Source organism: Nitrospirota bacterium, assembly GCA_030645475.1.
In the GTDB taxonomy this organism is placed as follows: Bacteria; Nitrospirota; Nitrospiria; order Nitrospirales; family Nitrospiraceae; genus Palsa-1315.
Genome location: JAUSMA010000069.1, coordinates 113644 through 228986 on the forward strand (window position 1 = coordinate 113644; position 115343 = coordinate 228986).

The following is a 115343-nucleotide window of genomic DNA, read 5'->3' on the forward strand; positions in this document are numbered from 1 at the left end:
CGCATTGTTCCTCAGCGCGAAGGTCTGACGATTATCAGAACGATGGGGCAGCATTCTGCTGCCCCATCGCCCCTGCTTTGATCTTACTGGATCTAGCAAGCCCACTGAGCAGGATACTCAAAAAGTCCGTCCAACAAGGCCGCAGCCGATGAAAGCACCGGAGGCGTAGCCTCAGGGCTACGTCGAGGATGCTTTCGAGGCGAGAACGAAGCTGGCGGGATTTTTCAGTATCCTGCTAGTCGAAGACGACGGTTTTCCTGCCATACACCAACACCCGTCGTTCGACGTGGCGGCGCACCGCGCGGGCCAGCACAATCTCCTCCAGATCCCGTCCCTTCCTCACCAGGTCGTCAACGGTGTCCCTGTGGCCCACATGCATGACATCTTGCTCGATGATCGGACCTTCATCCAGATCTTCTGTAGCATAATGTGCCGTGGCTCCGATGATTTTCACGCCACGGTCATAGGCCTGCCGATAGGGGTTCGCGCCCATAAACGCAGGCAGGAAGGAGTGATGGATATTGATGACCGGGCAGCCGACCTGTGCAAGAAAGCTGGCGCTGAGGATTTGCATGTAGCGGGCCATGACCACAAGCTCGATATTATGGTCCTTCAGGAGGGAGAGTACGGCTTGCTCCTGCTGGGGTTTCGTTTCCTTGGTCACAGGACAGACAGAGAAGGGAATCTTGAAGAGTTCAGCCCAGCTTGCGCAGGTGTCGTGATTGGAGATAATCACGGGGACATCGATGTGCAACTCATCGCGTTTGTGCCGTTGGAGCAAGTCCGCCAGGCAGTGATCCTGTTTCGAGACCAACATCGCGACTCTTGTTCGGCGGCTTGAGGGACGAACCTCGTAGCGCATCTCGAAGGTCTTCGCGACCGGAGCGAACGCGGTTGCGATTTCATCGACCGGAATCTGCAGGCCCTCTGTGGCAAACTCCATGCGCATGAGAAACTCGTTGGTCTCTTCATCTGTATGGTGCTCCGAGTCGAGGATATTCCCGCCGAAGTCGTGAATGAAACCAGAGACCCGGGCCACAATGCCCCTTCGATCCTTGCAATGAATCAGAAGAACAACAGATTCTTTTCGCTGTGCCATTGTAGGGCAATGCTCCCAAATAGAGTGGTTAGTTCAGGCGTCTTAGACAGGGAGCGATCCAGCCAGTCGTGCAAACAGGCTGCTCAAAAAGGCCATCCAGCAAGGCCGTAGCCGATGGAAGCACCGGAGGCGTAGCCCCTGGCTACGTTGAGGATGCTTTCGAGGCGAGAACGACGCGGGTGGGCTTTTTCAGCAGCCTGCTAAGGGACGATGTGGCCTACCAGGTCATACAGCGCCGCATCGGTGATCTCGACCTTGACGACGTCCCCTGCCGCGGCTGCCCCGTCATTGATATAGACGACGCCGTCGATCTCCGGAGCCAGACCTTCATGGCGGCCCTCGAGCAACAATTCCGTCTCTTCTGAAACCCCTTCGACCAGAACCTCCATGATGGAGCCGATACGGGCCTGGCCCCGGGCCGCCGCAATCTCTTCTTGCACAGCCAGAAGTTCGTTCCGCCGTTCGTCCATGACCGACCGTTCGATCTTGTCGTCTAACCCAAGGGCCGGCGTATCTTCTTCATCCGAATACAAAAACACCGCCACGCGATCGAACTCGGCCTCTGCCACGTAGCTTCGTAGTTCGTCGAACGCCTGTTCCGTCTCCCCTGGAAATCCCACGATGAAGGCTGTGCGAAACGTAACCGCGGGAATGCGCGTCCGGATTCGCTCAACGAGAGAGGTGATGGTGTTCCGATCACCCAGCCGGTGCATCCGCTTGAGCATGCGATCGTTGATGTGCTGCAGCGGCATGTCGATGTACTTAGTGATCTTTTCTTCTCCCGCGTACAGATCCAACAAGTCGTCCGATACTTGTTGCGGGTAGAGATAGAACGGCCTGATCCAATGGAGGTCTTTCACCTTCACCAACTCGCGAAGCAGTGTGGTGAGGCCTTGGCGCAATCCAAGATCGACGCCGTAATTCACGGTGTCTTGGGAAATGAGGTTGATTTCCTTCACGCCTTCTGCTGCGAGACGCGTGGCTTCGGCGACGATCGATTCCACGGGTCGGCTTCGCTGTTTGCCCCTCATCAAGGGAATCGCGCAGAACGCACAGTTCCGGTTACAGCCTTCGGCGATTTTCACATAGGCGCTATGGGCTTTCCCGAGACGGAGCCGTGGCGCATCTGCGTCATAGAGATAGGGAGGCTCGCTGATCCAGAGCCGTTGTTGCCGTTTTTTCGGCGCCAAGAGATCCCGGCAAATTTCCGCGATCTTTCCGAACTCACCGGTTCCCACCACTCCATCTAGTTCCGGCAACTGCTTGAGGAGATCTCCCTGATACCGCTGTGCCAGACAGCCGGCGGCAATCAACACGCGACAGGATCCATTGTCTTTGAGTTTGCCGTGCGCAATGATCGTATCGATCGACTCCTGCTTGGCTTCTTCGATGAAGCCACACGTATTAATGATCACCACTTCGGCTTTCTTCGGATCGGCGGTTAGGGCAAACCCGTCTGCCACCAAGGTGCCTAACATGACTTCGGAATCGACCTGGTTTTTTGAACAACCCAGGTTGACGAAGCCGATGGTGGTTTTCTTTTTGCTCGGGCGAGAGGGCGTGATCAATCGTGTAGCCATGGGGCTAGTCTACGGGACGCTTGAAAAGCCTGTCAATCAACCGCCTCTTGCAGGTCAGGGGACGATTCCCCTACAGTAGCCTATGATCCGCACTTTTCAGGGCATCAAACCCATTGTCCCGACCTCCTGTTTTATCGAAGAGACCGGGATCGTCATCGGGGATGTCGTGTTGGGCGAACAGTGCAGCGTCTGGTTCCATGCTGTCATTCGCGGGGATGTACATTATATCCGGATCGGTGACCGGACCAACGTGCAGGACCTCTGCATGTTGCATGTCTCCCACGACACCCATCCGCTCATCATCGGCAATGAGGTGACCATCGGCCATGGCGTGATCCTCCACGGTTGCACGATTCACGATCGCGTGCTGATCGGCATGGGCGCCATCATTATGGATGGCGCTGTGATCGGAGAAGATTCTGTCGTCGGGGCTGGTGCCTTGATCACAGAACAGACCATCGTTCCACCCAATAGCCTAGTCCTTGGATCACCGGCAAAGGTCAAACGGTCGGTCACAGCGGAAGAGCTTGCCTGGATTAAGTCGTCAGCGGAGAACTATGTGAAGTACGCCAGCCAGTATTTAGACAATACGTCAAAATCAAAACCAGGCTTCAGAATTTAGCAGCCGCTAGTTTTTCTTGCCGATTTGAATGAAGCAAATCGGATCTCCTACCAGCGCAGTCGGATAGTAGCGCTTCCCAACTGTATAGGGAATTCGGTGCTTGTGGCACCACTCGGCAATCCAAATCACTTCTTCTGTGGTCGTCGTGACCAAGCCAGGGAGTGCAAGCTTGCCCATACAGAGGGAAACCAAAGCCCGTACGATGCGGCGCTCTTTCTCAAACTTCACAGGGTCGAGGGTGAGCGCATCGCCTCGTCCATAGGAGAGAGGCGACAGATTGGGGAATCGCTCAGGGTCGTTCAAGACGCTGACCATCCAGAGATGATCGAATCGGCCCGTCGCTTTTGCGGCATCGACCGCACGGAATGCCAGAGGAATCGAGTGGCAGGCAGGGTTGAGGGCCGAGACCTCGGCTTTCCGGAGATTGTAGGGTTCTACGGTTCGATCCAGCTCCAGCATTTCCATCATCAATGCAGGAAGTTCTGCCACTCCGGCTCCGACATAGAGGCTGCGGCCACCCCGTCGCAGTTTTCGCCTCAAGACCACGGCGACGCGACTCCCGAGACGCTCACAGGGCCCCCGCTTCGCCAGCCAAAACTCATCTCCGCCTTCATAACAATAGACCGGTCCCAGCGCGCCATAGTCGAGGCGATGATAGACCTCGGTCACGAGACGACGAGTCGTGGGAGCCAGTTTGGTCCGGCTGGTCTTCATGGTCGTGCTCCGGCGATGTGAAGGACAGTAGCGGTGACGGTTGCTGCTACGTTGGAGAGAAACTCAAGATTCAAAGTGTCCATGGTATCGGTCTCACGATGGTAATGCGGATTTCTAAAATTTGCCGTATCGGTCAACATCACAGCCGGATAGCCGGCATCCCAGAACGAGGCATGGTCGCTGCGTCTGGTATGAGGGATGTCCTCTCCTCGCCCTGGCACGAGCAATGACAGGGTCTTGAGCCGGGGCTCCTGTTGCCGGGCATCCTGTTCAAGTTGGAGCACCAACGCCTTGGATGCCTCGTTGCCTACCATGGCCAGAAAATCTCCCTGGGTCGGTACTGCGATCGGGACTCCTGGTGGAGCCTGCTGCGTCTCAGCCTCGGTTCTGGCAAACCCGACACATTCCAGGATAATGGCACCGGCCAATTCACGGCCTTCCTCTTTCAGGCGGGACGCAAAGGCCTGACTCCCCAACCGATCTTGTTCTTCGAGACAGAAGGCGACGAGCCAGACCGGTCGCGCAAGAGGTGTCTGGCTGAGCCATGAAGCCACTTCGAGAAGGACCACGAGTCCGCTGGCATTATCGTCCGCGCCTGGTGATCCGGATACAGTATCGTAGTGGGCTCCAATCAGGAGTGGGGCTAACGCCTCTCCCTGTCTCGGTCGTCTAGGATATTTCGTCGCCACAACATTGCGATAGGTCTTGCCCCAGGCATTGACGAACTGGCTGCTGGTGGACCATTGAGACTTGGAAAATTGCGTGGCTAGATAATGCGCCGCCCTTCGAAGCGCGCGAGGGCTCGTCTCAGGATGACGCTCGCCCACGAGGGCTTCAAGATGGCGGGTGATTCGAACGTGCTGGTTCGCCACAACAAGAGACTGACCGGATGAATCGACTACGCTGTGATCTCGGTCCCAATACCTTTACGCGTGAATACTTCGAGGAGAATGGCATGGGATATTCGACCGTCGATGATATGGGCTTTGCCGACGCCGCCACCCAGCGCATCCAGGCAGGCATGCACCTTGGGCAACATCCCTTCGCTGATCGTGCCTTTCTTCACCATCCGCTGCACGTCTTTGCGTGAGACCGTGGAGAGATGGCGTCCATTTGCATCGCGAATACCCTTCACATCGGTCATCATCACCAGCTTTTCCGCACCGAGCGCGGCGGCCATCGCTCCTGCCACGAGATCGGCATTAATGTTGTAGGTGTTCCCTTCACGGTTGGTGCCGATTGGCGCGATGACGGGAATGTAGTGATCCTGCTGGAGCTTCCGTACCAACGTGGGATCGATAGACTGGACTTCTCCGACACAGCCAAAATCCTCGTCCCCATCGCCGTCATCGAGATCTTTTTCCAGACTCGCTGCCCAGGCTTTGGCCGTGAGTGGCCGAGACAGGATGAGTCCGCCGTCCTTTCCGCTCAAACCGACTGCGAGGCCGCCATGGCGATTCAGGAGGTCCACGATTTCCATATTGATCTTACCGGCCAACACCATCTCCACGATTTCCATTGTGGCATCATCGGTAACCCGCACCCCATGGCGAAACTTGGCTTCAATGCCCAAGCGGTGGAGCATCTTGTCGATCTGGGGCCCCCCGCCATGCACGATGACCGGATTGAGGCCCACATATTTCAAGAGCACGACATCCTGGGCGAAGCGCTCTTTTAGGACCGCATCGGTCATGGCATGACCGCCATATTTAATCACGATGGTTTTGCCTTTGAATGTCCGAATGTAGGGCAACGCTTCGATCAGCACGTCCGCTTTCTTGATGAGTTTATTCATGCGTGGCTCCCGTTACGCGAAAATCTCGCGGCTGGCGTCCATGCCGGCCGCTGCAGCCCAATTCCGATCATGCCTCGTCGTCTTTTATAACACGACCGCTGGCCGAACGACCGGCTCGCGGATGTGTCTTGTCGTATACGGCGAGGAGCTGATCCGTCGCCAGGTGCGTATATTTCTGTGTTGTGCTTAATGACACATGCCCCAGCATTTCTTGAATCGACCGCAGATCGGCCCCTTCATCGAGGAGATGGGTGGCAAAGGAATGCCGCAGCGTGTGGGGGCTCACGGAGCCGCCGGCAAGCCGGTTCGAATAACAGGCTACGATACGAGCCACACTCCGAGTCGTCAGCCGGCCCCCTCGCACATTCAAAAAGACAGGGTCCGATGGTTGAGAGCTGAGGGCTGATGGTTTCAAGGACGCACGATAGCTGTGGATGGCCTTGAGGGCCACAGCTCCGATCGGTACGATGCGTTCTTTCCGGCCTTTCCCTCGCAGGTGGACCAGTCCCTCGGACAGCCGCAGATCTTCAAGGTTGATCCCCACGAGCTCACTCACGCGCGCCCCGGTCGAATAGAGCGTCTCCAGCAGCGCACAGTCCCGGAGGGACGATCCTGTTTGGCCGGCAGGAAAGTCCATCAGTGCAGCGGCGTCGTCCTTAGTCAACACACGCGGAAGATGTTTCGGCTGTTTCGGCGTCCTGATGGTCTCGGCAGGATTGAGGACGACGATGGCCTCTCGTTGGAGAAAGCGATAGAAGCTGCGGAGAGCCGCAAGCTTTCGGGCTATCGACGTGCTCTTTTCATGTTTGCGGTCCAACCAGTGAAGATAGGCCCGAACAGACTCTGTGGTTACCGTAGAGGGAATGAGCGTAGAGAGGCCGGGACGTTCCGCCTTCATGAACGTGTGAAACTGTCGGAGATCCGACCCATAGTTGCGGACGGTTTCAGGCGATGCGTGACGTTCCAGGTTCAGGAAGGTCATGAAATTTCGGATTGCGTCATCCATGCCGTCAAGTCCTCAAGCGCCCGTTGCCCTGTGAGCCGTCGCTTACTCTCTTTATCTCTCGTCGCAGTGGCAAGGGGAGGAAAGAGCCCGAAATTCGTATTCATCGGCTGAAAATGACGAGGGTCTGCGGTGGTAATGTAGGTCGTCAAGCAGCCATGCGCCGTGGTGGGTGGAGGGGTGACCAATGGCAACCCTGCCAAACCGCGAGCCGCATTGATGCCGGCCAACCCTCCCATCGCGGCGGAGTCCACATAGCCCTCGACTCCGACCAGCTGTCCGGCAAAGAAGAGGGTGCCTCGCGCCTTGAACTGGAGGGTATTGCGCAGCAAAGAGGGAGAATTGATGAAGGTATTGCGATGGAGGCTGCCGTAGCGGAGAAACTCCGCTTGTTCGAGGCCTGGAATCATTCGAAACACCCGCTTCTGCTCCCCATAGGTTAGCTTCGTCTGGAACCCCACGAGGTTGTAACAGGAACGATGGGCGTTTTCTGTCCGGAGCTGCACCACCGCATAGGCTCTCTTCCCCGTCTTGGGATTCTCCAGGCCCACCGGTTTCAATGGACCGAACTGCATGGTCTGACGGCCTCGCTCGGCCATCACTTCGATGGGGATGCAGCCTTCGAAGTAGGCGGTCTTTTCGAATTCTTTCGGTTGCACTTTCTCCGCGGCCAGTAAGGCTTCGTAAAAGGCATTGTAGGTCGCTTCGTCCATCGGGCAGTTGAGATAGTCGTCTCCGCCCTTGCCATAACGGGAGGCAAGGAAGACGACGTCCATATTAATGGAATCCGTATCCACGATCGGAGAGATCGCATCGTAAAAATATAAATGTTTCGTATGAGTCAATTGCGCGATGGCCTGAGACAATTTGTCGGAGGTCAGAGGCCCGGTCGCCACAATACAGAGACAGTCCGTTGGAATGTCTGTGATCTCCTCACGCAGAATGCGAATGTTCTGATGGCCTTCGAGCGCCTGGGTAATCTTGAGCGAAAACAGGTCCCGATCGACGGCCAGGGCCGATCCTGCCGGCACCCGCGCTTCATCTGCTGCCCGGATAATCAGCGAGTTGAGGTGGCGCATTTCCTCTTTCAAAATGCCGGGAGCATTCATCGGATCCGTAGAGCCGAGCGAATTCGAACAGACTAACTCTGCCAAACCGCCAGTCTTGTGGGCCTTCGTCGTTTCCTTTGGGCGCATCTCATAGAGCGTTACTTTTGCGCCACGATTGGCCGCCTGCCACGCTGCCTCCGATCCGGCCAGACCGCCCCCGATAATGACAATGTCGTCGCGCATGCGAGTGAAACTCCGTGAGAAAAGGTGAGAGGAGGGGCATTGTAGGAACCGTGTTTTAGTGATGTCAAGGCGACTGTGCGATAGGCGAGAGGCAATGGGTCGATCATTATATCGATAGCCTTGTGCCCCGTGTCCCTAGCCTCTCGCCAGCGTTCTGTTGATCCATTCGGTTGGCCCATGCTAGACTTCGTGCCCTGTGGGCGATTAGCTCAGGGGTAGAGCGCTTCCTTCACACGGAAGAGGCCACTGGTTCGATACCAGTATCGCCCACCACGTCTTCTTCATCTCTGTCCCAAAAATTCTCGGTTTTCATAGAGTTGCTTGAACCGTCCCATGCCTGGACAGAATCCGGGAGGTCGGCTACACTTCAGTCTGTTGAGTGAGCATAGGCCCTGAACCGTACCAGACAAGTGAGGTCAATAATGCGGACAACAGCTCTTGCCGTAGGAATTCTCCTTCTGGCCAGTGCAGTCGGATGTGCTGGAAATCGCCAGCAGCAGGCCTTGGCCGACGCAGATGGAGGCTATACCGCCCCAGCCAGTATCTATAGTGTGATGGACCCCACATCCTTGGTTTACACCGATGTGGCGGCCGGAGCAGCCCCTAGCGATAACCCCTGGCGCTGGACCGGGTTCTTGCTGCACCCTGTCGGGGTCGCGATGGATTATGGCGTGAATCGACCGATATACGCACTCACCAGCAAGTTGCCGTATTTGTTCGGGTATACGACCGAAGATTCAATGCTGGATAGTCAGCGGCGATAACCTCTTGGCAAACCCTTCCACGTTTCGTGTATGCTTCCCTTCGTGAGTCTGAAGCCACGTGATACGCAATCGCCCAATGCTGCACCAGTTTCCCTATGGCTGGTCTGTGGGCTAGGAATGATCCTCTCTCTGAGTGCCTGCGAAGCTCAGGTCCCCAAGCCGAATCTCCCACCATCCGAAAGCGATCTGGTCCTTCTCAAGTCCATCACGCTTTGTACCTCGAAACTCGATTTCCTCAAGACCCATCCCGCCGCTACCTTAAAGACTCAGGTCTGGGGCTCCGGCCAGGAGATGATCCTTCCTGCCGATCGAAGCCCATCACATGGCGATGAGTCTTATTTTTTCGATGAAGATGGCCTGCTGATCGGAACCCTTTTTACCTTTTCATCAGGGCTTGACCTTAATCCCTATCCGATCCTTCGTCAGACCTTGACGATGCTGAAGCCGGCATTGGAGTTCTATCTCAACGTGGCGAATCTGTCTTCGAAGTCGAGTATGGATTCGAGCGCCTTATACGAAACCGGAGACGAGAAAACGACGACACAGTACTTGGTTCTTGGCTCACGCGAACAACCCTCGCTGCTTCAGGCCTCCGTGACGATCGACCCCTATGTACGCCTGTTTTCACCCTATCGGCGCGAGTTTCTGGAACGGCTGCGCCATCCAAGCGGGCAGAAGCCAGGGCAACAGCTCGACAGTCAAGGGGCGGAGGATAAGGAGCCCTTCCCCTCGCTCCAGCAATTCGCGCGCGGGCAAACGGCACAACTCTTCTACTGTGGGGCTCAGAACTACGATATCGCAGCCCATGCCTATCAGAAAGCGATCACGAGCGGATTTACGAACAAGGTGTGGCTGGCAGAGGCTCACCACAAATTAGGCCAGGCATGGAAAGGGAAGGGGCAGCAGGAGAAGGCCAAGACGGAGATGCTTCAATCGTTGGCCATCAGACCGAACACGCCAGAAGTTCTGAACAACCTCGGCACCGTGTACACCGAGCTGGGAGATAAGGTGAATGCGCTCGTGTCATTTGAGAAAGCCGTCACGCTTCGACCCAATTATGCCATTGCCCGCTACAATTTAGCCGAAGCCATCGAGTCCACGAACCCCAAGCGGGCCCTCGCCGAGTACGAGACCTACCTCGCGCTGGTTGAGGGGATCCTCGATGAAGCTAGCCGTATTGCCCTCGTTCAGCAACGAGTGAAGGCACTCAAACACTAGTGCCCTTCCTCAAAATGGTGTTGCGGTGGATCACGCTTGCGTTGATGAACGGTGGCGAAGGGAAATCCTGACGTTTACCGCCGAGCTTTCTCTTCCTGCTCTTCGAGGGTCTTGCAATCGATGCAGAGGGTAGTGACTGGGCGGGCTTTGAGTCTCGGGTAGGGGATCTCTTCTTCGCAGCGCTCACAGATGCCGTAGATGTTCTGGTCGATTCGACCAAGTGCTTCGTCTATCTTTTTGACCAGCCGTTGCTCGCGCTCACGGATCCTCATCGAGAAATTCTGGTCGGCTTCCGCAGAGGCCTGATCGCTCACATCCGGGAGCGCCTCTTGCCCGTTTGGATTGGCCAAGCCCTCGACCGCTTCCGCTAAGATGATCCGTCGCTGTTGCTCGAGATCACGCCGAATGGCCGCATATTTATCCCCAGGAGCCGATGTCTTGGCTTTGCGTTTAGTAGCAACCGGTTTCGCCGCTGAGGGAGTGGGCGAGATGCGCTTGGTGGAAGGGCTTGCTTTCATATCGCAGCCTGCCTAAGGAGTAAAAGGTCTAGAACGTCAGAAACTATAACAGGGGCCTGGAGGGGGGTCAATGGGAGATACTGGGCGGGGTTGCTAGAGATCCCGGCGGCCTTCGATCGATTTCAGCAATGTGACGTCGTCGGCATATTCGATATCCATCCCGACCGGGATGCCATAGGCGATACGTGAAACACGGGCCCCGAGAGGTTTGAGTTGGTTCGTCAGATAGATGGCGGTTGCCTCCCCCTCGATCGTCGGACTCGTCGCGAGAATGACCTCCTGAATGCCTCCACGCTTCACCCGATCGACCAGCTCCTCAGCCCTAATATCGGATGGTCCAACTCCATCCAACGGAGACAAGGCGCCGAGTAACACATGATACAAGCCGCGGTACGCACCTGCTCGCTCGATGGCATAGGTCGTACTCGGTTCTTCGACCACGAGGATTCTTGTCTGGTCCCGTTTAGGGTCGAGACAAAACTCACAGAGTTCCCCCTCGGCGATGTTCCGGCATTGTCGGCAAAAGGAGAGGCCATCCTTGACGGCACGAATCGCCTCAGCCAAGCGGAGTGCCTCTTCACGCTCGGCCTTCAAGACGTGAAAGGCCAATCGCTGCGCCGTCTTTTGTCCGATGCCGGGGAGACGGACTAATTCGCGCACCAACCGTGCGAGTAATCCTTGCTGATCAACTGCCATACGTTAATTGCCCGCTAGAACAGTCCGGGAACATTCATCCCGCCGGTCACGGCTTTCATTTCGTTCGCCATCATCTCGCGAGCTTTCTGAAGGGCGTCGTTCGACGCGGCCATGACCAGATCCTGCACCATCTCCACGTCCCCACTTTTCACGACTTCGGGATCGATGACGATGCCGAGCAGTTGCATGGCCCCATTGGCCGTGACGGTCACGCTGCCACCGCCCGCTGTTCCAGTTACGGTCTTCGCCGATGCTTGTTCCTGCACCTTGGCCATTTGTGCCTGCATCGCCTGCGCCTGCTTCAGGATATTGCCCATATTCGCTAACGGGTTCTTCATGTCTCGACCTCCTTCTGGCTCGCTACCGGCCTGACTTCTGCGAGTTCTGCGCCGAACATTTCCAGGGCCTGTTTGACGACCGGATGTGCCTTTGCTTGCTCGAACAGGACCTGTTTTTGCTCTTTTTCCTTCGTCGCCCTGAGCTGCGCCATCGTCTGTCCCGGAGGATCAGACTCGGTCAATTCAACGATCCGCACCCGAACCGTTTGGCCGCTCAGTCGTTCGCAGATCGATGTCAGTACCGCCATATTATCAGCGTTCTCGATCATCCCTCGGGCCCCTGTCGCTTGCTTGGCAAACCCGATCGTCACGACATGGCCGTCTATGCCCACAAATCTCCCTCGCTCCAGGAAGGCAGCAATTCTCGAAGACACATTCGCCACTTCCTCTTGGACCTGCTCCCAATTCAATGTCACCACCGCTCGTCCATCCTCAGCCGAAGGCGCTATCGAAGGCGACGAAGTGTTTACCTCGACGGCAGGGACAGGAGGTCGGGCGGTTGGAGGATTCGTGGGAAGACTTCGCGGAGGCGCCGGATTTGTGGTGACGGCAGGCCTCAGGGGCATGGGAGTGGTCGGTAGCGGCGGCGTCGACTGGGACGTTCGAGGTGGTGGAGAGGAGAGCGTTGGCTCTGCAGAACGAGTTGGCGCAGGAGGTGGGCCTGTGCGGGCCGGAGCCGGCTGAGTCGGGCGTGCCGTCTGGGCTGGCGGGACCACTTGCGCCGGTTTTTCTTCCGCTCGACGCAGCAGTCTGGTTGCACGCACCGCGGCTGTTTCCAGCACGAACCGAGGATGCGTGCTGAGCCTGAGCGAGTCCTCGGCTTGTGTGAAAATGGCGAATAGCTCTTGGAGCTGCTCCGGCGTGAAGGAGCGGGCATCGGTTGCCATCTGTGCAAGATCTTCCGCGGCCGCTTCGATTAAGCCCTGCTGTTCCTGCGGCGAGGGCACGACCGATACCACCAGCATATTCCGAAGATACTCGACGACCTCTGCACAATAGGCCCGCAGATCATGTCCTTGGTCCAACAGTTGAGCCAGGACGCGAAGCGCTCCGGCGCTTTCTTGTGCCGTAATCGCCTGAATCATAGCGCGAACAAGCTCTTGTGGAACGGCACCCAACAAGGCTTCCAGATCCGCATGCACGATTGTCTTGCCGCCGAACGCTACAGCCTGGTCGAGCAGGCTCAACCCGTCGCGCATACTGCCTTCGCTGGCCCGGGCGAGCGCCATCAAGCTTCGCTCTTCGAGCACGATCTGGTCCTGATTGACCACATGTCGCAGCCGCTCGACGATTTCAGCCCGCGCAATGCGCCGGAAGTTGTAATGCTGGCAGCGAGAAAGAATTGTCGCCGGAATTTTGTGAATCTCGGTGGTGGCAAAGATGAACACGACGTGCGGTGGCGGCTCTTCCAGCGTCTTCAAGAGGGCGTTGAAGGCCGAGTTCGACAACATGTGTACTTCGTCGATGATGTAGACTCGGTATTTCCCGCGAAATGCGGCGAACTTGACGTTCTCACGGATCTCGCGCACATCGTCCACGCTTGTATTGGACGCTCCGTCGATCTCCATGACGTCGACGGAGGTGCCTTGCGCAATCTCGAGACAGTTAGAGCAGGTACCGCAAGGCGTGCCGGTCTGCCCCCGTTCGCAATTGAGCGCTTTGGCCAGAATTCTTGCGACGGTGGTTTTCCCTACGCCGCGGGTACCTGAGAAAAGATATGCTTGGGCAATACGTTTCGTGGCGATGGAATTGACCAGCGTCTGCACGACATGTGGCTGCCCGATCACGTCATCGAACGTGCCCGGCCGGTACTTTCTGGCTGAAACTTGGTAATCCATGTTGCGTCGATCGTTACGCGTGAAGCCTGTCTCATCCGAAATTCAGACGCTTCACGAATGACGTGTCACGAGATACGCCATCAGAAGAGCGGGGCCAGGTGATCCTGCGGCACACAGAACTAACCGCTTACCGTTGCTTCCTTCCGGACCTGGCGGGGTTCACAGGGTTCCGTTGCACAGGGCCCAGCCCCTTTGCACTAACGATGAACGCTGAAGTATGAACGAGGAATCAGAAGAAACACTTGTTCTTTTATTCCGCGTTCATCGCTCATCGTTCTGCGTTGCTTAATTTTGGCGGAGAGGGTGGGATTTGAACCCACGGTCCCATTGCTGGGACGCATGCTTTCCAAGCATGTCGATTCGACCACTCTCGCACCTCTCCGCATCGATGTTCGCGAGGGGCGCATCTTAACACGCGGTCTAGTGACCGGCAAGGTAAGAACAGGGCCCATCTGCATGGCATTGACCCTCCCGAATCCCCTTTCTATACTGAAAAGAATTTAAGGGGGAGGGCTGGCTATGAAAATTCTTATCGGTTTGGGCGTCCTGGTCATCGTCGTAGCGGCCGCCATCTTCTCCCTGCCCTTTCTCGTCGACCTCAACAAATACCAAGATCAGTATAAGCCGCTGCTCGAAGAGGCGCTCAACCGCAAGGTTCAGTTGCAAGACATCCGCCTGACGATCTGGCCAAGGATCGGTGCACGCGTGGCCGGGTTTGCCGTATTGGACGACCCGGCGTTCGGCGCAACTCCATTTACATCACTCACGTCGCTTGAGATCGGGGTCAAGCTCAGGGCTTTGCTCAGCGGCAAGGTCGAGGTCGAAGAGATCACGCTTCGCGATCCAGTTATTACGGTTATCAAGAACAAGAACGGCGTCCTGAACGTCTCGACCATCGGAAGAACTGGCGTCCAGACTCCTGAAGCTCCGTCCCGGGCGCCGATTCCATCGACTGACGGTCCGCTCAAGATCCTGGCCCTCCTGGCCGTCGATCGCGTCTCCATTGCTGGTGGAAAACTCACCTATCGAGATCTGTCGGCTGCCAAACCAACCGAGTATGTTTTGCAGGACCTGGAGCTCCTCCTTCAGTCCGTTCGTCTCGGCCAAACCCCGAGCATCCATGTTGCCACGCTCGTTCAGCCGTTCAACATGCCTGTGACCGTCGACGGTACCTTTGGCCCGTTGAAGGAAACCACGGACATCGATGCGATCAACCTCCGGCTCGGGCTGGGAAAGACTGAGTTCACCATCACGGGAAAGACTGTCGGCCAGAATGCGACCGTGAACATGAATTCGCCGGTGATCAATACCGCGAACCTCCCGATGGCGCTCCCGCTCAAGAAGCCGGTCGACATCACTGATGTGAAAATTGCAGCCGAAGTGAAGGGGCAAGAAGCCAAACTGAATAACCTCTCCTTCCAAATGTTTGATGGACAGGTCAAAGGACAGGGCGCCGTGATCGCAGGATCCGATGCTCCGCCGTTCAAGAGCACCGTGACGATCCAAGGACTCCAGCTCGGGCCAGCCCTTGAGGCCGTTGCGACGACGCAAATGTCGATCAGCGGAACGGCAGGAGCCGACCTTGCGCTCCAAGGCCGCGGCTTTTCCATGCCGGACCTCACCACGTTCCTGGAAGGGACCAGCCACGTTGCCGTCAAAGATGGGAAGATCGAGGGCGTGAACCTTCTCCAGGAAGCGGTCTCGATACTCAATGTCGCCGGCATCTCGCTCGACAATGCCAAGGCCACAGCATTCTCGACGATCGAAACGGACCTCGCCATCAAGCAAGGCATGATCAATGTGCAGCGCCTCTTGATGGACAGTCATGACTTTCAAGCTACGGGGGGAGGCACCATCGGGTTCGATCAGACGCTCAACTTGACCATGAACCTCAATCTCTCGCAGGATTTGAGTCAGAAGATTGCCAGCGCGTCTCCTGTCGCCAAATTCGCGATGAAAGAAGGCCGCTTGAGTCTTCCGCTAATTATCACCGGGACCGTCCAGGCCCCGTCGTATGGACTCGACTCCAAAGCGCTGACGGGGAAGGCCCAAGAACAGGTGAAGGAGAAAGTGCGTGAGGTGATCGGCGATCTCCTTAAAGGCTCGGCGAAGCCAGAAGAACTCAAGCAAAAAGGCCAGGATCTGTTGAAAGGACTCTTGGGTCGATAGGGAACTTGTGAACAGAGGTTGCCGTATGAGTCCCTGCTCGCAGGCATCAAGCCTTACGCGCCCACATTCTCTTGAAGGGCGAACTTGCGCGGAGTCTCTCCCCCCGTCTCTGTAGCGGAATAGCCGTCTTCTGAACAAATCAGCCACAGAGATGAAGTGCCAGGCCTTCAGATGCTCTGTCCATCAATCATGCTTTCACAAAGATATCTGGTGAAATGACCCGGCCTCTCTCAACGGCATCAGCTTTGCTTAGTTCCGCGATCAATGTTCGGGATGCGATGCGCCACACATATTAGCGTCGGTATATACCATAGTGTTTCTGCTTGCCACCTTGCCGTGAACTGGGCTATAGAACTTTCCCGTGTAATGGGGCTGAATAACCCTACGACGTCCAACGTATCCCCGTGAGCCCGATTCATACAGTGTTGCCATGTCATCAACCGGTGAGGAGGATTCGATGAAGAAGGGTTTCTGGCTACTTTTGTTAATAACATGTCTGATGACAACAGGGCCGGTTGTGGCCGCTGATGTTCCAGCAGTGACAGAGGCTCCAACCCCCGCGCCACGCGATGTGGTGACGTTGAAGGATGGCGGAGTGCTCTATGGGGAAGTGATCGAAATGTCCGGCGGGGTGTTGGTGCTGAAGACCGACGCGGCTGCAGGCAATATCGTCAAGATCAATTGGGCCAATGTGTCGAAGTTGGCTATCAATCACCCTATCCCTTTTCACCTCAAGGAAGGGACAGTGTTGATCGGCACGGCCACTGAGGGCCCCAACGGGACCATCCATGTGAAGGCGGAACCGATGAAGGGGACGATGGAAATTCCCATCGATTCGATCACGGCCATGAACCCACTCATCCAACCCCCGGTCATCTATTCGGGCAGCCTGACCGGCGGCTATTCGCAAACAACCGGAAATAGCCATCTGAGAAATGCCAGCCTCCTCGGAGACTTCGTGGCCCGGAGCGAGCAACTCCGCCTTTCGATCAACGGTCGCTACGTCTACGGGGATAACGCGAACACCCTCATCGCTCGAAACGCACGAGGGACGATCAAGCTCGACTTCTTCATTACGAAGCGGTTTTTCTGGTTTGCCTCCGCCTATTTTGAAAGTGATACGTTCCAGGATCTGAAAATGCGAACCGCCCTCGCGAGCGGCCCCGGTTACCAAATTGTCGACCGGGGAGATTTCACCGGCGTCCTGAAGGATATGACGCTTTATGCGGAAGCCGGTCTCTCATACTTCAATGAAGATTTCCGGGTGAGCAACGACGCCTCCTCGACTCGTGGCCGCGGGTCCATCAAATTAAACTGGCCGCTGCTTGACGAGCGCGTTACGCTGTACCATTTCAGTGAATTCTACCCCTCGTTGCAAAACACCAAGAATTACTACCTCACGATGGATAATGGTGTGAGGTTCAAGCTCTTCGAGGGTTTCGTGAGCGGCTTCCAAGTGACGACGCGCTATAACAGCAGTCCGGCAAGGGGCACCGGGGATACGGACAACATGTACCTCATGACCCTCGGATACAGCTTCGATACGACCAGGAAACGGTAGTCTCGACAGCAGCAAATGCAGTACACCTTATATCCTCTAAGGAGGAACTATGCTGAAAGAATTTAAAGAGTTTGCCATGAAGGGCAACGTGGTCGACATGGCCATCGGTGTAATCATCGGCGGCGCATTCGGGAAAATCGTGTCATCACTCGTCAGCGATGTGATGATGCCACCTATCGGCAAGCTACTAGGAGGCGTTGACTTCACGGGCCTGTTCCTCAATCTCTCGGGTGCTCCTCAGCCATCACTCGTAGCCGCGAAAGCCGCCGGAGTTCCGACCTTGAACTACGGGGTATTTCTGCAAAGCGTGTTCGACTTCATCATCGTCGCGTTCGTCATCTTCTTGCTGGTGAAGCAGATGAACCGGATGAAGAAGCCTGAGCCAGTCGCGGTTCCGGCGACGAAAGACTGTCCTCAGTGTTTGTCGACGATTCCCATCAAGGCAACAAAGTGTGCGCACTGTACGTCCAACGTGTAAGAGCGAGATTCCTTCGTCAACTGAGTCAATCACAGGAGAAATTCACGATGAGATTATTCAAAGCAACAATCCTCGCAACCGGCCTTCTGGCCGGCGCCAGTTATGCATCGGCCCTTGATTTAGGGGCAATCTGCTGCGACGGCGGCTATGAATATCGCAACCGGAACCGGTTCGAGGCTGCAAAAGCAACAGACGATATGGCCTCCCGTCTTGCCGCGCTGGAAAAAGAGCGTCAGCGGTTGGCCGACGAGCTCGCGGCGGCACAGAAGCAAAATGGCATGCTGAGCAGCCGCGTCAGCGATTTGGAACGACAGCTTGCCGATCGTGACCGTGAGCTCGCCTCGCTCCGTTCCGGAGCCGGCGACTCCGCCAAGCTGGCCAGTCAACTCTCAGCGGCAACTAATGACAAGGACAAACTGGCCGCAGATCTAGCATCATCCAAACAACGGAATGCCGACCTCGAGTCACAGCTCGCCTCAATGGGTGGCGCTGCCGGGGACAAAGATAAAGTGGCCGCCGATCTGGCCGCAGCCAAACAACGGATTGCCGCGCTCGAAGGCCAACTTGCAGCCATGGGGGGGGCCGCCGGGGACAAGGACAAACTGGTCGCCGACCTGGCAGCATGCAAGCAGCGTGTGGCTGAACTGGAACGCCAGCTGGCTGATCGGGACAAAGAACTCGCCGGATTGCGCGGGGATCTCTCTTCCGAGATGGCCAAGCTCAAGGAAGCGCAACGGGGCCTTATCAAAGCACTCCGCCCTCAGATCGACAAGGGCACCATCATGGTGGACTTGAACAACGAACGCCTTCTGATCAACCTGGCCTCCGGCTATCTCTTTGGATCAGGTGAAGATCAACTCAAGCCTGCCGGAGCCGACGCGCTTAAGCAGGTGGGTGCGATCTTGAAAGACTTCCCGGAATATAAAGTCGCGGTGGAGGGTCATACCGATAACCGTCCGATTCGCAGTTCCTTGAAGCAAAAGTTCCCCACGAACAAGGAACTCTCTGAAGCCCGTGCGGCCAATGCGGCGAAAGCTCTCGGGGAAGGCGGCCTTGCTTCTTCGACCACGGCCGGCTATGCAGACAGCAAGCCGGTCGCGCCGAACACGACCGATGCCGGCCGTGGGAAGAATCGTCGCGTCGAAGTGCGCGTCACGAAGTAGGCGTACGCGCAGCCACAAGATAACGGGGGCTTCTCCATGGCGGAGCAGCCCCCGTTCCCTTTTCAGTCTATCCTCTATAACTTGCAGATATTCTGCTCAATCGTCCCCGCAGCCAGATCGCCGGCAACAGTGGCCAGTATCTTGTAGTGGCCCAGCCCTAGCTCCTTCCCGAACGCCTCCCCCACGAGCACATCTTGCATATGTTGATGGTCCCACGCGCGGAAGGACGATGGGCCCACTTTCAACCCATCGAATTGATGTCCCTCTAGAGCCTTGATCAAGGCGGCGGTTTCTGTTGTCCCGGCCCGTTGGATCGCCTCCAGGATCTGCGTCATCGCCGCATACCCGAGATAACAACGCGACGTCGGGGTATGGTTGTACTTGTCGATCACGCCCTGGATGAACCGTCTCGAGCTATCCCTGTCGATCTTGGGATCCCAGATCAATCCCCAAATGCCCGCATTGTTGGCATAACCCAACGGGCGACCGATCTGTTCGCCGGCGATCATGCCACCCACGCCGATCTTTTCTTTGGCCAACTCTAACTTGGTATAGGCTTTGAGCGCATGTACCAGATCCCATCCATAGAGATTCACAATGATCGCCGTGGGGTTCTTGGCCTTCGCCTCGGCAAAAGCCGATACAAAATCGGTCGAGCCGAATGGCGTGACCGTCTCTCCGACGAAATCGACAGCAAGGGACTTGCCTGCCTCCAGCATTGCCTGGGCCGCCGCCTTGCCATCGACCGTGGCAGCCGTGATCATGTACCAGCGAGTCCCGTAGGCTTTTGCAATGTGTGGTGAGACAGCCTGTGCCATCATCCTTGCATTGGGCATGAACATGAAGGTCTGTCGGTTACAGGCCGCTCCCGTCAGCTCGGGAATGTGCGCACCAGTTACCATGAACAGCGTATTTTCCTTCTGCGCCAGGGCGCTGACGGCGAGCGCACAGTCCCCGTTGAAGGTGCCCATCAGCACATCGACTCGGTCCTCTTTGATGAACTTCGTCGCCACTTTTACGGCAGTTTCCGGATTCGACGCATCATCCGCTTCGAGGATGACGACCGGCCGGCCCAGCACACCACCCTTCTTGTTGAAGAGATCCACGGCCACGTTGGCGCCATGGACATCGTGAATTGACGATGTTTTGTAGGGGCTCGACAATGGATCGAGTATGCCGATCTTGATCGGCTCACCCGTGGCGGCAAGACTCGCCCTCCCCGTAAGCCCCATCACTTGTCCGATCAGGTCTCCGAACACCAAGGCACCACCGGTTGCTGCGGAAAGTTGTAAAAACCGTCTGCGTGAAAATTCGGTCATCGGTCCCTCCTTTTATCGGACAACCTGCTCGTGCTGTTTCCGCTCGCGGCAGAATGCCATCACGATTTCCTTGTACGAAGTTCGGTCTCCAGTTCGGCAATACGCCTCCTCAAGGGACCGGCAAGCTCCTCGACCTCTTCCGCCGAGTAGCGCGGCGTAATGTATTTCGGGCAGTTCCAGTCGAATGAGACCACATCGATGAAGACCAGCCGTTCCACGCTCGCCCTTATTTTGAGGTTCGTCACATGCTCGGTCAGTTCCGGATGCGCCAGGGCATCCTCGATACGGGCATGGCCGAGAATTTTCAGCCGTTCGCGGTTCTTGTAGTCCATGAGAAATAGCGCCACCCGGTCGTTCACCGACAGGTTGCCCGTGCTTAGCAGTTGCCGATTGCCCTTGTAGTCGGCAAAGACCAGGGTCGTCTCGTTGATCAATCGCAAAAATCCTGCAGGCCCGCCTCGATGCTGAACATACGGCCACCCGCTTTTACTGATCGATCCCAGGTAGAAGCTGTCCCGAGTGGCAATGAATTCCGCCTCTGCTTGGCCCAGCGGGTCTTGGTCGGGGGCACCCGCAATCTTGTCTGCCTGTCCGTAATACTGGGTTTGCGCACGGCACACGGCATCCGTGAACATCAGATCGAGGTACTTCGTCGCCATCCTGTCTCCCCGTTCGGATTCTGCTCTACAATGATCAGGAGACGGCCAGAAGGCCGTCTCCTGGAATATCAACTCAAAACACGATCGTCTGCCATCCCTCTGCGATATATCGGCGAAGGCTCAAGAGGCCTGCTGTCCCCGCCAATGCATGGTCCTTCACAATCGGGACTCCGCAAGCCTTGACGCCTTCCGTCGCTCCAAAGACCTCCGCACAACCGCATGAGGCACCTTGCACGACATCGCGCATCGCATTGTAGAGACCATTGGCCGGATGCGAGAGTTTGGTCAATTCAGCCGGCCAGCGCGTGCCGGCGCCGTTGAACACCACGGCGACTTCGTCGCCCTTCTGCTTACATTCGGACGCCAGGGCCAGCGCATTAAAGACTCGCCCAAGCGCTTCTTCAGAACCACTCTTCGGATCGGACAGAATGATGATGGCAGTTTTCATGGATGCTCCTTAGATGGAATGAGTGCTGCGATATTGCAATGCGATGGCCATCGCAGTCCTGCACTACCGCAAGGCCGATGCCAGAAAGAATGACAGGCATGAAATGAGGGGAGTAAAGAGCGGTATCAACGATTTGAGGGATGTTCAGACGAGAAGATAACCAGCATAGCGATGCGATCGTCCCACGAGATATCGTAGCGCCACGATATTCTGTGGGATGAGGGCAGGGATCGATATGCTTAGGTGAGACGGGGCTTCTTAATGCCGAGCTTATTCATGCGAGAGCGGAGGGTGTTGGGATGGAGATCCAGCCGAGTGGCGGCACCCTGCTTCCCTTCAATGACCCAGTTGACATCCTGTAGGACATGGAGGAGATGCGCCCGTTCGACTTCTTCCATGGTTCCCTCGCGATGTGAGGGTGCAGGGGCCGCATGGAGGAATGCGTCATCGATCTGCAGCATCGGCCCGTTCGCGAGAATCGTGGCCCGTTCGATCACATTTTCCAGCTCACGGATGTTGCCGGGCCATGAATAGGTCATCAGACGGTCCATGGTCGCGTGAGACACACCGTCAAATCGCTTGCCAAGTTTGGTTGAAAACTTTGCGATGAAGTGGCTGACCAAGGACGGAATGTCAGCGGCACGGGCAGAGAGGGGTGGCACCTCGATCGGAAACACATTCAGCCGGTAGAGGAGATCGGCCCGGAAGGAACCGGCCTTCACCGCTGCATGCAGGTCACGATTAGTCGCTGCGATCACCCGCACATCGATTTTCGTCGAATGACCGCTGCCGACCCGTTCGAATTCTCGCTCCTGCAACACCCGCAGAAGTTTCACCTGCGCATCCAGCGGGAGTTCTCCCACTTCGTCCAGAAAGATCGTCCCTCCATCCGCCAGCTCAAACCTGCCGATGCGGCGCTGTAATGCCCCGGTAAACGATCCCTTCTCATGTCCGAAGAGTTCGCTTTCGAGAAGATTGGCGGGGATTGCGCCGCAGTTCACCTTCACAAGGGAGCGAGCCCTGCGCGGGCTCATGTGGTGAATCGCCCTGGCGATCAGTTCCTTGCCCGTCCCGGTATCTCCACGGATGAGGACCGTTGAGTCGGTGGGTGCGACCTGTTCGATCGATCGCAGTACGGCCTTGATACTCTGGCTCTCGCCGATGATCTCTTCAAAGTTATGCTCGAGTTTGATCTCTTCGCGAAGGTAGAGATTCTCGGCGTGAAGCCGATCTTTGAGCTGTTGAACTTCCGTAAACAACTGCGCGTTCTTGATCGCAATTGCGGCCTCATTGGCAAAGACGGCCAATCGCTCGAACTCCTCTCCGCTCAGCGGCCGACGTCCGAACATTGCGATGACGCCGAGCAGTTCCCAGCGGAACTTCAGCGGGTGGCCGGCAAAGGAGCGGAGCTCGTTGTCGATCATCCATTGCTTATTCGGAAGTCGATCGTCGCCGAGTACGTCGTTCGTAAAAATGGCGCCGGATCCTTGCGCGATTTTCCCGATCTTCAATGCGCCAAGCGGAATGCGTCGATATTCCCCTTTGAGATTGGTGTAGAGCCCGGCGCTCGCTTCAAGATGCAGGCAGCGGCTCCGGTTCGCACAGTCGGCCGCTTTGTAACAGTCGGCACAGAGATCGCCGGGACCTAAGAGCCAGATGCGGGCGAAGGCCGCATCCAGCTCCTCCACCAACCCCTGCGTGATCGTGGCCAGTACGACTTGGAGGTCGAGACTCGACGCCATCTGGAGTGTGATCCGCTCCAACACGTCGGGAGATTGGGAAGGAGGAGTCGAGGGGGGAACGGTGTTCATCCTGTTATCTCCGAGCCGGCAATCAGCCGGCTCGGAGGACGATAAGCACCTAACCGAAGATTGTCAACGAACTGAATTGATCCCAGGTGTCGCACTGCTTGATCGACCAAAATACCGCTTCCTTGAGTTTCTTCAGCTGCATATTGTCAGGATCCCGCATGGCTTGGAGCTTTTTATCGAGATCGTATAGCGGTTGGATCGACCGTTTGTCGGGAATCTTGCCCAACGACCAGGCCACTTCCGTCAGCACAGACCAGTCGGTTTTGGAGTCCTTCAACCTGGCCAACAATGGTGGCACGACCGAGGCATCGCCGTGCAGACCGCCAAGTTGCCCCAGCCCCTTGGCTGCCGCAGCTTGCACCTCAAGGTCCGTTGACGTGTTCATGATTTCGACCAGCAGAGGGATCCCCTCCCTCCCGAGATTGCCCATTGCGGCCAAGGCCTGTTTCGCCAAGTCTCTATCTTGAAGCGCCTGCTTCAATCTGGGCAAAGCCTCGTCAGCCTGCATTTCTCCAAGCAACGAGATAATCTTGACCTTGCGCGCCTGGTTGGTCTCCGCAGAATCCAAGAGCTTCAGTAGCCGATCCGGTTGCCCCCACTCCGCCGTCAACAGAAGGGGAAACTCGTATTTTTCTAATCCGTCGGTGAGTTTCTTGATGGCGTAGGCGCCCGGTTCTTCGGCTTGCGCGGATTGGGCTGCTGTGACCGCATCGTCAAAATCGGTCCGTACCTCCCGTTGCCATTTGACCTTCATGTCCCCCAACAGATAGGTCAGCTGGCAGGCCGGTCCTTTCCAGAGCCTCGACGGCGCATCGGGTAAATCTGCATCACCACCGGCTGCGGTGGTCCCTTCCCAGGTCTTCCGCTGTTCGCATTTCACCTTAAACACCGCGTCATGGGGCTTCGTGCGATCCTGCACTATGGTGTAGCCCAGTTCTCCGAGGCGGCGCGAGGCAATCTCGACGATCGGTCCCGCATCGACGGCGCCTTTTTCGGTGAGGGCCATAGCATCGACCAGCACCGTCTGGACCTTGGCAAGTTGTGCCTTCTGATCTGCCGTAAAGTAATCTCGGTAGGCCCATGACGGACTTGGCAGGAGTATGAACGCACAGGCCAGAGAGAGGAGACATGCTCGCATCAGGCACCTCCTTACAGGGACAGTAGCCTCACCGGAGGCATTGAACAAGCCGGAGGCTGGAACTCCACCATACATCCAGCACATTATAACCCCCATAGAGAGGAGGGTGCTACCACGCGTTGTCTCGAAGCAACGAGCAGGTATTGGCAGGGGAGAGTGGCGATGAAGGGTCTGCCGTCCATCCTCTGTTCCTATTCGTTCTTGCAGCAATCAAGGCCGGTGCCAGAAGCGCCCTCCCCCAGGAGTATGGGTTGACAGTAGGCGGTATCCAACGGTACAAAAGACTGACGCTATTGAGTCATTTCGCTTGTGTGCTCATCATGCTGGAGCCGACTCCAGCGGACTTCACTATGCGAGCGTGGCGAAACTGGCAGACGCGCGAGACTTAGGATCTCGTGGGTAACCGTGGGGGTTCAAGTCCCTCCGCTCGCACCAAACCATGGACGGCTCGACGGTCCAGTGACACCTGTAAGCCTTCTTACAAGATAAAGGGTAGTACCAGCTATGAAAATGGAAGTGACCGAACTAGGACCGATGAAACGCGCCCTCAAGATCGAGGTGCCGGCCGATGAGGTCACGCAACGGTTTGCTCGTGCGTACGTTGAGTTGAACCGCCAGGTCAACATCCCGGGATTTCGTCCAGGCAAGGCCCCCCTGGCTTTATTGGAGAAGCGCTATTCCAAATCCGTGGAAGAGGATGTGATACGAAGCCTCGTGCCGGATTTCTACGACAAGGCTGTTCGCCAAGCTGGTATTGTGCCGGTCCTCGTTGAAATTCCCCCGTTGGATCGGGTCAAGATTAAGAGAGACGAGCCGTTCACCTTTACCGCGACCGTCGAGATCAAGCCAACCATCGAGTTGCGAGACTATAAGGCGCCGAGCCCGATTTCGCTCAAGCCGGACAAGCGAACCGTCACCGACGAACAGCTCGACCGAGGACTTGAGGTGTTGCGCGAGCAACAGGCACGCTTGGAAGCCGCACCAGCCGGCCATGCCATCGTGGATGGAGACTATATTGTGCTGGACGTGCAAGGCACGCTCGATGGAGCCCCGTTGGACGGAACGAAGAAGGACGGGCAACTCCACAAGGTGGGTTCGAAGGCGTCCGTCTTGGGACTGGAAATCGATTCGCATGTCGTGGGGAAGAAAGAGGCGGATGTGCTCGAAATATCCCAGCCCTATCCGGCCAGTCATCCGGACCCACGTGTCGCCGGCAAAACAGTCCTATTCACGTTGACGGTCAGATCCGTCAAAGAAAAGAAGCTGCCGGTCTTGGACGATGAATTTGCCAAAGACTGCGGCCCCTACACCACGCTTCAGGAAATCAAAGATAAACTGCGGGGCGGGATGGAACAGGCGCTGAAGCGAGAGATCGAGGATACCTATAAAGATACGATCATTAAACGGCTTGCGGAGACCCACCACTTCGATCTTCCGGAGACCCTCGTTGAGCGTGAGCTGGAAGCCATCATCCGCCAGCACGTGCAGCAGCAGGAACGAAAAGGCGCTGCCCCGGAAGCGCCCAGTGCGGAAGCTGTCACGGCTCTTCGCCAGGAGCATCGCGACGAAGCGGCGCGCCGCGTGAAGCTCGGACTCGTGCTGGAAGCCATTGCCGAAAAAGAAGGGCTGACGGTCACTCAGGACGATCTCAATGCAGAGATCATGCGGCTGGCGTCGGAGCTCAAAATGCCGCCTGCCGATCTCGTCAAGATGGTCAAAGCCGGCGGACAAGAGTCGATCGACGAATTACGCGCAAGGATTTTAGCGGATAAAGCTCTGGATTTTGTGTACCGCAATGCGGTGATTCAGGGATAGCACCGAGGTTCAGGGCAGATCTTGTATCTCGGTTTCAATAGGCTGTAAGCGGAAAGGAACGACAGGCATGCTGGTTCCCATTGTAATCGAAACGACGAACCGGGGCGAACGCGCCTACGATATTTATTCCCGGCTCTTAAAAGATCGGATTATTTTCCTCGGTGCGCCAATTGACGATGTCTTTGCCAACCTGATTATTGCCCAGCTCCTGTTCCTCGAAGCGGAGGATCCTGAAAAAGATATCAATCTCTACGTCAACTCCCCCGGTGGAAGCGTCACGGCGGGATTGGGCATTTACGACACCATGCAGTATGTGAAACCCCCGATCAACACCATTTGCCTGGGCCAGGCCGCCAGTATGGGGGCATTTTTGCTGACCGCGGGAACGAAGGGCAAGCGATTTGCGTTGCCGAATGCGCGGGTCATGATTCACCAGCCTATGGGCGGATTTTCCGGGCAAGCCACTGAAATCGACATTCATGCCAGGGAAATTTTGAAAATCCGCGAACGACTCAATGAGATTATGGCTAAACATACCGGCCAACCTTTGGAGAAAATCGCGCAGGACACCGAACGGGACTATTTCCTGTCCGCAGAAGAAGCCAAGCAGTACGGCCTCATCGATGAAGTCATTTCGCGGCCACCGAAGATTCTCAAGGCCGTCAGTGGCGATGCAGGAAAAGACGGGGCGAAGGACAAGTAACCGGGGGAGGACGCATGGCCAAGCAGGATAAGATGGATCGACATCTCCGCTGCTCGTTTTGTGGAAAGAGCCGCGACGAAGTCCGCAAGTTGATTGCCGGGCCTACCGTCTATATTTGCGACGAATGCGTCAACCTCTGTAACGACATCATTGCCGAGGATTGGGAAGAAGCCAAAGAAGAGATCTCGTCAAAAATCAAGAAGCCGGTGGAAATTAAACACCACTTGGATCAATACGTCGTGGGACAGGAGCGGGCCAAGAAAATCCTCTCGGTGGCCGTGCATAACCACTACAAGCGGATCTCGGCTAAAGACAAAGATACTGACGAAGTCCAGCTCCAAAAAGGCAATATCCTCATGCTGGGGCCTACCGGCACGGGGAAAACGCTGTTGGCCCAAACCCTCGCAAAGTATCTGGACGTGCCATTTACGTTGGCCGATGCCACAACGCTGACCGAAGCAGGGTATGTCGGTGAAGATGTCGAAAATATCATCCTCAAGTTGTTGCAGGCATCGGACTACGATGTTGAGCGGGCTGAGCGAGGCATCGTCTACATCGATGAAATCGATAAGATCAGCCGGAAGAGCGACAGCCCCTCCATCACCCGCGATGTCTCGGGCGAAGGGGTGCAGCAGGCGCTCCTCAAGCTCATCGAGGGAACGGTCGCCAATGTCCCGCCTCAGGGCGGTCGCAAACATCCGCACCAAGAGTTTATTCAGGTCAACACGAGCAATATCCTGTTCATCTGCGGCGGAGCGTTCGTCGGGCTCGAACAGATTATCGAGCAGCGTCTGAATCGAAAATCGATGGGATTCGGCGCCGAGGTCCGAGGTCGAAATGAAATTCGGCTCGGTGAATTGTTCGCAAGAGTGCAGCCGGAAGACTTCCTCAAGTACGGTTTGATTCCGGAGTTCGTCGGCCGGTTGCCGGTCGTGGCCACTCTGGATGAGCTGGATGAACGAGCCCTCATTCGAATTTTGACCGAACCGAAAAACGCGCTCACGAAACAGTACGAGAAGCTACTCTCCTTCGAAAAAGTGAAGCTCAAGTTCACGGAAGGCGCGCTGGGCGCGATCGCGCGGAAGGCATTCGTTCAGAAGACAGGCGCTCGTGGCTTGCGCGCCATTCTCGAAGACGTGATGTTAGACGTGATGTACGACGCGCCTTCGCAGAAGCAGATCAAGGAAGTCCTTATCACTGAGGATGCGATCCTTGGAAAGCATGCCCCTATCAGGATTTTCGAGCAGGATAAGGATGCGAAAACAGCATAAGTTATTGTAAGTCAGTCTGTTTGTCGCGTAATCGTTTACCCGTCGAATATAAAGCTCTCCAGGCCAGGATCATTCCTGGTCTGGTATTTCCCCTGTAAGGCGCCTTCTCGAATAGGCCTGCTCCTGGCTATCTTCCTCGACCCAATCTTTGACCGATTGATAACTTTGCGCTTTTCCTCGACAAGCTAGAAGGCTGCGCTATACTTGCCTTGTCACTCTTGAACGCGGAGGACGTGTGAAATATCCAGTGTCTTCAAGCCTTCGACACAAAGGCAAAACTCTCGACCTTGATGCGACCCGTGAAGTGATCACCCTCTTGGGTATCAACGGCGAACCGATGGGCAATTTGTCCTGGGATTTCGTCATCGACCAGATTCTGGCCTATCGCAATCCTCCGACGAGCCGAGAAACCAGGAACGAGCCGCGGGTAGCACTCACGTTTCGTATCAAATACAAGACTCCTGAGGGCCAGCAGTTTGAAAGTCGCGCAGGCGGCATCGGCGGCGGCGGGCTCTTTATCGAAAGCCAGAGCCCTCTCCCGGTCGGTACTAAGCTCGCGCTTGAATTTTCGCTACCAGAAAAGCCATCAGAATGGTTGCCCGCGAAGGGTCTTGTCGCCTGGGTCTGTCCTAAGGCAGATCAATATACGTTTAGTCCAGGCATGGGGGTTCGCTTTACGGAGATCAACCCCGAGATCCGCAATTTCGTGCTGGACCTGGTGAAATCTCTCCAGCCTGTGGGTCAACCGGCCTAGTGACTATCCGTCTGCTATCGAGTCATTTCCTGTTCAACTCAAAGGTCTGACCATGAAGTTCAATGTGACGACGACGGGGGGACATATGGGGAAAATCCTCGAAATGGACCCTGATCGTGAGATGGTCTCATTACTGAGCGCGACAGGAGCCTTGCTTGGCGTTCTTCCATGGGGAGAGATGATCGAGCAGGTTTTGGCCGGTGACGACGACGCGCGATTCGCCCATGCCCGCGCACACCCGAGAGCGCCACTCGCCTTGAAGGTCCGGTACACGACACCGGAAGGTAAACAGTTCGACAGTCTGACAGGTGGTATCGGCGCAGGCGGGCTCTTTATCGAAAGCAGCACCCCGTTGGCCCCGGGAACCGAACTGTCCGTCGAGTTTGCCCTGCCGGATCGTCCCTGGGAAAAATACCAGGCCACAGCCAAGGTCGCCTGGACCCGCAACAAGCCCGAACGACATCTATTGTTTCCCGGGATGGGCGTTCAATTCACCAACATCGACGAAAAGGCCCGCAAAGAGCTGGTTGAGCTTGTCGAGGCGTTGAATCGCACTCGCCTCACAACCTAGCAGGATGCTGAAAAAGGCTGCCAGCGGCGTTCTCAGCTCACAAGAATCCTCAACGTACCACGAGGGTACGCCTTCGGTTCTTGCAAGCCTGCGGCCTTGCTGGGCAGTCTTTTTGAGCATCCTGCCCGATATTCTCCGTTATCCCAGACATGCGAACCAGTGAAGTTCTGGTCTGTCCACAACGTTTTCCCTCAGCCCGCTAGAGTCCTCCTCGCTTCGCCCAGTTCCTCACCCCACTGTCGGCATCCATGACCACTGCCCTATCAAGCGCGGCCTTCGCCGCGACATCGCTGCGCATTCCCAAACGATAGGCCGCTTCTGTTCGCACCCCAGGCGAGGAGTCATTGGCCAACCGCTCTCTGAGCCAGGAAGAAACCGCCACGCCGCCCCATTCGCCCACCGCAGCCACAATTCCCTGACGCACGTCTGAGTCTGAGTCCTGTCCTGCTGCGATTAACGAAGAAACCGATTGGCTCGAGTCGATTTGCAGCAATGCTCGCACGGCCGCTTTCCTGGTCGCCGCATTCGAAGATCGCAATAAGCCAACGATTGGATCCAGTACCCGCGGGGTCGGTTCGATCTCGCCGATCGCGACAACTGCCGCCTGGCGGACTGACTCGACAGGATCCCCTAGCGCCTGTGCCAACAGGGCGACGATTGCATCTGTGGCTGTGGGTCTTAATCGTCCCATGGCTGTCACCGATGCTTGTCGGACTGCTTCATCAGGATCCTGTACAAGGAGGAAAATCGAGTCTATGGATCCTCGGCCACCGATTTTACCCAGGGATTCAGCAGCCGTTCGCCGCATCTCTGGCCGCTCATCGTGGAGCAACTCAAGCAGGAGTGAGACGGCGCGTTCCTTCGAGGGCGGCGGAGAGTCCTGGATACATCCGGCGAGACAGAGGAGGGTTAGGACGACTGCACAAGCGATAGTGACAGAGGTCGTACGAGGAAGCAGATTCCAGGTAGCGGGCGGGTTGGTGAAGGCCGTATTCCGGCTCACGCTTGTTTAGGAGGCTCTTCGTGCAAGGCCGGCATCTCTTTGGCTGCTTCGATGGATTGCTGAAATTCCTTCTGGGCCGAGTCCATTTCGGCTTGGATGGTTCGCATCTCTGGATCGACGGAATTGCGGACATCGGCGACAGCCTGCTTGAAGGTTCGCAACGCATCGCCAAGTCCTTCTCCCAAGCTTTGCATGTCCCCCGGAGAGATGCCGGCCGGTTGCGCGGCCTGGGCCTTCATTGCTGCTTGCTGTGCCTGGACGCGAGCCACGGCATCCTTGTTGACGATGGCAGAGGGGCGTTTGGCCACAGGTTTTGCCTGCGCACCGGGAGGAAGAGGCGGGTACTGTGCCTTCATCATCGGGGAGGGAGCCGCTGCGCGCTCCTCCATCGTAGGAGGCTGTTGACCCTGCGCGGCTGATTGGGTGGAGACTGACGGGGCCGACGCTGGCCGAGGAGCCTGTGGCTGGGCCGCCATGTTGTACATCAAGGCAGCGGTCGTTCCAGGAGTGAGTTCTGGTCCCGGCGTATAGGGTGCCGTCGGTTTCAGAGCAGCCGGAGCCTGTCCCTGCGCCGCCACCGGTGCAGCCTGAATGGTCGACTGGACCTGCATCGGCTCCGGTTGCGTGACGTCGGACGACGCTGCTTCCGCTGGCGGAGGGATCTCGTTGACTTCCTTCTTGAACCCCTTGAGCGCCTTGCCGACCCCTTCACCGATTTGGGGGAGCTTGCCTGCCCCGAAAATGATGAGGACAATGACGAGAATGATGATCAGTTCCGAGATCCCCATGGTACCAAACATGGCGTGGTTCCTTTATCCTGTAAATCGCCGACGGCCTTGCCCCTATTGAGAATCGACGCAACTCTATAGGCCAGGAGGAGGCACTGTCAAGGAAGGGCGGAGGCTAGAAAATCGGTATGATTTCAGTCTGCAACGGCAATCCAAATACCAGCGCCTCATGGTCGGAGAGGTACACATCCAGCTCGCTTCTAATCCCAAACTCGCCCGGTAAATAGATCCCCGGCTCGATCGAGAAACAGGTTTTCGGCATGAGTCGGCGGGTATCTTGTGTTTCCAAGCCATCGATATTGGCTCCGTTGCCATGGACCTCTTCACCGATAGAATGGCCCGTGCGGTGGACGAACTGATCGCCATAACCGCCTTGCTGGATGACGTGGCGGCAGGCCGCGTCAACCTCCCAGCCGAATGGGCGACGGCCGGCAGAAGTTTCTGTCTTGGCAAAGGTCAAGGCTGCGTCCCGTCCCGCCCGGACCAAGTCGAATATTTTGCGCTGTTTCGCCGGCACCGTGCTGCCGACATAGCCGGTCCATGTAATATCGGCGTACACCGAGCCGGCTTCCGCTCGTTTGGCCCAGAGGTCGATCAACAACAGCGCATCGCGTATGACGTCGGCAGACCCGATCTCTGTCGGACCGTAATGAGGATCGGCGCTGTGGGCATTGACGGCAGCGATCGGTGCACTCGACGTGACCATCCCGGCATCGCGTATGCGAGACAAGATGAACTGCTGGACTCCATACTCAGTGAGACTCCGGCCTTGCGCGATCTCCTCATGCACATGACCGAACGTTTCGTCGACGATGCGACGGAGGGCCGCAGCGGCATATTGATGCGATGCGAGTTGACGGTCCGTCCAGCAGGCTTCGAACACCTGGATCAAATCCGCTGAACTGACCACCTCGACACCGTAACTCCTGATCAATTCGATCGTGCCGGCATCTACGCGCGACACGTAGGGCACCGCATTCAGCGGAGAATACTGCATCGCGACACGAGGGCTTCCGGCGAGCAGGCGCCCGAGGATCTGCCGTTGCTGCTCCCAGGACACATAACAGTCGATTTGTCCCGGCAAGGTATCCAGTACATGGGGCTCGATGCGATGCAACAGTTTGACGGGAGTTCCCTGCGCGGGAATCCAGTAATACCAGCGTCTCGTCACATGGAGGGTCGGGTCAAGCTGGAGGATGCGATAGGCGAGGGGATCGCTGTAGCGGAAGTCATAGAAGAGCCAGCCGTCGACTCTGGCATCGCGAAGCGACTGCTGAATCTCGCTGATACGTTGCTGCAGGGCTTTGGTTATCATAGAGGCATCATATTCGTCGGCTCAGCAAGCCGTCAATGAGGCGGCTAGGAGATCGACGATCATGCTACAATACGCCGCATGACCGTCGAGCATGGACCAGAACCTTCTCAATTTCGTGTAACCCTGTTTGTCGGACCACAACCGGTGGAGGGAAGACCCTTCACTTCTTCCTGTGTCTTCAATGTCAAGAAGCGGAGTTGGAAGGGTGGAGTTCAGGTCGCCGTCGCGATCACAGACGCGCAAATCGATCAGCTCCACGCTGATATGGCCCTTTCTCACTGGCTGGCGCAGGCCTTGAACGATCTCCCAGAGGAAGATCGTCCCGCGCAGGAGGAGCGAGCGCACGAACTGTTTATTCAAGCGGTCTGCTGGTGCAAACTCGACTTACTGCTGCATGCTGGCATCACGCAAGACAACCAATGTCTCGCAGATGACAGATGGATTGTTGAGGTTCGCGATACGGTGATCGAGCGAACGAACTTCATCACCTCGTACATTGCCACCGAACTGGACCTCATACAGAGAGATGTCACTGCGCCATGAAGTTCTCTTCCTGAGCGCGGCAGGGGGTTTGCAATCAGTGTTGAATTTGTTATAACCCCACTACCCCTAAATCAGAGGTGAGTGGCTCCGGGGTCAACCATTACCGCTCAGCTCGCGCTGTCGAAGAAGGAGGATTTTTCGTGAACATCTATTCATCGTCATCCAATCGACCCTATGCTGGTTCCAGCTTCAAACTCGTGGCAGTCGTTCTGCTCCTGGCCCTTTCCGCCATCACCATGTCGCCGTCGGCCTGGAGTCAAGACAACATGGCTTCCTCGTCAAATGCGAGCGCGGAGGGGGGGAGCGCGTCGAGTGCAGGCATGCAAGCGGCCGCTGGGTTTTCCACCCTCCTGTATCTTCCCCTGAAAGCAGCCTTCGCCATCAGCGGAGGGATTGTCGGAGGCCTCGCCTACGCGTTTTCAGGCGGGAATGAACAGGCGGCGAAGAGCATTTGGACCACGAGTCTCTATGGGACCTATATCCTGACTCCGGATCATCTCCAAGGCAATCGCCCGATCCGCTTCCTGGGGGTTGCCGATTCGAGTGATGCCTCGGCCCAAGAATCTACCCGCTAGCCGATGAAACCGATCATCGGCGTTACACCAGATTTCAACGCCGGTGATCGGAAGGAATGGGGTGGGCGCGAGCCCACCTATTTTTTACGTGCGCGCTACATTCGTGCCATCGAAGAACTGGGAGGCATCCCGCTCGTCCTTCCCCTCCTTGCAGATCGAGCCACGAGACGGCGTCTTCTAGGACAGCTTGACGGACTCCTCCTTACCGGAAGCGGGCCGGACTTGCCCCCGACATTGTACGGTGAGCGCCAACGTTTTCCGTTCGGCATCGTCAGTGCGCGTCGCGCAAACTTCGAACTGGACGTCGTGCACCTGGCAAGGAAGGCCGACCTCCCGCTGCTCGGCATCTGCGGAGGCATGCAGACGATGAACGTGGCCTGTGGCGGCAGTTTGTTTCAGGACATCGCGTCTCAGGTCGCGAAACCGCTTCAGCATCGGCAACGGACTTCTGCAACGAATCTCAGCCACACCGTGACCGTGGCGCCAGGCAGCCTATTGCGCCGTATCGTCCGGTCGGTTTCGATGCGGGTGAACAGCTCCCATCATCAATCGGTCAAGGCCGTCGCACCGTCGTTGATCGCCAGCGCTGTGGCTCCCGATGGCATCGTGGAAGCGATCGAATCGCCGGCTCAGCGTTTTTTCCTCGGTATCCAGTGGCACCCTGAATTTCTTTTCGAGCAGCATCTCCACCACCGGCGCCTGTTCGAGGCATTTTTGCGCGCCGCCCGCCGCTCCGCATCATGAGCACAGAGGCGTTCGCTTCGGACCGGACGGTGAGCCGTGCACCGTCGCCTGCTATACTTCACTGGATATGGAACGAGAATCGTTTGACCAGCCGGCAGCCTTTCCTCCTATCCGTAGGGGAGGGGCAATGATTCGCCGTCTATTTCAAACGAAATCTATCGAGCAGATCCTCGCAGACGCAGATCATCCCGACCATCGGTTGAAAAAGACTCTCACGGCTTGGGATCTGACCGCGCTCGGCATCGGGGCGATCATCGGCACCGGCATCTTCGTCCTGATCGGTACCGCCATTGTCGGCGATGCCCATCGACCGGGGGCAGGACCTGGAATTATCTTATCGTTCGTGCTCTCCGGCCTAACCTGCGCTCTCGCGGCCCTCTGCTATGCAGAGTTCTCCACCATGATTCCCGTGGCCGGTTCGGCCTATACCTATTCATATGCCACATTGGGAGAATTTCTGGCTTGGATTACCGGCTGGAATTTGATTCTCGAATATGGAGTGGCCTGTGTCGCCGTGGCCATCGGGTGGTCCGGCTATTTCAATAAACTACTCAGCTTGGCCGGGTTCGAATTTCCACATTGGGCGACACATCCGCCAGGAGGACCCGATGGTGGTGTCGCCAACTTCCCTGCCGCGATTATCGTGTTACTCGTCACCATCATCCTCGTCATTGGAATCAAGGAAAGCGCTCGCGCCACAGGCATCATTGTCTGTTTGAAGCTCGCGGTCATCCTCTTTTTCATCGCGGTGGGAACGCCCGCCGTGAACGTAGACAACTGGACACCCTTCATGCCGCAGGGATTCGCCGGCGTTGGTGCCGCTGCGGCAATTGTGTTCTTCGCCTATATCGGATTCGACGCGATCTCAACGACTGCCGAGGAAGCGAAAAACCCTCAGCGGGATCTCCCGATCGCCATTATCGCCTCACTGAGCATCTGCACGGTCCTCTACATTGCCGTAGCTGCTGTGTTGACCGGCTTGATACCCTCTTTGCAGATCGACGTCCATGCGCCGGTGGCTGAAGCGTTGAGTATGGTGGGTTTCAAGTGGGGCTCGGCGATTGTGGCGATTGGAGCTGTCGCCGGGATTACCAGTGTGCTTGTGGTGATGATGCTGGGCCAGATTCGGGTTTTCTTCGCCATGTCGCGCGATCACCTCTTGAGCCCCTGGCTCTCAACCGTGCATCCGCGTTATGGCACGCCGCACTACGCCACTATTCTCACGGGCATCGGCGTGGCCACGCTCGCTGCGCTGATTCCTATCGGCGACGCGGCGGATATGACGAATATCGGCACGCTCTTCGCGTTTGTTCTCGTTTGTATTGGAGTCGTCATTCTGCGCTACACGAAACCCAACCAGCCCCGTCCATTCCGTCTTCCCTTCATGCCACTTGTTCCCATTCTAGGCATGCTGGCTTGTTTTGGCCTTATGAGTTTTCTTCCCTGGGTGACCTGGATCAGGTTCGTCGTTTGGACCGCCATTGGCATTGTGGTCTACCTGGGATATGGCCTGAAGCATAGCAAGCTGGCCGGCCCTTCCCTCAAGGCCACTCCCCAACGGGTACATTCTAAATAGACTGGATTAGTTCGACTCGTTCGCTGGCTGAGCTGCCGGAGCAGGAGCCGGTGCAATGGAAGCTGGAGCAGTCGGAGTGGTTGTTGGTGCGACAGGCTGGGCAGCAGCTGATGGTGTCGCGGTTACCGCCGGCTTCGGAGGGGCGGGCGGCTTGGGTGGGGCAGGTCGTTCCGGCTTGATGCCGCCTTCCCATGAGGGACCGGAGTACATATCCGTCGAGAGACCCTTCGTCTTCCATTTCTCTTCAAAATCTGCGGCCGCTTTATTCGGGGTGTCGCCACTCCCGACGACGTTATTCCACGGGTAGGCCCTTGGGCCGATCTGGCACCCGGTTTCCGTCCGCTTCAAATACAAGGCGATCGGATTCCCGCGATAGGGTCCAAGATAGATATGCACGGAACCAGCGTATTCGAGCAAATGTGCCATGCCCGTCTCCAAGAGGGAGGCATGATGCCATAAGAGGTGCGTCGAGGGCAAGGAGGTGGGCTCCCTTTTGCTCGCGCAACGCGCGTCCTTGGAAGGGCCTCGTTGGACGCGCGCAGTTAGGGAGCCCGCCTCCCTGCCTTTTAATAATAGGGGAGCAGAAAAAGCGGAAGGCTACGACAACGTGGTCGTAGGTTGTGCCGGGCGTTTGCGGACGAGGAAGACCCCGATGATGAGCACCATGATGACCGTGACGTTCAAGCCCACATCCATGAGGTACTGATAAAACTGCGTGTCAGTCATCGCGGTTAAATGGGAAAGCTCCGCACTGGCGGTCAGGACGCGTCTCGTGCAGGCGATGATGCCGACCGCAAGGTAGGGTTCAAGATCGAGGACTTCGGTCTGGAGAAACCGGATGACGGTGCGGAACAGTTCCAGCAGAATAATGACAAGCAGCAGGTCGTTCAACAGTTTGAGGCCCGAAGGCAGAAGACCGGCCTGATTGGCTTTCATGATGAAGGTATACCAGGCATGTGTGAAGATGAGCATGCCGAGGATGAGGAGGCTAAACCCCGCAGTCATGTATCCGAGCCGGTCGAGCCATTCCATGGCCCCGCACCACCGCTTCATCAGCTCTTTTCGGTTCTGCACGAGGCCCTCCAGTCTATTCGAATTACGCAGTGCCGGGAGGCGCGTTCTGCCCCGGCTCTGGCCCTCGCAACTGGCCGTATGTCAGCTCTTTCATCGAGCTGGCCGTCAAGGAATGACCGCAGCAACGAATTTCTGTAAAGCCGGCTCCGCCATCGATGATCATGACGCGCAGTCCGCAAGAGTTCGGGTGCAGTTTCTTTTCATCCAGCACGACGGCGGGAGGCAAGTTCCCCTTTTTCCGTCCACGCACAATCGCAGCATCGGGGACCAGATCCTCTTCCGTCAGATCATGACCGCAACAGACGATCTTTTCAAATCCCTCGCCGCCGCCCATGACTTTGACGATCAATCCACAGGCATGTTGATACCGCTTGAACTCGTCGAGGATATCACCTTTTTTCAGAGCCACATTTTCCCCATACGCAGAGATGAATTACGCTCGCACTAGAATGTTGGAACCTTCGATAACCGCTCGCGAACCTGATCGATCGTACGCAACAACATCTGATGAGATCTGCACCCGGCTACGAGTTTCGCGTCGGAGATTGTCACCGGTTTATAAGGCGCCACAAACCGGTCTTTCAGGCGGGCAATCCGAGTGGCTGAAAGGCTCAGCCGTTCCATCGAAATCGTGCCCGCTGCAACCGCCTGTTCCACGGCTCCGAAGGCGGCGATTTCCCGATCCCGATCTTTGCAAATTAACAAGACATCGCAGCCTGCCAGCACCGCACGAACCGCCGCGTCTTCCATGCCATAGTGGTCGATGATCGCGTGCATCTCTAAGTCGTCCGTCAAGACCACACCATCGTATCGCAGCTCCTGGCGCAAAAATCCATTGATGATGGTCGGCGAGAGTGTGGCGGGCAGTTCAGGATCGAGGGCTCGGTAGAGCACGTGCGCCGTCATCATCGATGCGATGCCCTGCGTGACGGCACGGCGGAACGGGGGAAACTCGACCGCCTCCAATCGCTCGCGTAAGGCTTCGACCACCGGCAGCTCTTTGTGGGAATCGGCATTCGTATCGCCGTGGCCGGGAAAGTGTTTCCCGCAGGCCACAACTTTGTTGTCTTGCAGTCCCGCCGCCGTCGCCAGCCCTAACTCGCAGACCACATCAGGCGTCGTCCCAAACGCGCGGTCGCCGATAACCGGATTGTCCGGATTGCTGTTCACATCGAGCACCGGCGCCATATTCATGTTCACGCCCACCGCCCGCAGTTCTTTGGCAATGGTTGCCGCAGCTGCGTAGGCCAGTTCGGTGGAATTGCAGCGGCCCAACAGGTCGCAGGGCGGGAAAATTGTAAAGCCTTTGGGAAGACGGGAGACTCGGCCCCCTTCTTGGTCGATGGAGATCAACAGCGGCGAATGGGAGCTACAGGCCTGGAGATCGTTGGTCAAGTCGACCATCTGTTCGACGGACTCGAGGTTTCGCGAGAACAGAATGACACCGCCAGGTTTGTACTCCTTGATGAAGGAGGCCAGGTCGCGGGTCACCGAGGTGCCGAGAAACCCGACCATAAAGAGCTGTCCGATTTTGTCACGCGTCGTCATACGATTGTGCTCCCCTGCTGACAGGCTGCTACAGGCTTCGATCGATCAGATACTGCAACAACAGCCTGGTGCCAATCGCGGTGGGCCCCTTCGGCACGTAGGCGCGTTCCCGTTCGCTCCAATCCGTACTGGCAATATCGAGGTGCACCCAGGGGCAGTCTCCTACGAACTTGCTTAGAAAGAGTGCTGCGGTGATCATGCCGCCGCCTCGGCCGCCGATATTGCGCATGTCGGCCACGTCGCTCTTGAGCTGTTCGAAATATTCCTCCCACAGCGGCATCTCCCAGACACGCTCGCCCGCCTTTTGCCCCGACTTCCGGACCTGTTCTTTGAGTGCCTGGTCGGTGCCGAACATGCCGATCGCAAATTGGCCGAGCGCTACGACACAGGCTCCCGTGAGAGTCGCAATGTCGATCAAGGCTGCCGGCTTGTACCGCATCGCATAGGCAAGGCCGTCGGCCAGGATGAGCCGCCCTTCCGCATCCGTGTTCTGCACTTCAACCGTTTTTCCTGAGAGTGTGGTCACGACATCGCCGGGCTTCATCGCCCTGCCGCCCGGCATGTTTTCCGCCACAGGCAGGATACTAATAAGCCGTAGCGGGAGTTTGAGTCTGGCCGCCGCACGGATCGAGGCGAGCACTTCGGCTCCCCCGGTCATATCGGCCTTCATGTGTTCCATGTTTTCGGCAGGTTTCAACGAGATTCCACCCGTATCGAAGGTGATGGTCTTCCCGACCAACACAACCGGACGCTCGTCTTTCTTCTTGGCCCCGTTGTATTCCAGGATGATGAACTTAGGCGGCTCCTGGCTCCCCCGCGCGACGCCCAGCAGCGCTCCCATCCCCAAGCGCTCCATCTCTTTCTGCTCAAGAATCTTGATCGAAATCTTTTCGGCCTTCGCAATCGCTTTCGCTTCCTCGGCGACCCTCGTTGGCGTGAGGACATTGGAGGGATGATTGCAGAGGTCGCGAACGAACACAGTGGCTTCTGCCGTGGCGACGCCGCGCCGGACCCCTTCACTCACCTGCTTCAGCTGACTCTTCTGCGGGATGAGAATCTTCATCCCTTCGACGGCATGTTCAGCCGCCGCGGTCCGATAGACGGTGAACTGATAACTGCCGAGGATCGCCCCTTCCACCATCGCTTGCGCCACTTCAACCGATGACATCCCGGCAGGGGTTACTGTGGGAAGGACCACGGTAAAGGCGCCGACTTTCGCCTGGCGCACACGCTTTGCCGCGGTGCCCATCGCTTGCCGGATCGTCTCTAGCGTGACGTCATTCTTTTTGCCCAAGCCGACGAGTACCAGCCGTTTGGCAGGCACCGAGCTCTGCGTGTGGTAGAGCAAGACCTCGTTGGCCTTGCCTTCGAACTCCTTGGATTGCAGCAGCTTGCGCAATGAACCCCCGAGGGCTCGATCGAGCAGGACTGCATCTTGTTTGCCTAACCCCTCTCCGTCGCAGTGCGTAAGGACCAATACCTCTGTAGCGGTAGTCTCTGTTTTTCCAACCTGAACCGTGACCCGCATGATTTTCATTCACATCTCCTTGTTGAAGCTGCCAGGTGTCAGCCGAAACTGAGAACCGACGGCTGAACGCTGATCGCGATTTTTCACACCCCGCGCATGTCCGGCGCCCAGATGTATTTGTGCATCTGCAATTGAAAACGGACCGGCAGACGATCGGCCAGGATCCACTCAGCCAGCTGCCGCAGATCGAGCGACGCAAAGACAGGGCTGAAATGCACCGGACAACGACTGGCCAAGTCATACTCGACAAGCACTTCACGGGCCCAGTCGTAATCGGTTCGGTCGGCCAAGACAAACTTCGCCTCATCCTTGGCGGTCAGCCTGGAAACATTTGGCCAATGCATTCGATCCACCATGCCGCTCCCCGGGCACTTTACATCCAGGATGACATGGACCCGTGGATCGACGGGGGCAACATCGATGGCGCCGCTGGTCTCAAGCAGGACCGTATAGCCGGCATCACAGAGTTTGGTCATGAGGGGGAGACTTTCAGGCTGGGCGAGCGGCTCTCCTCCAGTCACCTCCACCAGGCGGCATCCGTAACTTTTTACCTTTTCCAAGACGGCGCCGATGGAGGACTCCTGTCCTCCATAAAATGAGTAGTCGGTATCGCACCAGGTGCAGCGAAGCGGGCAGCCGGTCAACCGTACAAACACGCAGGGTTGTCCGGCGTAACTCGATTCACCTTGAATGCTATGAAAGATTTCGGTGACGCGCATGACTTAAGACGTGAAACGTGAAACGTGAATCGTGAAACGCGTATCGGAAACGTACTGTCCGGCTGAAGAGTCGGTTAACATTGAGCGATTCACGTCTTTATTCCCATCTTGCGACCGGCCAACCTTGTCGGCTGGCCATGAGAGCCATGCCCCTGATCGGATTGACCACCAAGGGGTACCCGACCAGGTCAAGAAGGTCGTAATCGCCGGGGCTGTCGCCATAGGCGTAGGACCCGGCTAAATCGAGGCCCCGATCCTGCGCATGAGCGAGAATCAGCTCCCGTTTGCCCTGGCCATAGGGCAGCGGGGGAATCAAGGCGCCGGTATAGAGGGAATCCCGTTGTTCCGGTTTCGCCGCGAAGACCGTCGGGACGTCCAAGAAATCTGCAAGAGGCTCAATCAAAAATCCTGGCGCGCCAGTCACAAGAATCAGCTGGTGACCGGCCTGGCGATGGGCGTCCAGCCTCGCGCGGCCTTCTAGGGACACCTTGCCGATCATCTCGCTCTGGCAGAACTCCCTCGCATAGGATTCGATGTCTGCGGGGCGCTTCCCTGTCAGATAGAGTTTTCGTTCCCGGAGCGAGTGCAGCGAGAACGGGGGTACATGTTGCGCCAGCCAGGCCGCGCTCCGGCTCAGCTCACCCCATCCCACCAGTCCGCGGCGCCACAAATACTGAAAGAATCGTACTTCGCTGGCGATTCCCGGCAGCAGCGTGTTGTCGACGTCGAACAGCGCGGCGACAGGCCTGTCGACCTGCCGTTCAGCGGCATCATCAATCGCGGAGGTGAGGATCTGGTGACTCTGCACAACGTTGAGGGACCCGGTGAGTATGAGCCGCCCGATTCTACCGGAGCGACTATGGATTGACAAGGATTTTGGCCCACTTCTATAATGCGCCTCCCTCGTCGTTGAAACGACCTCTGATGCCGAAGTGGTGAAATGGCAGACACGCACGTTTGAGGGGCGTGTGGCGCAAGCCGTGCGGGTTCAAGTCCCGCCTTCGGCACCATCAGAGCCTGCGATCCGTTTCTCTCCTTTCCAGTACAGCCTCATTGCCCCTCATGCGGAAAAGATCCTTCGGGGTCCGCACCGCTCTTCAGCCTCTCGCCCTTTGGCTTCAGATGGCCCGGACCCATTTGCATCTAGACTTTTTACGGCCTTCCATAGGACACTGGCACCCTCCGAAACGACTGTGCAGAACCAACTGAATAGGGTGAACGCCATGCGGTTCTTGCAACCCGATCCGCACGCGACAGAGATGCTGCCATTGTGGCATTCAGCCGTTTCCCGTAGATCTTCACGTCGCCAGCATCGGGACTTTCTTCCGAGCCTATTCGATTCCGGCCCTTCTCATCCTATCCAAGGGATCGCGCCTCCTCGATTTCGCCATCTTCAGCTACACCCAGCCGTTTCACGTCGCCATTGCCTGAGGCAAGGAGTCGCACTATGAGCAGTACCGGTCCACTGTCAGAAGTCGAATCTCTGCGATTGCAGGTGGTAGCGCTCACGCGCACCCTCGCCGAGCGAGACCAGGCACTACAGGACGGGCCCGAACAGGCCAACCTCTTGCGAGCCATCGTCGAAGGGACGTCGGCCGACATCGGAGTGGAATTCTTCCGGTCGCTCGTCAAGCATCTCACCCAAACCCTCAATGTCCGTTACGCCTTTGTCGGCGAGTGGCGGGAGCAGATTCCAGGTAAGGTGAGCACTCTAGCGGTCTGGTCGGGAACGGATTTCGCCGATCCGTTTGACTATGACCTCAAGGGCTCACCCTGCGAGCATGTGATCGGACAACGATTGTGTCTGCACGAGTCGGGCGTGCAGGAGCGTTTCCCCGACGATCATCTCCTCGTTCAATTGGGAGTTCAGAGCTATTGTGGAATGCCGTTGTTCGACCGATCGGGAACTGCACTGGGCCTCCTCGTCGTCATGGATGATCGCCCCTTTACGCGCATCCCCCTCATCAAGGATCTGTTGCAAGTTTTCGCGATGAGAGCGGCAGCAGAACTGCAGCGCCAACGAGCCGAGACCACTCTGTGCGAACAGGGGCGGCGACTATGCTTTACGCAATTTTCGCTGGATCATGCCGCGGATGCCGTCCTCTGGGCCGACGACTCAACGAAGTTCATCTATGCGAATGAAGCCGCCTGCCAGTCGTTGGGGTACACGAACGAGGAATTACTCACCCTGAGTATTCCGGATATCGCTCCCCACCACGATCCTGTTCAATTCCACAAACGGCTCGATCAGCTGAAGCGGGGCCCCGCTGTCACCTATGAATCGGTGCACCGGCGCAAAGACGGCACCGAATTTCCCATCGAGGTCTCAGTCACCTACCTGGAACACGACGGACGAGGCTATACCTGCGGCATCGTTCGGAATATCACGGAGCGCAAGCAGATAGAGCAAGAACGTCTGCAGGCATTGCACGATCTCCAGAATATCATGGAGACCGTTCCTGATTTCATGTTCACCCTCGATCTCCAAGGCAACATGGTGAAATGGAATCGCCGGGTCGAGGAGGTCACGGGATATAGCTCGAAGGAGTTGCTGAATATGTCGGCTCTGGCCTTTGTGCCTCCGGAGGCAGCAGCCCGTACCGCCGCCGCCATTCACCGGGCCTTCACGGAGGGATACGCCGAACTTGATGGAGAGCTCCTGACGAAAGATCGCCGCCTCATTCCCTATCATTGGACCGGCGCCCTACTCAAAAATCTTCAGGGCGAACCCATCGGTATCACTGGAATTGGACGAGATGTGACGGAGAAGAAACGGTCGGAAGCCGCACTCCAACAGGAACGGCAACATCTTGTCGAAGCCCAGGCGCTTGCCCATCTGGGGAGCTGGGATTGGGATATCGACAGTGGGGACGTGCAAGGTTCAGATGAGCAATTCAGAATCTTTGGCCACGAGCCAGGACGTTTTGCAGTCAAGTTCGATATGTTCTTAGCCTCGCTGCACCCCGACGATCACGATCGTGTCTTAGCCGCCATCAACGACGCGCTCCTGGGAACGCACCCCTACGACCTCGAATATCGCATCGTCCGTCCTAACGGCGAAGTCCGGTCCATCCATGCCCGCGGGGATGTCCATCGAGATGAGACCGGGCACCCGATCAGGATGGCCGGGACCGTCCTCGACATTACCGAACGGAAACAGGTTGAACGGGCTCTCCACGCCAGCGAAGAACGGTGGCACCTGGCTGTGCAAGGGAGTAATGACGGCATCTGGGATTGGAACATCCAAACAGGCGCCGTCTTCTTTTCCCCGCGATGGAAAGCCATGCGCGGGTTCGAGGACCATGAAATTTCAAACCATCTCGATGAGTGGCGAAGCCGTATTCATCCCGACGATCTCGACCGAGTGCTTCAGGGCGTTGACGCCTACTTGGCCAAAGAGGCTCCAGAGTTTTCGGAGGAATATCGAATCCAAAGAAAAGACGGATCCTACATGTGGATCTTGGATCGGGGCGTGGCCCTCTGGACCGACGATGGAACACCCTGTCGAATGACAGGTTCGGAGTCTGACATTAGCGAGCGCAAACAAGCCTTGTTGCTTTTGGCGCAACAGGAATCACTCCTTCGCTCGATTCTCGAGGCTGAACCGGAATGCGTCAAGCGCGTGGCTGCGGACGGCACGCTCTTGCAGATGAACGGGGCCGGGCTCTGTTTCATCGAGACCGAGTTCTTAGAACAAGTAGTGGGTCGATCGGTATACGATCTCGTCGCCCCTGAATTTCTGGACCAATTCCGCAGTATGCACGAGGCCGTGGTCCTGGGAGCACCGCAGCAACTTGAGTTTCAGATCATCGGGCTGAAGGGCACGCGACGGTGGATGGAAACACATGCGGTGCCGTTGTGGAATCCGATCGATCACCGCGTGGAGCATTTGGCGATCACTCGCGACATCACCGAGCGCAAGCGGGCGGAAGAATCGATCCGCCAGAATCGGACGCTGCTTCAATCGTTCGTCGAGCATACCCCCGCAGCGGTCGCCATGCTGGACAGAGACCTTCAATACGTCGCGGTGAGCAAGCGATGGTATCAGGATTACCGGCTGGCCGAACGCGACATCATCGGTCTCCACCACTATGACGTATTTCCGGAAATCCGAAAGATGGAACAATGGCAGGCCATCCATCGCCGGTGTTTGGCGGGCGAGACCCTGCGAAATGAGGAAGATCGGATTTGCCGGAAAGATGGGAGAGAAGACTGGCTTCGCTGGGAAATTCGTCCCTGGATTGATGAATCCGGCATGGTCGGTGGAATTATCATGTTCACCGAAGTCATTACCGCGCGCAAACAGGCCGAGCAGGCGTTAGCAGAAAAGACCCGTGAATTGTCGGATTTCGTTGAGCACGCCACCGTCTCCATGCATTGGGTGGGGCCAGACGGGGTGATCCTCTGGGCGAACCAGACAGAACTGAATCTCCTCGGCTATAGCCGTGAGGAGTACATCGGACGCCATATTGCTGACTTTCACGTAGACAAGTCGGTCATCCAGAACATTCTCGACCGCCTCAGCCATGACGAGCCGGTCCAGGAATATGCCGCCCGCCTTCGGAGCAAGGACGGCTCGATCAAGGACGTCATTATCGATTCGAGCGTCCTCTGGAAGGAGGGCAAATTCACGCATACCCGTTGTTTTACCCGTGACGTGACAGAGCGCAAAGAGGCGGAGGAAGCGCAACGGATCAGCGAGGAGCGCTTTCGTGCCGCATACCACAACGCCTCTGTCGGCATTTCCATCTGCGATCTGACGGGGCGATTGCAGGAAGTCAATCAGGCACTATGCGAGATGCTCGGCTACCCCAAGGAGGAGTTGCTCGCCACAGATTTTCAGGCGCTCACACATCCCGACGATCTGGCAAGCAATCTCAACCGAATTCGCATGCTACTGGCGGGAACTGCCGTGCATCAGGTATTCGACAAGCGCTATATCAAGAAGGATGGGACCACGGTCTGGGCTCACATGGGCCTCTCGGTCATACGAAATCATAACGGCGAACCATCTCATTTGCTGGCCATGGTCCACGACATCACTGAGCGCAAGCAGGCGGAGAGCAGGTTACGCCTCACGCAATTCACGATCGAGCACGCCGCAGACGCAGTCTACTGGATTGATCAAACGGCCCAGATTGTGAATGTTAACGAGGCGGCCAGTCTGATGTTGGGCTACTCAAAAGACGAGTTATGCGCGATGACGGTCCACGACTTGAATTCTGATTTCCAATCTGACATGTGGCCAGGTTTTTGGGCAGAAACCAGGCAACGCAAGAGCGTGACCTTTGAGACTTTTCATCGCTCCAAGACGGGCCAGCTCATCCCCGTCGAGGTGAGTGTCAATTATCTCTCCTACGAAGGGCAGGAGCTGCATTGCGCCTTCGTGCGAAATATCACGGACCGGAAAAATGCCCAGGAAGAGCTCCGCCGCTCCAAGTCCCAATTGACCCATATCCTCGAAAATAGTCCAGTCGTGGTCTATGCGCGCCAGGTCGGAGACGGCTGGCCCATCACCTTCATCACCCCGAATGCCTACGGGCTGCTCGGCTACACCAGCGTGGATCTTCTCAGCGACCCCCATCGACTGGATAGCTTGATACACCCGGACGATGAGCGCGATTTGCTGGCAAGAGGAATGTCTCAACTGCTGCGCGCCGGCGCATGTACCTTTGTCTATCGTTTGCGCCACCGAGATGGCATCCATCGCTGGATCGAAAACCGGGCGAGACTGAACGACAACGGAAAAGGCGCTCTGCAGATTGCCGGAACGATGATCGACGTCACGGAGCGGAAGAAGGCAGAAGAAGCGCTGGAGGAGGAACGGCATCGGTTAGTCATGGCTCAACTGCTCGCACACCTCGGCAGTTGGGAATGGAACATCCTGACCGGAACCAAGACGTGGTCCGATGAGAGCTACAGAATCTTCGGGTATGACCCCGGAAGCATTCAACCGACCTACGAGATCTTTGCGCAGGCCATACACCCTCAGGACCGGGAGCGAGTGCTTCAAGCTGCCCGTGCCACGCTGGAAGATGATATGGCCTCGTGTGATCTTGAATGCCGGATCGTCCGGCCCAGCGGAGAAGTCCGCCACATCCACTGCCGTGGTGAAGTGACACGCAATGACGCGGGACGGCCATTGCAGATGGCAGGAACGGTGCTCGACATTACGGAACGGAAGCAAACGCAAGAGGCCCTGGCTCAGCATGAACGCCAGTTACAGACCGTCCTTGATGCGCTTCCTGTGGGTGTCTGGTTTACCGATCCATCTGGCAAACCGCTTCTTGCCAATCCCGCAGCCAAGCACATTTGGTCTGGCATCAAACAGGTCGGGATCGAGACGGCCGCCAATGCCGCCGGATGGTGGGAGGCCATCGGACCATCGAGCGAACCCCATCGCTGGGCCTTGAGTCATGTCCTCACGAAAGGGGTTCCCTCACTGTACGAAACGCTCGATTTCGAATGCCTCGATGGGACGAAAAAGACCATCCGCAACACGGCCGTTCCGGTCCAGGACGAGACTGGTGTCGTCGTCGGTGCGATCGTGCTCAATGAAGATATTACGGCGTTACGGCGGGCGCAGGAAGCCATTAAACTGACGCAGTTCTCCATCGACCATGCCGTCGAGGCATTTCTATGGATTGGTCCAGACGCCAAAATTTTGCACGTGAACGAGGCGGCCTGCCGCATGCTGGAATATGCCAGTGCCGAACTGACGGCCATGACGGTGCACGACATTGATCCGAATTTTCCTCAGGAACAGTGGTCGGCCCATTGGGAAGAATTGAAACGAAAGGGTTCCCTGACGTTTGAATCGAAACATTGGTCGAGGACCGGCCGCGTTCTGGACACGGAGGTCACTGTCAATTATTTGCAATACGACGGTCGAGAGTACAACTGCGCCATCATGCGGGATATTGGAGAGCGCAAGCGGGCTGACGAGGCGCTGCGAACTAGTGAAGAACGGTATCGAGCGCTGTACGACGAGACCCCGACGATGTACTTCACTCTGGCGACGGATGGGACCGTGCGCTCCGTCAACCGGTTCGGAGCGGATCAGCTTGGCTATCAGGTGGAGGAGTTAGTTGGGCATTCTGTGCTCAGGATCTTTCACGAAGACGACAAAGAAGCCGTGAGTACCAGCCTTTCGGAATGTCTCGCGACACCGGAGACGACGAAACATTGGGAGTTTCGGAAAGTGCGAAAAGACGGGCGCATCATTTGGGTCAGGGAAACGGCCCGGGTGGGGCAGTCATCTGCCGGAGAGATCGTTTTGTTGGTGACATGCGAGGATACCACCGCGCAGAAACTGGCCGAAGCTCAGCAGGCCAGGCAAGACGACCAATTACAAGCCATCTTCCGGATGACGCTGACCCTGTCCCGCGCGACCTCGCTTGACGACATCTATCGTGAGGCCATCGATTGTATGCAGCGGGCGCTCAAGGCGGACCGCGCTTCCATCCGCTTGTTCGACGAAGCAGGCGTGATGCGGTTCAAGGCCTCCCGGGGTCTGTCGGAGCGGTACCAGTCCGCCGTAGAAGGTCATTCCCTTTGGACCAGCAAGACGGTCGATCCCCAAACAATTCTGATAGATGACATCAGTTCGGACCCCTCTGTCGCTCAATATCGAGAGGTCTTCGACGCAGAAGGTATCAAGGCTCTCGGATTCATCCCCCTCGTCTTGCCAGAAAGACTGCTGGGCAAGTTCATGCTCTATTACGATACACCTCATCATTTTACTGAAGAAGAAGTCGGCGTCGCGAAAACGATCGCCGGCCATGTGGCCTATATGATTCAACGTACCCGTGCGGACCAGGCATTACGCGTGAGTGAAGAGCGGTACCGGTCCTTAGTCGACAATGCGCCGATCGGCATCTTTGTCAACGAGGCGGGACGGTTTACCTATGTCAATCGAGAGATGCAACGCATTCTTCGTGCGACGCATGCCGATCAGCTGATCGGTATGCCGGTCTTGGACCGGATCGCCCCGGAGTTTCATCAGATCGTGCAGGCTCGCATCCAGCAGTTGATTGAGAAGGGACAGCCGGCTCCCACCTTAGATAAGCAATATGTGGGGCTCGATGGGTCACGGGTCGACGTGGCGGTCACAGCGATTCCCACCATCTTCAACGGTACCCCTGTGATGCAGGTGCTGGTGCTCGATATTACGGAGCGCAAACAGGCGGAAGAGGCGCTGCGGGAGAAACATACCCTGCTCTCGACCATCATGGATGCCACGGTGGATATCATTTTCGTGAAAGACCTGCAGGGGCGCTATTTGCACATGAATCCCGCCGGAGCCCGCGCCGTGGGGATGTCGGTCGAGGAGGTCGTCGGGAAAGACGACGACGCGATTTGGCCGGCCGACCTGGCCGCCTGCTGTCAAGAAGCTGATCGGAAGATCCTGGCTTCCGGTGCCGCCCAGACGATGGAGGAAAGCACGACGGTCGATGGACAGCGCGTCACGTATTTGACGACCAAAGCGCCATATCGCGATGCTGCAGGACGCATGATCGGCATCATCGGCGTGGCCCATGACATCTCGCAGATGAAACGATCGGAAGAAGAGCTTCGGCGGTCACATGCGTTTCTCCGGCAAGTCATCGACATCGATCCCAATTTCGTGTTTGCTAAGGACCGTGCCGGCCGTTTTACCTTAGTCAACAAGGCGGTGGCCGATGCCTACGGGACGACGGTGGAGAACTTGATTGGAAAGACCGATGCCGACTTTAATGCCGACCAGAAAGAAGTCGCATTTTCCCGCGAGACGGACTTGGAGGTGCTGAATTCGCTTCAGGATCTCTTCCTCCCCGAAGAGGTCATCACCGATTCGATGGGCAAGATGCGATGGTTGCAGACGGTGAAGCGGCCTCTTTTCAACGAACAAGGCCAGGCTATCATGGTCCTCGGGGCTGCGACGGATATCACTGAACGCAAGCGTATGGAAGAAGCTCTCCGTCAACGGGAGCGTGACCTGCGCGCCGCGATCGAGGAGCGCGAACGGATCAGCCAAGACCTTCATGACGGTATCTTGCAGTCGCTGTTTGCGGTGGGCCTCTCGCTTGAAACGACCAAATCGATGATGTCCCTCAAAGAGCGCAAGACGTCGGGCCCGGCACTTAAGCAGGCCATCGATCAATTAAACCGTCTCATGCACGAGGTCAGAAATTTCATTGCGGGGCTCGGATCGGATCTCCTCCAGGGAACGGACCTTCCGACAGCGCTGCACCACATGCTTGAAACCTTAACGAAGAATCACCCCACGCATGTGCGCCTCAAGATCGAGGATCGTGCCGCGCAGGCCCTCTCCGCCGAACAGTCGTTACACCTGCTTCTCGTCATTCAAGAAGCGGTGAGCAATTGCATCCGGCACGGCCATGCGCAAGAGGCCACGGTGTCGCTCAAGTTGCTGAAACAGGGGGTCCGTTTGAGCGTGCGCGACAACGGCTGCGGATTTGACTCAGCCGCCTCCAAGGGGATCGGACATGGATTGGCCAACATGGCCGCCCGTGCGCAGAAGATCGGAGGGCGATTTACCGTCTTGTCAAAAACGAATGAGGGAACACGTGTCGTGCTCGACCTACCGAAGGAGGCCGTCCTTGCCCACAGTTAAGGCCAAGCCGATTCGCCTGCTCCTGGTCGACGATCACGAGGTTGTCCGTGTCGGCCTGCGAACCGTCCTGCACAACAATCACGGCATTATCGTTGTCGGCGAGGCAGGCACCAAAGCTGCCGCGGTCCGGACGGTGAAGCGATTGAGACCGGACATCGTTTTGATGGACGTGCGACTTCCCGATGGATCCGGCGTCGACGCCTGCCGGGCGATTCTCGCCAGCTATCCGACAACACGCATCATCTTTCTCACGTCCTATGCGGACGAGGAGTCCGTGCTGGCGGCGGTATTGGCTGGCGCACAGGGATACGTGCTCAAGGACATCGACTCCAGCTTGTTGGTTCGATCGATTCGTACCGTGTTCAGCGGACAATCGATTCTTAATCCAACACTGACCCAACGGGCACTGAATTGGATTAAGGCCTGGCCCGAGCAGAATGGCCCGGCCCAGGGGCAATCTCTTTCTCCTCAAGAAGAGCGCGTGCTGGCATTGGTGGCGGAAGGATTGACCAACAAGGAAATCGCCACCACGATGCAACTCAGCGACAAGACGGTGAAGAACTATCTCGCCAACATGTTCCAAAAACTCCATATCTCACGGCGCGCCCAAGCTGCCACCTTCTTCGTCAAGCGTCAGGCCTGACGCAGGTTGGTGCCGGTCAGAGCTAAACGGCTCTAGTCGAGCCTTTGCGTCCTGTCGGGATACATTGTTTGTTTGCCCGCTCTTCAGGGAGATGATAAAGTCAGGCGGTCCTCTCTAGAAGACACTGCGCGAGGTGAACCGAGGTTGGAGTCATTCACCGAAGTCGAGGAGTGCGATGCCATCTATTCTTGTCGTCGATGACGAAGACCAAATCCGTCAATTAATCCGCGAAACATTGGAGCAGGCCGGCTATCACGTCACGGAAGCGCGTGACGGGAAGGAAGCGCTTCAGCAATATCGGCTGGCCCCGGCCGATGTGGTTGTGATGGATATTTTGATGCCCGATCAGGATGGCCTGGAGACCACCGCCACGTTGCGGAGGGAATTTCCAAAGGTGAAAGTCATCGCGATCACCGGCGGGAGTGACATGATTGGCATTCTCAACTTTCTCGACGTCGCCAAAATGCTCGGCGCTCACCGTACCCTTCAGAAGCCCTTTGAGATGAAGACCCTCATCGAGACGATCCAGGCCGAACTGCAGTCGTAGCCCTCCGTCCCGTCTTCCCAACTCGCCTGCATTGACAACCACGTCGTCGGAATTCACACTGTCTCGCGTATCATCTACGGAGGACAGCAAAGAATATGGTCACGACATGGTGGAGCCCTCAATTCAATGCCCTGCTGGGTAGTCTTGTCGTGGCAGCGGGTGCCTGGTTGGCGTGGGACTCGTTCTCACTCTGGGGAATCCTTCTCGTCGCAGGAGGCGTCGCAGGGTTTCTGGTCTGGCAAGGGCGGACAATTGGGCTGGTTTGGGCCTGGACCACCCTATTGATTGGCTTGGAGAGCCTAGCCTGGCCCATCGTCACGATGGTTCAGGTCCGGTCGGTCACGACCGAGCCGACCGACGATCAGATGGGAACGATCCTCTCGGCTGGGCTGACAGGCCTCTTTTCGGCAATCTTTTGGATCACCTTTTCCTATGGGCTGTTCAAGCGAATCGGTCAACCCCTCGTCGTCTCATCACCCGATGTACCCATCAGCGATTCAGCTGTGTTGCACGTAGAGCCGCCTCAGCAGAACAAGATCGCACCTAGCTCATCTCGATCGGATCGACGTCGACGTCGAACTTGATCGCCCGTCGCTGATACGTCCGCTCCAGTTCCTTGACCGTGGTCCGTACCGCGTCGAGTCCCACTTCCCGTTCCAGCGATTTCACAAGTATTTGCCATCGATACCGTCCACGGAGTTTCGCCACCGCAGAGGGAACTGGCCCCAGCACTGTGAGACGGTCTGGACGGCTAATCGGTTGAGCTTCTGAGGGGGCCTTGGCCGCGGTTGTCAGTTTCACTAAGGAGGGTGACGCGCAGGCGGTGAGTCGGGTCACCCATGTTGTGGCCGCGTCGCGCACCATGCTCTCATCGGTTCCCGATACGAGGAGGGCAATGAGATGCACGGCCGGCGGATATCCCAATGCAGTCCGATGGGACAGCTCCTCCGATACAAACACGGGTTCGTCATTCTGGACCACAGCCTGAATTGCATGATGAGAGGAGAGGGCGGTCTGTACAATAACCTGGCCGCCGGCCTCGGCCGAGGCGGCGAGGCTGACCGCATCGAGGAGTGTATGGTAGGTGCGCTCGGCGGATCGGAAATCCGGCACACTGAGTCCTGCGTCTGCCTGCACAATTCCCACGAGGCCCATGGTTGGGAGAGGTCCGCGCCGGAGCAGCAATTGTGTTCCGACGATAATATCCCATTCTCCTTGTTGGACCCTCCGCCACAGGGTCTCGGCTTGAGCCGGTTTTTTCATGGTATCTCCGTCGAGCCGAAGCACGGTCGCGCGGGGAAATAGTCGTTTCGCATCCTCTTCCACCCGTTCCGTGCCCTCCCCGATCGACTGCATACGAGGGCCGGAACAGGTGCCGCAGGTTTCGGGGATGGGTGCTACGGCTCCGCAGTAGGAGCAGTGAAGGCGGCCTGCCTGCCGGGAATACATTAGTGCGACACGACAGGTAGGACAGCGGGGAACCTGGCCGCAGTCACGACAGACGAGGGCGCCGGCATAACCCTTCCGGTTCAGAAATAGTAGAACGCCGGCTTTGCGACCGATGGTCTGCTCGATCGCTCGAATGAGCGGCTGGCTCAGCACTGTGCCGTATCCGTGATTGCGTAAATCAACGATCTGTACGTTCGGTCTCGCATCAGGCGGTAGAAGCTTGCGAATCGCGATGCCGCGTTGTTCCACTGCTGCTCTGGTCTCAAGGCTGGGATGGGCAGAGCTCAGGACCAATAAGGCCTGCTCAGTCTGTGCTCTCAGCCAGGCCACGTCCCGTGCATGATAATGTGGCTCCTGTTCCTCTTTAAATGCCGCATCCTCTTCTCCCTCGACCCAGATCGCTCCGATGGCGGTCAATGGGAGAAAGATGGCTGAACGGGTTCCCACGATGACTCGAGCGACCTTCCGCTGAATCTGGTCCCACAGCGCGGCTTTGGCTTGGTCTGAAAGACCACTATGGACACAGATCGGGGAGATTCCCTTCCCGTCATCACGAATCAAGCTTGTAATCCATTGGGCCCGTTCTGCTTCGCCCACAAGGATGAGGACCGTCTGTCCGCGGTCGACTACGAGGCGAACGGTTTGCTGCAGTAAGCTTGATCGATCGGCCCAGGGCGCCTGGACCAGAACCCGAGAAGATTCTTGGCTTTTCAGCGCTTGCAACAGCGGCGCGGCCCAAGGCATGACCTGGTCAGGGAGCAGTGGCCTGGTGATGGTAAAAGAGGGTTGCCCTGCCTGCAGGGAAAGCTTGGTGAGAGGTGCCGCCGAAGCAGATGGCAGACCTTGGCTCTTCACCACCCATCCGCGAGCCGTGAAATCTTCTAAGAGATCAGCCGTCACAGGATTGCGGGACGGCCGCCGAAGTGCGAAGGGTTGTTTCCCCAACTTCGTGAGCAATGCCCGTGCCTTTGCCGAGCAGGGTTCGCGGGCCACACGAGCAGCCTTCCCTCGCTCAGTTAGTTCGTAGTAGCTGATTTTCGCTTGGGGTTTGGGCGCCGGTGGCAGCACCAATCTCAGGCATTGTCCCCATGGCGCGACATATCGTTCGGCTACCTGCCGCGAGAGTTCAAATAGGTTCGAGGATACATCTGTTGCTGCTCCCGCCGGGAGCAACGAGTGAATGTCCTTGAGGCGTGACTGATCGAGATTATAGGGCAGAACAGGGAAGAGGGCGATCACCGCCCCTTGGAGGGTCGAGTGTCCGAAGGGTACAAGTACGAGATGCCCAACGCGCAATGTAGGACGGAGTGATAATGGCACGCGGTAGGTGAACGGACCAGCCAGATGCCGAGGCACAATAACATCTGCGAAAATGGCCTCAGGCCCTATGGGTGCAGGGGGTGCCTCTGTTGAAATCATGCGGCATTGTAGCAGCACAGGAAAAGTGGGAACAACGAGAGAGACGGCAAGGTGGGGGGGATGCAGGAGAGGGTTGACGATTTAACGTCAACCCTCTCGTATCTTTCTGCGAACCTATTGTCGTGGCGTAGCCGGAGCGGCAGGGGTCTGATCTGCATTCCCCTGATCAGCCGATGCCGGAATGGTTTCCATTGCAGGGTCTGCAGGGATAGATGAGGGGGTTGCCAGAGACGGATCTGTTGACGCCGCTGGAATCGTGGAATCCATTGGAGAGATCGGAGTTCCGTCTTCTGCTGAACTGAGGCGGGACATGTTGTAGCCGTTCTCACCAGTTTCGAGGGGCTTTGTCGATGCTGCAGACTGGCCTTTCACTGAATCGGGTAAATAGAGCACGATGTCCACGCGGCGGTTTTTCTGCCGGCCCGGTTCTGTGGCATTGCTGGCCAGCGGCTTGGTATCGCCATAGCCGACTGAGGACAGTTTTGCTGAATCGATGCCACCCTTTTCGGCCAAGTAGCGAAGGACGATACCGGCTCGAGCTTTCGACAGGTCCCAATTCGTCTGGTACAGCGACTTGAGCGAGGGACCGATTTCCCGGTTATCTGCATGGCCTTCGATGCGAATCTGCCGATCGCCGGCGGTGGTTTTAAGATAGGCAATCAGCTCATCGAGCACCTGATAACCCTCGGACTTGATCGTGGCTTCGCCCGATTCAAACCGAAGTTGCTTCATGAGATCGCCAAGGCTGATTCTGGTTTCTTTGGCAACATTCTGGACTTGGAACCTGCTTGGAGAAGGAGCGGCAGCAGGGGAAGTACCCAGAGACTGCTGGGACGATTGGGAGATTGGCATGATCTCAGGCGCACGGACTTTTACGCGGAAGCGATCGCCCTTGAGAACGCGGGAAATCGATTTCGTGATCAACGCCGTGGAAGTTCGGTCCTCCATGGATAGGATTTTCAATTCGCCCACGACCCGTTGAGGAAGGCTCCCTCCTGACCGCACGATGTCCATGCGATCCCCAGCTCTGATCCCGTCTTCCCGTCCTCGATCCAGATAGACGACATTTCTTTGTGCCACCATGTTCATGATGCCCATGTTGGACTGGAATTCTACAATCCGTCCATCCACATCACCGCCGGAAGGCTGATCAGCGGTCGCTCCCTCCTCAGTCGGAAGCACAAACTTCATCACGGGGTCGCCAGGCGATACTGGTGCATAGGCGCGGACGATCTCAACCGTGGTCAGGCTCTTGTCAACTTGGCTCACCTGAACCACCGCGAGTCGATTGACCAAATAGCCCAAGTATTGACCGGTGATGGGATGGAATACTTTGTATGCTCGCCTATAAATCGTGAAAAGATCTCCGGGCGCGACATCGCCGGGATTCTTTAGTCGGAGGTAGAGGACGTCCCGGCTTCCTAAGATCATGTGATCTCCGGTTGTCTGATTGTCGCCGGTGATCACGTTCACGAACCCATCTTGGGGAGTCGATCGCTGAATGGATCCAGAGGAATAGGCTAAGGCCTGTTCCCCGAATCGAATTGAACTTAAATCGTCAGCTGCCCAGGCCAAAGAAGGGAGTGGCGTGGCCAGGGTCAAAACCATGAGAGAAACGGCACATTTAATTGAATAGTGTGTCATGGTGGTTGTCCTTCATGTAAGGCAAGTACTGCTGTCAGAACCATAGCAAATAGTCCTGTATTGTCAAGAATATTGAGGCCTTGCCTCGTTGACCCGCCAATTCACTCGATGTTAAGGTGATTTGCAGATAGTGATTCTCACTCAGGGGGAACATGCATGGTGCCTGAACTGCCTCCTGCCCACGACGCTCAACCTCAAGGTCGTCCTCGCATCGAAACCCAGATTCACCGACGCAAGAAAGCCAAGGCTTTCTCGGCTCTGGAACCAGAATGGGATCAAGTCGATCAGGTGCCACCATCTCACCTGCGCATGCCATCCGATCACATGGCTCCTACTCCGCCTAATAAAGCGAAGAACCCTTCATAAATCAGCTACTTCAGTCGGACTAACGTTCGTGAGTCTGTCAGAGTCTTTAGTTGGGGATAGCCCCGCCTGCCGACCGTCTCAGCTGTCTCCACTTGGTTTCTTCTTGAGTCAGCGACAGTGAGCGTTGCCACACAATAGAACCTAGGACTTTCGGGACGAGACCGTAGGTCCTTTGGACGCTTGCTATCACGGCAATCCAGGGTCTAAGATCCCGCTCTCTTTTGTATCTCAAGGTGTTGAAAGGTCAGCCCTATGAGCGGTTTTGAGTTGCTTCTTGAGTACCTGACCCGATACTTCCCGATTCTGCTGTTCACTTTCGTGGCGCTGGCGTTTGGCGTGGTGACGCTGATCCTCAGTTATCTTGTCCAACCGAAGTATCCAGAATCTGAGAAGCTCTCTACCTATGAGTGCGGATCGGAGCCGTTTTCCGATGCTCGGATGCCGTTTCCGGTTCGGTACTACATCTTCGCGATGCTCTTCGTGATCTTCGATATCGAAGTCATCTTTCTCTACCCGTGGGCGGTAGTCTTCACCAAAATAGGGTTGATCGGGTTGATTGAAATGCTGGTCTTCATCGGGCTGTTCTTGGTGGCCTATGTCTATGCTTGGCGTAAGGGAGCCCTGGAATGGGATTAATTCAAATCGGTCGTCACGATAAAGACGGCACCCCAGACGTCGTGACCACAACGGTCGAAAAAGCGGTGAATTGGGCCCGTAAAGGATCGCTCTGGCCTATGACGTTTGGTCTGGCCTGCTGCGCGATCGAAATGATCGCTGCGGTGTCGTCACGGTACGATATGGACCGTTATGGGGCTGGCGTCTTCCGGGCCTCACCTCGGCAGTCAGATCTCATGATCGTCGCCGGTACCGTTTGCCGACGGATGGCGCCGGTCATCCGGAAAATTTACGACCAGATGCCAGAACCAAAATATGTCATTGCGATGGGATCCTGTGCCACGTCAGGAAACATTTACGACAGTTATAGCGTCGTCCAGGGCGTCGATCGTTTTGTGCCGGTGGATATCTACGTGCCTGGTTGCCCTCCAACCCCGGAGGCACTCTTTGACGGCATCCTTAAGTTACAAGAACGGATTATGCTGAAACGTGTATTCCTGACACAGCCGGATCAGGTCAAGCCAGGCCTTAAAATTTAGAGACAGGTCTCGATCAATGTCATTGCAGCAATTGGCCAGCCAACTTCAAGATACCTTCCCCGTCGGCTTGGTGAAAGCCGTTGAGTGGCGAGGCGACCTTGCGGTGACCGTCACGCGGGACCGCCTCCATGAGGTCGCACAGTATCTTCACGACGATCCGGCCATGGATTTCGATTACATCGTGCACGTGAGTTCGGTCGATTGGCCTGATGACGAAGAGCGATTTGAAGTTGTGTACGAGTTCTACTCGATCAAAAAGCGTCAGCGCATTCGGCTCAAGACTCGAGTGCCTGAATCGGATTGCATCGTCGATTCTTTGACGGATCTCTGGAAAGGCGCGGATTTCATGGAACGTGAAGTCTACGACATGATGGGCATTCGCTTCCGGCATCATCCGGATCTCCGCCGGATCCTCATGCCCGACGATTACACCGAAGGGTATCCGTTACGAAAAGATTTTCCGCTTCGTGGGAAGGGCTGGCGTGACACGTTTGAGTTCTTGGACGAAACGGCCCGGTAGGACAGACGATGGCTTTTGAAGATCAACGAACAACCGTTTACAAGGTCGACCCGGCCCATCCAGAGAGCGAGACCCTCCCGACCCTGCGCACGGAGGAGCTCCTGCTCAATATGGGTCCTCAGCACCCCGCGACCCATGGAGTGCTGAAAGTGATCCTCGAGTTGGAGGGCGAACGCCTCGTGAAGTCTACTCCGGTGTTGGGGTTTCTGCACCGCGGAGTGGAAAAGCTCGCGGAAGACGGCACCTATCATCAATTTATTCCCCACACCGACCGGCTCGACTACGTCTGCGCGATGTACAACAATTTTGCCTACTGCCGCGCGGTCGAAAAACTCATGAACATCACCGTGCCGGATCGCGCAGAGTATCTGCGCACGATCGTGGCGGAGGTTCAACGTATCATCGGCCATCAGTTCTGGCTCGGGACGCAGGCGCTCGACATCGGGGCCATGACCGTCTTTTTCTATTGTTTCCGGGACCGGGAAATTCTGTTGGATTGGTTCGATGAACTCTGCGGCGCGCGTCTGACGACCAGCTGGTACCGCATCGGCGGTGTTGAGCGGGATCTCACGTCGTCGCTGCTCGATAAGCTGAAGCAGTTCCTGGATTATTTTCCGCCAAAAATCGATGAGTACGTGATCTTCCTAGAGACGAATCGGATTTGGGTTGCGCGGACGAAGGGTGTGGCGGTTATTTCGGCGGAAGACGCTGTCAGCTTCGGCCTCAGCGGGCCGACGCTCCGCGCCTCGGGCGTCGACTACGACCTTCGTAAGGCCGAGCCCTATTCGGCTTATCCGAAGTGTGAGTTCAGCGTGCCGCTTGGCAAGAACGGCGACACCTACGATCGATACTGGATTCGTGTCCAGGAACTCTATGAAAGCGTAAAAATCATTCGGCAATGTCTGGAGCAAATGCAGGACGGTCCTATTATGGCCGATGTGCCCAGCGTCACGTTGCCGCCGAAACAGCGAGTCTTCACGAATCTGGAATCCATGATCCAGCAATTCAAGCTCTTCTCGCAGGGCTTCGACGCCCCTGCGGGAGAGATTTACTGCGGCACCGAAGCGCACAAGGGCGAATTGGGTTTCTATATTGTCAGCACGGGCGGTGGAAAGCCCTACCGCTTGAAGATTCGCGCCCCTTCGTTTATTCACATGGGCGCATTCGACCATATGTCCAGAGGTTATATGATCGCCGACGCGATCACGCTCTTCGGGAGCTACGACATAGTGATGGGTGAGTGCGACCGGTAGACAATGATGAGCGATGAACGATGAACGTTGAATGTAACCAAGAACTAACAGCTCATGTGTCCTTGTTCATCGTTCTGCATTCATCGCTCAGCGGTGGAGTTGAAGCATGGGTTTGAAGCCAGCAACCAATCCAGAGGTAGAAGCCGTCGCGATCGAGTTGTCGATCGACGGGAAGACCGTGACTGCGAAGGACGGAGTCTCGCTCTACGACGTGATCTCGAGCACGGGCAAGATCATCCCGGCTATGTGTTACCACTATACCTTCGATCCCTTCGGCTCCTGTGGCATGTGTTTGGTCATGCAGGAAGGCAAGAAAGCGCCGGTCCGTTCCTGCACTGCCAAAGCCGCCGCCGGCATGGTTATTAGAACCGAGGGCGACGATCTCTTCCAGGCCAGGAAGAAAGCGGTGGAGAAACACCTTTCGGTTCATCCTCTCGACTGTCCGGTCTGTGATGCCGACGGCCATTGTGAACTGCAAGATATGGCCTTCCAGCATGGGGTCACAAACCTGGCCACCGCTAAACAAAAATTTATTCCGGAAGATACCCGCAGCCCTGTGCTCGACTTCAATATGAACCGCTGTATTGCCTGTGCGGAATGCATCAACGTCTGTAAAGACGTCTTGATGATCGATGCATTGCAGTTCATGAAGAAGGGCGGATTCAATCAAGTCGTGCCGAAGGGAGACCTCGCGCTCTCTTGCGAGTTCTGCGGAGACTGTCTCGCCGTCTGCCCTGTCGGCGCCATTACGAACAAATTTTCCAAGTATTTATATAAGCCGTGGCAGATGAAGAAAACCACCACAACCTGCAACTACTGTGGGGACGGCTGTCAGATGCACCTTGAGACCAAGGATGCTGAAGTCGTCCGTGTGACCTCGCCGTTGTCATGGAAAAACAAATGGGGTGATCGGGCTGATACGGCCAAGGGGCATGGCGGGCTTTGCGTGCGAGGACGTTTCGGATTCGAGTACATCGATAGCGCCGCACGTCTCAAGCAACCGCTCCTCCGAAAAGGCAATCAACTCGTCGAAGTTCCTTGGCTCGAAGCCATGCACCAGGTGGTGGAACAGTTCTCTGAAATCCGCCGCAAGCATGGGCCCGACGCGATTGCCGGTCTGATCACCGCCCGTTGCACTAACGAGGAGCTCTATCTCTTCCAGAAACTCATGCGAACCGGGTTCCGGACCAACCAGTTCGACAGCAGTGCGCGCTACGGCCATCTCAACTTCGTCCATGCCTCCCGGCATGCGTTGGGGATTGGGCGGAGCCCGAACGACTGGGAAGACCTGACGAAGGCCAAAGCCATCGTGCTCATTGGCTCGAACCTTACGGAGACCAACCCGCTCACAGCCGTACGGATCAAGGAAGCGATTCGTGTCTATCAGGCGCAGGTGGTCGTCATCGATTCCGCCATCACGAATATGGCCAAGCTGGCATCCCATCCCTATCTCATCAGCCCTGGAACGGAAGGGCTCGTGATCGACGGACTGGTGAAGGCCATTTTGGAGCTGGGGTTAATCGATGAGGAGACCACCGGGAAGCACCCGAAGGCTTTTGAGGCCTTGAAGGCTGCGGTGGCCCACGTGTCATTGGACCAGGTGGCGGCGCGGACTGGCATGTCGGTTGAAGCCTTGAAAACTACTGCGGCGATCTTCGCCGAAGCGCCACGCTCCATCATTCTCTGTGCCGAGGGCATCGTCCGGCAGCCAGACGGATATCAGAACGTGTTGAAATTGATGGATCTCGCCTGGGTCACCGGCAAGTTAGGTCAACCTGGCTGCGGCGTGAATACGGTGACGGAAGAGCCGAACGAGCAGGGTGCCGTCGATATGGGGGTTGCCCCAGAATTCCTTCCCGGTCAAGCCTCCTTCAGTGATCAGGCTGCTCGTGACCGTTTTGCGAAGGCCTGGGACGTGACGCTCCCGGCAGCCGGATCCGGCGCGAACCTCGTCGAGATACTTAAGCGCTGCAAGAGCGGCCAGATCCGTGCGTTGTATGTGATCGGAGAAAATCCGCTCGCCACGTTACCTGCATCGATGGAAGTTCGTGCGGCATTGGATCGGCTGGAGTTACTCGTCGTCCAGGACCCGTTCCTGACCGAGACTGCGCGTATGGCTCATGCGGTGTTGCCGGCTTGTACCTCTGCGGAGAAGGACGGCACCTTCACCAACCTGGAAGGCCGTGTACTGCGTGTCCGCGAGGCTTTGGATCCGGTCGGAGAAAGTTTGCCGGACTGGCACATCATGACGGCATTGGCCAACGCGCTGGGCTGCCAATGGGGATATGAATCGTCGAACGACATTCAAGCCGAGATCATGAAGTTATTGCCCGGGTACTACAACCTCGGACAGCCCCGGAAGGTCGTCCCGGCGGTGGATCGCTATTTGTCGAACGGTTATGCCGGCGAAGTGGCAGCGCGTTATCGAGCTCCAGTTGTGTCGGATGCGAAGGCCCAGCGGCCCTATGGGCTGCTGATGGGACAGATCCTGTATCATTCCGGGAAAATGTCCACGGAAGCTCCCGGGCTTATCAAGATCGCCCCGAATACCGGCCGGCTCAGGATGAATCCGGAAGATATGAAACGGCTTGCGGTGAATGAAGGGGGCAAGGTGCGCCTCACGTCGGATCGTGGCTCGCTGCAGTTGGCGGTACAGTCCGATCAGTCCGTGGCCCCGCAGACCTGCTTCTTTCCGGAGCATTTCAACGAGCCCCCGGTCAAAGATCTGATGTCGGTTCAGGTTGATCCGACCACCGGAGTTCCTTCGTTTAAGCGTATCGGCGTGACGATCGAAAAAGCATAAGGGGAAGCAGGGAAACATCGATGCGTGTCACCGTACTGATCAAGAACATTCTCCAGGCCGCGTTGTTTTATGAGATCTGGGACGCGATGAAGGTGACGTTCAAGCATATGTTCCATAAGCCCATTACCTTCCAGTACCCGCGGGAGCAACGCGTTCTCCCCGATACACACCGGGGGGCACTGGCTCTTTTGCGCTACGACGATCATCAGGAACGGTGTGTCGGCTGTGACCTCTGCGAAGCCGCCTGTCCATCCCGCTGTATTAAGGTCATCAGTTCGGAAGATGCGGCGCGTCCGCTGCAGCGATTCGCCAGCGAGTTTTACATCGATATTACGAAATGTGTCTTTTGCGGTTACTGTGTCGAGGCCTGTCCCGTTAACGCCTTAGCCATGACCAAGATGTACGAGTTTTCGACCCACGATAAACGGACCCTGCTGTTCGACAAGAAGCGGCTGTATGAAATCGGCGAGCGTCACCTCGACGATGCAAAAAAATACTTATACGCGCATAATCAGGAACAGAACGTTGAGGAAAGCCGGGAGTATCGGTATTACTTCCCGCAATCGGTATTGAAGCCGACTCAATCGCAACCTAAGCATCTGGGCTGAATCGATCGATGGTTTTGGTATTTTTCACTTATTTCGCACTGGTCAGTATTGTCGCGGGCGTCATGACGGTCGCGCTCAAGCACCCGGTGCATTGCGGCCTGGCTCTCCTGGCTCTGCTGCTTCACGTCTCCGGGCTCTTCATCCTGCTCAACGCCGAGTTCCTCTGGGCGGTACAAGTAATCGTCTACGCCGGTGCGATCCTCGTCTTGTATCTCTTCGTGCTGATGTTGATGAATTTGAAAACCGACGATCGGTATCTTCATTCCTCGTACCGGTACTTTCTCGCTCCAGCGGCTCTTGGATCGGTCTACGTTCTGAGTCTCCTGCTCCGCTCACCCTTCGCAGGCGCAAAGGGCGATGCCCCCACCGTGGCGGTACTCCAGGACGGCGATACCTACGCGGTCGGAATCAAGATGTTCAGTGAGTATCTGTTGCAGTTCGAAATCGTCGGGGTGTTCCTGCTGGGCGCGGTCATCGGAGCGATCGTGTTGGCAAAAACGCCGAAGCCGATCGTTGACAAACGTGGAAGATAAGGGACTCGGTCTATGGTTCCTTTAAGCGCATATGTCGCCGTCAGCGCCGTGCTGTTTATTACCGGCCTGCTCGGCGTCTTGATCAGACGGAACTTCATCATCGTGTTGATGTCTGTCGAGATCATGTTGAACGCGGCAAACATTAACCTTGTCGCCTTTTCCTATTACTTGGAATCCATGGCTGGTCAATTGGTGGCGCTCTTCATCATTGCCATCGCGGCCGGAGAAGCGGCAATCGGGCTCGCCATCATTATTGTCGTGTTCCGTGGAAAGATTTCCACGAACGTGGACGAGATGAATCTCTTGAAGTGGTAATGTGACGGATCTACTCATAAAACTCATTCCGGTATTTCCTTTGCTGGCCGCAATCGTGAACGGCCTCGCTGGCAGGAAATATTCCCACGAGATCGCACACCGGTTGGCCTGGGGCTCAGTCGGGTTGTCATTTCTCTGCACGCTCGGTGTGTTCATCGACGTCTTGCGGACCGGTACCGTACATGAAGTCATCGCCTATCAATGGATCTTCGGCGGCGACCTCAACATCAATCTGGCCTATCTGGTCGATCCGCTCACCTGCATCATGTTACTGGTGGTTACGGGCGTTGGTTTGTTGATTCACGTCTACTCCGTCGGCTACATGCATGGAGAAGCGGGATTCACCAGATTCTTCACCTACATGAACCTCTTCATGGTGTCCATGTTGCTCCTCGTCATGGGGAACAACTATGTCGTCCTCTTTATTGGCTGGGAAGGGGTCGGGCTCTGCTCCTATCTCTTGATCGGCTACTACTACGACAAGGTCTCCGCCGCCAAAGCCGCCTCGAAAGCTTTCGTGGTGAACCGTATCGGGGATGCCGGATTCCTGCTGGCGATTTTTCTGATCTTCATCAATTTTAAGACGCTGGACTATACGAAGGTCTTTGCCCAGGTCGGACAACTGTCTCCGGACATGGCCACGGCGATTGCGCTCTGCCTGCTCGTCGGTGCCATCGGTAAATCAGCCCAGCTTCCCCTCTATACCTGGCTCCCGGATGCGATGGAAGGTCCGACACCGGTGAGCGCCCTCATCCATGCAGCGACGATGGTGACGGCCGGGGTTTACATGATCGTGCGAAACCATGCCATTTTCGACATGTCGCCCACAGCCATGTTTTGGGTCGGAACTATTGGCGGCATCACGGCACTCTTCGCCGCCACTATTGGCCTTGTGCAAACGGACATTAAGCGGGTTTTGGCCTATTCGACAGTGAGCCAGCTCGGGTACATGTTTCTCGGATGCGGAATCGGCGCCTACTCAGCTGCCGTATTCCATCTCATGACCCATGCCTTCTTCAAGGCCCTCCTATTCCTCTCCGCGGGGTCGGTGATACACGCGCTCTCGGGCGAACAAGACATTCGGAAGATGGGCGGCCTCAGCACCAAGATTCCCTGGACCTATCGGCTGTTTCTGATCGGTACCGTTGCGATCGCGGGTATTCCGCCGTTGGCAGGCTTCTGGAGTAAAGATGAAATCCTGGCCCATGCCTTTACGCACGAACATTATCTACTCTATGGCATGGCGGCCATCGGCGCATTGTTGACCTCCTTCTACATGTTCCGTCTGACCTATCTGACCTTTTATGGTACGTCGCGGATGGACCACCATACAGAGGAACATGTCCATGAGTCCCCGACAGTGATGGTCGGTCCGCTCATGGCGTTAGGAGTGTTATCCGTTTTTGGGGGCTTCCTGGGCTTTCCCCCTGAGCATGGCTGGCTCCACCAGTTTCTGGCACCGGTCGCGGGTATGGGAGGGGAGCATGAGGCCAGCACCGGACTCGTGCTCACACTCATGATGATTGCCACCGGAATAGCGTTGTTGGGCTGGGGTGTCGCGCATTATTTTTACAGTGTGAATCTCTCGGCGCCGGAGCGGCTGGCGGCAAAATTCCAGGCGGTCTATACCACCCTGCTCAACAAGTACTATGTCGATGAATTGTACGATCTCGTCTGGGTGGAGCCCACCAAGAAGCTGGGGCAGCTGCTCGATTGGTTCGACCGGACCGTCATCGATGGCCTCGTGCGAGGGGTCGCGCAGATGGCAGAGTTGGGTGCCGCGGGATCGACCTGGATGGAAAAATACATGGTCTACGCCGGCCTCAATGTCATTGGTTATGGCAACCATCTCATCGCCCGGCAATGGCGGCAACTCCAGAGCGGAATGGTCCATCATTACGCGGCAATAATTGTAGCAGGGCTCTTTCTCTTGGCGGTGATTACTCAGCTCATCATGCAACGATAAAGCACTTTAATGTTAGAAGAACTGGCGTCCACATTTCCCATTCTCACCTGTATTTTGTTTCTCCCCCTCGTCGGAGCCGTCGTGTTGTGGCTGTTCGACGATGAGGATATGGTCCGGACCTCCGCCTTGACGATTGCGTTGGTGGAGTTGGCCCTTTCCGTATTCGTCCTTTTACGCTTCATTCCCGAATCAGCCGCGATGCAGTTCGCAGAACATGTGGAATGGATTCCCGCCCTCGGGGTCAGTTACCACCTCGCGGTCGATGGGATCAGCGTCCTCTTCGTTGGGCTCACGGCATTCCTCACGGTTCTGATCGTCATCTATTCTTGGGATACCGTCCGTCACCAAGTGAAGCTCTACATGATGGCGCTCCTTGCCCTCGAAACGACGACGATGGGGGTCTTCCTCTCTATCGACTTGATCCTCTTCTTCGTCTTCTGGGAGTTGATGCTGATCCCCAGTTATTTTCTGATTAAACTCTGGGGTGGAGGCGCGGAGCGGCATTACGCAGCATTGAAATATGTGCTCTATACCTTGCTGGGTAGCGTCTTCATGTTGGTCGGCATCGCGCTGTTAGACCTCAACTATCACCAGTGGGCGATGTTGCGCCATATCGAACCGGCCTATTCGTTCGATTTGTTGGCCTTGCTCTCCGTGCCGATCCCGTTTAGCCAACAGGTTCTTATCTTCTGGCTCCTCTTTCTCGGCTTCGCCTTTAAGGCCCCGCTGTTCCCGTTCCACACTTGGCTGCCGAACGCGCTCCTCGAAGGACCGATCGGGATGGCGGTGGTGTTGGCCGGATTGAAGCTCGGGACGTTCGGATTTATCCGCTTTAGCATTCCCTTGCTGCCGGATGCGTCGAAGAGTCAGACCGTCGTCACGGTGACCATGGTGCTTGGGTTAGCGGCCATTCTGTATGGCGCGATCATGGCGCTGATCCAGTCGGATTTCCGCCGGCTCCTGGCATTCAGCAGCATCAGCCATCTCGGGTTTGTGGTGATCGGTCTGTTTGCCCTGAACTATCAGGGGCTCCAAGGCAGCCTGCTGACCATGATCAATTTAGGGTTCAGCACGGCAGGTTTGTTTTTTATCGCGGGCTTTCTCTACTCACGGCAGCAAACCACCGAACTGAGCTCATTCGGCGGTATGGCGAAATTGACCCCGTTACTCGCAAGCTTTTTTCTGCTCATCGGACTGGCGTCGATCGGCTTGCCCGGTACCAATGGATTTGTCGGTGAGTTCCTCATTCTCCTGGGAGCCTTCACGGCCAATTGGCTGTATGGTGGAATCGCGGTCACCGGGGTCATCTTTGGCGCAGCATATTTTCTCTGGTACTACGAGCGGGCCATGTTGGGACCAGTCGGCAAGGCGGTGAAAGATTCCATCAGTGATTTGCATCCCCGTGAAATGGTTATCGCATCAGCCTTATCGATCATGATTCTGTGGATTGGGCTCTACCCCGCTCCGTTCTTGCGAATGATGAATGGGTCGGTACAGGCGCTGGTCGATCGACTGGAACGGGGGACCGTGGCGGCGGCCGAGTCCAAACAGCCGGTAAAGGTGGATTAATTCGTATGGGTGACTACGCGCTCCTCTACATCCTCTTTGCTCCCTTCGTGGGAGCCATCGCACTGATTTTTGTGTCAAACCGGCAGGCGATGCTTGTGCGTGGGATTGCAGCGGGATCGGCCTTCATCTGCCTTCTCGCCTCGGTCTATCTCTTCTATGCATACGACCATGTGAAGGGCGGCTTCCAATTCGTTCAGAAGTTCGAATGGTCGCGTCAGCTGGGCATTTCGCTCCACCTCGGGGTGGACGGCATCGGCACCCCCCTGGTTCTGGCTTCGGGTATTTTGCTGTTCGCAGGAATTTTCGTCTCCTGGCACGTGAAGGACCGGGCGAAAGAATTTTACATCTGGCTGCTCATCCTTGCGGCGGCCACCATCGGCGTGTTTATGTCGCTGGACCTGTTCTTCCTCTACTTCTTCTACGAGATGTCCGTCATCCCCATGTATCTCCTCTTGGGCATGTGGGGAAGCCACACGAAGAAGTACAACGAGATGACGGATCCGGAGGGCCTTAAGCAGCGGGATTCAGTCGGGTTTATCTTCAACTTCGGGTCCAACAGCAAAGAATATGCTGCAATGAAGTTGGTGCTCTTCCTCTCGGCCTTTGCCGTCGCGGCGTTCATGGGCATTCTGTTGATCTACAAGTATTCGGGGCTGAATACCTTCGACATCTTGGTTCTGCGAGAACATGCCAACTTGATGAACATCCCGGTCTTGGGCACGACGCTGGACAAGATTATTTGGCTGCTTATTTTCTTCGGCTTCGCCTCCATCGCCCCCCTCTGGCCGCTTCACTCCTGGTCGCCTGTGGGCCATGCCGCGGCGCCGGCCGCCACAAGCATGTTGCATGCGGGTGTGCTGATGAAGCTCGGCCATTTCTCCATCATCCGGGTCGCCTTTGAGATCTTGCCCGAAACGACCCGAGAGTTGATGCCCATCGCGGCCGTGCTCTGTATGTTCAGTATCGTGTACGGCGGGTTCGTGGCCTATTATGCCAAAGACACCAAGTACGTCATCGGATATTCCAGCTCGAGTCACATGGGCTATGTATTCCTCGGCATGGCAGCCCTGGACTACATCAGTTTGACCGGCGCAGTGATGTATATGTTCGCTCATGCCATGGCGACGGGCATGCTTTTCGCCATGGCCGGATGGGTGTACGACCAGACCCATACCAGAGACATTCCTTCGCTCGGCGGGCTCTCGAATCGCATGCCATTTATCTCGGGCTGTTTCGTCATCGGCTGTATGGCCTCGATCGGCGTCCCCGGCACCATTAACTTCATCGCTGAAGTCATGATCATCGTGGGCAGTTGGAACAAGTATCCGTTTCAGGTCATCGTGGCCGTGGTCGGAATCGTGTTGACCTTAGCGTACTTGTTCAAGATGATGCGCGGGCTCTTCTACGGACCCATGGATCAGAAGTACAGCCACGCACATGATGCCGTGTCCGCAGTCGACCGTCTGCCGCTCTTGATCATGATCACCGTGAGTATCGGATTCTTTTTCTTCCCCATGCATCTGTACAACGTGGTGCGATCGGGGGTCGATCCGCTGATTGCTAAGATCACCCGCGTGGTGCCGGTCGCTGCGGAGACGACAGGCGTGAGGCTAGAGGCCAGAGGCGATAACAATACACCTCTCGCCGATCGTCCCTTGCCCTTCGCCAGCGCCCCCGTGAGCGGAGGTCGGCCATGAACTTTTCTCTGACGATGTCTCCCTCCGATCTGTTGTTGTTGCTGCCGGAAATCCTGCTCACGGTCTGGTTGTGCGGCATCCTGATCGTCGATTTCTCGTTTCCCCGGCTGCCCAACGAACAGTTGGCCTATCTGAGCATCGCAGGCCTCGCTGCCACGCTCGGCTGCCTGGTCTGGTTCGATGTGACCGGCGTCACCGGGGCGCTCTTTGCCGATATGTTTGTCCTCGACCGAATGGCCCTGTTTTTCAAAATGTTCATTGTCGGGTCGACGATCCTCGTCATCCTGGCCTCCGTCGATTACATCCATCGATTCAGGTTTTTCCGCGGAGAGTATTATTTCCTGATTGTGATGTCGGCGCTCGGCATGATGTTTATGGCCTCCGCCAACGACTTGTTGTCGGTGTTCGTCACGTTGGAGTTTTCCACCTTCGGCTTCTACGTCTTGGTTGCCTATCTTCGTGAGGATATGGCTTCGAACGAAGCGGGTATCAAGTTTTTCATTCTAGGCGTCTTCGCCGCGGGCCTCCTCGCCTATGGCATTAGCTTGGTCTATGGAGAAACCGGCAAGCTGGTATTTTCCGATATGAAATCGGCACAGGCGACACCGGGGCTGGCTATCGGCTTCCTGCTGATCTTCGGTGCATTAGGGTTCAAAATCGGCGCGGTACCGTTTCACTCGTGGATTCCTGACACCTATCATGGGTCGCCAACGCCTGTGACGGCCTATCTCTCGATCGCCCCGAAGGGGGCGGCCTTTGCCATCCTCCTCAGGATGTTCTTCGTCGCCTTGGCGACGTTTAAGCCGATCTGGGTGTTGCTACTCGTTGCCGCATCCGTCATGTCCATGACCTACGGGAACATCGTGGCGATCGCCCAGAAGAACATGAAACGGCTCTTGGCCTATTCCGGTATCGCCCAGATCGGTAATGTGCTGATCGGTCTCGCTGCCGGCACCAAGATGGGGAACGACGCGATTCTGTTCTATCTGTTGACCTATCTCTTTGCCAATCTCGGGGCCTTCGCCATTATCATCGCCGTCAGTGAAGCGATCGGGAGCGAGGAGATCGACGATTACAGTGGGCTCGGGCGGCGTTCGCCATTTCTTGCTTTTTCGATGCTGATTTTCCTCTTGTCTCTGGCTGGTGTGCCTCCGTTGGCCGGCTTCATCGGCAAGATCTACATTTTTGTGGCGGCCATGAAAGAAGGGCTCTACGTGCTCATCACGGTGGGCCTGATTAACATCGTGATTTCGATGTATTACTACCTGATCGTTGTGAAGAAGATGTATATCAGCGAACCCCACGACCCTTCTCCCATTACGGTGTCCGGTCCAATCAAAGCCGTGCTATACGTCTGTCTCGCCGGCACCCTTGTGATCGGTATTTATCCGCAACCCTTCGCCGATTGGGTCGTCTCGGCCACGATGATGTTTTCCGGCTTAGCGGATCCAGCCGTCTCCCTTCCCATTCCCCCTGCCGCCACTCCAGTCGGTGGGTAAATCCATACGAGTCGGTTCCTCGGAGCGTTCGGCGAGAAGTCTGCTACAATATTTTTTACAGGGTCTCCCGGCTCAGAGTATAGTGGCCACAGTATTTCCTCGCATTCTCACGTCCGCAGACGCTTGAGCCATGGCTTTCGTCGCACCACAACATCCGGTCACGCCCATCACACCTGAACCGGCTCCCGGCACTAGCCAGGCGCCGATTCCCAAGAGCGGCAGACTCATGGAATGGTTGACCCATTGGTCGATAGAGCGGCGCGTCCTCGCAGGCTTTGGGCTTGTCTTTGCCGGCATTGTGGTGATCAGCGCCATTTCCTATCGCAACACCTCCGTGTTGATTGAGAATAGCCGACTCGACAGCAAGAGCCATGAGTTGGTGCAGTTGCTCGAATCGGTGAGCGAAGCCCTCGACGCGACTGAACGCGGGCATCGGCGCTACCTGGTGACCGGGGAAGAATCCTATTTGAAGTTCTACCGGAGCACCGTCGAACAGATGCCGGAATACCTTCGGTATCTCCGGGGGTTGACGAATGAGTGGCCTGAACAGCAGTCCCGGGTGGCAACGCTCGAAGCCCTCATCGACCGGCAATTGGACGCGGAGGCGCGCGCCATCACCAGACGAGAGAAGGATGGTTATGAGGCAGTCCGCCACCTCGCCCTTTCCGGAGCGGCAAAGAACGAGCTTGAAAGAATTCACACTGTGATGACTGAGCTTGACGGGGCCGAGCAGCGAGCCCTTCAGGCCCGAGTCCGTCAGTCCGCCGGAAGCACGAGAAATACGATTGCCTTGCTCGGACTGGGCGCGCTCTTGCAGTTAGTGCTCCTGGCCTCCGTCTACTTTCTCATCCATCACGACGTCACCGAGAGGCGCCGCGTTGCTGCGGAGCTGGAAAATAGGGGTGAATTGCTGCAGGCTGCCAACAAAGAGTTGGAAGCGTTCAGCTATTCCGTGTCGCATGACCTCCGTGCCCCACTCCGTCATATCGACGGGTATGCCGCCCTCTTGTCGAAGGCAGCAGGTGAGGCGCTCAATGACAAAGCGCGCCGGTATCTCCAGACAATTTCAGACTCCGCCAAGCAGATGGGGCAGCTCATTGACGATTTGCTGGTGTTTTCCCGTATGGGACGACAGGACATGCTGCGCACCACGGTCAATTTAGACCAGCTTGTCAAGACGGTCCTCCACGATTTGCATCTTGACTTGCAAGGCCGGACAATCTCCTGGACAATGAGCCCATTGCCGCTCGTGCTAGGCGATCCGGCGATGCTTCGCCAAGTGTTCGTGAATCTCATCACCAACGCCCTGAAATTCACCGCCACCAGGCCTGAGGCGAAGATCGAGATCGGCGCCACGAAACGAAACCCGAGCGAGGTCGAGATCTTTGTGCGAGACAATGGGGTGGGATTCGACATGCAGTATGTGAATAAGCTGTTCGGGGTGTTTCAGCGTCTCCATCGGAGCGATGAGTTTGAAGGGACCGGCATCGGGCTCGCAAACGTGCGTCGGATTATCCATCGGCATGGTGGGCGGACTTGGGCCGAAGGGGCGCTCGATCAAGGAGCGACCTTCTACTTTTCCCTTCCAGTCGCGAGGTCTCTCAAATGACCACAGTCAAACCAATTTTGCTAGCGGAAGATAACCCTCGCGACGCCGAGTTGGCGCTCGCCGCCATGGAGGAGCATCACATCGCCGATAAGGTGGTGGTCTGCCATGACGGGGCCGAAGTTCTCGACTACCTCTATTGCCGCGGGGCCTTTGCCTCCAGACAGCAGGGCAATCCCGTGGTCGTGTTCCTCGATCTCAAGATGCCAAAAGTCGACGGACTCGAAGTGTTACGGACGATCAAGAATGATGTGAATCTTAAACCGATTCCGGTCGTCATGCTCACGTCCTCGCGCGAGGAGTGCGATTTGGCGCAAAGTTATGCGCTGGGCGCCAATGCCTATGTGGTGAAACCGGTGGAGTTTCACCAATTCATCACGGCCGTGAAAGAACTCAGTGTATTTTGGGGCATCATCAACGAACCGCCCCCGGACAGCTCAGAATCGACCAACTAGCCGCTCAGTAAAGGATTTGTGAAAACCCCTCTCAGCCTGCTCCAACTTGAAGACAATCCGGTTGACGCCGAATTGATTACGGCCACCTTGATCGAGGGCGGAATTCCCTGTCAGTCGCAACTCGTCGACACGCGTCAGGCCTTTCTGGCGGCCCTGAAGGCCGGCCGGATCGATCTCATCCTCGCGGACTATTCCATCCCAGGTTTCGATGGCATGGCCGCCCTCGCGTTAGCCCGTCAGCATTGCCCCGAGGTGCCGTTTCTCTTCGTCTCGGCTACCATTGGAGAGGAGCTGGCGATCGACGCCATGCATCAAGGCGCGACGGATTATGTGCTCAAGCAACGGCTTGGACGATTGGTGCCATCGATTCAGCGCGCATTGCGCGAACTCGACGATCGAGCCGAGCGGAAACGGGCTGAAGAGGCCCTTCGGCAGAGCGAGAAACAGTTTCGGCAGTCCCAGAAGATGGAAGCGGTGGGACGGTTGGCTGGAGGGATCGCGCATGACTTCAATAATCTCCTGACCGTTATTTTGGGCTACAGCCAAGTCATCTCGACGGAACTTGGCCCTCAGCATCCTCTTCGGGGAAAGGTCGATGAAACCTTAAAGGCCGGCGAACGGGCTGCGACGTTGATCCGTCAGCTACTCGCGTTCAGCCGCAAACAATCGCTGGACCCCAAAGTGCTGTCGCTCAACACCGCCGTCACAAGTTTGGTCAGTCTGCTGGGTCGCTTGATCGGCACGAATATCAAACTGGTTACCATGCTCGACCCAACGAATGGTCGGCTGTGCGCCGACCAGGCTCAGCTTGAGCAGGTCCTGGTCAACCTCGTCGTCAACGCGAGAGACGCCATGCCGAATGGCGGGACGCTGACGATTGAAACAGCCCAGGTTGAACTCACGCGCAGTCCGGTCTATCACCTTACCCCGCTACCTCCAGGTCCCTACGTCCGATTGGCCGTCACAGATACCGGCTGCGGTATGGACCGCAAGACCCAATCCCATATCTTTGAGCCCTTCTTCACGACGAAGGGGGAGGGGAAGGGCAGCGGTCTGGGCCTCTCCACGGTATTTGGCATTGTCACCCAGTGCGGCGGCGCCATCGACGTCACCAGCCGAGTGGGTCATGGCACGCGCTTCGACCTCTATTTCCCGAACGTCGAGTCCGATCTCTTCATCCCTCCGGCGATCCAATCATCGGGACAGCCTCAGCGAGGCACGGAAACGATTCTTGTGGTGGAAGATGAGCCGAGCGTCCGTACGCTTGTGCGAGACGAACTGCGGAAACTGGGGTACCGTGTCATAGAAGCCAAGAGTGGAATTGAGGCCTGCTTACTGGCGACACAGCAAGCAGGATCGCTACAACTGCTGTTGACCGATGTCGTCATGCCGGGCATGGGTGGACGGGAGTTGGCACAGCATCTCTCCGCCATCAAGCCGGATTTGCGAACGCTGTTTATGTCGGGGTATATGGATGACGTCGGTATTATGGCAGGACAAGAAGAAGGCACGAGCAGTTTCTTGCAAAAACCCTTCACGCCGGAGGTTCTCGCCCGCGCAGTCCGTGACTTACTGGATCTTCAGACCTTATCCGATAAGACCGGCACCCCCTCCTCAACACCTCAGCCGACCCCGCGCTGACGATGCGAGGGCCGCGTCGCAGCCGGCACCTCGCTCCCTCGACGGAATTGACGCTCTATAGCTGCGCTCTCTATACTCGATTCTGAGATATGATGGCACAGGACTCTCGCATCTATTCGTCTCCCCCTCGCACCCGCATCACCCAGTTTCTCCTGGGGCTCCTCTTTGCTGTGCTCAGTGGCCAGTCGATCGCAATGGCGCAAGATCTCTCGGGGGATCGATTGGGAGACGGTTTATCCATCTCCGTCTGGAATCCGCACGCGCAATGCCCAGACGTGACCCCGTTGATCGCCGTGGATATCGATCCCGATCGGTATCGCTTTACCGTCCATTACTATCAGCAAGAGGGCCTTTCGGACCCGCCCGATATTCGCCAATGGCAAGAACGTACCGGCCACGACCTGGTCTTCAATGCGGGGCTGTTCCGTGAGAATTATGCGTACCTGGGTCTCCTCTATGGGAACGGACGCTCGATGGGGAGCAAGCGGCATGCAACCTGGCTGGGGCTGTTTGCGGCAGAACCGGCTGAGGCTAGTTCACGACGTGCACGGGTCTTGGACTTAACCTTTGACGCGTTTGACGAACAGCAGGTTCCCTATCGAGAAGTGGCGCAATCGCTGATGTTGTTGGACCGGACAGGAAAAGTTCGTGTGCGGCAAACCGGAAAACGCGCCCATCAGACCCTCGTTGCAGAACAGGGCAATGGGCATCTCCTCATCCTCAAGACCACGGAAGTGGTGTCGCTCCATGCCCTTGGAGAATGTCTGCGCGATGCCTTTCCTTCCCTGCGCCAGGTCATGGCCATGGATGGAGGGTCCTCCTCCGATGTCGCCGTCAGTCCTTCGCTTCGACAGGCCACGACGGCGATGGCAGGATTTCACAGTTGGATACCGTTGTTAGAGGGCAGCACGACAATCCACATAGGGCTTCCGGCCGTGATCGGGATCAGTCCGCGCCGCGACCAACCGGCCGCCAAGGCCCGATAGAACGGATGAGATCGTGGAGAAATACATCGGGCTGGCAGGCTGCAGAAAAACCGTTTAGGCACTGAGGAGATTCGACGATCTGCACCTCTTGGACATGAGGAGCATGTCCATGCAGGATGCTCAAAAAGACCGTCTAGCAAGGCCGCAACGAGCGAAGAGGCGAGGCGTACCCTTGTGGTACATTGAGCCTCTGAGCGAAGCGACCTGCCTGCGCGAAGCCGCTTCGGCGAAGGCAGAGAACGATGCAGGCGGACTTTTTCAGCATCCTGCTAGCGGGATCCTGGTTCAACCGGATAGCCCGCCTCAAGCCAGGCGTTCATGCTGCCGGTGACGTTATAGACATGGCGGTAGCCCAAGTCTGCCAACGTTTCTGCGGCAATGTTGCTGCGATGGCCGGATTGGCAATAGACCACCAGATGGTCCTCAAGCTGCGCCCTAAGCTCCCGATGCCGAGCCTTAATTTCTCTGAAGTCGATATTCACGTCGGTTCCGGGAATAAATCCGGCCGCATGTTCTTCCGTGGATCGGACATCGATCAAGATAAACCCTTTCTGGTTCATTGAGGGGCCCTTGTTCAATCCGGCGCGTAATTGCTGTACGGTGAGCAAATAGGAATGATAGGCCGACACGCCACTGATCGTGACGGTAGTCAGAAGCAACAGACTGACGAGGGTGATGAATATGCGCGTGGTCATGGCTGGCCTCCTTGCAGTAAACAGAGTAGACAATCGTTTCACCGAGTTCATTCCCCTGAATATGATAGGGACCGCATGAAGATTTGGTCAAGCCTCGCACTCCTCATGGTCATCTCCTTGCTCGGCTGCGCCGAAGGAGCCAAACTGCTTCAGGAACGGGGAGACGGTGGGGTTGTTTCCTATCCCTTCAAAGGGGAGCAGGGATCGATGTTGTCATCGTTTCGCAAAGATGCTCTGGCCCTGATGAAAGAAAAATGCGGCGGCCTCTATACCATTGTGCGTGAGGGCGAAACGAAGGGCCGATCTCGTATGGCCAGCCCGGTTGAAGGCGCGCAGGAACTCGTGCGGGAGCGCCGGTGGGGTATGGAGTTTCAGTGTAAGTAGGAGGCGCTTCGTTACGAGGGAGTTGGTCGCGCGCTCGTCAAGTCGTCAATGGTTAAGAGACTCATGAGGGTCAGCCCTTCAGCTTCGACCTTCTGTCTTCCATCCTGCTCCTTCCGATCGACAATCACCAAGGCATGCGTCACAACCAGACCTGCGCCTCTGGCCGCCGCTACTGCCTTGAGGAGCGATCCCCCGCTTGTGAGCACATCGTCCACGATCACGGCTCGATTCCCTGGTTGAAACGATCCTTCAATGAGTTTCCCGAGCCCATGATCCTTCGCTTGCTTTCGTACCACGAAGGTTCGCCAGATTCTCGCTGGCTGGGCCGCGAAAGCAAAATCCGAGATGCTGGTCGCAATGGAAATCGCCCCGATCTCGAGGCCACCAAGGCAGTCGAGCTCGACCGGCCGCAACGCTTCATAGGCCAAGCCGGCCACAATGCGGCGCGACCCAGGATGGGCCATCAAAGACCGGCAATCAACGTAGAAAGGGCTCTTCAAGCCGGACGCGAGTGTGAACCCTGTGCCCGGGTCCCACTTGAATGATTGGGTCTCGTGGAAGGCTTTGGCTAACTCAATTTTAAGAAGCAACATTGTATGACTCGATTAACTTCGTGCATGCTGTCGGTATTGTACACTTGGCGAGAGCGAAAAAAGAATCCTCCAACCGTAAATTAATTCTTTGCCTCTGCCCGCACACATACCTCTCAGGATACTGTTCAAGAAAAGCGCTTGATCTGCTCCGCCAAGGTGGTTGCGACAAGTTTCAAATCGAATGGCCAGGCGTAACGCAGTTCGACCCCTGGATACTGTGGACGTAAGTGATCGAGAATTTCAGGAATTTCCACCTCCGAGTGCGACCCGCCAGGCGTGAACATCGTCGTGGTCACGGTAATGTGGGTCGCGCCTTTCTGGACCAACTCCACCACCGACGCTTCCAAGGTCGGTGCACAGAATTCGTTGTAGGCCACGGCGAATAAGACATCTCCCAGGTTGGCTTTCAACTGAGCCGCCACCGACTCAAGTCCCGACTGATAGGGGTCCGTCTCAGGGGTCCTCGGCATCTGGCGGATCCTGGTATCCAATTCGATTTCTTCCGCCGACGCCGGCATCTTTGCGGCACGCCGCTGACCCTCCAGCCGTTTTAGTTTCGTCACTAATTCCTGCGGACAGCCCTTGGGAATGCCGCCATGACCGACTAAAATCACTCCTCGTATCGTTGCCGCCATCTTTTTGCTCCTCTTGTTAAAACTCGCATCCGTTTTCTCTCACCGTGAACCAGTTGTAACCTCGAGGTACTCTTGTAGATTGGTCTTCCCGTAACGACTCCCCGGGTATACTGTCCGGATGAATCCCGCCACCAGGGCCATCACCTTCTTCACTGCGGGGGTCTTCTCAGGATCTGTGGCTGGCAAGAGCCGCACCGTGATAGCCTTCTCGTGCAATTTGAGCTGTACGAAAAAATTGCACGCAACCCCCTCCTCGATTGCGATCGACTCCAGGAGTGCTTCTTTGCCGTTTCGTCCCAGGTAGCATTCCTGTACTTTGAGAATATCGGTCCCCGCCCGCTGAATGATCGGTGCGAAGGCCTGATAGACGCCCTGCAGGTCCCCTGCTTCTTCTATGACAATGTGCGGCATGATGCTTCCTCTCTACACATGATTGCGCAGCATGAGTTCCTTCGGATGCGGATTGAGATAGACTTGATCGTGAATGTAGCCGACGTCAAAGATCCGGACGTAGTGCTTGATCAGGGTCAGCGGAACCACCAGGGGCGTAAGGCCACGATGATAATCGCCGATCACGACCAACAGCTCAGCTTTTTCCTGAGCCCCCAATCGGTCCTTGAAGTAGCCCAGGATGTGGTGGAGGACATTCACATGCTTGCGCACCGTCGCCTTCATGGCCAAGGCTTTCATGAACAGTTCGCCATAGCGGTTTGCAAGTTCCTTGGGACGGTACCGCTCCGCTTGACCGACCAGCCGCCCGAGGACTTGGTACTGCTGCGGGCTATGGGCCAACAGCAAATATTTGTGGATCGTGTGGAACTGCACCAGGGTCTGCCTCGTGACTCCGCTCTGTACGAGATCCTGCCAGCGGCGGTAACAGAAGACCCGTTCGATAAAATTCTCCCTGAGCGGCGCATCACAAAGCCGCCCTTCCTCCTCGACCGGAATCAGCGGAAACTGCTCGATAAAAGCCCTGGCGAACAGCCCGACTCCATTCCGGTTGGGCATCCCCTGCTCATTGTAGATACGCACTCGCTCGATCCCGCAGCTCGGCGAACCCTTTTTAAAGACATACCCCGATAGATCTAGCTCTTCGAGTTCCTTGATACGATTCTCGGTCATCTTTTCGACCGCGCGTGTGTGATCTGTCCCGCTCTTGATCGTCACAAGCCGTGGATGATGAGGATCGCCAATCAGCCGCATCGCTTCCCTGGGCGCGCCGAGACCGGCTTCAACCTCAGGGCAGACCGGAACCCACTCCACGTAATGACCCAATACATCGGTGAGAAAACCGTCCCGCTTATGCCCCCCGTCGAACTGGACTTCGTCCCCCAGGAGGCAACGGCTGATCCCGAGACGGAGCGCCAGGGTCGTCATCTCGTCACCAGTTGTTTGCCAAGGGCTATATATTCGTCGCGGGCCTGCCGGTGATCTACGATGGGCGAAGGATAGTCCTTGCCAATACGGCATCCGGCCAAAGCTTGTTCCTCCAGAGTCATCAGATGCGGCGCATGAATCCGGTCCGTCGGAACGGCGGCAAGTTCCGGGACATATTGCCGAATGTAGGCACCGTCCGGATCGAACTTCCTGCTCTGCAGCAGAGGATTGAAAATTCGGTATCCCGGCATGGAGTCCGTCCCGGTCGCGGAGGCCCATTGCCAATTGCCGTTATTGGCCGCAAGATCGGCATCGACGAGTTGCTGCATGAAATAGCGCTCTCCACTTTGCCACTCGATCCGGAGGTCCTTGATGAGAAACGACGCCACGACCATCCGCACGCGATTGTGCATCCACCCGGTCTGATTCAGCTGCCGCATACCGGCATCCACCAATGGATAACCGGTCCGTCCTTCACACCAGGCGGCATGGAGCCGATTCCATTCCGCTCCCGCCGGACGGGGTCGCGGCAACCCGTCCTTGCTGCGGAACGGGCCGGAGGCCACCTGAGGAAAGGCGGACAAGATTTGTTGGAAAAACTCCCGCCAGATCAATTCATCGATCCAGGTGAGCAGGTCGCGACGCGAGACGGAGCTGCCTGTCGCGAGCGTGCCTAAGGCTGCATGCACGGCGGTTCGCACCGAAAGCGTTCCGAACCGGAACTGGGGAGACAGTTTGGATGTCCCGTCGACCGCGGGAAGATTCCGTCCTTCAACGTAGCGATGGACGGGACCGTCGAGAAACCAGCGAAGCCGCCGCAGCGCCTCCTTCTCTCCCGGCTTAATCGACAAGGGAACGGTCTGATAGCCGAGATCTTCCACCGTCGGCAGCGCAATGCTGGGCGACGAGGTGCCGGTTCGCTGTTTTCGCAGCCTGGCAGGGGAGGGTAGGAGCGGCGGGGGTGCGGCATGCCACTTGGTCCACCATCGGGAGCGATAGGCACTGTATCGCTGTAACGGATCTCCCGTCGAACCTCTGATCTCTTCGGCCTCGAAGACCACATGGTCCTTGAACGTGCGAACCACCACTCCACGGGCCATAAGTGCCTGCTGGGCTTTCCGGTCTCGCTGGATCGCCGCCGGTTCGTAATCGCGATTCCAGTAGATCACATCGGCCTTGACGTCCTCGACGAAACGGAGCACCTCCTCGATCTGATTCCCCCGCCGCCATTGTAGAGAAAGCCCTCGCCCGGCCAGGGTATCGGCCAGCTCTGCCAGACAGGAGACCATGAACGTCACGCAAGGTGAGCCGAACTGCCGTAAACGCAGGAGGGGATCGTCGAATATAAAGAGCGGGATCACCTCGTCGCAGTCTGCGCAAGCGGCAGCGAGTGCCGGCTGATCCTGTAGCCGAAGATCCCGTCTGAGCCAGACAACCCCTCTCATCAGTGTGTCTCCTCCGAAACCCTATGGTGATGCTTCGCGGCCGGGTCTTCGTCTGTAAACAGAGCCCGTCTCCAGATTACATAGGCCACAAACAGTATCGTCGTGACCATGAATCCCGATCGGACAGGGTGAAAGCCGAACGACAGTTGATTCATGGTCTCGCTCACAAGGCCGAATCCCGCATAGGCCAGGCTCAGTCCCCAGGCCCAGGGTCTCAGCCAGAGGAAGCCATAACCGATGAGCAGGTGTACGGCAGGGGAATGGAGCTTCACGAGATACGACGAGGGGCCGGTCACGGCCACCCCGAACAGCTTGAAGACATAGGAAGGAAACAGGGCGATGACGACCAGATCGACCGTGCCGAAGATCAGAAAGAGTCCACCCAGTATTTTGATATCAAGCCCGATTCGTGTTCTGCGCACCATTGCCTCCACCAGATGGAAGCGGACCGTTCAATGTTCCACTCGCTTCAACGCCATGCGTCCGGCATACCGGTCCACCAGGTCTGTGGATTTGCCGTACGCCATTGAGTCTGTTGTTGCCACAACCGATCGGCTTCGCTCTTATTCAGCCTGGTGGCCATCGCCGCACTTACATCAGCCTGTTGGTGGACGCTGGTCTGAATCATTTCCTTCGCCATGCGGGCCAGCCCACCGGGGGGATCGATCAAATCTTGCGGATCTTTGTAGGCCAGATTCAGATGCAACTGTTCGACCATGTTCCACCGCTCCTCCATAGACAGATGGTCTAAGTAGGCATCGATCGCATGGAAGACATAGGTCACATGGATATAGGCCTCGACGGAAGGTGCGTTGTCGATTTCTTTCTGACAGGCCTCCAGCGCTCGACGATAATCGCCGGCCACCATGTAGATATTCGCTTTCATCAGGCTGGTCCGAGGTGAGCCGGCTACAGCGGCGGCCGGTTCCCCGAACGCAGGCCCCCCGCCAAGCATGAGCAGGAGTCCAAGAACTGCGACCGTCTTCAGGCTATTGAGCATGAGTCACCCCTATCGTGCCGGACTACCATGGGATCCCATTTCGCCCTTGTAGAGTTTCTCGCTGGCGATGCGCGTGATCGCCAGCTCGCGCAGAGCCCCATCTCCCTTCACGCCCAGCTTCACCACGGTACCGGCTTCCCCGCGCACCATCTTCACGACCTGCTCATAGGTCTTCCCGGTGACTGCCGCACCATTCACCGTCACCACTTCATCGCCGTGCTTGAGTCCCGCTTGCTGAGCTGGACCCTCCGGATGCACATGGGCCACATACAATGAAGCCGGATCGCCGATCCGTTCCGCCCCGACATGCAGCGATACGCCAATCACCCCGTTCGGCAGATTGGCGTCATCTCCGTAGGGTCGACTCATATCACTCTTGGGCTTGTCCTGCTCCTCCGCAGCCAGCACCTGACTTGTGCTGCCAGATAGAGCACAGAGCGCGGTGAGAAAGAAGATTGCGGCCATGTTGTGTCTATTTCTGTTCATCTGATTCCCTCCTTGTGAATTAGAGTTTTTGTGCAAGCCACAGCAGACAGAGTCCTACCAGTAACACCATCGAGTTCAGATAGACCGACCGTTGATGCAATCGATTCCACGAGACCTGTAAGGCGGGATCGACAGTCCCACGCGATTCCTGCTCCTTGAGTCGATCTCTCATGGCGTTGCTCTGCGGAGTGAGGGGAGCGCGGCAATAGGTTTCGGCAGCCAGGATGATCAGCCACATCGCAGCAATGAGATGCCGGGCCTGATTCGCGTCGTGGATCATCCCCAAACCGGTCACGGAGACCACTCCTACGATAGCGGCGCCCATTCCAAGCGCATAGTAGGCAGGAAACAATTGACGAACGACCGCACTGAAGGATTCTCTCTCTAGCGTCTTCGCAAGGATCGGCGCGACCACGAACGACAAGAGCACCACCTTGCCGACGAGAACAGCGACGGCCAGCATGTGAACATAGGAGATCAGCGAAATCATGTCACCCCCTCCCTCATTCCTTGGTCAGGATTGCCCGCAAGGCCAGTTCCAGCGTCGGATAGTGAAACACGTATCCCGCGGAGAGCGCCTTCGACGGCTTGACCCGTTGGCCCGTAGTCATGAGTGTTCCCAGCTCACCTAAGGCCACGTGCAACGCGAAGCCCGGCACGGGAAGCCAGGAAGGCCGATGGAGTGCTTGCCCGAGCACCTGGCAGAACCGGTTCATCGTCACAGCCTCTGGCGCTACCGCATTGACAGGACCAGAGACGCTTGGTGCCGTGAGGAGCCATTGGATTAAACCGATATGATCGCGCCGATGGATCCAGGACACCCATTGCGTGCCTGGCAGGATCGGACCGCCCGCAAAGAGCCGGAACGGCAACAGCATTTTCGACAAGGCCCCGCCGTCTTGTTCGAGCACCATGCCGGTCCGCAACATGACGACTCGCACACCGAACTCCGCTGCTCGCAGCGCCTCCGCTTCCCAGGCAAGACAGAGATCGGCCAGAAAGCCTTGGCCGCGCGCCGCTCCCTCATTCAGAATATGATTGTCGCAGGCTCCGTAGTAGCCGATACCGGAGGCGCTAATCAGCATGCGAGGTTTGGAGGACCGGCGGGACATGGCTACTACCAGCAGGCGAGTGGTGAGGATCCGACTTAGAGTGAGGAGGCGCTTGTGGGCATCGGTCCAGCGTGCCTCGGCAATGGGCGCACCGGCGAGATTGATGACAGCATCGGCCCCTTCGAGAGATTGCTCCCAGGTCCCCGTCTCTGTGCCATTCCATTCGACGGCCGTCACAGCGGAGCCGAACAACCGTTGCGCCTCTTCCTTCCTTCTCGTGAGGAGAGTGACCCGGTGCCCCTCCTGAACGAGAGAGGCGCATAAGGGCCGACCGATGAAGCCTGTTCCGCCGGTGACAACAATGTGCATGGTCGCATCTCCTTATCAGGATACCATCGAAGGACCGACAATTCGTTAGCCGCCTGGCCGCCTTTCATCCTCATGGCTGCCTTGATGTCGGCCACCGGACTCTCCACGATCGACCCGTTGCGCATATTTTCGCTGCTTCGTACCGTGCTAGAGATCCGGCGTCTGGTTCAGTCGGTTCCGAAGAATGACCGGATCGACGACCTCCCCACAACTGGTGCAACGCAATCCCGTGATGCCGATTTGACTGGTATCGTCCTGAAGGTCCAGATAATACTCTGTGACCAGCAATCCCCCCGCAGCGCATACAGATTCGGTCGCCGGATGGCTGGGGGAAGGGTAGAGGATTGTTTGGTCTCCCATTCGATGCCACTAGAACCCTCGCTGGCGATCACAACAGCCAACTGCCTGCTCCTCACGTGATTCGAGGCCTACCCGATCCGGTCTGCCGCTGCCGCGCGACAGCCGGTCTCCATAACGCGGCACTTGCCCACAAGCACAATGCTCCCATCGCCCACAAGATCATCTGCTCCATGCGGTACTCCTCATCACGGCCGTCAGTCGCGCGCCTTCATTCCGGCAACCAGCCTCTTTTCTATACTGAGGAGACAGGTCCCTCCCGATGGAGGGAGCTGTCTGCCTCAGCGGGAGACGCCGTGCGGAGTCGCGGCGCCACCCTGATGGAAATAAGAAACCGGCCTCCGTGTTTCTGTTGTGCGCAGCATGTTTCATCGCGTCACCACATGTACTGCTTACTTCTGCTGGGTCTGGACTTCGAGACCCCGGACACAGCGAAAGCCAGTCCCATGAGTCTGCAGCGCGAATCCGCCGCGCCCGCGAGCCGTCGTTGTGATGTCAGAGATCGGGCTATGCCAGGACCCTCCGCGAATCGATCGAACCACACCTTTTTTGTCCGGACCCTGCGGATTTCGATCCGGCGCATGCTGGTAATACTCAGGGTCATACCAATCCTGCACCCACTCGCGTGCATTGCCGGACATGTCCTTCACGCCGTAGGGTGAATCGCCGCCTGGCAAGGACCCGACCGGATGCAAGGTGTGCTCATCCTCCCACTCACGGTCGAAATTCGCCCGCTTCGATGTGGTCGACTCGTTGCCCCAGGGAAACAGCCGGCCATCGGTGCCGCGAGCGGCCTTCTCCCATTCCGCTTCCGTCGGGAGCCGTTTCTTGGCCCAACTACAATAGGCCTTGGCGTCGTACCAGGTGGCCTGCACGACCGGAAGCTGTTCGATGCCTTTCACGGAGACGAGCGGGCCGGTGCCATAGGGATTCGGAGGGCTTCGATGGCCTGTGGTGGCCACGAACGCCAGATACCGTTCATTGGTCACTTCGACCTGATCGATCGCAAACTCGTCGAGGTACACCGATCGCTGCGGCCATTCATCTGCCCGGCCTTTGCCTTCCGGATTCCCCATCAGAAATGCGCCAGCCGGAATCGTCACCATGGGAACCTGGTCGAGCTCCTTGGCCGCCGGCGCAGCTGCCACGACAGGTACAACGGCACAGGTTAGGGCCATCATTGCCACAATACTTCTCCAGCCGGTTTCTCTCCTCCTCAGACCTTGTGTCATTTCTTCTGCTCCTTGCTCCCCTCGATGGCCTTGGTGGTATGGGCTTTCACTTGGCTCACAAGACGCTCCACTTGACGCTTGTCTCCCCGCTCGGCTGCCTCTTGCGCCTGGGTGATGAGGGTCCTGGCTTCGTGCAGGTGTTCTTCGATGTCCGCCTGCAGGGCAGGGGACGCAACTGTTCCGCCTAACGCCGCGCGATGGTAGATTTCCCACGCATGGTCCACGTCATGCTGAGCCTCATGCACCACCTTTGCACTCTCCGGGTGAGGATGCCGGGCAGGATCGATGGGACCTGCCTGTAGGGGTGAGGCCCCGAGTAGCGCGATGAGGACAAACCCTGAAAGAAAAATCTTGTCGTGTGTCATAGCTGCCCCTCCGTCACGATCAAACTATGAGCAAAAACCGTCTCAACATTTCCTCACGACCGCTTCATCGACTGTTCAATAAGCGAGTGAAGTTCCAGTAATTCGATATTCTTGGGATCGATGGCCAACCCACGACCCACTGCCTCCTGTGCCTCCGAAAACCGCTCTCGTCCCATGTCCACCAACGCCGCGATGTAGCTGTCCCTGATCTGCTGTTCGATTTCCGGCGGGGCGCTCTTGGCACATCGGAAACCCAGACCCACGCCATAACTATTATTGAGCGGGTGATTCCAGAACCGGTGTGTTGCCCTGACCGTACCTTCCGGCGCGATCCATGAGCCGCCACGAATGACGCGCTTTTCACCGACTGTGAGCCGATCCACATAGGTGCCGGTTCCACCCATCCATATAGGTTTGCCGGGGCCGGTCGGATTCACCATAGTTTCAAGCTTTCCGTAGTAGCGGGGGTCATACCAGTCCGAGACCCACTCGAACACATTGCCTGCCATGTTATAAGCGCCATAATAACTGGCACCTTCTGGATAGGAATCCACCGGCATGGTCGCGTCGTGACTTTTTCCATAGTTGACTTTTGCTGGATCGAAGTCATTGCCCCAGGGATAGAGGCTGGCCTTGGGGCCACGAGCTGCCTTTTCCCATTCCGCTTCCGTTGGAAGCCGCTTGCCGCGATATTCACAGAATGATTTCGCGTCGTCCCAATTCACCCCGACCACAGGCTGCCCCGGCTTATTTAAACGAGGATCGTCCCAGTAGGCCGGAGCCGGATGCCCTTTCGTCTTGACGAATTGGCCGTAGTCCTTGTTCGAGACTTCGTAGGTATCCATGAGGTATGAATCCAAGAACACCATGTGCGCCGGACCTTCGTCGTTCAACGCCTCGGCGGACCAGGGACCCTTCATCCTCCTGTCATAGGCTGTGGGATTTTTGCCTGAGTCCGCAGGGGCTTTCTTGTCGATCCCCATCACCGATGGCCCATGGCCGACATAGACCATCTCTTTGGGGATCAAGGATTCCTCCGCATAGCTTGTTCCGGCCAGCATCGTTACGCCCGTCACCAAGACCGTCGCCATTAATGTTCTAGATCCATTCATGTCAGACCTCCTGTCACGGAATCGGCCTTCGGGGGGCGGCAATGCCGCCCCCTATTGGTCCTTCCACTATTTCTTCTTCATGCTCTTCTTGATCAGATCGCGGGTCGCCAGGTATTCCTTGTTGCCAGGCTCCGACGCCAAGGCCTTTTCGATGGAGGCCATCGCATCGGCGTTCTTCTCCGCACCCATTGCCACTAATGCCTGAATGAACGCATCACGACCTGCTTGTATCGCTTCATCGGACACCGTCTGTGCCGACTTCGCGCAACGGAACCCGAGGCCGACCCCATAAGAGTTATTGTCCGGTTGATTCCAGAACCGATGGCTCGTATGGAGGGAGCTTTCCGGCGCGAGCCAGGAACCGCCGCGCAACACCTTCACCGGGCCTTGATTGGCGAAGTTGTAGCCCTTCTCGGCGCCACGTGGATTCAGGGCAGGGCTCTCCTTATAGAACTTCTGGTCATACCAGTCCTCCACCCATTCGAACACGTTCCCCGCCATATTATAGACTCCGAACCCGCTCACTCCTTCCGGGTAGGAATCCACCGGGGTGGTATGGCCGACATTCTGCCCATAGTTGGCTTTCTTCGGATCGAGTGTATGGCCCCAGGGATAATGGTTGTCGCCTTGCGGACCCTTGGCAGCTCGCTCCCATTCTGCTTCCGTCGGAAGCCGCTTCGCGTCCCACTTGCAGAAGGCGCTGGCGTCAGTCCAGCTCACACCGACCACCGGCTGATTGGCTTTGCTGAGCCGCGGATCGTCCCAATAGGCCGGAGCCGGGTGACCGGTGGATTTCATAAATTCTTTGTACCTGGCGTTCGACGTTTCGAACTTGTCGATCAGATAGGCATCGAGTACGACCTGGTGCCTGGCCTCATCTGAATGGTGACTGCTCCCCATGGTGAACTCACCCTTTGGGATGAGCACCATGTCCTTGTCGCTACTTGGCATGTCCGCCGCACCGGCGACGGATATGGCCCCTGCCATCAATGCCACCCCCATTCCGACCTGAAGAACCGTTTGACTCCGCATGGGAAACCTCCTTGGTTGAAAACTACGACCGGACCACTCTTTGAGACGTAGAGGACTTACTTCGCACATGTGCCGGAGGCGCCAGGATCAGCTCATGCCTGGTTCCTCGATTCCGCAGGATGACCGGATCGACGACCTCGCCACATTGCACACAGCGTTTCGCGGCGAACTCCAACTCGCCGGTGCTGTTCAGCAAATCCATGCAGAAGTCGCTCACCATGAGCCCGCCGCACCTGCTGCATGTCGATTGATGTTGGGTAACCGAAGAGACGCTGGAGTTTCCTAGCTGCTCAATTCTGGTTTTCTCCGCCATCGCTCTGGCCATGATCGCCTCCATAGGATTGATGTCCAATGTTCGAAGCAAGTATGTCTAACGTATAAACCGTATTGTCCAATGTGTCAAGTGTTATGTTGGTAAATATTTGACAAACATTGGACATTCTAATATAATGAAACTTAAATAATGAATACTCATAGAATTCATAGAGTTGCGAAGCTCACCGGTCTCTCGAAGGATGTTATTCGCGTCTGGGAGAGGCGGTATGGTCTTGTCAAACCTTCACGGAGCTCCAATCGCTATCGCGAATATAGCGACGAAGAGGTGGCGCTCCTCCGCTTTGTAAAGAACCAGATGGAACAAGGCGCAACGATCGGTTCACTCGCAACGGAGGGACACGACTCGCTTGTCGCACGTATGCGCATCGCGACTCCTGTTTCTCTGGAGGATCAGAAGCCTCATGATCGCCTGCTAGACGATTTGATGGGATCGCTTGACCCGCTCGATAAGGCAGGATTCGAGCGGAGACTGAACGGTGCAGTGGCCGTCATTCCGTTTGAAGAAGCCGTTCAGCGGATTCTGCTCCCGCTACAACGCCGAATCGGCGAGCTGTGGCACGAAGGTCGATTGAGTGTTGCTGTCGAACACTACGTCACGAAGATTATCCAACAGAAGTTGTTTTCGGTCATGAATCAACTTCCGGTAAATGAATTCGGTCCACGGATCCTCATCGCCTGTCCGGAGGGCGAAACACATGAGATTGGCGCCCAGGCCGTGGCCTACATCGCCGCAACCAAAGGGTGCCACGTCTATTACCTCGGCCCCAACCTTCCCTATTCAGGTCTCCTGACATTTTGCGAGCAGATCAGGCCCGATCTCGTGCTCCTTTCTCTCACTGAGGTGAGGTTGGAGGCCGCGGCACTGCAACAACTCCATGAACTTGAGCATCTTGCGACCCGTTGGTCTGTGGCCGTGGGTGGCCAGGGTGCCCGTGCCATGGGAGACCGCCTTCGCGATAGCAAGATTGAACTGCTCGATGATCTCACCGCGCTACACAGCCGCCTGATGATGCTTCTTTCAACCCACAGGCTCGCCGCTCGTTCCTAATCTAACGTTTGGGTAGCAGTCGAATACTGGTTGTTCATCTAGCGAAAGAATGCGGATGGCGAATGGTGACAAGCACTCAGCCTGGCTGAGTTGTTCTTATGACGAGAAATCTGAAATGGAAGTAGTTGGTGCCGAAGGCGGGATTTGAACCCGCACACCCTTGCGGGCGCTAGACCCTGAATCTAGTGCGTCTGCCAGTTTCGCCACTTCGGCACATCGAGGTGGAAGGGGATTATCCTGAATTATTGAGGTCCCCGTCAAGCAAGGGGCTTGAGTTACTTCGCTTGCGCTGCTCGCGAGGCCCAGAGGCTGGCCTTCCCGATGTCCCTGGTGTCTCCACTGATCACGATCCGCTCGCGGACAAGCCCGGCTGCGCTGAGCAAGGGGGCTGCCGCGATCCAGGGCGCCTCATCGGCGATCAAGACATCGAACCGGACCCGGCTGAACAGGGGATCGCTCAGCACCCGCGATGCGGTGGTGACCACGAGACGCCGATTTTGGATGAAGGCCTGGCGGTTGGTATCTTCCTCGGCCGCGAGCAATTCCCGGATCTTTTTCGTCCCGCCCAGATGGACGATGTCTTCTTTGAGTTCGTCAAATTCCGGCCGCATGTCTTTCGGTACAGCGGCCTCCGGCACGAGTTCGTCGATTCGCACCTTGGCGACATCGAGTTCCCCCTTCAATTCAGCGCATTGACTCTCATACAGTTCGAGATATTGATGCAGAGTTTCGACGTTTTTCCCGACGGCCTGCAGGCTGAGCCGTCGAAAGAGCGGGAGGTTCTCGTATTCAGCCAGCGTGGCAGTCACGTCTTTGATCTTGTTCTGTATGTCGGTGAGCTGCGTGAGCAGCCGCCATTCCAGCAGGCGCACTTCATCGAGATCTTTTTGTTTCTGCCCCTTGTAGGCCAACACAGGGGTCAACTCTCGAAACCGCTCGTATTTGCGCCGGAGCGCGGCCTTGTCTGCGCGAGACTTGGCATAGAACTGGTGCATCTGGGCTTCGAACCCCAGTTCCTGAATCCCGATACCCTCGGCCTGGTGGGCCAAGGTCATTTCATAGCGACTGATCCAGGTCTTATACGTGAGTCCGACGGCTTTCATGGCCCGCGCGATGGTTCCGGCGAGTGCATCCGCCGCCTGGTGATCGGAACAGACCAGCAGGATACGCTTATTCGCACGAATCAGTTCGATGACGAGGACAGCCAATCGCTGCCGTCGTACCGAAAGCTCGTCTGACCAAATGGTCATGAGAATTGAGGAGCCAGGCCCTGTTCCGGACAGTTCTCCTGCTTCAGTCGTCGTCTCGAGGAGGGGAGCCAATCGGTCTGCCGGACCGAGCCGATAGGAGTCCGGTTGTGCGAGCATGTCGCGCAATCGCTTGGCCGACGTAGCGAGAAGCCCGGCACGATCAGGAACCACAGTTGTGTTGGCGCAGGACTGTCCGATCGTATCGAACGTCTGCACAAGGATTACGTTACCTTGCCCGCCAAGTACGATGCCTTCTGTTGGTTCCATATCGTCAGAAGGGATAATGGAGAGGGGCGTATCATGCGCGATGGACGAACCATGCGGGAGCGTCAGCTCGTAGAGGTGCAGCGTGCCGATGGTATGCAGCAGTCGGCCTGCTACCTGAGCAATCGGCTGGTCAAGCGTTGAGGTGCCCACCCGTTTCTGCTCGGCTTCAAGCCGAAGTGCCCATGTCTCGATGAGGTCCCGCGCAGTCATGCGATCCTTGGAAAGTGGTCTTTGTGTAGCGTCGGCCATCATACGGTTGGGCATTGCGCCTGTCTAGCAGGATGCTGAAAAAATACGCCAGTTTCGTTCTTTCCTTCGCCGAAGCGGCTTCGCGCAGACAGGTTTCTTATTGTTCCGGCATGTAGGCCATTGGGATTTTGCCGTGCACAGTGACTATTTCGCAGCCTGCTAGCCTGAGAATCGTGTGTCTGCTTGACCCCACCGAACAGTTCCATTAGCGTAGGCTTTTTGTAGTGCCTGCTCGATAGCCATTGGAGGACGTCATACATGCATGTAGTTGGACTTATGTCTGGGACATCCGGTGACGGAGTCGATGCCGCACTTGTGGACATTACCGGGCGAGGCCGTACGGTGAAGGCGAGGACCTTGGCCGCGCATACGCTGGCCTATCCACGTTCGTTACAGCAGCGTATTCTCTCCGCGTCTGTTTCCGGGACGGTCGCAGATATTTGTCATCTCAATGCGCTGCTCGGTGAATGGTTCGCCAATGCCGCGCTGCATGTGATTCGGCAGGCAAAACTTCAGCCAAGCGATGTGACGTTGATCGGTTCGCATGGGCAAACCGTGCACCACCTTCCGCACGGCGTTCATGCGCCGGGTGTCGGCTCGATTCGTTCAACCCTCCAAATTGCCGAGCCGGCCGTGATTGCCGAGCGAACGGGGATTACCACGATTGCGAACTTTCGGCCGCGGGATATTGCTGCAGGAGGCCAAGGGGCTCCACTGACGCCGGCCGCGCATGCTCTGCTGTTGAAACATGCGCGCCGTGCACGGTTGGTCGTGAATCTCGGGGGCATCAGCAACGTGACCTATGTGCCGAAGGGGGGACGTCTTAGTGGAGTGCAGGCCTTCGATACGGGGCCGGCTAATATGGTGCTGGACAGTCTGATGGTGCGCGTGACCGACGGGCGATTGTTGATGGACCGCGATGGAAAGTTAGCGATGAAGGGGCAGGTCGATTCACGATTGCTGGGCAAGTTGCTCGCTCACCCATTTCTGTCAAAACGACCCCCGAAATCAACCGGACGGGAAGCGTTTGGTCCTGATCTCATCGAGGAGCTGATTGCGATTCAACAGCAACGGAGCCTCTCTATCGAGGATTTGTTGGCGACCTGCAGTATGTGGACGGCCAAGGCGGTGGGGACGTCGCGGCGGTGGATCAACGGAGAGATCGATGAGGTGGTGGTGGGCGGCGGTGGCGTCCGCAATCGGGCGATCATGACTCATCTCGCAACCGTATTCGCTCCGGTTCCGGTCACCACATTCGAAGCACTGGGGTGGGACAGTAAGTCGTTTGAAGCGGTGGCCTTTGCACTGTTGGCCTATCAAACCGTGACCGGCCAATGGGGCAATATTCCGTCAGTGACGGGCGCTACGCATTCCGTGATTCTTGGTACGATTGTGCCGAACGGACCACGCTGGCGTGAATCCTTTCCTGCGCGATAGCAGCATGATGGAGAATATTGTTATCGGACTTGCCATCGCGTCTCTGGTGTTTCTGATTTGGCGCCTGATGATTTCATCAAGCAGTGAGCCGGCCAGGAAAGAGAGCGTAGTGATTCCTCCTGGCGTGACGTTGCGGCCTCAGCCCTTGCTGACCGACACCGATCTCATGCTCTACAATCTCATACGTTTGGCCGTAGAAGATCATTATCTTGTCTTTGCGAGGGTTCCACTCTGGTCTGTTGTCAGTGTCGAGGCGGAGGGAAAGGTTCGGTCTCAGGTGTTGAGGCAGATCGCGCTGAAGCAACTCGACTTTGTGTTGGTTCACCCGGGAACGAAGGCGGCCGAGCAGGTTGTGTTGCTTGAGGAAGGGTTCCCTCCTCAGCCACATGAGGTCACTCGAACTCGCGAGATCCAGGCTGTTCTGCAGGCAGCGGGCATTACCTTGACCACCTTGAAGCCCAACACGTCTTATACCGTGCCTCAGCTGGCTCAGCTGCTTGGCGTCGGCGAAGACGAGTGACCGCCGGGATGCGACTCTATTCGCCAGGGCCGGTGCCAACCAGCTGTGTTGCCGGTTCCACATCACGTATCGCGGCGACGTCAATGGCTTTCCTCGCCAGTTCGGCTTCTGCGCTCTCTGGATATTGATCGATGACTCGTTCGTACATCATGCGGGCTTTCTCATGATCCTTGATCTTGGCGTAGGTTTGACCAAGTTTGAGCGTGGACGCCGCAAGTTTTTGGCTCATCGGATAGTCGGACACGACGTTGTAAAATGACTTCAGGGCTTCCTTATAGCGCCCGAGCCGGTACTGGCATTCTCCCACCCAATACTGCGCGTTGGCGGCCAAAGAGGATTGCCCGTGCAGTTCGAGAAAGAATCGAAATCCTGCCAGCGCAGCTTCGTAATCCCGATGTTTAAACTCTTCCATCACTCGATCATAGAGGTGTCGAGACGAGTCCTGCATGTGGGACGGTGCAGCGACAGCGGGATTGAACGATAGCAGCACCGCCAGGATTCCTGGGAGCACAATTTTCAGTATTGTCATCGTGATGCCTCCATACTGCTCAGCCTGGTCTCATTACCCATATCCCCGTGATACCGCAATCGCCATGCCACCATACGAGCGATCCGGCATGGCTAAAACAGATGTGAATCCAGTAGTTTGGCCTCGTTCCGTGGCAGAAGTTGCCGAGTGCCAGTCCTGCCTGGATGACAGATTTGTACGAGGTGTGTGTGATTCCTGGCTTGACAAAATTGAGACCACTATTGAGTTGAAGTGACGGGTGTCAACGGCTTGAGATGAACTTGACTTGCGTGGATCTGCCCGAAATAATGCCGCTCCTGATTTTGGGCCAGTGGCCGAGTGCAGAGAACCAATCCTGTGAGGATGAAGAGATGTGGACATGAAGACTGAGCCTCCGCCGAATCCACTCGGTGGAAAGACTTTGATCGTCGATGCGAATGACGCCGACGCCTATCCGCGACCCAGTGCGGCGCTTCTCGATGCTGGTGAGCTGGACCAGGTGTTTGTTCGTCCCGGGATCTATGAGGACAAAGTCTTTGTCACGGGGCGACCGATACATTTGGTTGGAGCCGGTCGAGATGACGTGCAGATTTTTTCCCGTCGTGGAGGGCCTCTCTATCTCCAGCAGGTCCCCAGTGGGCGCATCTCTGGCATCACGTTTCGATACGTCGGAAGTGACCAAAATTCTGCGATGAACCTGCTCGACTCCTCTTGTACGGTGACCCAGTGCCGTGCCACGGAGGGTATTCTCTCCGGCGTGGTAATTTATGGGCCGCAATCACGACTGACATTTGTCGGGAATGAAGTTTGTGGCAACCGGGAATCGGGGATATTTGTGTTTGCCGGAGCACAGCCGAGGATTGCCGACAATGTCTGCAGGGGCAACCACCATTTCGGCATTGCGGTCCGGGATTCAGGGAGCCATCCTGAGCTCGTTAGAAACCAGTGCCGTGAAAACATGCTGAGCGGGATTCTCCTCTTCCATCACGCGGAAGCACTTCTCGTCGACAATACCTGCAGTGAGAATCAGCATTGGGGGATTGTGATGACTCCCGATTCCCACCCGACTCCTGGTCGGGAGGCGCTCGACACCTCAAACATTCTTGCCCCCAATCCGCGAGGAACCTTGATCGTAACAGACCAGCCGCTAGGTGACATCGGACGGTGACGAGGATACCTGCTATCTCGGCTGGGCGCGTAAAGTGAAAAGAGAAAATCTTGGAGGACAGGAAGCCTGTACTGGCCCTCGATACTCTGGATGCCAGCAGCCTGTGGCTACGTTATGCGGGGAGATTCGGAACGTGCGCCTCAGCGGCTTCGTGTAGGTGAAAGCTGTTGCCGCCTTGCTGTTTTGCTCGATACATTGCCGTGTCGGCATGCTTCAGTAATTCGTCGACGGGATGATCGTCGTGCGGATAAATCGTCACGCCAATGCTGACCCCGATGGAGATGTGATGGCCCTGTAGTTCGAACGGCGTGGCGATCGACTCCGTGATGCGTTTCGCCACCACCAGGATATTCTGGTCAGAGGAAACGCCTTCCAGGATAATGGTGAACTCGTCTCCGCCCATCCGGGCCACGGTATCGACTTCACGCACACAGGTCTTGAGACGCTCCGATACGGCCTTAAGCAGGTCGTCACCCATGTCGTGCCCAAAGGTATCATTCACGGCCTTGAACCGATCGAGGTCGAGGAGCATGAGGCCAATCGGTTGTTGTAGTCGCTTGCTTCGAGCCATGGCTTGAAGCAGCCGATCACGAAAGAGGCTGCGATTCACCAGCCCAGTCAAGTGATCGTACTGCGCGAGGTAGGTCAGGCGTTCTTCTGAGCGTTTCCGTTCTATCGCATAACGGACGGCACGAGCTAGCAGTTCAGGATGGCCTTGCCCTTTGACGAGATAATCTTGCGCCCCCTGTTGAACGGCTTGAAGCGCCAGGCTTTGGTCGCTGACACCGCTTAGGACGACCACCGGGATTGTTGGACTTGTGGCGTGGACTTGTCTGACAGTCGGAAGACCGAAGGCATCCGGGAGGGACAGATCCAAGAGGACTGCGTCGAACCGGTCACGGCCGAGTAGCGCCAGTCCCTCTCCCAGCGTTTTCACGCGAGTGATCCTGAATTCCTCGATGCTCCATTCAGACAGGAGATCTTGCGTGAGTTGCGCGTCGACATCATTGTCTTCGACGAGGAGCACTTTGATCATCCAACTCCCCCGCTGCCGAGTGAATCCATCTCGTTCGGCGTCTTGTTCCTTGTCAGTTGCCTCTGAGGAACATGCCAGATTCGGCAGTGTGATTATAGCCAAGAGGAGAGGGATGACAAAGCAAATGCGGAAAACCTGTGAGGTTTTCTTCCAGGTTCAGGACATAACTACCCCTCGCAAGCAGATGCAATCCAACGTGATTCCTTCCAGGCCACTCCCTAGGGGCGGTCATGGAAGTTGCCACGGACCATTCGGGATGCAGCGTCCTGGTCTACGCTACATGAAGTGCTTCAGCTCGTCGCCGAACTTCCTCAGCTTTCTGTGACTGTCCCAGGTTGTCATAGAGCGAGGCGATGTTGGCATGCAAGTGCGACAAGAGTTGTCCCAACTGGGCTTCTTGTGCGATCACGTTGGCTTCAAGCGCCAGCTTCTTTTCCTCGCTCCGGCGGAAGCGTTCCTCAAGTCGCTGCACGAGTTGGACCCAGCCTTTGACCTTGCCGGAATCCAAGTCAGGAATGGTCGGCAGGGCTTCGGCACGATCGAGGGATTTTTCTGTTTGATTCATCCAATTGATGAACACGAGAAAATCCCCGAGCGTAATTTTCAGTGCGGATGAGGCGCCTTCTTCTTCGATAACTAGGTCTTCCATGGCAACTCCTTCTACATAAAATTATTGCGAATAGTGTGCGGCCGGCGAATCAAACACTTCTGCGAATTTACCGATGAACGTTGCTGCTATCGGTTCCTGAAAAGTGAGTAGCTCGGCGAGCTCAACGTGAGCCACCTCCTTCCGTAGGTTTTGGCTTTTGGCCGGAAGCGGAGAGGGAGTCCAAGAATGGACAACTCATAGGCTACATCCAGTAGTGTTAGCCGATTGATACTGCTCCAGCAGTGGTATTGTCAACAGCTCTCTTGGGGGATTGATAAGAAGAAATAGCTGTTGGGTTTTAGAAATGGGGGTGAACCCAAAAAGAGCGGGAAGCGAGCGCTATTATCCTTGAGGTGAGAGGGGTGGAACGTTCGGATAGGGCCCGCGTAGGAGGCGTTCGGGGCCGATGGCCCCTTCGCACGCATACCCTGGCTCGAAGGGCCAGAGGAGGGATCGACCTTCCCAGGAACCTCTCACTTGAATCGTGCGAAATGTGACCCCAAGCTGAGCGGCTTCCTCGTGCATCGTGGAGAGGCAGCCTTCGTAGGAGTAGGCCCGGCGACCCATCACGAGCGGGTTGCCTGTCTGGTTATGGAACACCGTATAGGGTTCAGCGCAGCCGGCGAGAAACAGTACCATGGTGATCAGAATGCCTCTTGTCATGTATTTCCCCCCCTTACCGGCCGATCCGACGATTAGGAGCGCGCCCTTGCCACCTATCGGTCTGAGGTAGCAGGGCGAGGGGAGCCTCTTTTTTGACCAGCCGACCTAAGTGGACTTGGTCTTCACCAGGCATTCGGATAAATTCGACACCGAACTGTCGGCCCTCGCACCAGCGCACTTTGGCTAACCCGACTCGGAGCGGAGACGGGGCGTCAGGAACGAGTATTCTCATCTCAAGATAGGAGCCAGGCCGTACTCGCTTTCGACTGTGAATAGCGCAGCCAGGGACAGATACGTTGAGCACGGTTCCCTCCCCCACGTAGGCCTCACCGGCAAATACAACAGGGAAGTGCGTGTCGACTCGTTCACAGTACCGAAGCTTCGTCATGACAATCGATTCCTTCCCAGTCAGATAACTCGGAGAGCAGAGCGTAACACAGTCTTTCTTGGGGAGGCGAGAAACCCCCTCATTTGTGGGATCTTGAATAAAAGAGAGGGCTCTCCCGTAGGATATTCACCGAGCCGCAAAGTGCGGCAAGGAGAGCCAAAAAAATGATAGACCCCATCCTCATCTCCCCGCAAAATGAGGGGGTGCCTGGTAGCCGCAAGTCATTGAAATCATGGCAGAGCTAAGGATTTCTCCCTCCCCGCAAGGCGGCACAGAACCTGCGCGTACAACGACAGAGGGTCGAGTGAGCTCCCGAGTAACATGAAAGCCGATCCATAGGGCGACAGAGGTTTCGGCATGGGGAGGAGACAAGATGAACAGGGTTGAGACTTACAATGAATCATCTAGCAATGGCTCTGGTCTTAGAACCTTCATCCCTTTAGGTTCTGCCAGTTTTCTTGCCTGCGTAGTGGCGATATTGATGGTGACGTCAGCGCCGTCTGCTCTCGCCGACGAGCCGGTATTTGGATACGTCGGTCCCACGAATGTGGTGGACATCGGGCATCGACGGACAGACGATTCTGTTACAGCCGTTCGCCGCAAGGCCCACTACCACCATGGGTTGGCGGATCTGGAGCTTGAACAGGCGGTTAGTCGTGCGGCACAGCAGTATCAGATTCAACCGGCCTTGCGCCTTGCGGTGATGAAGGCTGAGTCTTCATTTAATCCGACAGTGGTTTCAAAGGTAGGAGCGGTAGGACTGATGCAATTGATTCCGGAAACCGCTATCCGTCATGGCGTGCGCAACTTGTACGATACGAACGACAACATCACCGGTGGAGCCAAACATTTGCGTTACCTTCTGGATCGGTTCCACGGAAATCTCCGGTTAGCCGTGGCTGCCTATAACGCGGGCGAACGAAAGGTGGATCGATATGGGCAGATCCCGCCTTATAAGGAAACGCAGGATTATGTGAAAAAGGTATTCGCCTACTATCGTGGCTACAGGAAAGACGGTTGGGTTATGCCGGTCGTGATGATCGATCCGCCTCTGCTCGCAGGCCAACAGTACTAGAGGTCGAGTTCAAGAGTCTGGAGAGATTCACGAGCAAAACGAAAGGTACAATCAGAATGTTGAAGGGGGAGAGGCGTTAGACAGGTTTTTCAGCGACGTAATCCAAGTACTTCCACAGCTCTTTGGCATCTTCTTCGGCGAAGACCAGCGGGGTATTGTTCGCGGATCCGGCGAAATAGACCTTGAGCGACATCTCATCTTGCCAAATCTGTGCTTCGCAGTAGCTTACACTATCGAGATTGAGGGCTTTTTTGCCGATGCGGACGAAGTGCATGGAACTCCTCACGTCTTGTGCTTGCAGGACGCAATATAGCATCAGAAGAGGATTCGTCCAATGCATACCACAATTCCGTGCAAGTGCTGAGACGCCAAATAGCGAACAGAGGCCTGCTTGAGACTGCGATCATGGACGATGAAGTGAGGAGAAAAGAACTGGTTGGTTGCGGGGAGAGGATTTGAACCTCTGACCTTTGGGTTATGAGCCCAACGAGCTACCGGGCTGCTCCACCCCGCAGAAGGATGCTAACAAAGCGTTGAACGGCAAGTCAAGCCGCTCTCCTTGCCTCCAAGTTGCTTTCGCTCACCTGCAATGCTAAAGCGATAATATGCGTCTTGTATTTATGGGCACACCAGACTTTGCGGTTGCCTCTCTTGAGGCCTTGTTGCAGTCGGACGATTCCGTTGTTGGGGTGGTCACACAACCGGATCGCCCGAAAGGGCGCGGGCAAGTCCTCACGCCGTCACCGGTAAAACTGCTGGCCCTGCGAGCAAAAATTCCTCTGCTGCAACCACTCAAGATGAAGGATCCTGAATTTCTCCAGACTCTGGCTGGCTGGAAGCCGGACTTCATTGCGGTTACGGCGTTCGGGCGTATCTTACCTCCGGCCATCCTCTCACTTCCCCTGCGTGGCTGCATCAATGTGCATGGTTCCCTTCTTCCCAAATATCGCGGCGCCGGTCCGATCCAGTGGGCCATCATCAACGGCGAGATGGAAACAGGCATTACGACCATGCTGATGGATGAGGGGATGGATACCGGCGCGATGTTGCTTCAAGAAGCCATCCCTATTACCCCTGAGGATACGGCAGGCACCCTCTCGCCACGTTTGGCGGAACTCGGAGGCAGATTACTGGTCGAAACGATTGCCCGACTCAAGGCCGGCACCCTCGTGCCGCGGCCACAAGATTCGTCACAGGCGACGTTGGCACCCTTACTGAACAAAGAAGATGGCGTGATCGATTGGGCCTTGCCTGCCACGGTGTTGGCCAATCGGGTCCGTGGCCTCGCTCCCTGGCCGGGGGCCTATACCTCCGTGGCTGGAGGTGACCGATGGACGATCTGGCGAGCCCTGGCGCTTTACGAATCGGCCTCAAAGCCTCCGGGGACAGTTGTTGCCGTGACCAAAGAGGCGATTCATGTCGCAACCGGAGAGGGAGTCCTTGCCGTGATGGAATTGCAGCCGGCCAATAGTCGCCGCATGGTTGTCTCTCAATATTTGGCAGGCCACCCGATTGCCGTTGGATTGCAGTTAGGGGGACCGGTTCCTTCCTAGTTTCCTGTCTATTCATTCAACAATCTGAGTATCCTCTGAGTCACCTATGGCATCTGGTCCTCGATCCCTCTTTACTGTCCAGACCGCACCGTCAGCCCGTGCGATCGCCCTCTCGTTGCTGGTGGAGTCCGACAAGAGCGAGGAGGGCGTTGATGTGCTGTTGGACCGAGCCCTTGCGCGTTGCTCGTTCGACAGTCGTGATCGGGCGCTCACGGTGGAACTCACCTATGGAGTCTTGCGGCGGCTTGCAACTATCGATTGGCGGCTTGAACCGGTTTTGGACAAGCCGTTGCTTCGCCTTCCCGTCGCCGTGCAGATGGTGCTTCGTCTCGGGGCCTATCAACTGTTGTTTCTCGATCGTATTCCACAGTCTGCTGCCGTCAACGAATCAGTCAACCTCACCAGAGCTTTTGCCGGCACAGTGGGCAGGGACTGGAGCGGTCTCGTCAATGCGGTGTTGCGCTCGCTCTTGCGTCATCCTCCTGAGCCCTGGCCCAGTATGGACCAGGATCCGGCTCAGGCCCTCGCCGTACGGTACTCAATTCCTGGATGGCTCAGCCGGCGATGGGTGGAGCGTCTAGGTCCAGCCACTGCGGAGGCGGTTTGCGAGGGAGTCAGCATTGCGCCTCCGATGACGCTTCGGGTGAACCAGCTCGTTACGAGTAGGGACGCGCTCCTCGAACAGTTTGCGCAGGCTGGTATTGCAGCTAAGCAGACCACCGTAAGCCCGTTTGGCATCGTGCTGGAAGACGGTGGCCTCGTGCCTTCGCTTCCGGGGTTTCAAGAGGGCGCCTTTTATGTCGAAGATGAAGCCGCGCAATTGATTCCTCTTCTTCTTGACCCTCAGCCTGGTGATGTCATACTCGATGCTTGTGCGGCGCCGGGAGGGAAATCCACCCATCTGGCCGATCTGATGCAGAACAAGGGGACGATCTACGCCGTCGATCGGAAAGGGACCCGCCTGGATCTGCTGAAAAGTAATTGCAGCCGGCTCAACCTTCAGATTGTCGTGCCGATCATCGGCGATATTCGCCAGCCGAGGGAGTGGGTTCCTCTGATCGAGACGGCCGCTGGTTCCTCCGTGAAGAAAACCAAAGTCGGCGAACTATTGGTTGATCGAATTTTGGTGGATGCCCCCTGTAGTGGGCTCGGTGTGTTACGGCGGCATCCCGAAGCGAAGTGGCGAAAGGATGAGCAGTCGCTCCCTCGACATCAGGCGCTTCAGTGCCAGATTCTTGAGGCCGTTGCGCCATGCTTGCGGCCCGGCGGGGTGCTGGTCTATAGTACGTGCTCGACAGAATCGGAAGAAAATGAAGATGTGATCGAGCAATTCTGTCGTGCCCATGCGGAGTTTCAGCGTGAGTCCGTTGTTCGCTGGCTCCCGCCTGAGGCACGTGGTTTTGTCACCGAACAAGGCGCATTCTCGACAGTAGGGAACCAGTTCTCGATGGACGGATTTTACGCTGCACGACTGAAGAAGGTTTCCTGATGGCACGCCCTATTTTTATCGCTCCTTCAATTCTTGCGTCTGACTTTGCCAGACTGGCCGATGAAGTGGCAGCCGTGGAGCGGGGAGGGGCTGACTTTCTCCATATCGATGTCATGGACGGGCATTTCGTCCCCAATTTGACCATCGGTCCGCCGATCGTGGCGGCGCTCAGAAAAGTGACCAAGTTGCCGCTCGATGTCCATCTCATGATGACGAATGCCGATGCCTTCATCGCGGAGTTCGCCGAGGCGGGAGCGGATTACCTCACGGTTCACGTAGAAGCCTGCCCTCATCTCCATCGCACGGTGCAATCGATCAAGGAACGAGGCGTCAAGGCCGGGGTGACGCTGAATCCGGCCACCTCACTCAGCACGATTGAGGAAATTCTCTCCGAGGTCGATTTGGTCCTGATCATGTCAGTCAATCCTGGTTTTGGCGGCCAAACGTTTATCCCTTCCTGTCTCAAGAAGATTGCTTCGGCGCGGGCCATGATCGATCGGGCGGGAAGCCGCGCGTTGCTCGAAGTGGACGGTGGCGTCAAGATCGACAATGCGAACCAGGTGCTTGCTGCGGGAGCCGATGTCTTGGTCTCAGGATCGGCCATTTTCTCTAGTCGTGACTATGCCGCAACGATCGCTGCGATGCGCGCAGCCGGCCAACTTTCTTCCACGACGCCACAGCGCGTCTCTGTTCAACGATAGGCCTCGCGAGTGAATATTTCTTCCCTCATCGATAGCCTCCATCCCCTCGAAGTCAAAGTCCTTTCGACCTTTGCCTTGAATCCCTCTGCGGTGCTCCAAACAGAACAGTTGGCGCAGTCCTCCGGGTTGGAGCCCTCGCAGCTGAGCATGGCGGTCGAATGGTTGCTTGCCAAGTCGTTGTTGGCAGTCGATACCGAGATCGTGACGCCGATGGTCTCGCTCACCAAAGTCGGCGAGCTGTACGTTGAAAAGCATTCGCCGATTGAACGGGTGCTCGCTGCCGCTCGCGAGGCGGCGACAACGGGCAAACGTCTGACCATTCAGGATATCCAATCGCGGGAGGGGCTGGAACCGGCCGAAGTGAGCGGTGCGATTGGTCGGCTTAAAAAAGAAGGCGCACTCCTGATCATTCAAGGCGGCTGTATCGAATCGACCGGCCGGCCGAGCCCAACTGCAGAGGCCATACGGGGATTACTACAACAGGTTCATCAAGCGCCTCGGGAGATGCAGTCATTTTCAGACGCACAACGGCAAGTCATTCAAGACCATGCCGTCAAACGAGGAAATGCGAAAGAGCCATTCCGCATCGATGATCGGGTCGCCAGATCGCTGAAGCTTTCTGCCGCCGGTATGGAGGCTGCGCAGCAGCTCTCCAAACAAGGGGTCTTGGAAGAGGTCTCCCAGCTGACTCCCGAGCTATTGAAAGACGGGAGCTGGCGAACGAAACGCTTCCGTAAGTACACGATCAGTCTTCGCGCGCCACGGATTGCGCCGGGCAAAAAACATCCCTATCGCGAGTTTCTCGATACCGTGAAGACGAAGCTTGTGAGCATGGGATTCCAGGAAATGCGGGGCCCGCTGGTGGAGACCGAATTCTGGAACATGGACGCCCTCTTTATGCCGCAGTTCCATCCGGCACGAGACATCCATGACGTCTATTTCGTCAAGGAGCCGAAACAGGCCACGTCGATTGCAGAACCGTTTTTGTCTCGGGTCGCGCAAGCGCATCAGGATGGCGGTGCAACCGGTTCAACCGGCTGGAACTATCCCTTCGATATGGCGCGTGCGCGCCGGCTGGTCTTGCGAAGCCAGGGGACGGCCGTTTCGGCCCATACGTTGGCCGCACAACCGGCGGTACCGGGAAAGTATTTTTCCATCGCCCGTTGTTTTCGTTATGACCAAGTCGATGCGACGCATGCGACCGATTTTTTCCAGGTGGAAGGGATCGTCCTTGGCGAAGACATCAACTTTCGTACGTTGCTCGGTCTGCTGAATCTCTTTGCCCGTGAAGTGGCCCAGGCGAAGGAGGTCAAGTTTCTTCCGGCCTACTTCCCGTTCACCGAACCCTCGGTCGAGATGCATGTGCGCCATCCGAAGCTTGGCTGGATGGAGCTTGGCGGAGCCGGGCTGTTCCGGTCGGAGGTCACTCTTCCGTTGGGTGTGACCGTTCCGGTGATCGCCTGGGGGCTTGGGCTCGATCGCATGGCGATGGTGGCGCTCGGGATTCACGATATTCGCGAGTTGTTTACCGACAATCTTGATCTCATCCGCTCCACCAAGGGGGCTTTCTAGGTTTCACATGCCCACGATTACGATTTTCAAACAGGATCTTGAGGGATTGCTTGCAGGGCCTGGAGAGGCCCGTCAACCGATTACGCTGGAACAAATCGAAGACTCGTTGATGCTCGTGAAGGGTGAGTTGAAGGGGCAGAATCCGGATACCGGCGAACTGCGCATTGAATTACAAGATAGCAACCGTCCCGATCTCTGGTGCTGCGAAGGGATTGCACGGCAGATCCGGGTGAAGCGGCAGGGTTCCCTTCCGAAGTACGACTTTCTTGCGACCAAACCGCAATCACCGAAGCGACTGAACGTGACTCCCGGCCTGGAGAAGGTTCGCCCATTTGTGGCGGCCTGCACGGCGACCGGTTATCGCGTGACGAAAGATGGTCTTGCGCAGCTGATCCAGACACAAGAAAAACTGGCCGAGATGTTCGGCCGTAAACGACGGACCGTGTCGATCGGGCTCTATCGGCTTACGGCGATCGAGTTTCCTGTTACCTATGACTTGGTGAAGCCAGGCGAAGCCGCCTTCACGCCGCTGGGTATGGATACGGTCATGACGTTGGGAGAAATATTGCTCGTCCATCCCAAGGGCTTGGAGTTCGGCGGGATTCTCGCTGGGCAGGATCGGTTGCCATTCTTGCGCGATGCGAAGGGGCGAGCCCTTTCCTTCCCGCCGATCATCAATAGCCGTGAAATCGGCGAAGTGAAGGTGGGAGACGATGCCCTCTTCGTCGAGGTGACTGGCACTGACCTTTCGATGGTGGTCCTGACTCTCAATATTTTTGCAGCGAATCTGGCAGATCGTGGCGCAGTGATTGAGCCGATCGAAGTGCGCTATCCCTACAAGACCGATCTCGGCGAGGCCGTTATGACTCCCCAAGATCTGGGAAGGTCGCGGACACTTTCTGTCCATACGATTGAGCAGGCCCTTGGGCAGGCCTTAGGCGTTCATGAAGTGGCCAAGGCCTTAGTGGGCTATGGCTATGAGGTGACGACGGAGGCTGAACAAGTGACGGTGACACTTCCGTTGTATCGACAGGATCTGATGCATGCGATGGATGTCGTCGAAGATGTGGCGATCAGTCGAGGATACGCGGACTTTTTGCCGGTGATGCCTTCGCAGTTCACGGTCGGGGGGCTTTCACGTATCGAAGAGTTCTCCGACAGGGTGCGAGCGCTCATGGTCGGTATGGGCTTTCAGGAAATTATTTCCAACATTCTCGGTTCCCCGCAGGACCTGCGTGATGCGATGCGGCTGGAAGGGACTGAGTGGGGGCAGCTGGTCGAGGTGGACAATGTAATGTCCTTGAACTTCTCTGCGCTTCGGCAATGGATGCTTCCGTCGTTGCTTCGCGTAGAAGCGGCATCGAACCGGGCCTTTTACCCCCATCGGATATTCGAAGCCGGCGAAGTGGCCAGGCCTGATCCTGCGCAGGCTCTCGGGTCACGCACAGTCATGGTGCTCGGCGGGATGATCGCTCATGCCGATGCGCATTTCTCTGAAATCCACTCCTGTCTGGACACATTATTTTACTATGTGGGACAAGCGTACAGCTTAGAGCCGATTCAGCATCCGTCATTTCTTGCCGGACGTGCAGGCAGTGTTATGTCCGAAGGGAAACGGGTTGGTGTGATTGGGGAGTTGCACCCGGAAGTACTCGAACGATGGCAGATCAGCGTCCCAGCCGTCGCATTTGAAATCGAGCTGACACAACTAGCCGAGCGGCCCTGAGGTATACGCCGGCTGGCGCATTCCTCAAGGCTCGCATCCTGTCCCGATCAATGGTTCGAAGAGTGCTCTTGCGAGGCGGCTGCGCTTAGGCAGCAGCCGGAGCAAGGTGTTGCTTGGCAAGACCGACCAACTGCTCGAATCCCGTGGCATCCTTGATCGCCATATCCGAGAGGACCTTGCGGTCCAAGAGGATATTCGCTTTCTTCAGGGCATTGATAAACCGGCCATAGGTGAGTCCATGTGCCCGAACTGCCGCGTTGATGCGCGCAATCCACAATACACGAAAATCCCGTTTCCGATTTTTCCGTCCGGTATAGGCGTACGCCTGTCCCTTATCAACTGATTCTGTTGCAGTGCGGAACAGACGGCTCTTCCCACCGTACTGTCCTTTAGCCAGTTTCAGCCGTTTCTTCCGACGATGTCTTGTTTTGGGGCCACCTTTTGCGCGAGGCATGGGTCAATACTCCTTTTGGTTAACGCGAGTCGTGTCTTCTCATTTAGCTGTAGGGCAATAAGCGATCCAGCGCCTGAGTTTTGGTCTTATCCACGAGAACCGTGCCGCTCAACCGGCGCTTCCGATCCTGCGTCTTGCTGGTGAGGATATGGCGCTTTCCCGCTTTCCGCCTGACCAATTTTCCAGAGCCGGTGCGGGTAAACCGCTTTTTGGCTCCACTATGGGATTTCATCTTCCTTTTCTTCATGTCCGTGCTTCCTTTTGTTAATAGCGTTCGGGCCGACCGTCTTACTTGGGCGCCACGATCATGATCAAGCTCCGCCCTTCCATTCGGGGGGCGTACTCGATCGTGCCCTTCTCTCCCACTTCGGCGATCACCGTATTCATGAGCGTTCGGCCCATTTCCTGGTTCGCCATTTCACGCCCGCGGTATGTCAAGACGACTTTCGTCTTATTGCCGTCGGCCAGAAATCCCTTGATCTGTCGAACCTTGATCTCCAAGTCGTGTTTATCCGTTCGAGGGCGCAGCTTGATTTCTTTGACCTGCGTCGACTTTTGGTGGCGCCGGTTTTGGTGATCTTTCTTGCTCAGCTCAAACTTATATTTCCCGTAGTCCATAATGCGGCATACGGGAGGCACTGACGTCGGGGCGATCTCGACGAGGTCATACCCCTGATCTTGTGCCTGTTTGAAGGCATCCGCCGTCAGGAGAATGCCAAGCTGTTCACTCTCTGGCCCAATCACCCGGACTTCGCGTACTCTGATCTCTCGGTTAACTCGTAGTTTGGGGACGATAAGACACCTCTTATTGTGTCAGTGAATGTTGCTGCCCTGCCGGCTTAAGGTCTGCACGGAGCAGGTCGAGCGCTCCCGCGACGGTCATGCTGCCGAGGTTGGCACCGCTCCGGCCCCGTATAGCCAGAGTCCCACTCTGCACTTCTCGGTCGCCAACCACAAACATAAATGGAACCTTCGCTTTTTCTGCTTCTCGAATTTTGAGCCCTATTTTTTCATTCCGAAGGTCTGCTTCAGCGCGGAATCCGGCAGCCTTGAGCTGGGCCACGACCTCGGCAACGTAGGGCCGCTGGCTATCCGTGATGGACATGACGGTTGCCTGAACCGGGGCGAGCCAGGTTGGGAAGGCGCCGCCGAAATGCTCGATCAGAATGCCGAAGAACCGTTCGATCGATCCCATCAGGGCCCGATGGATCATGATCGGCTGGTGAACTTTGCCGTCTTCTCCGATATAACCCAACTCGAACCGCTCGGGATTATTGAAGTCGACTTGAATGGTCGAGCATTGCCAGGAGCGACCCAGCGCATCCTTGATTTTGATATCAATCTTTGGCCCGTAGAAGACGCCTTCGCCCGGATCGATCTGGTAGACGATGCCTCGACCCTTCAATGCGGCTTCGAGCGCGCTGGTGGCCTGGGCCCATCGTTCTTCCGAACCGACTGACTTCTCCGGTTTCGTCGAGAGGTACACTTCAAAGTCGGTGAATCCGAAGGTGCCGAGAATAAAGAACGTGAAGTCCAGAACCTGGCTGACTTCGCTTTCAATCTGATCGGGCCGACAGAACAGGTGCGCATCGTCTTGTGTAAAGCCTCGGACTCGCAGCAAACCATGGAGTACGCCGGTCCGTTCGTACCGGTAGACGGTCCCTAATTCGCCATAACGGATGGGGAGGTCCCGGTAACTGCGCAGATGCGACTTATAGATCATGATATGGAACGGGCAATTCATCGGCTTGAGCTGGTATTCGCTGTTCTCAAGCATCATGGGTGCGAACATATTATCGCGGTAGTAATCGACGTGGCCGCTGGTTTTCCAGAGATCGAGCCGCGCGACATGAGGGGAATACACCAGTTCGTACCCGTTCTGAATATGCTGGTCGCGCCAAAAGTTTTCGATCAACAATCGTATCGTTGCGCCCTTCGGGTGCCAGAGGATCAGGCCAGGGCCGATTTCATCCTGGATTGAGATCAAGTCGAGCTCCTTGCCGACTTTGCGGTGGTCTCGTCGCTTAATCTCTTCGAGCCGGGCAAGATGCGCGTCGAGCTCCGCCTGGGACGGGAAGGAGGTCCCGTAGATCCGCTGCAGCATGGGATTGCGCTCGTCACCGCGCCAGTAGGCTCCGGCCGTGTTCAGCAGCTTGAACGCTCCGACATGACCTGTCGTCGGAAGATGCGGGCCGCGGCAGAGATCGGTAAATTCCCCCTGACTATAGGCAGAGATCGGTTCGTTATCCGGGAATCCCTGAATTAGTTCAACTTTATAGTTCTCGCCACGAGACTGAAAAAACTTCACGGCCTCTTGTTTTGAGAGTTCCGTGCGTTTCACGGGAAGGGCGCGCTTGATGATCTCTTTCGCACGCGCTTCAATTCTCTCAAGATCTTCCGGGGTAAAGGGGCGTTCATAGGCAAAGTCGTAGAAGAACCCGTCCTCAAGAGCCGGGCCGACCGTCAGTTGTGCGGTGGGAAATATTTCTTTGACGGCCTGCGCCATGATGTGGGTGCTGCTATGGCGGTAGACCTCGCGGCCTTCCACGCTGTCGAATTGCAATGGGGCCACTTCAGCATCTTCAGTCAGTGCACATGAGAGATCGACGGTTTGGCCGTTCACCTTCGCAGCGAGGATGTTCGGGCCAAGCTTCAGGCCGAGAGCCGACAGGGCAGACCCAACGGTTTGTCCTGCCGGAATATCCCGACTACTGCCGTCTGTGAGCGTAATTTTCATGACATGCACGAACTTCAATCAAGCACTAGAAACAACAAAGGCACCCCGCCTACGAGAAGCAAGCGGATGCCCTCAGCTGGGTGGTAGGCGCGGACGGTCTTGAACCGTCGACCTCTACCGTGTCAAGGTAGCGCTCTCCCCCTGAGCTACGCGCCTGTCGATCCGAAGGCGCATGCTAATATAGCCCTGCCCAACCTGTCAAGAAACGCATAAAGAGAAGGGAGCGCACTTCTTGATAGAAATGGCTCCCCTCTCTCTCGTTTCCCGCCAGCAGGATCAGATAATCGTGAGAGATTACCGGACGGCTGACTTGAGAATTTTCCCTGCCGAGAACTTCGGGACTTTGGCGGCGGGAATTCGTAGCGCCTCACCGGTTCGGGGATTACGTCCAAGCCGGGCTTTCCGTTTGGCGACCGTAAAGGTCCCGAAATTCACCAGCGACACGCGTTGTCCCTTTTTCAGGGATGTGGTCACTGCGCCGGTAAAGGCCTGTAACGCAGTGCCTGCGGCAACCTTGGTGATACCAGCGGATGCCGCCATTTTTGCGATCAGCTCTTCTTTCGTCATCGTGCCCCTCCTGTTGTTGGGTTGAACTACGCGACTCCTTGCCATCGATGTCTTTTCTGCGCATCCGTGAGTCTGTGCCGTTGGAGGCACTCGACCGGTTAGGTTTCTCGCGTTCGCGTAGTCCGATTCCGTTTCACGGGAATATGCAGGTCATGGATCTTTTTTCTAAGGGTGTTCCGGTTCAAGCCTAGTAACTCTGCTGCCTGGATCTGGTTGCCTTTGGTTTCCTGAAGCGCTCTGGTGATCAAGGGCCGTTCGATGGCCGTGATCAACATGGGATGTAGGTTGCGTCCTGAACCGTTTCGCATCCCCTTCACGAAATCTCCCATCTTCCATTCGAGATAGTCCTCAAGCGACAGGGCGTCTTTTCCGTTCGCTCCCGTATTATTCTGCCGCGCGATCACCTGCATGGACTTGGCGGCTCGTTTGAGTACGGTTCGGGAACCGGTGATGAGCAGGCTCTGCGCGAGATTCATATCGGTGGAGATGGCAGCGGTTCCATCGGACGATCCGGGTTTCGATTCGACGATGACTACATCAAATGTGCGTCGCGCTGTCTCTTTGGGCAAAGCGGCCGCGTCTTTTGCCATCGTCACAGAGGCATCTTTGAATATGTGGTTGACCTGACTCTGGACGTCTGGGTCGCCGCAGAGAAGCAAAATACTGAAGACGGAAGATGTAGGCGACATGCAGGTTCCAGGAGAAGGGCGAAAAGTGGTGCGGATTATTGCCCAGAGCCCATTTGATGTCAACGAGGAAAATAGAGAAAGCGTTGTTCTTGTTGGCTCACGTGGGAGGAAATCGTCGAGATTTACGTCGCCGGATGAAGGGCGTACCTCTGGTTCCACAGCCAAATTTTCAGGACCATGTGGCGAGGAATATCAGGGAGGGGTGACTTGACAGGGGAGCCGTTCAAGTAGTATTAAAATGACCAGAATGTTTTAATTCCTACCGGAATACTCATGTATGAAAGTGTCTTTGAGGGCAACGTACGGGATCATGGCGGCTGTCGACTTAGCGATGCATCTTGGGACGGCGCCTGTTCAGGCCAAATCGATTGCACGCCGGCAAGCCATCCCTGCTCGCTTTCTCGAGCAGGTCCTCCATGGAATGAAGAAGGCCGGTCTTGTGTCGAGTCTTCGAGGTGCTCAAGGGGGCTATGTGTTGTCGAAAAAACCGTCCGAAGTATCGGTCGTCGAAATCCTCGAAGCACTCGATGGCCCGCTTTCAACCCCGAGCGGCGGCGCTGGGCGCGCACAGGTGAAACGGCTGAGTAAGCCGGAGTTGCTGCTTGGAAAGATGTGGGAGCAGGTCCATCAGGCGGAGCGCCATGTGCTCGAAGCGATCAGCGTGGAAGAATTAGCCGGGCAGCAACGAGCGCTCGAGCAAGAGCGATCGTTGATGTACCATATTTGAGGTCATGATGAGTCATACACCATTGAATACAGTTTCGATCAAGACAGAGCCCATTTCTCCTGCCATTGCCGAGGAGATCGAGACCTTTGAAGCCGAGGCGACACGCTTGGCTTCCGGCGACGTGTCGAGCGATTTGTTCAGGCCGTTTCGTCTCCAATACGGTATTTACGGACAGCGGCAAGCCGGTGTCCAGATGGTGCGTATCAAGATCCCTTTCGGTGGCATGACGGCCAATCAGCTTCGCCGCGTTGCAGAATTGACCGAGCAATATGCGACCGGGGTTGGACATGTCACGACGCGTCAGGATATCCAGTTGCATTTCGTCGAACTCAAGGATGTGCCGACAATCATGCGTGGGTTGGCAGAAGTCGGGTTAACGACGAGAGAGGCCTGCGCCAACACCGTTCGTAATGTGACGGCCTGCCATCTTGCCGGGGTCTGTCAGGGGGAAGTATTTGACGTCACGCCCTATGCGAAAACCGTGGCGCTGCACCTGTTGCGGAACCCGCTCAACCAGAGCCTTCCCCGAAAGTTCAAGATCGCGTTCTCCGGTTGCAAACAGGATTGCGCGCTCACACCGATTCACGATGTCGGTCTGCTCGCGGCGAAACGTGCCGATGGAGTCATCGGCTTTCGCATGGTGGCAGGCGGCGGACTCGGTTCGGCCCCTCGCCTGGCCCAGGTCCTCCGGGAGTTCACCCCGATGGACGAACTCATTCCGAGTGTCGAAGCGGTGATCCGAGTATTCGATACCTTGGGCAATCGAAAGAATCGGACGAAGGCCCGGATGAAGTTCGTGATCGAAAAGCTGGGCTTCGAGGAGTTTAAACGTCGTTGGGAAGAGGCCTATATATCGATGGGGCATGCCCGTCCGACCCACGAGCCCATCAAATTACTGTCGTATCCGGATGAACCTGTTCCCCTCATCATGCCGACGTCGAGTAGACCGAAGCAGGCGGCGGGGCAAACCAATGGCCATGCCAATGGCGCACCGGCGGAGACGCCGTTCGAGATGTGGCGACGGACCAATGTGGTGCGGCAGAAGCAAGAAGGTTATGTCGCCGCCGTGACCAAGCTCTTTATGGGCGATCTCACGACAGAGCAGATGCTGCTCATCGCTGATCTTGCCGATCGCTATTCCAATGGCAACATCCGGACGACGATCAATCAGAACATGATCATTCGCTGGATACCGGAGTCGCGCATCGCCGATCTCTATGCCGATTTGGCCTCACAGGGCTTGGCCGATCCCGGCGCCGAATTGGTTGAAGATATTATTGCCTGCCCCGGTACCGATACGTGCGGTCTGGGGATCACGTCTTCCAAGGGGCTCGCGCGGGCCCTGGCAGAGGTATTTCCAGCCGGGCGGGTTCCCGAAGATTTACATGACGTCACGGTCAAGATTAGCGGCTGTCACAACTCCTGCGCGCAACACCATATCGCCACGATTGGTTTGCATGGTGTCGGGAAGCGGATTGCCGATCATGTCGCGCCGTTCTATGAATTGCATTTGGGCGGGAAGGTCGACGGGACCGCGAAAATCGGACAGATGGTGGTGAAGTTGCCGGCGAAGAGCGTGTCGGCGGCGATCACACATTTGATTCGCGTCTACCGGCGAGATCGCCTTTCAGGTGAAGGGTTGCCGGCCTTCATCGATCGTGTCGGCAAGATCAAACTCAAGGACGAGCTGATTCCCTATACCATCGTTCCATCCTTTCAAGAGGACCCTACGTTTTACTATGACTGGGAAGGTGAGGCCGAGTTCGTTTTGGAAGATCTCGGACCAGGCGAATGCGCTGGTGGCGCGCTTGAAATGATCGAGAACGGCATTCTCGAAGCCGATCAAGAGCTCTATCAGGCAAAGCTGCTTGTCGACAACCATCAGTATTCCGTGTCGGTGAACAAGTCCTATCGGGCCGTGCTGTCTGCTGCGAAGGCGTTGCTCGTGACGGAAGGACTTGAGCCCTCGACCGATGCAGAAACCTTCATCGAGTTTGATAGCCGCATTGCACAGAAGGGCATCGTTCCGGCGATGTATCGGGACTTGAGGAAGAGTGTTGGCGATTTAGGGCCCAAGGAGACGACCGGCGAATCGGCCCGGGAGAAGATGGTGTTTGCGAAGGGTTTCGTCGATGCCTGCCGTTCCGCCACGGAGCAGATGGGCAAAGATCTCAAGTTGGCTGCGGTGGGCCAGGCCACAGTGGTGACGGCCAGCCCGACGCCGGCGGTGAAGCCAGCGTTGTCTTCTGTCACCGCGCCTGCTGCGTCCGGTGCGCCGGTGTACGATCTGCGGGGGGTGGCTTGCCCGCTGAACTATGTGAAGACGAAGTTGAAACTTGAGATGATGGATGCGGGTGAGCAATTGGAAGTCTGGCTTGATGCAGGCGAGCCGATCAAAAACGTGCCCCTGAGCTTAAAGAACGATGGGCATAAGCTGTTGTTGCAGGAACCACTCGAAGCCGAGGCGGCTCATTATCGGATTCTGGTCGAAAAAGTAGAGTAGTGCGGCGGAGGGATCATTCCCTTGCTCGCGCAACGCGCGGCCTGAGAAGGCCCTCGTTGGACGCGCGCAGTGAGGGGCACCCCTTCGCCGCTTGCAGTGTGTGTGTGAAGGAAGAGAGAGCTGAATGGGCAGTCTATCATCGGAAGAATTGAACGCCTGGAGTGAGTCGTTTGAGGCGAAGCAGCCACAAGAGCTGTTGGCCGCAGCGATTGAGCGGTTTACGCCGAAGATCGTGCTTGCCTGCAGTTTTGGAGCGGAGGATATGGTGCTCTTGGACATGGTCCACCGCATCAATCCCTCCGTGCCGCTCTTTTATCTCGATACGGAGTTCCTGTTTCCTGAGACCTACGCGACGCGCGATCGTGTGATCGAACAGTACGGGCTACAGCCGCAACAGGTCATTCAGGTAAAGTCGCTGCTGACGCCGGAGCAGCAGGCGGCTCAGCAGGGCGAGACTCTGTGGACGCGCCATCCCGATCAATGTTGCGAATTGCGCAAAGTGGAGCCGCTGACCCGCGTGCTCAAGGGATTCGATGCTTGGATCACCGGCATCAGGCGGGACCAGTCTCCTACGAGAGCCCATGCGAAACTGATCGAGTGGGACCAGAAGTTTCAGTTGGTCAAAGTGAATCCCCTCGCGAAGTGGACGTGGGAGGATGTCTGGACCTACATTCGTGTCTACGAGGTTCCCTACAATGCACTGCATGACCGCAACTACCCCAGTATCGGCTGCACCCATTGTACGAGCCCGGTGATGCCCGGCGAAGACCCCCGCGCGGGACGATGGAAAAATTTTACCAAGACGGAGTGCGGGTTACACAAGGCCCCGTAATATTGATGCAGGAATTTATTGCGAAAATTGCCAAGGGGCCAAGGGCTGCCAAGGATCTGACCTGGGACGAAGCGAAGCGGGCGATGAAGGCACTCATTGAAGGAGAGGCCACGCCGGCACAGGTGGGGGCCTTTCTCATTGCCATGAGAATAAAGATGGAGTCCGTTACTGAATTGGCTTCGATGACCGCGACCGCACGTTCGTATGTCGCGCCTGTGCCGATCCCCCGAGAGCTCGGTGTCGTGGATCTGCCGAGTTACGCAGGGAAGCAGGAAACCTTTCATGCCCTTGCGGCTGCCGCCATCGTGGCAGCATCGGCCGGTGCGTCGGTGTTGATGCATGGCTATGACGGGATTCCCGGTCGCGCGGGGAATGCCGGGGTGCTCAAGGCCCTGGGCTTGCCGATTGACATGGAGCCGAAAGTCGCGGCAGAGGCGGTGAAGAAGCATGGGTTCGCCTATCTCGACATCGCTTTGTACCATCCCCCGGTCTATCGCTTTTTGGAGATGCGACAGGAGTTGGGAGCGCGGAACGTTTTTCATCCGATTGCAAGACTGTTGAATCCGGCTCGCGCCGCGTCACAGGTCGTCGGTCTGTCTCATCCGCCTCACTTTGAAAAGACCGCTGAAGTGTTGCGGATGTTGGCCTGTCCGCGGGCGCTGGTGGTCAGCGGCGTGGAAGGTGACCCAGAGCTGTCGATTAGCGCACTCACCAGGGTGTTGGAATTGCGGGATGAGCGGATTACCCCTCTCTCGTTCGCATCAAAAGATGCCGGATTGCCGCTGGGCACGCCGCGCGACATGGCCGGCTTTCCGTCGGACCAGCGAGACAAGGAAGCCGATCTGCTTCGACGGATTCTCCATAATCAGGTCCAGGGCGGGTCGCACAACTGGGTATTGATGAATGCGGCCTTGATTTTGTACGCCGCAGGCAAAGGCGCGACGTGGACGGCCTGCATTCCGCTGGCGCGGCGAGCGCTCGAAGAGGGAGCCGCGGCACGAAAGTTAGAAGAGCTGACACAGGAGCCGGTGGGCACAGGCGTCCCCGGACGAACCCATTGACACAGGAGAGGATCGAGTCCGTGCGACATCTTCGTCAATTAGAAGACCAGAGCGTCTACATTCTCCGGGAAGCCTATAAACATTTCGATAACCTGGCCATGTTGTGGTCGATGGGGAAGGATTCGACCGTCCTGCTGTGGCTGGCCAGAAAAGCCTTTTTTGGCCATGTCCCGCTTCCGCTTCTCCATGTCGACACGAGTTACAAAATTCCGGCCATGATCGAATATCGAGATCGAGTCGCCCGCGAATGGGGCCTTAAATTGGTCGTGGGGCAAAACAAGGAAGCGCTTGCGGCCGGGATGAATCATACGCTGGGCCGCGTCAATTGCTGTACCGCCTTGAAAACCAATGGGCTCAAGCAATTGATCGAACAAAAGGGCTATACGGGCATCATTCTCGGTGTGCGGGCAGACGAGGAAGGGACCAGAGCCAAGGAGCGCTATTTCTCACCGCGCGACAAACATGGCGATTGGGATTTCCGCGATCAACCACCGGAACTCTGGGATCAATTTAAGACGACCTTTCCTCCGGGGACCCATATCCGGATCCATCCGTTGCTGGATTGGACGGAAATCAACATTTGGGAATACATCAAATACGAGAACATTCCCTTCATCGATCTCTATCTCGACAAGGGGGACGGGACTCGTTATCGCAGTCTCGGCTGTGCCCCCTGTACCACGCCGATCAAATCGACGGCGAAGACCGTGGATGAGATTATTGACGAATTGCGGCATACCACGGTGGCGGAGCGATCGGGCCGGGCGCAGGATGAAGGGCGCGGGATGGAGCTACTCCGCAAAGACGGCTACATGTAGGGGCAGAATGTTGAAACAGGCATCCAGCGGCGTTCTCGGGTCGGAGAAATCCTCAACGTACCGCAGAGGGTACGCCTGCGGTTTCTCCTCCCCTGCGGCCTTGCTGGGCTGCCTGTTTGAACATTCTGGAGAGTGAAAATGGCGGAA

General features: G+C 56.7%; 111 protein-coding genes, 7 tRNA genes, 1 other RNA gene and 2 pseudogenes (2 of these 121 only partly in view). 58 read left to right on the forward strand and 63 right to left on the reverse strand.

Annotated elements, in window-relative coordinates; all coding sequences use genetic code 11:
• Nucleotides 1-28, forward strand: partial view of a DegQ family serine endoprotease gene (locus tag Q7U76_15550; protein MDO8357799.1) — the 3' portion only. It extends 1490 nt beyond the left edge of the window; the window shows 28 of its 1518 coding nt (coding positions 1491-1518); its start codon lies beyond the left edge, outside the window; its stop codon occupies nt 26-28.
• 207 nt (nt 29-235) lie between these two features.
• On the opposite strand, the gene purU is transcribed toward Q7U76_15550, so the two are convergent.
• A complete protein-coding gene (purU, locus tag Q7U76_15555; GenBank protein MDO8357800.1) occupies nt 236-1099 on the reverse strand; it encodes a formyltetrahydrofolate deformylase in 864 nt (287 codons plus the stop codon).
• Between the two features lie 200 nt (nt 1100-1299).
• A complete protein-coding gene (gene rimO / locus Q7U76_15560) occupies nt 1300-2679 on the reverse strand; it encodes a 30S ribosomal protein S12 methylthiotransferase RimO (protein ID MDO8357801.1) in 1380 nt (459 codons plus the stop codon).
• Between the two features lie 82 nt (nt 2680-2761).
• On the opposite strand from rimO, the gene Q7U76_15565 reads away from it, so the two are divergent.
• Entirely contained in the window at nt 2762-3301 is a 540-nt protein-coding gene (locus Q7U76_15565; protein MDO8357802.1) for a gamma carbonic anhydrase family protein, read from the forward strand.
• A gap of 6 nt (nt 3302-3307) precedes the next feature.
• Here Q7U76_15565 and Q7U76_15570 read toward each other — a convergent pair whose 3' ends face one another.
• The 5 genes from Q7U76_15570 to trmFO form a co-directional block, all read right to left on the reverse strand.
• A complete protein-coding gene (locus tag Q7U76_15570) occupies nt 3308-4015 on the reverse strand; it encodes a hypothetical protein (GenBank protein ID MDO8357803.1) in 708 nt (235 codons plus the stop codon).
• Complete coding sequence (locus Q7U76_15575; GenBank protein MDO8357804.1) at nt 4012-4887, reverse strand: M20/M25/M40 family metallo-hydrolase; 876 nt, start codon at nt 4885-4887, stop codon at nt 4012-4014. The genes Q7U76_15570 and Q7U76_15575 overlap by 4 nt, the downstream gene beginning before the upstream one ends.
• 26 nt (nt 4888-4913) lie before the next feature.
• Nucleotides 4914-5810 carry an acetylglutamate kinase gene (gene argB / locus Q7U76_15580; GenBank protein MDO8357805.1) on the reverse strand — a complete coding sequence of 299 codons (897 nt, stop codon included), beginning with the start codon at nt 5808-5810 and terminating at the stop codon, nt 4914-4916.
• Between the two features lie 67 nt (nt 5811-5877).
• Complete coding sequence (locus Q7U76_15585; protein MDO8357806.1) at nt 5878-6816, reverse strand: tyrosine recombinase XerC; 939 nt, start codon at nt 6814-6816, stop codon at nt 5878-5880.
• Nucleotides 6789-8105 carry a methylenetetrahydrofolate--tRNA-(uracil(54)-C(5))-methyltransferase (FADH(2)-oxidizing) TrmFO gene (trmFO, locus tag Q7U76_15590; protein MDO8357807.1) on the reverse strand — a complete coding sequence of 439 codons (1317 nt, stop codon included), beginning with the start codon at nt 8103-8105 and terminating at the stop codon, nt 6789-6791. The genes Q7U76_15585 and trmFO overlap by 28 nt, the downstream gene beginning before the upstream one ends.
• A 198-nt stretch (nt 8106-8303) precedes the next feature.
• Here trmFO and Q7U76_15595 point away from each other — a divergent pair.
• From Q7U76_15595 to Q7U76_15605, 3 genes are all read left to right on the forward strand, one after another.
• Nucleotides 8304-8378, forward strand: a tRNA-Val gene (locus Q7U76_15595).
• 149 nt (nt 8379-8527) lie between these two features.
• A complete protein-coding gene (locus Q7U76_15600; protein MDO8357808.1) occupies nt 8528-8869 on the forward strand; it encodes a hypothetical protein in 342 nt (113 codons plus the stop codon).
• Between the two features lie 117 nt (nt 8870-8986).
• Nucleotides 8987-10087, forward strand: coding sequence for a hypothetical protein (locus Q7U76_15605; GenBank protein ID MDO8357809.1), 1101 nt, complete (start codon nt 8987-8989; stop codon nt 10085-10087).
• Between the two features lie 74 nt (nt 10088-10161).
• On the opposite strand, the gene Q7U76_15610 is transcribed toward Q7U76_15605, so the two are convergent.
• The 6 genes from Q7U76_15610 to Q7U76_15635 form a co-directional block, all read right to left on the reverse strand.
• A complete protein-coding gene (locus tag Q7U76_15610; protein ID MDO8357810.1) occupies nt 10162-10605 on the reverse strand; it encodes a TraR/DksA C4-type zinc finger protein in 444 nt (147 codons plus the stop codon).
• A gap of 93 nt (nt 10606-10698) precedes the next feature.
• Nucleotides 10699-11301 (reverse strand): recombination mediator RecR, encoded by a 603-nt coding sequence (recR, locus tag Q7U76_15615; protein ID MDO8357811.1) that lies wholly within the window; start codon nt 11299-11301, stop codon nt 10699-10701.
• Between the two features lie 14 nt (nt 11302-11315).
• Nucleotides 11316-11639 carry a YbaB/EbfC family nucleoid-associated protein gene (locus Q7U76_15620; GenBank protein ID MDO8357812.1) on the reverse strand — a complete coding sequence of 108 codons (324 nt, stop codon included), beginning with the start codon at nt 11637-11639 and terminating at the stop codon, nt 11316-11318.
• On the reverse strand, nt 11636-13477 hold the full coding sequence (gene dnaX / locus Q7U76_15625; protein ID MDO8357813.1) for a DNA polymerase III subunit gamma/tau: 1842 nt from the start codon (nt 13475-13477) through the stop codon (nt 11636-11638). Before dnaX ends, Q7U76_15620 begins: the two co-directional genes overlap by 4 nt.
• A gap of 89 nt (nt 13478-13566) precedes the next feature.
• Nucleotides 13567-13666: signal recognition particle sRNA small type (gene ffs / locus Q7U76_15630), an RNA gene on the reverse strand.
• Nucleotides 13667-13769: 103 nt separating this feature from the next.
• Nucleotides 13770-13859 (reverse strand) — tRNA-Ser (locus Q7U76_15635).
• 137 nt (nt 13860-13996) lie between these two features.
• Here Q7U76_15635 and Q7U76_15640 point away from each other — a divergent pair.
• The 4 genes from Q7U76_15640 to Q7U76_15655 all read left to right on the forward strand — a co-directional run bounded on the left by Q7U76_15640 (nt 13997) and on the right by Q7U76_15655 (nt 18848).
• Nucleotides 13997-15646, forward strand: a complete 1650-nt coding sequence (locus Q7U76_15640) for an AsmA family protein (protein ID MDO8357814.1) — start codon at nt 13997-13999, stop codon at nt 15644-15646.
• Nucleotides 15647-16103: 457 nt separating this feature from the next.
• Nucleotides 16104-17207, forward strand: a complete 1104-nt coding sequence (locus Q7U76_15645) for a DUF481 domain-containing protein (protein MDO8357815.1) — start codon at nt 16104-16106, stop codon at nt 17205-17207.
• A 49-nt stretch (nt 17208-17256) separates the two neighbouring features.
• Entirely contained in the window at nt 17257-17685 is a 429-nt protein-coding gene (gene mscL, locus Q7U76_15650; GenBank protein MDO8357816.1) for a large conductance mechanosensitive channel protein MscL, read from the forward strand.
• A gap of 47 nt (nt 17686-17732) precedes the next feature.
• On the forward strand, nt 17733-18848 hold the full coding sequence (locus Q7U76_15655; protein MDO8357817.1) for an OmpA family protein: 1116 nt from the start codon (nt 17733-17735) through the stop codon (nt 18846-18848).
• Nucleotides 18849-18922: 74 nt separating this feature from the next.
• Here the strand turns inward: Q7U76_15655 and Q7U76_15660 are convergent, their stop codons facing one another.
• The 5 genes from Q7U76_15660 to Q7U76_15680 form a co-directional block, all read right to left on the reverse strand.
• Entirely contained in the window at nt 18923-20167 is a 1245-nt protein-coding gene (locus tag Q7U76_15660; protein MDO8357818.1) for an ABC transporter substrate-binding protein, read from the reverse strand.
• A gap of 59 nt (nt 20168-20226) precedes the next feature.
• Nucleotides 20227-20826 (reverse strand): pyridoxamine 5'-phosphate oxidase family protein, encoded by a 600-nt coding sequence (locus Q7U76_15665; GenBank protein ID MDO8357819.1) that lies wholly within the window; start codon nt 20824-20826, stop codon nt 20227-20229.
• Between the two features lie 73 nt (nt 20827-20899).
• A complete protein-coding gene (locus Q7U76_15670) occupies nt 20900-21274 on the reverse strand; it encodes a DsrE family protein (GenBank protein ID MDO8357820.1) in 375 nt (124 codons plus the stop codon).
• A gap of 239 nt (nt 21275-21513) precedes the next feature.
• Nucleotides 21514-23085, reverse strand: coding sequence for a sigma 54-interacting transcriptional regulator (locus tag Q7U76_15675; GenBank protein MDO8357821.1), 1572 nt, complete (start codon nt 23083-23085; stop codon nt 21514-21516).
• A 49-nt stretch (nt 23086-23134) separates the two neighbouring features.
• Nucleotides 23135-24223 (reverse strand): HEAT repeat domain-containing protein, encoded by a 1089-nt coding sequence (locus tag Q7U76_15680; protein ID MDO8357822.1) that lies wholly within the window; start codon nt 24221-24223, stop codon nt 23135-23137.
• A gap of 352 nt (nt 24224-24575) precedes the next feature.
• Here Q7U76_15680 and Q7U76_15685 point away from each other — a divergent pair.
• The 6 genes from Q7U76_15685 to Q7U76_15710 all read left to right on the forward strand — a co-directional run bounded on the left by Q7U76_15685 (nt 24576) and on the right by Q7U76_15710 (nt 29337).
• Nucleotides 24576-24658: transfer RNA gene (locus tag Q7U76_15685), tRNA-Leu, on the forward strand.
• Nucleotides 24659-24727: 69 nt separating this feature from the next.
• Complete coding sequence (gene tig / locus Q7U76_15690) at nt 24728-26038, forward strand: trigger factor (GenBank protein MDO8357823.1); 1311 nt, start codon at nt 24728-24730, stop codon at nt 26036-26038.
• 67 nt (nt 26039-26105) lie between these two features.
• Nucleotides 26106-26741, forward strand: a complete 636-nt coding sequence (clpP, locus tag Q7U76_15695; protein ID MDO8357824.1) for an ATP-dependent Clp endopeptidase proteolytic subunit ClpP — start codon at nt 26106-26108, stop codon at nt 26739-26741.
• Nucleotides 26742-26755: 14 nt separating this feature from the next.
• Nucleotides 26756-28012, forward strand: coding sequence for an ATP-dependent Clp protease ATP-binding subunit ClpX (gene clpX, locus Q7U76_15700; protein ID MDO8357825.1), 1257 nt, complete (start codon nt 26756-26758; stop codon nt 28010-28012).
• 235 nt (nt 28013-28247) lie between these two features.
• Nucleotides 28248-28766, forward strand: a complete 519-nt coding sequence (locus tag Q7U76_15705) for a TIGR02266 family protein (GenBank protein ID MDO8357826.1) — start codon at nt 28248-28250, stop codon at nt 28764-28766.
• A 52-nt stretch (nt 28767-28818) separates the two neighbouring features.
• Nucleotides 28819-29337, forward strand: coding sequence for a TIGR02266 family protein (locus tag Q7U76_15710; GenBank protein ID MDO8357827.1), 519 nt, complete (start codon nt 28819-28821; stop codon nt 29335-29337).
• A gap of 199 nt (nt 29338-29536) precedes the next feature.
• Here the strand turns inward: Q7U76_15710 and Q7U76_15715 are convergent, their stop codons facing one another.
• The 3 genes from Q7U76_15715 to Q7U76_15725 form a co-directional block, all read right to left on the reverse strand.
• Nucleotides 29537-30340, reverse strand: coding sequence for a HEAT repeat domain-containing protein (locus Q7U76_15715; protein ID MDO8357828.1), 804 nt, complete (start codon nt 30338-30340; stop codon nt 29537-29539).
• Nucleotides 30337-31140, reverse strand: a complete 804-nt coding sequence (gene tatA / locus Q7U76_15720; GenBank protein ID MDO8357829.1) for a twin-arginine translocase TatA/TatE family subunit — start codon at nt 31138-31140, stop codon at nt 30337-30339. Before tatA ends, Q7U76_15715 begins: the two co-directional genes overlap by 4 nt.
• Nucleotides 31141-31243: 103 nt before the next feature.
• Nucleotides 31244-32443 carry a M24 family metallopeptidase gene (locus tag Q7U76_15725; protein ID MDO8357830.1) on the reverse strand — a complete coding sequence of 400 codons (1200 nt, stop codon included), beginning with the start codon at nt 32441-32443 and terminating at the stop codon, nt 31244-31246.
• A 78-nt stretch (nt 32444-32521) separates the two neighbouring features.
• On the opposite strand from Q7U76_15725, the gene Q7U76_15730 reads away from it, so the two are divergent.
• The 4 genes from Q7U76_15730 to Q7U76_15745 all read left to right on the forward strand — a co-directional run bounded on the left by Q7U76_15730 (nt 32522) and on the right by Q7U76_15745 (nt 35881).
• Nucleotides 32522-32986 (forward strand): hypothetical protein, encoded by a 465-nt coding sequence (locus tag Q7U76_15730; protein ID MDO8357831.1) that lies wholly within the window; start codon nt 32522-32524, stop codon nt 32984-32986.
• Nucleotides 32987-33126: 140 nt separating this feature from the next.
• Complete coding sequence (locus Q7U76_15735; protein MDO8357832.1) at nt 33127-33561, forward strand: hypothetical protein; 435 nt, start codon at nt 33127-33129, stop codon at nt 33559-33561.
• Between the two features lie 3 nt (nt 33562-33564).
• Complete coding sequence (locus Q7U76_15740) at nt 33565-34305, forward strand: gamma-glutamyl-gamma-aminobutyrate hydrolase family protein (GenBank protein ID MDO8357833.1); 741 nt, start codon at nt 33565-33567, stop codon at nt 34303-34305.
• Between the two features lie 127 nt (nt 34306-34432).
• The gene (locus Q7U76_15745) at nt 34433-35881 is read left to right on the forward strand and encodes an amino acid permease (GenBank protein MDO8357834.1); all 1449 of its coding nucleotides are present in this window, start codon (nt 34433-34435) and stop codon (nt 35879-35881) included.
• Between the two features lie 6 nt (nt 35882-35887).
• Here the strand turns inward: Q7U76_15745 and Q7U76_15750 are convergent, their stop codons facing one another.
• The 7 genes from Q7U76_15750 to Q7U76_15780 form a co-directional block, all read right to left on the reverse strand.
• Nucleotides 35888-36307, reverse strand: a complete 420-nt coding sequence (locus tag Q7U76_15750; GenBank protein ID MDO8357835.1) for a hypothetical protein — start codon at nt 36305-36307, stop codon at nt 35888-35890.
• A gap of 171 nt (nt 36308-36478) precedes the next feature.
• On the reverse strand, nt 36479-36955 hold the full coding sequence (locus Q7U76_15755; GenBank protein ID MDO8357836.1) for a phosphate-starvation-inducible PsiE family protein: 477 nt from the start codon (nt 36953-36955) through the stop codon (nt 36479-36481).
• A 22-nt stretch (nt 36956-36977) separates the two neighbouring features.
• Nucleotides 36978-37364, reverse strand: a complete 387-nt coding sequence (locus Q7U76_15760; GenBank protein ID MDO8357837.1) for a hypothetical protein — start codon at nt 37362-37364, stop codon at nt 36978-36980.
• A 35-nt stretch (nt 37365-37399) separates the two neighbouring features.
• On the reverse strand, nt 37400-38503 hold the full coding sequence (gene nagZ, locus Q7U76_15765; protein ID MDO8357838.1) for a beta-N-acetylhexosaminidase: 1104 nt from the start codon (nt 38501-38503) through the stop codon (nt 37400-37402).
• A gap of 28 nt (nt 38504-38531) precedes the next feature.
• The gene (locus Q7U76_15770; protein MDO8357839.1) at nt 38532-40040 is read right to left on the reverse strand and encodes a leucyl aminopeptidase; all 1509 of its coding nucleotides are present in this window, start codon (nt 40038-40040) and stop codon (nt 38532-38534) included.
• Between the two features lie 74 nt (nt 40041-40114).
• A complete protein-coding gene (queE, locus tag Q7U76_15775; protein ID MDO8357840.1) occupies nt 40115-40750 on the reverse strand; it encodes a 7-carboxy-7-deazaguanine synthase QueE in 636 nt (211 codons plus the stop codon).
• 97 nt (nt 40751-40847) lie between these two features.
• A complete protein-coding gene (locus Q7U76_15780) occupies nt 40848-41558 on the reverse strand; it encodes an HAD-IB family hydrolase (GenBank protein MDO8357841.1) in 711 nt (236 codons plus the stop codon).
• Between the two features lie 118 nt (nt 41559-41676).
• On the opposite strand from Q7U76_15780, the gene Q7U76_15785 reads away from it, so the two are divergent.
• The 5 genes from Q7U76_15785 (at nt 41677) to Q7U76_15805 (ending at nt 52140) form a co-directional block, all read left to right on the forward strand.
• Nucleotides 41677-41760: transfer RNA gene (locus Q7U76_15785), tRNA-Leu, on the forward strand.
• Between the two features lie 437 nt (nt 41761-42197).
• A complete protein-coding gene (locus Q7U76_15790; protein MDO8357842.1) occupies nt 42198-50366 on the forward strand; it encodes a PAS domain S-box protein in 8169 nt (2722 codons plus the stop codon).
• Nucleotides 50353-51009: a response regulator transcription factor gene (locus Q7U76_15795; protein ID MDO8357843.1), complete on the forward strand. Its 657-nt coding sequence runs from the start codon at nt 50353-50355 to the stop codon at nt 51007-51009. Before Q7U76_15790 ends, Q7U76_15795 begins: the two co-directional genes overlap by 14 nt.
• Before the next feature lie 175 nt (nt 51010-51184).
• Entirely contained in the window at nt 51185-51556 is a 372-nt protein-coding gene (locus Q7U76_15800) for a response regulator (protein ID MDO8357844.1), read from the forward strand.
• A gap of 95 nt (nt 51557-51651) precedes the next feature.
• The gene (locus tag Q7U76_15805) at nt 51652-52140 is read left to right on the forward strand and encodes a hypothetical protein (GenBank protein MDO8357845.1); all 489 of its coding nucleotides are present in this window, start codon (nt 51652-51654) and stop codon (nt 52138-52140) included.
• On the opposite strand, the gene priA is transcribed toward Q7U76_15805, so the two are convergent.
• A complete protein-coding gene (priA, locus tag Q7U76_15810) occupies nt 52100-54424 on the reverse strand; it encodes a primosomal protein N' (protein MDO8357846.1) in 2325 nt (774 codons plus the stop codon). The genes Q7U76_15805 and priA overlap by 41 nt on opposite strands.
• Before the next feature lie 114 nt (nt 54425-54538).
• Nucleotides 54539-56068: an OmpA family protein gene (locus tag Q7U76_15815; GenBank protein ID MDO8357847.1), complete on the reverse strand. Its 1530-nt coding sequence runs from the start codon at nt 56066-56068 to the stop codon at nt 54539-54541.
• A 618-nt stretch (nt 56069-56686) separates the two neighbouring features.
• Between Q7U76_15815 and ndhC the strand changes: the two genes are divergently transcribed.
• The 17 genes and pseudogenes from ndhC (at nt 56687) to Q7U76_15900 (ending at nt 75039) form a co-directional block, all read left to right on the forward strand.
• Complete coding sequence (gene ndhC, locus Q7U76_15820) at nt 56687-57070, forward strand: NADH-quinone oxidoreductase subunit A (protein ID MDO8357848.1); 384 nt, start codon at nt 56687-56689, stop codon at nt 57068-57070.
• On the forward strand, nt 57061-57588 hold the full coding sequence (locus Q7U76_15825) for an NADH-quinone oxidoreductase subunit B family protein (GenBank protein MDO8357849.1): 528 nt from the start codon (nt 57061-57063) through the stop codon (nt 57586-57588). The genes ndhC and Q7U76_15825 overlap by 10 nt, the downstream gene beginning before the upstream one ends.
• 16 nt (nt 57589-57604) lie before the next feature.
• Entirely contained in the window at nt 57605-58108 is a 504-nt protein-coding gene (locus tag Q7U76_15830; GenBank protein MDO8357850.1) for an NADH-quinone oxidoreductase subunit C, read from the forward strand.
• Nucleotides 58109-58116: 8 nt separating this feature from the next.
• A complete protein-coding gene (nuoD, locus tag Q7U76_15835) occupies nt 58117-59361 on the forward strand; it encodes an NADH dehydrogenase (quinone) subunit D (protein MDO8357851.1) in 1245 nt (414 codons plus the stop codon).
• 106 nt (nt 59362-59467) lie between these two features.
• Nucleotides 59468-62164: a molybdopterin-dependent oxidoreductase gene (locus Q7U76_15840; protein ID MDO8357852.1), complete on the forward strand. Its 2697-nt coding sequence runs from the start codon at nt 59468-59470 to the stop codon at nt 62162-62164.
• Nucleotides 62165-62184: 20 nt separating this feature from the next.
• A complete protein-coding gene (gene nuoI, locus Q7U76_15845; protein ID MDO8357853.1) occupies nt 62185-62772 on the forward strand; it encodes an NADH-quinone oxidoreductase subunit NuoI in 588 nt (195 codons plus the stop codon).
• Between the two features lie 8 nt (nt 62773-62780).
• A complete protein-coding gene (locus Q7U76_15850) occupies nt 62781-63305 on the forward strand; it encodes an NADH-quinone oxidoreductase subunit J (GenBank protein ID MDO8357854.1) in 525 nt (174 codons plus the stop codon).
• Between the two features lie 12 nt (nt 63306-63317).
• Nucleotides 63318-63620, forward strand: coding sequence for an NADH-quinone oxidoreductase subunit NuoK (nuoK, locus tag Q7U76_15855; protein MDO8357855.1), 303 nt, complete (start codon nt 63318-63320; stop codon nt 63618-63620).
• Between the two features lies 1 nt (nt 63621).
• The gene (nuoL, locus tag Q7U76_15860) at nt 63622-65586 is read left to right on the forward strand and encodes an NADH-quinone oxidoreductase subunit L (protein MDO8357856.1); all 1965 of its coding nucleotides are present in this window, start codon (nt 63622-63624) and stop codon (nt 65584-65586) included.
• Nucleotides 65587-65595: 9 nt separating this feature from the next.
• Nucleotides 65596-67155, forward strand: coding sequence for an NADH-quinone oxidoreductase subunit M (locus Q7U76_15865; GenBank protein ID MDO8357857.1), 1560 nt, complete (start codon nt 65596-65598; stop codon nt 67153-67155).
• A 5-nt stretch (nt 67156-67160) separates the two neighbouring features.
• Nucleotides 67161-68852, forward strand: a complete 1692-nt coding sequence (locus tag Q7U76_15870) for an NADH-quinone oxidoreductase subunit M (protein ID MDO8357858.1) — start codon at nt 67161-67163, stop codon at nt 68850-68852.
• Nucleotides 68849-70351, forward strand: a complete 1503-nt coding sequence (locus Q7U76_15875) for an NADH-quinone oxidoreductase subunit N (protein ID MDO8357859.1) — start codon at nt 68849-68851, stop codon at nt 70349-70351. The genes Q7U76_15870 and Q7U76_15875 overlap by 4 nt, the downstream gene beginning before the upstream one ends.
• A gap of 226 nt (nt 70352-70577) precedes the next feature.
• A pseudogene (locus Q7U76_15880) lies at nt 70578-71096 on the forward strand (CHASE3 domain-containing protein).
• Between the two features lie 174 nt (nt 71097-71270).
• Nucleotides 71271-71960: pseudogene (locus Q7U76_15885) on the forward strand (ATP-binding protein).
• Nucleotides 71957-72412 carry a response regulator gene (locus Q7U76_15890; GenBank protein ID MDO8357860.1) on the forward strand — a complete coding sequence of 152 codons (456 nt, stop codon included), beginning with the start codon at nt 71957-71959 and terminating at the stop codon, nt 72410-72412. The pseudogene Q7U76_15885 and the gene Q7U76_15890 overlap by 4 nt, the downstream one beginning before the upstream one ends.
• An 18-nt stretch (nt 72413-72430) precedes the next feature.
• Nucleotides 72431-74053: a response regulator gene (locus Q7U76_15895; GenBank protein ID MDO8357861.1), complete on the forward strand. Its 1623-nt coding sequence runs from the start codon at nt 72431-72433 to the stop codon at nt 74051-74053.
• Between the two features lie 89 nt (nt 74054-74142).
• Nucleotides 74143-75039: a hypothetical protein gene (locus Q7U76_15900; protein MDO8357862.1), complete on the forward strand. Its 897-nt coding sequence runs from the start codon at nt 74143-74145 to the stop codon at nt 75037-75039.
• Between the two features lie 269 nt (nt 75040-75308).
• Here the strand turns inward: Q7U76_15900 and Q7U76_15905 are convergent, their stop codons facing one another.
• Complete coding sequence (locus Q7U76_15905; protein MDO8357863.1) at nt 75309-75734, reverse strand: rhodanese-like domain-containing protein; 426 nt, start codon at nt 75732-75734, stop codon at nt 75309-75311.
• A gap of 75 nt (nt 75735-75809) precedes the next feature.
• Between Q7U76_15905 and Q7U76_15910 the strand changes: the two genes are divergently transcribed.
• A complete protein-coding gene (locus Q7U76_15910; GenBank protein MDO8357864.1) occupies nt 75810-76118 on the forward strand; it encodes a hypothetical protein in 309 nt (102 codons plus the stop codon).
• An 11-nt stretch (nt 76119-76129) separates the two neighbouring features.
• Here Q7U76_15910 and pyrE read toward each other — a convergent pair whose 3' ends face one another.
• The 16 genes from pyrE to Q7U76_15990 form a co-directional block, all read right to left on the reverse strand.
• Nucleotides 76130-76711: an orotate phosphoribosyltransferase gene (pyrE, locus tag Q7U76_15915; GenBank protein MDO8357865.1), complete on the reverse strand. Its 582-nt coding sequence runs from the start codon at nt 76709-76711 to the stop codon at nt 76130-76132.
• Nucleotides 76712-76836: 125 nt separating this feature from the next.
• Nucleotides 76837-77346 carry a CbiX/SirB N-terminal domain-containing protein gene (locus Q7U76_15920; GenBank protein ID MDO8357866.1) on the reverse strand — a complete coding sequence of 170 codons (510 nt, stop codon included), beginning with the start codon at nt 77344-77346 and terminating at the stop codon, nt 76837-76839.
• A 39-nt stretch (nt 77347-77385) separates the two neighbouring features.
• Entirely contained in the window at nt 77386-77757 is a 372-nt protein-coding gene (locus Q7U76_15925) for a hypothetical protein (GenBank protein MDO8357867.1), read from the reverse strand.
• Between the two features lie 12 nt (nt 77758-77769).
• On the reverse strand, nt 77770-78723 hold the full coding sequence (locus Q7U76_15930; GenBank protein MDO8357868.1) for a DUF523 and DUF1722 domain-containing protein: 954 nt from the start codon (nt 78721-78723) through the stop codon (nt 77770-77772).
• On the reverse strand, nt 78720-80168 hold the full coding sequence (locus Q7U76_15935; GenBank protein ID MDO8357869.1) for a deoxyribodipyrimidine photo-lyase: 1449 nt from the start codon (nt 80166-80168) through the stop codon (nt 78720-78722). The genes Q7U76_15930 and Q7U76_15935 overlap by 4 nt, the downstream gene beginning before the upstream one ends.
• On the reverse strand, nt 80168-80590 hold the full coding sequence (locus Q7U76_15940; GenBank protein MDO8357870.1) for a hypothetical protein: 423 nt from the start codon (nt 80588-80590) through the stop codon (nt 80168-80170). The genes Q7U76_15935 and Q7U76_15940 overlap by 1 nt, the downstream gene beginning before the upstream one ends.
• A gap of 47 nt (nt 80591-80637) precedes the next feature.
• Nucleotides 80638-81168, reverse strand: a complete 531-nt coding sequence (locus Q7U76_15945) for a hypothetical protein (protein ID MDO8357871.1) — start codon at nt 81166-81168, stop codon at nt 80638-80640.
• 9 nt (nt 81169-81177) lie between these two features.
• Nucleotides 81178-81654: a PDZ domain-containing protein gene (locus tag Q7U76_15950; protein ID MDO8357872.1), complete on the reverse strand. Its 477-nt coding sequence runs from the start codon at nt 81652-81654 to the stop codon at nt 81178-81180.
• Between the two features lie 19 nt (nt 81655-81673).
• Nucleotides 81674-82144 (reverse strand): DUF4149 domain-containing protein, encoded by a 471-nt coding sequence (locus tag Q7U76_15955; GenBank protein MDO8357873.1) that lies wholly within the window; start codon nt 82142-82144, stop codon nt 81674-81676.
• 13 nt (nt 82145-82157) lie between these two features.
• Complete coding sequence (locus Q7U76_15960; GenBank protein MDO8357874.1) at nt 82158-83075, reverse strand: TIGR01777 family oxidoreductase; 918 nt, start codon at nt 83073-83075, stop codon at nt 82158-82160.
• 147 nt (nt 83076-83222) lie between these two features.
• Complete coding sequence (locus Q7U76_15965) at nt 83223-83435, reverse strand: hypothetical protein (GenBank protein ID MDO8357875.1); 213 nt, start codon at nt 83433-83435, stop codon at nt 83223-83225.
• A 389-nt stretch (nt 83436-83824) separates the two neighbouring features.
• Nucleotides 83825-84664: an SUMF1/EgtB/PvdO family nonheme iron enzyme gene (locus Q7U76_15970; GenBank protein MDO8357876.1), complete on the reverse strand. Its 840-nt coding sequence runs from the start codon at nt 84662-84664 to the stop codon at nt 83825-83827.
• Nucleotides 84661-85029, reverse strand: a complete 369-nt coding sequence (locus Q7U76_15975; protein MDO8357877.1) for a hypothetical protein — start codon at nt 85027-85029, stop codon at nt 84661-84663. The genes Q7U76_15970 and Q7U76_15975 overlap by 4 nt, the downstream gene beginning before the upstream one ends.
• A 53-nt stretch (nt 85030-85082) precedes the next feature.
• The gene (locus Q7U76_15980; protein MDO8357878.1) at nt 85083-86141 is read right to left on the reverse strand and encodes an SUMF1/EgtB/PvdO family nonheme iron enzyme; all 1059 of its coding nucleotides are present in this window, start codon (nt 86139-86141) and stop codon (nt 85083-85085) included.
• 66 nt (nt 86142-86207) lie between these two features.
• Nucleotides 86208-87173 carry an SUMF1/EgtB/PvdO family nonheme iron enzyme gene (locus tag Q7U76_15985; protein MDO8357879.1) on the reverse strand — a complete coding sequence of 322 codons (966 nt, stop codon included), beginning with the start codon at nt 87171-87173 and terminating at the stop codon, nt 86208-86210.
• Nucleotides 87174-87195: 22 nt separating this feature from the next.
• Nucleotides 87196-87498 carry a hypothetical protein gene (locus tag Q7U76_15990; GenBank protein MDO8357880.1) on the reverse strand — a complete coding sequence of 101 codons (303 nt, stop codon included), beginning with the start codon at nt 87496-87498 and terminating at the stop codon, nt 87196-87198.
• 138 nt (nt 87499-87636) lie between these two features.
• On the opposite strand from Q7U76_15990, the gene Q7U76_15995 reads away from it, so the two are divergent.
• Nucleotides 87637-88557, forward strand: a complete 921-nt coding sequence (locus tag Q7U76_15995; GenBank protein ID MDO8357881.1) for a MerR family transcriptional regulator — start codon at nt 87637-87639, stop codon at nt 88555-88557.
• A gap of 126 nt (nt 88558-88683) precedes the next feature.
• Here the strand turns inward: Q7U76_15995 and Q7U76_16000 are convergent.
• Together Q7U76_16000 and Q7U76_16005 are read right to left on the reverse strand one after the other, a co-directional pair.
• Nucleotides 88684-88770 (reverse strand) — tRNA-Leu (locus Q7U76_16000).
• A 62-nt stretch (nt 88771-88832) separates the two neighbouring features.
• On the reverse strand, nt 88833-90338 hold the full coding sequence (locus Q7U76_16005; GenBank protein MDO8357882.1) for a hypothetical protein: 1506 nt from the start codon (nt 90336-90338) through the stop codon (nt 88833-88835).
• A 243-nt stretch (nt 90339-90581) separates the two neighbouring features.
• Between Q7U76_16005 and Q7U76_16010 the strand changes: the two genes are divergently transcribed.
• Entirely contained in the window at nt 90582-91760 is a 1179-nt protein-coding gene (locus Q7U76_16010) for an anhydro-N-acetylmuramic acid kinase (protein ID MDO8357883.1), read from the forward strand.
• Complete coding sequence (locus tag Q7U76_16015) at nt 91738-92280, forward strand: DUF2726 domain-containing protein (GenBank protein MDO8357884.1); 543 nt, start codon at nt 91738-91740, stop codon at nt 92278-92280. Before Q7U76_16010 ends, Q7U76_16015 begins: the two co-directional genes overlap by 23 nt.
• Nucleotides 92281-92296: 16 nt before the next feature.
• On the opposite strand, the gene ybgF is transcribed toward Q7U76_16015, so the two are convergent.
• Nucleotides 92297-92809, reverse strand: a complete 513-nt coding sequence (gene ybgF / locus Q7U76_16020; GenBank protein ID MDO8357885.1) for a tol-pal system protein YbgF — start codon at nt 92807-92809, stop codon at nt 92297-92299.
• Between the two features lie 358 nt (nt 92810-93167).
• Here ybgF and Q7U76_16025 point away from each other — a divergent pair, with 358 nt between their 5' ends.
• The gene (locus Q7U76_16025) at nt 93168-93956 is read left to right on the forward strand and encodes a right-handed parallel beta-helix repeat-containing protein (GenBank protein MDO8357886.1); all 789 of its coding nucleotides are present in this window, start codon (nt 93168-93170) and stop codon (nt 93954-93956) included.
• 112 nt (nt 93957-94068) lie between these two features.
• Here the strand turns inward: Q7U76_16025 and Q7U76_16030 are convergent, their stop codons facing one another.
• The 4 genes from Q7U76_16030 to Q7U76_16045 form a co-directional block, all read right to left on the reverse strand.
• Nucleotides 94069-94992, reverse strand: coding sequence for a GGDEF domain-containing response regulator (locus Q7U76_16030; GenBank protein MDO8357887.1), 924 nt, complete (start codon nt 94990-94992; stop codon nt 94069-94071).
• A gap of 271 nt (nt 94993-95263) precedes the next feature.
• On the reverse strand, nt 95264-95641 hold the full coding sequence (locus Q7U76_16035) for a hypothetical protein (protein ID MDO8357888.1): 378 nt from the start codon (nt 95639-95641) through the stop codon (nt 95264-95266).
• A gap of 342 nt (nt 95642-95983) precedes the next feature.
• A complete protein-coding gene (locus Q7U76_16040; protein MDO8357889.1) occupies nt 95984-96304 on the reverse strand; it encodes a hypothetical protein in 321 nt (106 codons plus the stop codon).
• Nucleotides 96305-96317: 13 nt separating this feature from the next.
• Complete coding sequence (locus tag Q7U76_16045; protein ID MDO8357890.1) at nt 96318-96692, reverse strand: PilZ domain-containing protein; 375 nt, start codon at nt 96690-96692, stop codon at nt 96318-96320.
• Between the two features lie 481 nt (nt 96693-97173).
• Between Q7U76_16045 and Q7U76_16050 the strand changes: the two genes are divergently transcribed.
• Entirely contained in the window at nt 97174-97767 is a 594-nt protein-coding gene (locus Q7U76_16050; protein ID MDO8357891.1) for a lytic transglycosylase domain-containing protein, read from the forward strand.
• Nucleotides 97768-97843: 76 nt separating this feature from the next.
• Here Q7U76_16050 and Q7U76_16055 read toward each other — a convergent pair whose 3' ends face one another.
• The gene (locus tag Q7U76_16055) at nt 97844-98041 is read right to left on the reverse strand and encodes a hypothetical protein (GenBank protein MDO8357892.1); all 198 of its coding nucleotides are present in this window, start codon (nt 98039-98041) and stop codon (nt 97844-97846) included.
• A 163-nt stretch (nt 98042-98204) separates the two neighbouring features.
• Nucleotides 98205-98281, reverse strand: a tRNA-Met gene (locus Q7U76_16060).
• A gap of 91 nt (nt 98282-98372) precedes the next feature.
• Here Q7U76_16060 and fmt point away from each other — a divergent pair.
• From fmt to pheT, 5 genes are read left to right on the forward strand one after another with little or no spacing between them, the layout of a single operon-like run.
• A complete protein-coding gene (gene fmt / locus Q7U76_16065) occupies nt 98373-99320 on the forward strand; it encodes a methionyl-tRNA formyltransferase (protein ID MDO8357893.1) in 948 nt (315 codons plus the stop codon).
• A gap of 46 nt (nt 99321-99366) precedes the next feature.
• Nucleotides 99367-100809 carry a 16S rRNA (cytosine(967)-C(5))-methyltransferase RsmB gene (gene rsmB / locus Q7U76_16070; GenBank protein MDO8357894.1) on the forward strand — a complete coding sequence of 481 codons (1443 nt, stop codon included), beginning with the start codon at nt 99367-99369 and terminating at the stop codon, nt 100807-100809.
• Nucleotides 100809-101510 carry a ribulose-phosphate 3-epimerase gene (gene rpe, locus Q7U76_16075; GenBank protein ID MDO8357895.1) on the forward strand — a complete coding sequence of 234 codons (702 nt, stop codon included), beginning with the start codon at nt 100809-100811 and terminating at the stop codon, nt 101508-101510. The genes rsmB and rpe overlap by 1 nt, the downstream gene beginning before the upstream one ends.
• 9 nt (nt 101511-101519) lie before the next feature.
• Entirely contained in the window at nt 101520-103082 is a 1563-nt protein-coding gene (locus tag Q7U76_16080; GenBank protein ID MDO8357896.1) for a phenylalanine--tRNA ligase subunit alpha, read from the forward strand.
• Nucleotides 103083-103089: 7 nt separating this feature from the next.
• Nucleotides 103090-104808 carry a phenylalanine--tRNA ligase subunit beta gene (gene pheT, locus Q7U76_16085; protein ID MDO8357897.1) on the forward strand — a complete coding sequence of 573 codons (1719 nt, stop codon included), beginning with the start codon at nt 103090-103092 and terminating at the stop codon, nt 104806-104808.
• A gap of 85 nt (nt 104809-104893) precedes the next feature.
• Here pheT and rplT read toward each other — a convergent pair whose 3' ends face one another.
• The 7 genes from rplT to Q7U76_16120 form a co-directional block, all read right to left on the reverse strand.
• The gene (rplT, locus tag Q7U76_16090; protein MDO8357898.1) at nt 104894-105262 is read right to left on the reverse strand and encodes a 50S ribosomal protein L20; all 369 of its coding nucleotides are present in this window, start codon (nt 105260-105262) and stop codon (nt 104894-104896) included.
• Nucleotides 105263-105305: 43 nt separating this feature from the next.
• Nucleotides 105306-105509, reverse strand: a complete 204-nt coding sequence (gene rpmI, locus Q7U76_16095) for a 50S ribosomal protein L35 (protein MDO8357899.1) — start codon at nt 105507-105509, stop codon at nt 105306-105308.
• Between the two features lie 41 nt (nt 105510-105550).
• Nucleotides 105551-106057 (reverse strand): translation initiation factor IF-3, encoded by a 507-nt coding sequence (gene infC, locus Q7U76_16100; protein MDO8357900.1) that lies wholly within the window; start codon nt 106055-106057, stop codon nt 105551-105553.
• A gap of 10 nt (nt 106058-106067) precedes the next feature.
• Nucleotides 106068-107999 carry a threonine--tRNA ligase gene (gene thrS, locus Q7U76_16105; protein ID MDO8357901.1) on the reverse strand — a complete coding sequence of 644 codons (1932 nt, stop codon included), beginning with the start codon at nt 107997-107999 and terminating at the stop codon, nt 106068-106070.
• 81 nt (nt 108000-108080) lie between these two features.
• Nucleotides 108081-108155, reverse strand: a tRNA-Val gene (locus Q7U76_16110).
• Nucleotides 108156-108293: 138 nt separating this feature from the next.
• Nucleotides 108294-108611, reverse strand: a complete 318-nt coding sequence (locus Q7U76_16115; protein ID MDO8357902.1) for an HU family DNA-binding protein — start codon at nt 108609-108611, stop codon at nt 108294-108296.
• A gap of 53 nt (nt 108612-108664) precedes the next feature.
• A complete protein-coding gene (locus Q7U76_16120) occupies nt 108665-109255 on the reverse strand; it encodes a helix-turn-helix domain-containing protein (GenBank protein ID MDO8357903.1) in 591 nt (196 codons plus the stop codon).
• 277 nt (nt 109256-109532) lie between these two features.
• On the opposite strand from Q7U76_16120, the gene Q7U76_16125 reads away from it, so the two are divergent.
• The 6 genes from Q7U76_16125 to Q7U76_16150 form a co-directional block, all read left to right on the forward strand.
• The gene (locus Q7U76_16125; protein ID MDO8357904.1) at nt 109533-109982 is read left to right on the forward strand and encodes an Rrf2 family transcriptional regulator; all 450 of its coding nucleotides are present in this window, start codon (nt 109533-109535) and stop codon (nt 109980-109982) included.
• A 7-nt stretch (nt 109983-109989) separates the two neighbouring features.
• Entirely contained in the window at nt 109990-112485 is a 2496-nt protein-coding gene (locus Q7U76_16130) for a sulfurtransferase TusA family protein (GenBank protein MDO8357905.1), read from the forward strand.
• 124 nt (nt 112486-112609) lie between these two features.
• A complete protein-coding gene (locus tag Q7U76_16135; GenBank protein ID MDO8357906.1) occupies nt 112610-113317 on the forward strand; it encodes a phosphoadenylyl-sulfate reductase in 708 nt (235 codons plus the stop codon).
• A 5-nt stretch (nt 113318-113322) separates the two neighbouring features.
• Entirely contained in the window at nt 113323-114378 is a 1056-nt protein-coding gene (gene trpD, locus Q7U76_16140) for an anthranilate phosphoribosyltransferase (GenBank protein ID MDO8357907.1), read from the forward strand.
• A 20-nt stretch (nt 114379-114398) separates the two neighbouring features.
• Complete coding sequence (gene cysD, locus Q7U76_16145) at nt 114399-115196, forward strand: sulfate adenylyltransferase subunit CysD (protein MDO8357908.1); 798 nt, start codon at nt 114399-114401, stop codon at nt 115194-115196.
• Between the two features lie 138 nt (nt 115197-115334).
• On the forward strand, nt 115335-115343 hold the beginning of the coding sequence (locus tag Q7U76_16150) for a GTP-binding protein (GenBank protein ID MDO8357909.1). The gene runs 1836 nt beyond the window's last position; 9 of the gene's 1845 nt are visible here — the first part of the coding sequence; the start codon lies at nt 115335-115337; its stop codon lies beyond the right edge, outside the window.

Bases quoted from the DNA above. Each gene is read 5' to 3' on its own strand.
- Q7U76_15745 (MDO8357834.1), top strand. From the start codon at position 34,433: ATGATTCGCCGTCTATTTCAAACGAAATCTATCGAGCAGATCCTCGCA.
- nuoK (MDO8357855.1), top strand. From the start codon at position 63,318: ATGGTTCCTTTAAGCGCATATGTCGCCGTCAGCGCCGTGCTGTTTATT.
- nuoI (MDO8357853.1), top strand. From the start codon at position 62,185: ATGCGTGTCACCGTACTGATCAAGAACATTCTCCAGGCCGCGTTGTTT.
- Q7U76_15665 (MDO8357819.1), bottom strand. From the start codon at position 20,826: ATGGCGACGAAGTACCTCGATCTGATGTTCACGGATGCCGTGTGCCGT.
- Q7U76_15910 (MDO8357864.1), top strand. From the start codon at position 75,810: ATGAAGATTTGGTCAAGCCTCGCACTCCTCATGGTCATCTCCTTGCTC.
- Q7U76_15790 (MDO8357842.1), top strand. From the start codon at position 42,198: ATGAGCAGTACCGGTCCACTGTCAGAAGTCGAATCTCTGCGATTGCAG.
- priA (MDO8357846.1), bottom strand. From the start codon at position 54,424: ATGATTTCAACAGAGGCACCCCCTGCACCCATAGGGCCTGAGGCCATT.
- Q7U76_16125 (MDO8357904.1), top strand. From the start codon at position 109,533: ATGAAAGTGTCTTTGAGGGCAACGTACGGGATCATGGCGGCTGTCGAC.
- Q7U76_15825 (MDO8357849.1), top strand. From the start codon at position 57,061: ATGGGATTAATTCAAATCGGTCGTCACGATAAAGACGGCACCCCAGAC.
- Q7U76_15875 (MDO8357859.1), top strand. From the start codon at position 68,849: ATGAACTTTTCTCTGACGATGTCTCCCTCCGATCTGTTGTTGTTGCTG.
- Q7U76_15950 (MDO8357872.1), bottom strand. From the start codon at position 81,654: ATGAACAGAAATAGACACAACATGGCCGCAATCTTCTTTCTCACCGCG.
- Q7U76_15850 (MDO8357854.1), top strand. From the start codon at position 62,781: ATGGTTTTGGTATTTTTCACTTATTTCGCACTGGTCAGTATTGTCGCG.
- thrS (MDO8357901.1), bottom strand. From the start codon at position 107,999: ATGAAAATTACGCTCACAGACGGCAGTAGTCGGGATATTCCGGCAGGA.
- Q7U76_15985 (MDO8357879.1), bottom strand. From the start codon at position 87,173: ATGCGGAGTCAAACGGTTCTTCAGGTCGGAATGGGGGTGGCATTGATG.
- Q7U76_15730 (MDO8357831.1), top strand. From the start codon at position 32,522: ATGACCGTCGAGCATGGACCAGAACCTTCTCAATTTCGTGTAACCCTG.
- Q7U76_15865 (MDO8357857.1), top strand. From the start codon at position 65,596: ATGTTAGAAGAACTGGCGTCCACATTTCCCATTCTCACCTGTATTTTG.
- rimO (MDO8357801.1), bottom strand. From the start codon at position 2,679: ATGGCTACACGATTGATCACGCCCTCTCGCCCGAGCAAAAAGAAAACC.
- trpD (MDO8357907.1), top strand. From the start codon at position 113,323: ATGCAGGAATTTATTGCGAAAATTGCCAAGGGGCCAAGGGCTGCCAAG.
- tig (MDO8357823.1), top strand. From the start codon at position 24,728: ATGAAAATGGAAGTGACCGAACTAGGACCGATGAAACGCGCCCTCAAG.
- Q7U76_15960 (MDO8357874.1), bottom strand. From the start codon at position 83,075: ATGCACATTGTTGTCACCGGCGGAACAGGCTTCATCGGTCGGCCCTTA.
- Q7U76_15990 (MDO8357880.1), bottom strand. From the start codon at position 87,498: ATGGCCAGAGCGATGGCGGAGAAAACCAGAATTGAGCAGCTAGGAAAC.
- Q7U76_15905 (MDO8357863.1), bottom strand. From the start codon at position 75,734: ATGACCACGCGCATATTCATCACCCTCGTCAGTCTGTTGCTTCTGACT.
- Q7U76_15925 (MDO8357867.1), bottom strand. From the start codon at position 77,757: ATGCCGCACATTGTCATAGAAGAAGCAGGGGACCTGCAGGGCGTCTAT.
- Q7U76_15740 (MDO8357833.1), top strand. From the start codon at position 33,565: ATGAAACCGATCATCGGCGTTACACCAGATTTCAACGCCGGTGATCGG.
- Q7U76_15945 (MDO8357871.1), bottom strand. From the start codon at position 81,168: ATGCTCAATAGCCTGAAGACGGTCGCAGTTCTTGGACTCCTGCTCATG.
- Q7U76_16130 (MDO8357905.1), top strand. From the start codon at position 109,990: ATGAGTCATACACCATTGAATACAGTTTCGATCAAGACAGAGCCCATT.
- Q7U76_15610 (MDO8357810.1), bottom strand. From the start codon at position 10,605: ATGAAAGCAAGCCCTTCCACCAAGCGCATCTCGCCCACTCCCTCAGCG.
- Q7U76_16045 (MDO8357890.1), bottom strand. From the start codon at position 96,692: ATGACGAAGCTTCGGTACTGTGAACGAGTCGACACGCACTTCCCTGTT.
- pyrE (MDO8357865.1), bottom strand. From the start codon at position 76,711: ATGTTGCTTCTTAAAATTGAGTTAGCCAAAGCCTTCCACGAGACCCAA.
- Q7U76_15645 (MDO8357815.1), top strand. From the start codon at position 16,104: ATGAAGAAGGGTTTCTGGCTACTTTTGTTAATAACATGTCTGATGACA.
- Q7U76_15680 (MDO8357822.1), bottom strand. From the start codon at position 24,223: ATGCGAGCATGTCTCCTCTCTCTGGCCTGTGCGTTCATACTCCTGCCA.
- Q7U76_15975 (MDO8357877.1), bottom strand. From the start codon at position 85,029: ATGACACACGACAAGATTTTTCTTTCAGGGTTTGTCCTCATCGCGCTA.
- Q7U76_15660 (MDO8357818.1), bottom strand. From the start codon at position 20,167: ATGACCGAATTTTCACGCAGACGGTTTTTACAACTTTCCGCAGCAACC.
- Q7U76_15995 (MDO8357881.1), top strand. From the start codon at position 87,637: ATGAATACTCATAGAATTCATAGAGTTGCGAAGCTCACCGGTCTCTCG.
- Q7U76_16115 (MDO8357902.1), bottom strand. From the start codon at position 108,611: ATGGCAAGGAGTCGCGTAGTTCAACCCAACAACAGGAGGGGCACGATG.
- Q7U76_16025 (MDO8357886.1), top strand. From the start codon at position 93,168: ATGAAGACTGAGCCTCCGCCGAATCCACTCGGTGGAAAGACTTTGATC.
- recR (MDO8357811.1), bottom strand. From the start codon at position 11,301: ATGGCAGTTGATCAGCAAGGATTACTCGCACGGTTGGTGCGCGAATTA.
- clpX (MDO8357825.1), top strand. From the start codon at position 26,756: ATGGCCAAGCAGGATAAGATGGATCGACATCTCCGCTGCTCGTTTTGT.
- Q7U76_15620 (MDO8357812.1), bottom strand. From the start codon at position 11,639: ATGAAGAACCCGTTAGCGAATATGGGCAATATCCTGAAGCAGGCGCAG.
- mscL (MDO8357816.1), top strand. From the start codon at position 17,257: ATGCTGAAAGAATTTAAAGAGTTTGCCATGAAGGGCAACGTGGTCGAC.
- Q7U76_16135 (MDO8357906.1), top strand. From the start codon at position 112,610: ATGGGCAGTCTATCATCGGAAGAATTGAACGCCTGGAGTGAGTCGTTT.
- Q7U76_15815 (MDO8357847.1), bottom strand. From the start codon at position 56,068: ATGACACACTATTCAATTAAATGTGCCGTTTCTCTCATGGTTTTGACC.
- Q7U76_15920 (MDO8357866.1), bottom strand. From the start codon at position 77,346: ATGGCGGCAACGATACGAGGAGTGATTTTAGTCGGTCATGGCGGCATT.
- Q7U76_15655 (MDO8357817.1), top strand. From the start codon at position 17,733: ATGAGATTATTCAAAGCAACAATCCTCGCAACCGGCCTTCTGGCCGGC.
- Q7U76_15840 (MDO8357852.1), top strand. From the start codon at position 59,468: ATGGGTTTGAAGCCAGCAACCAATCCAGAGGTAGAAGCCGTCGCGATC.
- Q7U76_15890 (MDO8357860.1), top strand. From the start codon at position 71,957: ATGACCACAGTCAAACCAATTTTGCTAGCGGAAGATAACCCTCGCGAC.
- Q7U76_15710 (MDO8357827.1), top strand. From the start codon at position 28,819: ATGAAGTTCAATGTGACGACGACGGGGGGACATATGGGGAAAATCCTC.
- Q7U76_15900 (MDO8357862.1), top strand. From the start codon at position 74,143: ATGATGGCACAGGACTCTCGCATCTATTCGTCTCCCCCTCGCACCCGC.
- Q7U76_15965 (MDO8357875.1), bottom strand. From the start codon at position 83,435: ATGGGAGACCAAACAATCCTCTACCCTTCCCCCAGCCATCCGGCGACC.
- Q7U76_15750 (MDO8357835.1), bottom strand. From the start codon at position 36,307: ATGGCACATTTGCTCGAATACGCTGGTTCCGTGCATATCTATCTTGGA.
- Q7U76_15970 (MDO8357876.1), bottom strand. From the start codon at position 84,664: ATGACACAAGGTCTGAGGAGGAGAGAAACCGGCTGGAGAAGTATTGTG.
- Q7U76_16050 (MDO8357891.1), top strand. From the start codon at position 97,174: ATGGTGACGTCAGCGCCGTCTGCTCTCGCCGACGAGCCGGTATTTGGA.
- Q7U76_15930 (MDO8357868.1), bottom strand. From the start codon at position 78,723: ATGACGACCCTGGCGCTCCGTCTCGGGATCAGCCGTTGCCTCCTGGGG.
- Q7U76_15725 (MDO8357830.1), bottom strand. From the start codon at position 32,443: ATGATAACCAAAGCCCTGCAGCAACGTATCAGCGAGATTCAGCAGTCG.
- Q7U76_15605 (MDO8357809.1), top strand. From the start codon at position 8,987: ATGATCCTCTCTCTGAGTGCCTGCGAAGCTCAGGTCCCCAAGCCGAAT.
- Q7U76_15640 (MDO8357814.1), top strand. From the start codon at position 13,997: ATGAAAATTCTTATCGGTTTGGGCGTCCTGGTCATCGTCGTAGCGGCC.
- Q7U76_15675 (MDO8357821.1), bottom strand. From the start codon at position 23,085: ATGAACACCGTTCCCCCCTCGACTCCTCCTTCCCAATCTCCCGACGTG.
- ndhC (MDO8357848.1), top strand. From the start codon at position 56,687: ATGAGCGGTTTTGAGTTGCTTCTTGAGTACCTGACCCGATACTTCCCG.
- Q7U76_15770 (MDO8357839.1), bottom strand. From the start codon at position 40,040: ATGAAAATCATGCGGGTCACGGTTCAGGTTGGAAAAACAGAGACTACC.
- nuoD (MDO8357851.1), top strand. From the start codon at position 58,117: ATGGCTTTTGAAGATCAACGAACAACCGTTTACAAGGTCGACCCGGCC.
- dnaX (MDO8357813.1), bottom strand. From the start codon at position 13,477: ATGGATTACCAAGTTTCAGCCAGAAAGTACCGGCCGGGCACGTTCGAT.
- Q7U76_15830 (MDO8357850.1), top strand. From the start codon at position 57,605: ATGTCATTGCAGCAATTGGCCAGCCAACTTCAAGATACCTTCCCCGTC.
- Q7U76_15600 (MDO8357808.1), top strand. From the start codon at position 8,528: ATGCGGACAACAGCTCTTGCCGTAGGAATTCTCCTTCTGGCCAGTGCA.
- Q7U76_16010 (MDO8357883.1), top strand. From the start codon at position 90,582: ATGCATGTAGTTGGACTTATGTCTGGGACATCCGGTGACGGAGTCGAT.
- Q7U76_16120 (MDO8357903.1), bottom strand. From the start codon at position 109,255: ATGTCGCCTACATCTTCCGTCTTCAGTATTTTGCTTCTCTGCGGCGAC.
- Q7U76_15955 (MDO8357873.1), bottom strand. From the start codon at position 82,144: ATGATTTCGCTGATCTCCTATGTTCACATGCTGGCCGTCGCTGTTCTC.
- clpP (MDO8357824.1), top strand. From the start codon at position 26,106: ATGCTGGTTCCCATTGTAATCGAAACGACGAACCGGGGCGAACGCGCC.
- Q7U76_15980 (MDO8357878.1), bottom strand. From the start codon at position 86,141: ATGAATGGATCTAGAACATTAATGGCGACGGTCTTGGTGACGGGCGTA.
- Q7U76_15570 (MDO8357803.1), bottom strand. From the start codon at position 4,015: ATGAAGACCAGCCGGACCAAACTGGCTCCCACGACTCGTCGTCTCGTG.
- rplT (MDO8357898.1), bottom strand. From the start codon at position 105,262: ATGCCTCGCGCAAAAGGTGGCCCCAAAACAAGACATCGTCGGAAGAAA.
- Q7U76_15805 (MDO8357845.1), top strand. From the start codon at position 51,652: ATGGTCACGACATGGTGGAGCCCTCAATTCAATGCCCTGCTGGGTAGT.
- ybgF (MDO8357885.1), bottom strand. From the start codon at position 92,809: ATGACAATACTGAAAATTGTGCTCCCAGGAATCCTGGCGGTGCTGCTA.
- Q7U76_16035 (MDO8357888.1), bottom strand. From the start codon at position 95,641: ATGGAAGACCTAGTTATCGAAGAAGAAGGCGCCTCATCCGCACTGAAA.
- argB (MDO8357805.1), bottom strand. From the start codon at position 5,810: ATGAATAAACTCATCAAGAAAGCGGACGTGCTGATCGAAGCGTTGCCC.
- Q7U76_15585 (MDO8357806.1), bottom strand. From the start codon at position 6,816: ATGGATGACGCAATCCGAAATTTCATGACCTTCCTGAACCTGGAACGT.
- Q7U76_16040 (MDO8357889.1), bottom strand. From the start codon at position 96,304: ATGACAAGAGGCATTCTGATCACCATGGTACTGTTTCTCGCCGGCTGC.
- queE (MDO8357840.1), bottom strand. From the start codon at position 40,750: ATGCGCGTCACCGAAATCTTTCATAGCATTCAAGGTGAATCGAGTTAC.
- tatA (MDO8357829.1), bottom strand. From the start codon at position 31,140: ATGTTTGGTACCATGGGGATCTCGGAACTGATCATCATTCTCGTCATT.
- Q7U76_15670 (MDO8357820.1), bottom strand. From the start codon at position 21,274: ATGAAAACTGCCATCATCATTCTGTCCGATCCGAAGAGTGGTTCTGAA.
- nagZ (MDO8357838.1), bottom strand. From the start codon at position 38,503: ATGACGACGCGTGACAAAATCGGACAGCTCTTTATGGTCGGGTTTCTC.
- Q7U76_15935 (MDO8357869.1), bottom strand. From the start codon at position 80,168: ATGAGAGGGGTTGTCTGGCTCAGACGGGATCTTCGGCTACAGGATCAG.
- purU (MDO8357800.1), bottom strand. From the start codon at position 1,099: ATGGCACAGCGAAAAGAATCTGTTGTTCTTCTGATTCATTGCAAGGAT.
- Q7U76_15870 (MDO8357858.1), top strand. From the start codon at position 67,161: ATGGGTGACTACGCGCTCCTCTACATCCTCTTTGCTCCCTTCGTGGGA.
- fmt (MDO8357893.1), top strand. From the start codon at position 98,373: ATGCGTCTTGTATTTATGGGCACACCAGACTTTGCGGTTGCCTCTCTT.
- Q7U76_16055 (MDO8357892.1), bottom strand. From the start codon at position 98,041: ATGCACTTCGTCCGCATCGGCAAAAAAGCCCTCAATCTCGATAGTGTA.
- Q7U76_16030 (MDO8357887.1), bottom strand. From the start codon at position 94,992: ATGATCAAAGTGCTCCTCGTCGAAGACAATGATGTCGACGCGCAACTC.
- rpe (MDO8357895.1), top strand. From the start codon at position 100,809: ATGGCACGCCCTATTTTTATCGCTCCTTCAATTCTTGCGTCTGACTTT.
- pheT (MDO8357897.1), top strand. From the start codon at position 103,090: ATGCCCACGATTACGATTTTCAAACAGGATCTTGAGGGATTGCTTGCA.
- rsmB (MDO8357894.1), top strand. From the start codon at position 99,367: ATGGCATCTGGTCCTCGATCCCTCTTTACTGTCCAGACCGCACCGTCA.
- Q7U76_15565 (MDO8357802.1), top strand. From the start codon at position 2,762: ATGATCCGCACTTTTCAGGGCATCAAACCCATTGTCCCGACCTCCTGT.
- Q7U76_16005 (MDO8357882.1), bottom strand. From the start codon at position 90,338: ATGCCCAACCGTATGATGGCCGACGCTACACAAAGACCACTTTCCAAG.
- rpmI (MDO8357899.1), bottom strand. From the start codon at position 105,509: ATGAAGAAAAGGAAGATGAAATCCCATAGTGGAGCCAAAAAGCGGTTT.
- Q7U76_15800 (MDO8357844.1), top strand. From the start codon at position 51,185: ATGCCATCTATTCTTGTCGTCGATGACGAAGACCAAATCCGTCAATTA.
- trmFO (MDO8357807.1), bottom strand. From the start codon at position 8,105: ATGCGCGACGACATTGTCATTATCGGGGGCGGTCTGGCCGGATCGGAG.